Origin of the sequence: Burkholderia singularis (genome assembly GCF_900176645.1) — a bacterium.
GTDB classification, from domain to species: domain Bacteria; phylum Pseudomonadota; class Gammaproteobacteria; order Burkholderiales; family Burkholderiaceae; genus Burkholderia; species Burkholderia singularis.
The window spans coordinates 1-115,343 of the sequence record NZ_FXAN01000083.1 but is presented as its reverse complement, the minus strand read 5'-3'; the positions used below and the strand labels follow the sequence as shown (position 1 = coordinate 115,343).

Sequence of the window (115,343 nt, the reverse complement as noted above, 5' to 3'; positions counted from 1 at the left end):
TCGATTCGGGCGACCTCGACGCGAACAGCTTCCAGCATCAGCCGTATCTCGACAGCCAAGTCAAACAGCGCGGTTACAAGATCGTCAGCGTTGGCCTCACGTATATCTCGCCGATCGGCGTGTATTCGAAGAAATACAAGTCGTTGAAGGATCTGCCGGCCGGCGCGAAGGTTGCGTTGCCGAACGATCCGTCCAACGAGAATCGCGCGCTGCTGCTGTTGCAGTCGCAGGGCGTGATCAAGCTGAAGGCCGGCGCGGGCACGGGCGGCAATAACGCGACCGTGCTCGATATTGCCGACAATCCGAAGAAGCTGAAGCTGACCGAACTCGATGCCGCGCAACTGCCGCGTGTGCTGGGCGATGTCGACGCGGCGGTGATCAATACGAATTACGCGCTTGCAGCGAACCTGCAGCCGACCAAGGATGCGATCGCGCTTGAATCGCTGACGAGCCCATACGCGAATTTGATCGCGGTGCGCGCGAAGGATAAGGATCAGCCGTGGGTGAAGAAGCTTGTAAAGGCTTACCAGTCGCCGGAAGTGAAGGAATTCATCGCGAAGCAGTTCAAGGGGGCGATGGTCGCGTCGTTCTGAGCACCGTTTGATCGGGGTGTCGAAGGATCGCTGAATCCCGCCGACGCCCATTTCGAATTGCCGAAGGCCCGCGCTTGCGCGGGCTTTTGTTTTTGTGCGCGAGGTTTGCTACGCACATTGAACTCGGCAACGCAAGTGGATCATGACCTACTGTTTATCCTGTCCATGATGCTGCGACGCGGCGGTGTTTTTATCGATTCAGCGTAGCTCGTTATGATTGGCGAAAGGGATAGCGGCCCTGTCGATCCAGCGATCAACGAGCAACCGGTTGTTTGGCCGACCCGGTTTTCACGCGCAGGGCGTGCGTTTGCCCGTGATGGGTCTAGCGCGGCATGATAGCCATAGGCGGCACCAAACCAATACGAACTTTGACGACATCCGTTTTTATCCCTTTCTCGCAATCGTGGGTATCGGGGGAATTGCGGCCGTCGCAGCTAACTGTGAATATCGGGGATCTAAAGGGGGCGGAAATAACGACTTTGGTTTCTTTTACCCATCCCTGAGGAGCGCCGCTGGTCCTGGTGTAGGTAACCTGACCTGTTTTGCTCAGGGGCGTGCCGTCGCCGCTGCCAAAAGTGTGGTCATTCCAGTACAAACGAAAACTCCAGGAAATCTTCGCTTGACCGATGCTGCACGGATTGATTGTTATATCGATTTTGTGCGTCCGGCGGCGCGGGATGGTAAATGTGCTGGGGCCGGAATAGGTTATGCACGAATTGGAGGAGGTTTTTGTTATCTTGATCTGATATGCGGTGTTGTTCCACCATTCAACAGTGCCTGGAGTGGACGGGTCTGCATGGGCGGCATGAAATATACCCGTTGCTAATATGAGGCTTACTGGTTTTGCGAACATGGACATGAGCGCCTTGTTCATATTTCTTCCTTTGTGGTTCAATCAGTTTTTTATCATGTGATGTGGCTGATCGAAATTATTCGTTGAGCCGATGATTATTAATATGCGGGCAGCACCGCATCGACGCTGCCGCACCTTATTCGCATAAAAAGCCGGTTTGTGCGCCGTGAAAGACAGTGATGCTTGATGGTTATGGCATGAGGCGAATGAGCGAGATATCGTTTCCGGCGCAATTCGTTTGTACCGTTGCGCCGGTGGTGTAAGCCAGCGCGGCGATCTCGAGCATGGCTTTTCCATTGAATGTGTCCATGCCGTGTGCATAACCAAGCGTATTCCAGTTTTTGGACATGTCTTGACCGCTGAACAGAATGCGCGGTGTCCAGTCGCCTATATCGTATGAGATGGCGGAGATCGTTACATTCTGAGCCGGGCAGCCGGCGTCTTCTGCGTAGCAATAGCGCATTCCAATGACAAATATAAATAGCATGGCGCTGAATTGGGCAATGGCCCTCCATGATTTTTTCATTTCATTTGCTCCTTTGAGTCTGCTTGGTGGTGAGTTTAGGGATTTCGAATGTCTTGTTCTGAGCGAAAAATAAAATACGGGCCGTTTGTTTTGGTTTGCGTGGCGAAAATGGGTTGCTGTTTTGAGTTTGTGCTTGAGGAAGGCTCGTGAGGATGATTTTTCGTGAATGAAGAGTGTTTCGGTTAAGTGGTTGCGGTGACTTTTTAAACGTCTTCAGTCTAGGAAGGATGAAGGGATAATTCAATGGGACAGGTGATAAATTTGTTTGTGAAGATTGTTTTTCTGGAATTTTAAAATCCCGCAACAGTGGCCGGAAAGGAGGGTTCATTATCCGGATCTTTCATGCCGGTGATTTGGTAAGCGGGAAATCGTATTCATTGGGTCGCATTGAGGCGATGTGTGAAATTGATTTACATCGATTCATGTGCCTGCGAATTTGGCAAAAATGGGTAGGCTTGCATCGCACGCCAGCAGCCAGCATGCGGGTGCAGCGGCCATGTGCAGATACTTGTTGCTTGCGCTGTCTCGGTTGCGCGGTCGTTGATGGATGCCCCGCTAGTCGACTGCATCCGCTGCTTGTTCATTCTTCATTAGTCCTGCCCGGCGCATGCCCGCCCGTGCGGGTTCCGGAGAGGTGTTCGCAGATAAAAATCCCTTGTATAACAATCGATTGTTGCGGATACCTTCAAATCTCCCACGATGCCTTAATTTGCCGGGCTAGAATGACGCGCGGCTGAGGCGGAAGTAGGGCCGGGCGCTGCCGGCGCTGGTTCGGCCGCCGATGCAGGCGATCGCTTCAAAGCCTTGATGGGTAACGGATATTGGCAAGCGTAATATCCTTGAAAATTGGCCGTCGTTCCCCGTTTTCGGGGCCGGCGCGAGCCGCGTGCGCTCCGGAGAACGCGGCTCGCAGCGTCATGCAGAACCGAACCGGGGGAGACAAGACTCATGAAACGATTCAAGTTCGTTGCCGTTCACGCGATCGCCGCAGGCGTCGCGGCGTTTTCGATGCTCGGCGGCGCGGCCGCTCATGCGCAGACCGTCAAGGTGCTGTCGATCGTCGATCATCCGGCGCTCGATGCGATTCGCGACGGCGTGCGCGCGGAGCTGAAAGCCGAAGGCTACGGCGAGGACAAGCTGAAGTGGGAATATCAGAGCGCGCAGGGCAACGCGGGCACCGCCGCGCAGATCGCGCGCAAGTTCATCGGCGACCAGCCGGACGTGATCGTCGCGATTGCGACGCCTGCCGCGCAGGCGGTCGTCGCATCGACGAAGAGCGTGCCCGTCGTCTACTCGGGCGTGACCGATCCCGTTGCCGCGCAACTCGTCAAGGGCTGGGGGCCGTCGGGTACCAACGTGACGGGCGTGTCCGACAAGCTGCCGCTCGACAGGCAGGTCGCGCTGATCAAGCGCGTCGTGCCGAAGGCGAAGACGGTCGGCATGGTCTACAACCCCGGCGAGGCGAACTCGGTGGTCGTGGTGAAGGAGCTCAAGGAGATTCTCGCGAAGCAGGGGATGACGCTCAAGGAGGCGGCCGCGCCGCGCACGGTCGACATCGCGCCCGCCGCGAAGAGCCTGATCGGCAAGGTCGACGTGATCTACACGAATACCGACAACAACGTCGTGTCCGCTTACGAATCGTTGGTGAAGGTCGCCAACGACGCAAAGATCCCGCTCGTCGCCGGCGACACCGACAGCGTGAAGCGCGGCGGCATCGCGGCGCTCGGCATCAATTACGGCGATCTCGGGCGGCAGACCGGTAAGATCGTCGCGCGCATTCTGAAGGGCGAGAAGCCGGGCGCGATCGCGTCCGAGACGAGCAGCAACCTCGAGCTGTTCGTCAATACCGATGCAGCCGCGAAACAGGGCGTGACGCTCTCGCCGGATCTGGTCAAGGAGGCGAAGACGGTCATCAAGTGATCGCATGACGCGCGCCGCCGCGGCCGCCCTCGCGGGCGCGGCGGCGGCGCGGGCGATGCATGCGGCCGGGCGCGACGCCGGCCGGCCGCTGCTCGCAGGTTCGCCGCTTGCAGCAATAGGATTTCTTCAATCATGTCTCTGTTTTCTCTGCTGGGCGCGCTCGAAATCGGCCTCGTTTTCAGCCTCGTCGCGCTCGGGGTGCTGATCTCGTTTCGCATCCTCAACTTTCCCGATTTGACTGTCGACGGCAGCTTTCCGCTGGGCGGCGCCGTTGCCGCGACGCTGATCGCCGCAGGCTACGATCCGTTCACGTCGACGCTGGCTGCGATATTCGCCGGCGCATGCGCGGGCTTCGTTACCGGCTGGCTGAACGTGCGCCTGAAAATCATGGATCTGCTCGCGAGCATTCTGATGATGATCGCGCTCTATTCGGTGAACCTGCGGATCATGGGCCGGCCGAACGTGCCGCTCATCACCGAGCCGACGCTCTTCACGGCGCTCCAGCCTGACTGGCTGCCCGATTACGTGCTGCGGCCGGCGTTGTTGTTCGTGGTGGTGGTTGTCGCGAAGCTCGGGCTCGACTGGTTTTTCTCGTCGCAATTGGGCCTCGCGATGCGTGCAACCGGCGCGAATCCGCGCATGGCGCGTGCACAGGGCATCGCGACCGGCCGCGCGACGCTCGCCGGGATGGCGTTGTCCAACGCGCTCGTCGCGCTCGCCGGCGCGTTGTTTGCGCAGACGCAGGGTGGCGCCGATATCTCGATGGGGATCGGCACGATCGTGATCGGTCTGGCCGCGGTGATCATCGGCGAGACGCTCGTGCCCGCACGCCGGCTCGTGTTCACGACGTTCGCCGTGGTGCTCGGCGCGATTCTTTATCGTTTCTTCATCGCGCTCGCGCTCAATAGCGATTTCATCGGGCTGAAGGCGCAGGATCTGAATCTCGTGACGGCCGTGCTGGTGACGCTCGCGCTGGTGTTGCCCGCGACGCGCAAGAAGCTGTTCGCCCGCAAGACGGGAGGGGCGTGAAATGCTGTTGGCGCAAGATCTGAAATTGACGTTCAACGCCGGCACGCCGATCGAGACGCGTGCGCTGCGCGGGCTTTCGCTCGAGATTCCGAACGGCCAGTTCGTTACCGTGATCGGCTCGAACGGCGCCGGCAAGTCGACGTTCCTGAACGCGGTCAGCGGCGACCAGATGGTCGATTCGGGGAGCATCACGATCGACGGCGCCGATGTTACGCGCAAACCCGCGTGGGATCGTGCGCCGCTCGTCGCGCGCGTGTTCCAGGATCCGATGGCGGGCACCTGCGAGGCGCTGACGATCGAGGAAAACATGGCGCTCGCGCTTGCGCGCGGCGAGCGGCGCGGTTTTCGGGCGGCGCTGAACCGCACGTCGCGCGAGCTGTTTCGCGACAAGCTGCGGCTGCTCAATCTCGGGCTCGAAAACCGTTTGACCGATCGGATCGGCTTGCTGTCGGGCGGGCAGCGGCAGGCGGTGAGCTTGTTGATGGCGTCGCTGCGACCGTCGCGGATTCTGCTGCTCGACGAGCACACGGCCGCGCTCGATCCGAAGACGGCCGCGTTCGTGCTGGAGTTGACCGCGCGGATCGTCGCCGACAGCAAACTGACGACGATGATGGTCACGCACAGCATGCGGCAGGCACTCGATTACGGCGATCGCACGGTGATGCTGCATCAAGGGCAGGTGGTGCTCGACGTAGCCGGCGATGCGCGGCGCGGGCTCGACGTGCCCGATCTGCTGAAGATGTTCGAGCAGACGCGGCGTGAGCAGCTCGATGATGATGCGTTGCTGCTTGGCTGAGATCCGCCCGCGGGGCGGCGGCATGGCCGCACGGCCGTGTCGTCGGCCGCGCGCGCGGCTGGCGTGTCGCATGAAGAAGTTGCTTGCCGTGGTTCGGCGACGGCGGGTGGTTGCGGTGCGCCGGTTGGGCGGCAATCGCGCGCGAGCGGGCTTTTCGTGGGCGCGCACGTGGTTGCCTGCCAGAGTCCGCGCCGGTTTTCCGCCGCCTATCCTCTGACGAACGGTTAGTTTCGCATCGGCGTTGTGCACCGCGAGTGCGTTGCCATATACTGTATATATATACAGTTATTGGTGATGCGATGTCCGTTTCCTCCATCTCCCTCGAATCGCTCCATCCTTCGCTCTGGCGCGGCTCCCAGCTTGCGCGCAGCGGGCCGCGCACGCTCGATACCGGCTTCGCGTCGTTGTCCACCGAGCTGCCGGGAGGCGGCTGGCCCGTCGACGGGCTCGTCGAAATGCTCGTGCCGCATGCGGGTTGCGGCGAGTTGCGCGTGCTTGCGCCCGCGCTGGCCGCCGCCGGCAGCGCACGGCGGCCGCTGGTGCTCGCCGCGCCGCCGTATGTGCCGCATGCATGTGCGCTTGCCAGCCTCGGCATACCGCTTGATGCGTTGCTATGGCTGCGCGCCGAACGCGGCGGGGACGCGCTGTGGGCGGCCGAGCAGGCCCTCAAGACCGGCTGCTGCGGAGCGCTTTTGCTTTGGCAGCAGGACGTGCGCGTCGAGGCGCTGCGTCGCTTGCACGTTGCCGCCGCCCGCGCGGGCGACACGCTGTGCGTGGTGTTCCGGCCGCCGTCGGCGGCGCGGCAGCCGTCGCCCGCGGTGCTGCGCGTCGCGCTTCATCCGGCTGCAGGCGGCGTGTCGGTCGAGATCGTCAAGCGTCGCGGGCCGGCGCACGGCGCGCCGCTCGTGCTCGAATTGCCGTCGCCCATCGTGGAGAGCCGCTATGCGCGTCTTGCTCGCTATCCATTTGCCTCGTCTGCCGCTCGACGTGTGCGTACCGCAGTCGCTTGAGCGCGTTGCGGGTTGCGGGCGCGGCGTCGATGATGGGGCGGCTGCAAAGCGTGAGTTTGCAACCAGGCATGGGCAAGCGGCAAAACGCAACCTTGCGGGGCCTGGGCACGACACCGGAAGCCAGCGCGCCGCGGGCTGCGTGGTGCTCGAGCAAGGCGTCGTGCTGATCGCCGACGCGTGCGCCGGTGCGCGTGGTGTGCGCGTGGGCATGAAACGCGGCGGCGTGCTGACGTTATCGCCCGGCACGCGGCTCATCGAGCGCGATCCACTGCGCGAGGCCGATGCGTTGCGCGCCGTTGCACTCGCGTTGCTGAGGTTTTCGCCCTGTGTGGCGCTCGAAGACGAAGCAACGCTGATCGTCGATGTCGGGGCGAGCTTGCGTTTGTTCGGCGGTTTGCCGTCGTTGTGCCGGCAGGTGCGGGCGACGCTCGCCACGCTCGGTTATGCGTCGCGCCTCGCGGCCGCACCGACCGGGGGCGGCGCATGGCTGCTTGCGCGAGCGCCGGATGGCCGGTGCGCCCGGCGCCGCGTCACGCGTCTTGCGTCGCTCGTGCGCGCGCTCGATGCGCTGCCATGCGAGCTGCTGCCCGGTGCGCGTCCGTATGCGGACTGGTTGCGCGGCCTCGGCTGCCGCACGCTTGCCGATCTGCGCCGCTTGCCGCGTGCGGGGCTGCAGCGCCGTTGCGGCCCCGCGCTCGTCGCCGCGCTCGATCGGGCTTATGGCGATGCCGCGGAGTTGCATGCGTGGCTGCCGGTGCCGCCTGTCTTCGACGCACGGATCGAGTTGCCGGAGCGCGTCGACTATGCGCAGGCAGTATTGTTCGTCGCACGCCGGCTCGTCGTGCAGCTATGCGGCTGGCTCGCCGCGCGGCAATTGTCATTGGCGGCAATGACATTTGCGCTCGAGCACGAGCGCGGCCGGCAAGCGGTGCCGCCGACATCGCTGACGCTCGCGTTTGCCGAGCCCGCGCGCGACGAAACGCACTTCATGCGCGTGCTCGGCGAGCGGCTCGCGCGGCTCGCCCTGCCTGCCGCGGTGATTGCGGTGCGGTTGACTGTCACGCGCGTCGAATCGGTCGCGCTGAGCGCCGGTGATCTGTTTCCCGAGCCGGGCCGCACACGCGAGGCGCGGGCGCGGCTTGTCGAACTGCTGAGCGCGCGGCTCGGTGCGGACAGCGTGCTGCGTGCGGCGCCCGCTGCCGATTATCGGCCCGAGGCGGCCAACCGCTGGGTGCCGCTGCATACGCCGGCAGCCAAGTCGGCCGGAACGCCGGCGGGCTCGCCTGCTGCGGCGTTTGCCGCATCGCCCGCCGCGCCGCCGCGTCCCGCATGGCTGCTGGTCGAGCCGTTGCTGCTCGAAACGCAAGAGAACCGGCCGGTTTACCGCACGCTGCTCAGGATCATGTCGTCGGCCGAGCGTATCGAGGCGGGCTGGTTCGATGGTCAGCTGGTCGAACGTGACTACCATGTCGCGCAGGACGCCGCAGGCGCGTGCTATTGGGTCTACCAGGAACGCGTGAGCAGCCGCGGCGGCGCCGGGCCGCGCTGGTTTCTGCACGGCCTTTTCGGGTGAGCGGCGATGGACGGAGCCTCGTTCCATCGCTTGCCCGACTATGCGGAGCTGTTCTGCCGGTCGAATTTTTCGTTTCTGTGTGGGGCATCGCATGCGGAGGAACTCGTCGAGCGCGCATTGCAACTCGGCTATCGCGGCATCGCGATTACCGACGAGTGCTCGCTCGCGGGCGCGCCGCGCATGCATGCCGCGGCGAAGGGGAAGAATCTGCGGCTCGTCGTTGGCGCGTACTTCGATGTGACGCCGGACGATGTCGAACCCGGCCGCGATCCGGGGCCCGGCGCGTTCGGCCTCGTGCTGCTCGCGCAGAACCGCGAGGGCTACGGTAACTTGTCCGAGCTGATCTCATGGCGGCGGATGAGCGCGCCGAAAGGCACATACCGGCTGACGCCGAGCATGCTGGCTGCACCGCCGCTGGCGTTCGCGCATTTGCGCGGCGTGCCCGACTGCTTCGCGATCCTCGTGCCGACGTATCCGGCTCGTGCCGATGTGCTCGATATGCAACTCGCCTGGTTCGACGCGCTGTTCGGCACGCGTGCGCGGCTCGGACTCGTGCGGCTGGAGCGCGCGCTCGACGGCGCGCATCGCGACGAGGTTCGCGCGGCCGGCGCGCGGCGCGGGATGCACGTCGTCGCGCTCGGCGACGTGACGATGCACGTGCGCTCATGCAAACCGTTGCAGGACGCAATGACGGCGATCCGGCTCGGCATGCCGATCGCGGAATGTGGCTACGCGCTTGCACCGAATGCTGAGCAGCATTTGCGTGCACGTCCTCGGCTGGCGCAGTTGTTCGACGCCGCCGAGCTTGCGCAAACGTGCCGGATATTGGACGCGTGCCATTTCTCGCTCGACGAATTGCGCTATGAGTATCCGCACGAGATCGTGCCGGCAGGGCACACGCCCGCGAGCTACCTGGAGCAGCAAACCTGGGCGGGCGCGCGCAAGCGCTATCCTGAAGGCATACCGGACAGGGTGCGCCGGAGCATCGAGTACGAACTCGGCTTGATCGCCGAGCTGGAATACGAGCCTTATTTCCTGACGGTCTACGACATCGTCCAATATGCGCGCAGCCGGAACATCCTGTGCCAGGGCCGGGGTTCGGCGGCGAATTCGGTCGTCTGTTATTGCCTGCACGTGACCGAGGTGGACCCCGACCGGAGCACGACGCTGTTCGAGCGTTTCATCAGCCGCGAGCGCGGCGAGCCGCCCGATATCGATGTCGATTTCGAGCATCAGCGCCGCGAAGAAGTCATCCAGTATCTCTACGAGAAATACGGCCACGATCGCGCCGCGCTCGCCGCCGCCGTTGCGACGTACCGCCCGCGCGGCGCGCTGCGCGAGACCGGCAAGGCGCTCGGCGTCGATCCGATGCTGATCGAGCAGGTGGCCAAAGCGCACCGCTGGTTCGACGGTAGCGACGATCTGCTCGCGCAGTTCGCGCTGGCGGGGCTCGATCCGGATACGCCGCTGATTCGGGCTTGGGCTGCGCTCGCCGCGCGGCTGCTCGGTTTTCCGCGCCATCTGTCGCAGCATTCGGGCGGCTTCGTGATCAGCCGCGGCAAGCTCACGCGGCTCGTGCCGGTCGAGAACGCGGCGATGGACGGGCGGCGCGTGATTCAGTGGGACAAGGACGATCTGGAGTCGCTCAGGCTGATGAAGGTCGACGTGCTCGCGCTTGGGATGCTGTCGGCGCTGCATCGCGCGTTCGACATGATCGACGCGTGGCGCGGCAAGCGCAACGGCAAGCCGTTCGGGATGGACAGCATCGTGCAGGACGACAAGGCGACCTACGACATGATCTGCCGCGCCGATACGGTCGGCGTATTCCAGATCGAATCGCGTGCGCAGATGGCGATGCTGCCCAAGCTCAGGCCGCGCAAGTATTACGACCTGGTCGTCGAGGTGTCGATCGTGCGGCCTGGCCCGATCCAGGGCGGCGCGGTGCATCCGTATCTGCAGCGGCGCCGGATCAAGTCCGGCGAGGAGCCGGGGCAGATCACGTATCCGAGCGCCGATCTCGAGAAGGTGCTCGAGCGCACGCTCGGCATTCCGATTTTCCAGGAACAGGTGATGCAGATCGCGATCGTCGCGGCCGGCTTCACTCCCGGCGAGGCAGACGAACTGCGCCGCGCGATGGCTTCGTGGAAGCGCAAGGGCGATATTGCCAAATATCGGAAAGAAATCATCGACGGCATGCTCGAGCGCCAGTATTCGCGCGAATTCGCTGAGCAAATCTTCGAGCAGATCAAGGGCTTCGGCGAATATGGCTTTCCGGAGAGTCATGCGGCGAGCTTCGCGCATCTCGTCTATGCGAGCAGTTGGCTCAAATGCCACGAGCCGGCGATCTTTCTTGCCGCGCTGCTGAACAGTCAGCCGATGGGCTTTTATCCGCCTGCGCAACTCGTGCAGGACGCGAAGCGCCATCGCGTGACGGTACTGCCGGTCGATGCGACGAAAAGCGGCTGGCACGCCTCGCTCGAGGCACTGCCCGGCAGCCCGCCGCCCGATGGCCAACCGGCGGTGCGACTCGGGCTGTCGCTCGTGCGCGGGCTAGGCGAGGACGCGGCGCGGCGGATTGAGGCGGCGCGCGCGGCGGGGCCGTTTGCGAGCGTGGACGAGCTGGCGCGCCGCGCGAGCCTGACACGCCGCGATCTCGAGGCGTTGGCCGCCGCGAACGCGTTCGCGACGCTCGCCGGCAATCGCCGCGACGCGCTGTGGCAGGCGGTGGCTGCGGCGCCGGAGCGCGGCCTGCTTGCCGCCGCCCCGATCGATGAGCCGGTAAGGCCCGCGCTTGGCGTGCCGACCGAAGCTGAAGACATTCACGCCGACTACCGAACCATGGGGCTCACGCTGAACCGGCATCCACTCGCATTGTTGCGCGCAGTGCTCGATGCGCGGCGGCTGTCTTCCGCTCAGGCGCTGCGCGCGTGCCGCGATGGCCGGCTTGCGCGCGCATGCGGGATCGTGACGGCGCGGCAGATGCCCAGCACCGCGAAAGGTGTACTGTTCGTCACGCTGGAGGACGAGACGGGGTGCGTAAACGTGATCGTCAAGCCCGAGCTGCTTGAGCGGCAGCGCCGCGAGACGCTCGATTCGCAGCTGCTGGCGGTGTCGGGCGTCTGGCAGAGCGATCATGGCGTCGCGCACCTGGTTGCGCAATATCTCGAGGATCTGACGGCGCTGCTGGGCGACTTACGGACGTCGAGCCGCGAGTTTCATTGAGGCCCCATATCGGCCGATGTGGAGGCTGATATGGAGGCCGATACGGTGGCCGGAACGTGGAGCATACCAATTCATACCAGTGCTCCAATATCGGTGCGATTTCGGTTGCTATCTCGTAAAAATCCCGCCCTTCGAGATCACACCGCGAATACATATTTTTATATGTTCGGGTAAATACCTAGCCTGCAATCCCCTGTAAATAAAGGGTTAAAGGCCGCGCAAACCCTTATGCCGCAACGCTTTACGGCCTCGTGCGGTACGCGCCGGGGTCAAATTGACTGGTATTATTTTGGTTATATAATGGCCTCGCCTTTCGACGGGCGGCGTCTGCCGTCGCGATTTCGTCAGCCGAGCTGTTGTGCCGATGTGCGAGACTGAGCATACGCGCGTGCGGCCGGTTTTCTTCCTCTCGCACATCTGACGCACGCCGACCCGATCCTGAAGAGAACATCATGCTGACCGGAAACATACTCACTGCCGAAGGCTGGATTCACGGCACGATCGAGTTCGAGAACGGCCGAATCACGGCGCTGTCGGGCGCCGCGACGGACCCGTCGAAGAACGACGCGCCTTACATCCTGCCCGGTTTCATCGATCTGCACGTGCACGGCGCGGGCGGCGCCGATGTCATGGAAGGCGGCGATGCGATCGAGACGATCGTCCGCACGCACGCGCGCTACGGCACGACGAGCCTGCTGGCCACGACGATGACGGCGCCGCGCGACGAACTCAAACGCGTCGTCGCGGAGCTTGGCGGCGTCGCGCGCGCGCGCACGCCGGGCGGCTCGCGCGTGCTCGGCGTGCACCTCGAGGGGCCGTACATCAACCCCGGCAAGCTCGGCGCGCAGCCGGACGCCGCCGTCTCGGCCGTGCTCGACGAAGTGCTCGATTACCTGTCGATCGCGCCGATCCGCGTCGTCACGCTCGCGCCGGAGATCGCCGGCCATATCGAGATCATCTCGGAGATGGCCGCGCGCGGCGTGCGCGTGCAGCTTGGCCATTCGCTCGGAACCTACGACGACGCCGTCGCCGCGCTCAAACACGGCGCTTGCGGTTTCACGCATTTGTTCAACGCGATGTCGCCGCTGCATCACCGCAATCCGGGGCTCGTCGGCGCGGCGCTCGCGCATGCGGAGTACGCGGAGATCATTCCCGACCTGCTGCACGTGCATCCGGGCGCGATTCGCGCGGCGCTGCGCGCGATTCCGCGCCTGTACGTCGTCACCGACAGCACGTCGGCCACCGGCATGCCCGACGGCGAATACCGGCTCGGCAGCCAGCACGTGACGAAGTGCCTGGGCGGCGTGCGGCTTGCCGACGGCACGCTGGCGGGCAGCACGCTGACGATGGACCAGGCGTTGCGCAACCTCGTGTCGCTCGGCTTGCCGATCGCCGACGTGTCGAACCGGATGTCGCGCTATGCGGCCGATTATCTGGGCCTTGCCGATCGCGGCCGCATCGCGCGCGGCGCATGGGCCGATCTCGTCGCGCTCGATCGCGATCTGAACCTTACCGCGACCTACGTCGAAGGAGAATCGATTGTCGAATATGCTTAACGAGGCGCGCGAGTCCGCGCAGGTCGTCGCCGCGCAACTCGCGGACACGAGCCTCGTCGAGGCGCTCGCCCGGCGGCTTGCCGAGCGCGCGCCGCAAGTCGCGCTGAGCGTGGCGCGCGGCAGCTCCGATCACGCGGCGAGCTATTTCGCAAGCCTGACGATGAGCCGCGTCGGCGTGCCGGTCGCATCGCTGCCGATGTCGGTCGCGACGCTGCAGCAGGCGCCGCTGAAGGTTCAAGGCCAGCTCGCGCTTGCGTTTTCGCAATCGGGCAAGAGTCCCGATCTCGTCAATACGATGTCCGCGCTGCGCGACGCGGGCGCGCTGACGGTCGCCGCCGTCAACGTGCTGCCGTCGCCGCTCGCCGATGCCTGCGAGTATCGGCTGCCGTTGCTGGCCGGCCCCGAGCTGTCGGTTGCCGCGACGAAAAGCTATATCGCGATGCTGTCGGTTGCCGCGCAACTCGTCGCGTTCTGGCAGCGCGACGCCGCGCTCGTCACCGCGCTGCGTGCTCTGCCCGACGTGCTCGTTCAGGCGGGCCGGCTCGATTGGTCGTGCGCTGTCGGAGAATTGCGCGACATCGAGCGGATGATCGTGATCGGCCGCGGGCTTGGTCTTGCGATCGCGCAGGAGGCGGCGCTCAAGTTGAAGGAGACGTCGGGCATCCAGGCCGAGGCGTTCTCGAGCGCCGAAGTGCGGCACGGTCCGATGGAGCTGATCGATCGCGACTATCCGCTGCTGGTGTTCGCGTTGCCCGGCCCCGAGCAGCAGGGTTTGTTGCAGCTTGCGCGGGACATGCGCGCGCGCGGCGCGCGCGTGCTCGTCGCGGCGCCGCCGGGTACGCCCGAGGCGACGCTGCCGCTCGCGGGCACCGCGCATCCGGCGCTCGATCCGATCGCCGCGATCCTGTCGTTTTATGTCATGGCGGCCGAGTTGGCCGCCGCTCGCGGCCGCGATCCGGACACGCCGCGCCATCTGCATAAAGTCACCGAAACACATTGACGAGACGAGACCGCCCCATGAGACGCGCCGAGGAGTTCCAGTTGAAGCAGCCGCCCCACGATCAGACCATCCTGCTCGCTCCGCTGACGGGCCCTGTCGTGCCGCTCGCCGACGTACCCGATCCGGTGTTCTCGGGCGGCATGTTCGGCGACGGCATCGGTATCGATCCACTCGAGGGCCGGCTCGTCGCGCCGTGCGCGGGCATCGTGTCGCACGTCGCGCGCACGGGCCACGCCGTGACGGTCACGTCCGACAGCGGCGCCGAAATCCTGTTGCATATCGGCATCGACACGGTCGAGCTTGACGGGCTCGGTTTCACCGCGAAAGTGGCCGCAGGCACGCGCGTTGCGGCGGGCGATCTGCTGATCGAGTTCGATCAGGATCTGGTCGCGCGTTCGGCGCCGAGCCTCGTATCGGTGGTCGCGATCGCCAATTCGGATGCGTTCGAAATCGTCGAGCGCGCGGGCGCGGGTGTCGTGAAGGCGGGCGCCGGACCACTCCTCACGCTGCGCGCGCGCGGCGGCGCGGCGGTCTCGGCGGGCAACGCGGCAGCCGCAAGCGATGCCGGCGAGGCGGCTGGCCTGGTTGCCGGCGCGTATGCGGGGGGCGGCCAGCCTGCCACGGCCGAATTGCCCGAGGTGCGCCGGTCGATCACGCTCACGCAGCCGGGCGGCCTGCACGCGCGCCCGGCCGCGCGCGCGCGCGAAGCTGCGCGCGGGCTCGATGCGCAGGTCGACGTGCACTTCGACGGGCGCCGCGCGGCGTTGCAAAGCGTCGTCGGGCTGCTCGGCCTCGGCGCGGGAGAAAACGCGACGATCGAGCTGGTCGGCACGGGCCGCGATGCGGCGCGGGCGGTCGAACTCGTCGCACACGAGCTGCTGCGCGAAGCGCATGGCGAAGCCGAGGAAAAGCCGGCGCGCGCGGCGTCGCCGGCACCGGCCGCCGCGCCTGTCTTTGCGGCGGCACGTGCGCCGCTCGATCCGAACACGCTCGCGGGCGTATGCGCGTCGCCCGGCATTGCGGTCGGCGCGCTGGTGCGTTGGGACGACGCCGACGTCGCACCGCCCGAACTCGCGGCCGGTACGCCGGCCGCCGAAAGCCGTCTGCTCGACCGCGCGCTCGCCGCTGTCGACGCGGAGCTGGAGGCGACGGTGCGCGAAGCATCGCAGCGCGGCGCGGTCGGCGAGGCGGGTATCTTCTCCGTGCATCGCGTGCTGCTCGAGGACCCGGCGCTCGTCGATGCCGCGCGTGACTTGATCAGTCTCGGCAAGAGCGCGGGCCACGCGTGGCGCGAGACGATCCGCGCGCAGATCGCGGTGCTGTCCGGCGTGGATGACGCGCTGCTCGCCGAGCGCGCGGCCGATTTGCGCGACATCGACAAGCGCGTGCTGCGCGCGCTCGGCTATACGAGCGCAACCGCGCGCGAATTGCCCGCCGAAGCGGTACTCGCGGCCGAGGAGTTCACGCCGTCCGATCTCGCGTCGCTCGATCGCGAGCGCGTGACGGCGCTCGTGATGGCGCGCGGCGGCGCGACATCACACGCGGCGATCATCGCGCGGCAGCTCGGCATTCCGGCGCTCGTCGCGGTCGGCGACGCGCTTTTCGCGATTCCGGAGCACACGCAGGTCGTCGTCGATGCGAGCGCGGGCCGCATCGAATATGCGCCGACCGAGCTCGACGTCGAGCGCGCGCGGCTCGAGCGCAAACGGCTTGCCGGCGTGCGCGAGGCGAATCGCCGGATGTCGGGCGAGGCCGCGGTGACGCGTGATGGCCGCAAGATCGAGGTGGCCGCGAACATCGCGACGCTCGACGATGCCCGCATCGCGCTCGACAACGGCGCCGATGCGATCGGCCTGTTGCGCACCGAGTTGATGTTCATCCACCGGCAGGCCGCACCGACGACGGCCGAGCATCGGGACAGCTATCAATCGATCGTCGATGCGTTGCAGGGCCGCACGGCGATCATCCGCACGCTGGACGTCGGCGCCGACAAGGAAGTCGATTACCTGACGCTGCCGCCCGAGCCGAATCCGGCGCTGGGCCTGCGCGGAATCCGGCTCGCGCAGGTGCGCCCCGATTTGCTCGACGATCAGTTGCAGGGCCTCCTCGCGGTGCAGCCATACGGCTCGGTGCGAATCCTGTTGCCGATGGTCACCGATGTAGGCGAGCTGGTGAGGATCAGAAAGCGCATCGACGCGTTCGCGCACGCGATGGGCCGCACGGCGCCGGTCGAGGTGGGTGTGATGATCGAGGTGCCGTCGGCGGCGCTGCTCGCCGATCAGCTCGCGCAGCACGCGGATTTTCTGTCGATCGGCACCAACGACCTGACCCAATATACGCTCGCGATGGACCGGTGCCAGGCGGATCTCGCCGCGCTCGCGGACGGCCTGCATCCGGCCGTGCTGCGGCTGATCGACGCGACGGTGCGCGGCGCGGACAAGCACGGCAAGTGGGTCGGCGTGTGCGGCGCGCTCGGCGGCGATCCCGTCGCGGTGCCGCTCCTGGTCGGTCTCGGCGTGACGGAGCTGTCGGTGGACCCGGTGTCGGTGCCGGGCATCAAGGCGCGCGTGCGCGGTCTCGATTACCCATTGTGCCGTCAGCGCGCGCAGGATTTGCTCGCGCTCGAATCGGCGCAGGCGGTAAGAGCGGCAAGCCGCGAGATCTGGCCGGCGGACTGAGCAGCGTCCGGCGTTGCGTTGATCGCGGGTGTAGTGTTGCGGGGTATTTCAGCATCAATCAGCATGACTGAATAAATTATTCGACGACGAGACATCAAAGGATTGGAGGATCGAATGGACGGGAATCCGTTTCTGAAAATACAGAGCCTAGGCCGAGCGCTGATGCTGCCGATCGCGGTGCTGCCGGTGGCGGGCATCTTGCTGCGTCTCGGGCAGCAGGACGTGCTCAACATCAAGATGATCGCCGACGCGGGCGGCGCCATCTTCGACAATCTGCCGCTGCTGTTCGCGATCGGCGTTGCAGTCGGCTTTGCGAAGGACAACAACGGCGTCGCGGCGCTCGCGGGCGTGATCGGCTATCTGATCGAAGTCGCGGTCATGAAGGACATCGATCCGAAGCTGAACATGGGCGTGCTGTCGGGGATCATCGCGGGCGTGGTCGCGGGGCTTCTGTACAACCGTTACAAAGATATCAAGCTGCCCGATTACCTGGCGTTCTTCGGCGGCAAGCGCTTCGTGCCGATCATCACCGGACTCGTGTGCGTGGTGCTCGGGATCGTGTTCGGCTATGTGTGGCAGCCTGTGCAGCACGCGATCGACGCGGTCGGCCAGTGGTTGTTGACGGCGGGCGCGATCGGCACGTTCGTCTACGGCTTCCTGAACCGTCTGCTGCTTGTCACGGGCCTGCATCACATCATCAACTCGCTCGTCTGGTTCGTGTTCGGCACGTTCACGCCAGCCGGCGGCGCGGCAGTGACGGGCGATCTGCACCGCTTCTTCGCCGGCGATCCGGGCGCGGGCAGCTTCATGGCGGGCTTTTTCCCGGTCATGATGTTCGGCTTGCCCGCCGCTTGCCTCGCGATGTTTCATGAGGCGCCGAAGGAGCGGCGCGCGATCGTCGGCGGGCTGCTGTTCTCGATGGCGCTGACCTCGTTCCTGACGGGCGTGACCGAGCCGATCGAGTTCAGCTTCATGTTCCTCGCGCCGGTGCTCTACGTCATCCATGCGGTGTTGACGGGCTTGTCGCTCGCGATCTGTCAACTGCTCGGCGTGAAGCTCGGCTTCACGTTCTCGGGCGGCGCGATCGACTACGTGCTGAATTACGGGCTGTCGACGAAGGGCTGGGTGGCGATTCCGCTCGGGCTGGCGTATGGCGCTGTGTATTACGGGTTGTTCCGCTGGTTCATCCGCAAATTCAATATGGCGACGCCGGGCCGCGAGCCGGCTGGTGCCGATGCGCAGGCCCAGTCGTTCGCGGCAGGCGGCTTCGTCGCGCCGGCGGCGGGGGCGGCCGTGCCGCGCGCGCAGCGCTACATCGCGGCGCTTGGCGGCGCGGCGAATCTGTCGGTCGTCGATGCATGCACGACGCGCCTGCGTTTGTCGGTCGTCGATCCGGACAAGGTGTCGGAAGCCGATCTGCGGACAATCGGCGCGCGTGGTGTGCTCAAGCGTGGCGGCAGCAGCGTGCAGGTGATCATCGGGCCGGAGGCGGATCTCATCGCCGACGAAATCCGCACGGCCATTAGCGGTGGCGCGGGCGTTGCCGGTGCTGCGGCTTCGGCAGCGGTCCCGGCCGCGGCGGCCGACTCGGCGCCGATGGCCGGTGCATCCGCGAGCGCGCAGACCGGGCCGCTCGATCCGGACCCGGCGCGCTGGCTCGCGGTGTTTGGCGGTGCAACCAACGTGGCGGCGCTCGACGCCATTGCGGCGACGCGGCTGCGCGTGGTCGTGCGCGATCCGTCGGCGGTCGATCGTCAGCGTCTCGCGGCGCTCGACGTCGCGTGGGTGGCGGCCGATACGTTCCATATCGTCTGCGGACCGTCGGCATCGCGCTATGCGCAGTATCTGGCGGCGCGTCTGCCGTCGACGGGCGGCGGCGCGGCGGCTCAGCCGGCTTGATGCCGCGCGCGTAGGGCGCGGTTCCCGTGTGGGTGGGGCGCAGGGGCCGCGAGCAGTGAGCAAGAGCGGTGACGGCCATCCGAGGCCCGTCACCGCTCTTTTGTTTTTCAGCCAGGGCTGCGTGGCGCTTCCGGCGTCCGGCCGCCGCTGACGTCTCGATCGGCCGGCGCTCGGCCGGCACGGGCCGAGCCATTTATCGGCCCGGCCCCGTGTACCGCCTATCCGCGCATCACTTTCACTCGTTCGTCAGCACGAACGTCGGCTCCCGATACCCAATGCCCGCACGCTGCAGCTTGGCGAGTTCGCGCTGCGTGAGCACCGTCGCGAAGCCCGCCCAGTCGCGTTCGAGCGCGGCCTTGTCGACATGATGGGTGTCGCCGAGCTTGTAGCGCACGCCCGCCGCGTAGGGCAACTCCCAGTCCGCCTTGTGCCACGCGCGTTCGGCGAGCGCGAGAAGCCTCGGGTATGCCATGTATTCGAGCAGCCGGTCGTTACGCATCACTTCCCCCCAAGCCTGCCCCTGGATGCCTTCGATTCGCGGTGCGGCGCCGGTGCCCGTCACGTCGAACGGATTGCCGTCGCGATCGCCGAACAACTCGGCGTTTTGCGGCAGGTTTTCCGGCGCGAAGGAGAACACCTTGTACTCGTCCGTCGCATGCGAGCCCCAGTAATAGCCGCGTTCGCGCGGGTTCGTCGTGTACGGGAAATCGAAGTACAAGTAGTCGGGCAGCGCGAGCACGGTCTCGTAGCCCTTCGCGCTCCAGTCGCGTGCGCTGTCGGCCGCGCCCCAGAATACGGTGTCCCACAGCGACACCATCACGTGCTTCGTGCTGAAGTCCTGCGGACCGTTCGCATGCTTGAGACCGTCCTGCCAAGCGGCCATCGTGCCGATGCCGTTGGCGGCGACGATCGCGCTGACCTGTTTCGCGAAGCGCGTGGGCAGCTCGTCGATCGACTTGATCTCGCCACGCTGCAACAGCGCATTGCACATCGGCGAGCGGGCCCACGGCTTGTCTTGAGCGGCGAGGTCGACGCGCCCCTTGCCGGGATCGGTCCCGTCGAGCGCCTGGAATCCGGCGCCGAGCAGGATGTTCTTCGCCTCATCGCCGCCGAAGTGCCAGGTAGCGAGCGGCGCTTGCGCGTCGGCGTGCATCGCGGCGATTTCGCGGATCACCTTCGATGCGAAGTTCAGCGCGCCGGGCACGCACGGATTCAGATCGCTGCGCCTGTCGTAGAACTGAACCGTCGTGAGCCGCGACGTGTCCTGCGGATCGAGCAGGCGGTATGCGTTCGCCTCCTGTTCGCGGCCGGCGGCGTGCAGGCGCCGATAGCGCGCTTCCATCGTCACGACGGCCGCGCGCGAGTGCGCAGGCATGTCGATTTCGGGGATCACGTCGACAAAGCGGCTGGCCGCATAGCGCAGCAAGCCGATGTAGTCGTCGCGCGTCAGATAGCCGCCGCCTGAGCGGTTATCGGGCCCCGAGCCGAGTTGCGGCAGCAGGCAGCGCGTTTCGCTCGGATCGTGGCAGCGGCGCGCGCCGATCTCGGTCAACTCCGGCAGCCCCGGAATCTCGATTCGCCAGCCTTCGTCGTCGGACAGATGCAGGTGCAGCCGGTTGAGCTTGTACGCGCTCATCTGGTCGATCAGGCGGCGCAGCGTCGCGGGATGCTTGAAATTGCGCGCGAGATCGACGTGCATTCCGCGGTGCGGGAAGCGCGGCGCGTCTTCGACGAGCATCGCGGGAATCCGTCCGCCGCCTGCGGGCGTGAGCGAAAAGAGCGTCTGCACGCCATAGTAGAGGCCGGCGGTATCGTAGCCTTCGATAAATGCGCCGCGCGGGCCGATCGTGAGCCGGTAGCCGCCCGGCACCGCGATATCGGCGGGCAGTCGGCGCGGCGCGAGCATGCCCGCGACCGGCGCGCCGTTCGCACTGTCGAGCCCCAGCGTGCCGGCGCGCTCGCGCAGCGCGGCGACGTGCGTGGGCGCGAGATCCGGCAGCATCAGCGCGACGCCGCGCAGTTCGAGCGCGCCGCCGAGCGCGCGCTGGCGCTTCACGCTAGGCAGCGCGCGGCTCGTGACCGGCTGCGCGGCCACGGCCGGCGCGTTGCCGGCCGAGTTGCTCTGCGCATCGGCGGGCAGGGATTCGACGTAGCGCGTTTCGTCGTCGGTGTCGTTGTAGCGGAGCACCGCGGGCGCCGCGCCGGCGACGACGACATACGGTCGAGGCAGCACGTCGCTGTAGCGCAGGAACCAGTATTCGGCGACGAACGGCAACTCGACGCGCTCGCCTGGCGCGAGTTTGAGCGCGCCCGCTTGCGGCGTCAGCTCGTACAGATCGCCCGTCAGGTGGCGCAGCGTGAAGCCTGGCCGATCGATCTTGAAGAGCCGGCGGATGCTGTGCAGATAGAGCCGCCAGCCGCCGTCCGTGATGAGCTGGCGGCCGCGATTTTGCAGGATCAAGCGGCCGGTCGCGCAGCTTGCCCAGTCGGCGCCGAGATTCGCGCACGGCACGCCGGCCGATGCAGCGTGGTTGTTGTCGATGGCGACACGCAGCGCGAGGCTGTTCGACAGCAGAGCCGCAAGCGTGCCGGGCACGACGGGGCGTGCTGGGCTCGCCGCCGGGCCGGCGGTTTCGGGCGCGGCAAGCTGCGCGGGCGCGGCGACCGGCAGCAAAGTGGCCACGGCCAGCCAGCCGGCACCAAAAAGACGGGGAATCAGGTTCATGTGGAGTCCTTGGAAAAGGTACGGCGATACGACGCCGTTGGATTACGTCGCTGCAATCGGGTCTTTCAAGGAAGCGGGAAAAAGGCCGCCGCGAGCGGGCCGTGGCGAAAGCGGCGGCGCAGGCCGAACGGGAACTGGGATGCCTCCTCCGCCAATGGGATGCGGCCTGTCGACAGCCTCCAGAGGATCTTATGAAACCTTTTATTGGTGTTCAAGTGGTATTAATTTGGATTTGTATTGGCATTGGATTTGGCGAAAAAAAAGCTCTCGCGTGAGGCGAGAGCGTGGTTTGTTGCAAGCGATCGATCGTTTGATCGCATGAGGCGGTGGAGCGCGGACGTTCGCGCGGCGCTTGGCTGCGTACGCCTGCGCCGTGGCGCGTGCGCTGCCCGTCATGCCCGTGTTACACCCGAGCCGCGTTTCTGACGCGCCTCGAGCCACATTGCATTGATCGTGCCGAATGCGAGCGCGACGCCGATGCCGAGAATCCAACTGAAGTACCACATGATTCGACTCCTTCCGATTTCTTGCTTCTTGCGAACGGTTCCAACGCTGCGCGAATCCGGCGCTGCCGCCCAAGCGGACCGGCGCCGGTCGAGCGCAACGTTAATACATTGAATGCCGGTTTTCGTTGAGCACGTCCGGCGTGACTTTGCCGCGCACCACGCGGTACACCCAGCCCGTATAGACCAGGATGAGCGGCAGGAACACGATCACGGCGCCGAGCATCACCTCGAGCGTCAGGCGGCTGGAGGTCGAATCCCAAACGGTGAGGCTGCTCTTCGGGTCGAGCGAAGACGGCATGATGAACGGGAACATCGAAAAGGCCGCGGTCAGAATCACGCCGACGATCGTGAGGCCGGTGCAAACGAACGCGGTCTTCTCGCGCTTCGAACCGGCCAGCCATGCCGCGATCAAGCCGCCCGCGATGCCGACAGCGGGGGCGGCGAGCATCCACGGATACTGGCCGTAGTTCGCGAACCAGAGGCCCGAGCCGGCCGCGACCTGCTTGACGAGCGGGTTCGCGACAGTATCGACGGGCGCCGCCTGCGTGATCCGATAGCCGTCGACGAATGACGCGACGAGCACGCCCGCGATCGCGAACAGCACGGCCGCGGCGAGCGCCGATACGCGCAGCGCGAACGCGGCGCGCTTGGCGATCGCGCCGTCCGTCTTCATTTTGACGAACGCGGCGCCGTGGGCGACGAACATCGCCAGGCTCACCAGCCCGCACAGCAGCGCGAACGGATTCAGCAGCGCCCAGAAACTGCCGTGATAGCTGACGCGCAGGTCGCTGTCGAATGCGAACGGCACGCCTTGCAGCAGATTGCCGAACGCGACGCCGAACACCAGCGCGGGCACGAAGCCGCCGGCGAACAGTCCCCAGTCCCAGCATGCGCGCCAGCGCGGATCGTCGCGCTTGCTCCGATAGTCGAAGCCGACCGGGCGGAAGAACAGCGCAAACAGCACGAGCAGCATCGCGAAGTAGAAGCCCGAGAACGACGCCGCATAGACGAGCGGCCACGCGGCGAACATCGCGCCGCCCGCCGTGATGAGCCACACCTGGTTGCCTTCCCAGGTCGCGCCGACGGTGTTGACGACAATACGGCGCTCGTCGTCGGTCTTGCCGATGAACGGCAGCAGCACGGTCGCGCCCATGTCGAAGCCGTCGGTCAGCGAGAAGCCAATGATCAGCGCGCCGACGAGCACCCACCAGATCACCTTGAGAGTTGCGTAGTCCATAGCGATTCCTTGTCCGAATTCGATCGTGCGGCGCGCATCACGCGGCCGTCTTGCCGACGGCGTTGCCAAGCCCGTGTACGGCCTGCTCATAGTGATAGCGGCCGGTGTGCAACGAAGACGGGCCGAGCCGCGCGTACTTGAACATCAGCGTGATTTCGACGATGAACAGCACCGTGTAGAACAGGATGAAGCCGGCGAGACTCAGGTACAGATCGGTGGGGGTGAGGCTCGACGCGGACAGGTGCGTCGGCAGGATGCCGGCGATCGTCCACGGCTGGCGGCCCACTTCGGCAACGACCCAACCGAACTCGGCGGCGAGCCACGGCAGCGGAATCGCCCACACGGCCCAGCGCAGGAACCAGCGGCGCTTGTCTTGCAGCAACTGACGGCGCGCGCAGAACCAGAACGCGGCGATGAACGTCACGAGGAACAGCACACCGAGGAACACCATGATGCGGAACGAGAAGAACACGGGCGCAACCGGCGGGATGGTCCGCTTCGCGGCCGCCTTGATCTGTTCGGCAGTCGCATCCGTCACGTTCGGCGTGAACTGCTTGAGCATCAGCCCGTAGCCGAGATATTGCTTGTGCGCGTCGAAGGTCGCCTTCGTCTCGGCGCTGGTATCGCCCGACTTCAGCTTCTGCAGCGCGCCGTAAGCGATCATGCCGCTTCGGATGTGTGCCTCGCTGTACTTCGCGAGATCGCGCAAGCCGATCACCGGCTCGTCGATCGAGCGCGTGGCAATCAGCCCGAGCGCATACGGAATGCGGATTGCGTAATCGGTCCGTTCGGCCTGCTGGTTAGGGATGCCGATCAACGTGAACGATGCGGGCGCCGGCTGCGTCTCCCATTCGGATTCGATCGCGGCGAGCTTCATCTTTTGCACTTCGCCCGTCGTATAGCCGGATTCGTCACCGAGCACGATCACGCACAGCGTCGACGCGAGCCCGAAGCCCGCCGCGACCGCGAACGAGCGCAGCGCGAAATCGATGTCGCGGCGCTTGAGCAGATACCACGCCGAGATGCCGAGCACGAACATCGACGCGGTCACGTAGCCGGCCGACACGGTATGCACGAACTTCACCTGCGCGACCGGATTGAAGATCACGTCGAAGAGATTCGTCAGCTCCATGCGCATCGTCTGGTAGTTGAACTCGGCGCCGACCGGGTTGTTCATCCAGCCGTTCGCGACGAGAATCCACAGCGCCGACAGGTTCGAGCCGAGCGCGACGAGGAACGTGACGATCAGGTGCTGGACTTTCGACAGGCGCTTCCAACCGAAGAAGAACAGCCCGACGAACGTCGATTCGAGAAAGAACGCCATCAGCCCTTCGACGGCGAGCGGCACGCCGAAGATATCGCCGACGTAATGTGAGTAGTAAGACCAGTTCGTGCCGAACTGGAATTCGAGCGTGATGCCGGTGGTCACGCCCATGGCGAAGTTGATCCCGAAGAGCTTGCCCCAGAACTGGGTCATGTCCTTGTAGACTTCCTTGCCGGTCATCACATAAACCGCTTCCATGATGACGAGCAGCCATGACAGGCCGAGCGTGAGCGGGACGAATAAAAAATGGTAGAGCGCGGTAATGCCGAACTGCAGACGTGACAGTTCGACGACTTCACTGCTTATCATGGCGGTCTCCGTGGGTGGATGCGTGTGGCGGCGCCGCCGACAGCAGTTGCGTGGCGACGACGGCAGGCGGCAGCGACATGTGCTCGGCCTGCGGATGGTTGAAGAATGCGTATTTGAGCGCGACGAGCAGGATCAGCTTGACGATCAGCACGAGCGTAATGTCGCGCGCGAAGCTCGGGCCTTGGACCCATTTGGCGATCCGGCCGCGCTGGCCGGCCGGCGTTGGGGGATGCGGCGTTTTTTTGTCGGCGAGAGTCGAAGCCATGATGTCCAGAATGACGCGATAGGCATGGAGCGGCGCCGGCTTCGCGATGCGCTCGGACGCGCGCGGCATGGCTTGGCCGGTCATCCCAATTGTAGGAGGACTCCTTGCCAACTCGGCGTATGGCGCTGCGGCACACCGTCGCTAAATGCGTGGGGAAATTTGAGTTGGCTCAATAAGTGAGCGAATCGGGCAGGGTCGGGTGAAATTTTGCGCCGCATTGACCACTGAACCAGCCGCGAATCCACGCGCGGGCGCCATGAAAAAAATCATTGGAAGCGCTTGGCGCAGCCGGACGGCGGAAGAGGCGAATCGCAGTGGCGGCCGCAAATGAAAAAGCCCGCTGTCGAATGACAGCGGGCTTGCGCCGAACACGTGGCGGCCCGGTCGGGCCGGTCTTTCATGCGTATGCGGCGAGCGCCGTGCGCATCTTTTTCATTGCGCTTGTCTCGATTTGGCGAATACGCTCCGCCGACACGCCGAATTCGGCGGCGAGATCGTGCAGCGTCGAGCCGCCCGAACCGTCGTCGTCGACGTTCAGCCAGCGCGCCTCGATGATTCGGCGGCTGCGCGCGTCGAGCGAATCGAGCGCTTGCGCAATGCCGTCCGTCTGCAGCATGTCGCGCTGCCGCGCGGCGAGCACGGCGGTCGGCTCGTTATGCGAATCGGCAAGATAGGCGATCGGCGCGTATGACTCCTCGCCGTCTTCGACCTGGCCTTCGAGCGCGATATCGCCGCCCGCGAGACGGGTTTCCATCTCGGCGACTTCCTCGCGCTTGACATTCAGCTCTTGCGCGAGGCCGTCGATTTCCTCCGGCGTGAACGCCTGAGTGCCTTTCTTGTGGCTGCGCAGATTGAAGAACAGCTTGCGTTGCGCCTTCGTCGTCGCGACCTTCACCATCCGCCAGTTGCGCAGGATGTATTCGTGAATCTCGGCCTTGATCCAATGAATCGCATACGACACGAGCCGCACGTTTTGCGCGGGGTCGAAGCGCTTGACTGCCTTCATCAGGCCGATGTTGCCTTCCTGAATCAGGTCGCCATGGGGCAGGCCGTAGCCGAGATAGTTGCGCGAGATCGACACGACGAGCCGCAGGTGCGACAGCACGAGCCGGCGCGCGGCGTCGAGGTTGTTGTGCTCGCGGTACTCGGTTGCGTACTGACGCTCTTCGTCGGGCGTGAGCAGCGGAATCCGGTTGACGGCCTGGATATACGCGTCGATGTTGCCAAGCTGGCCGGGCAGCATCGAATGAGATGCGAGCATCAGCGAGCCTGCCGATGCGGCCTTAGCGGACGCCGGGCACAGGGTATTCGGAAGGGTCAATGCGTTGCTCACGTAAAAAACTCCTTTGGAATCAGGGACAAACCCCGTTGGTGAGACGATTCCAGGCTTAATCTTAGCACTCCATCAACCGGAGTGCTAATTCTTAGAAGGCTTGCGGCCGCCGGAGTTCCCATTTTTGCTATCGCCTTTTCAAATTGATAGCTGCTCTTGAGATGCCATTCTAGCTGGCATACGTAAGCTATTGTTTTGCGGGCGATTCAAACAAATGCTGCTGATTCTTGTGGAAACAGAAGAAAACCATTTCGTCCGACGATGCCGACCGAAAAAGTCCTTTACCATAAGATGCTGTTCGCTCGAGCCGGCTGTCATCCACCGATAGGTGGCGGCGAGGCTCTATTCAACCTGAGAAGTTGGAGTGACTAAATGAACTATAAGAAGAATCGCGCTCGGACAGGGCGGGCAGTTGCGCGGATTGCCGTCGCGGCCGCATTGCTGGGGGTTTCCGGCGTTGCTTGCGCGGACCGTTGGGGTTTGCAACTCGGCGGCGGCATCGGCGACCATGATGTGAAGAAGGGCGATATCGCCGTGGTCTGGGATCCGAATTGGAGTTGGTGGGAAATCGGCGGTTGGCATTTCGCGTTCGTTGCCGAGGGGCACGTATCGTACTGGCGGTACACGGGCGACGCGGCGATTCACAGCAACGTCTGGGAATTCGGCGCGACGCCGGTGCTGCGCTTCATCAAGGGTTCGGGCTATGTGCGGCCGTTCATTGAGGCGGGCGTCGGCGTGCGTCTTCTCACGCATCCGACGATTTCGAGTCGTTACTCGATGTCGACGGCGTTCCAGTTCGCCGATATGGTGGGCATCGGCGCACAATTCGGGGATCGTCAGCAGTATCAAGCTGGTTTTCGCTTTCAGCACGAATCCAACGCAGGTATCAAACATCCGAATCCTGGTATAAATTTCAGCCAACTCTACGTGCAGTACAACTTCTGACCGGCGCGCGTATGCGCGCCCGCAGTTGAGGAGTATGGCGATGGTGGCGAAGGGGATCGATGCGATTCGCGCGCTCGAGCGCGACCGGTTTCGTGCGATGGTCGACGGCGACGGCGAGGCGCTCGATGCGTTGTTGTCCGACGGTGTCTACTTCGTGCACACGAACGGCAAGCGCGAAACCAAGCAGCAGTTCATCGACGCGATCGTGACCGGCCGTCGCCGCTATCGGCAGATCGAGATTCAGTCACAGGACGTGCTGCCGCTCGGCGAGGCCACTTTCGTCGTCGCCGGGCGCGCGCTGGTCGAAATGGAAACCAACAACGGCGGTTTGGTGTTTCCGATCGCGTACACCGCGGTGCAGACGCAGGAGAAAGGCCGCTGGCGCCTTCTCGCGTGGCAGGCAACCCGCTGCGCGACCGAGGGCTAGAAAGAAGTCCCTCGTGCCCGTGACGGGCTTGCGCGGACGGCCAAGTCGGCGAAAGCACTCAATTCGGCGAATATGCGTTTGCGCCTGCCGATTCCGCCGGCGCAGCTCACTGCTGCGATCGTCGTTCGTGGCTATCGTGCACCTCTTCCGGCGCGGTATCGCTATTGCCGGGCAAACGCGTGCGCGCGCGCCCGCTACGGGGATGCACACGCGTGCATATCCGGCGGCCATTTTTCCCGAAGCGCCGGTGGGTTATTGCCGATTATTTTTATTGAGTTGGGTTTTGTGGTTTTTGGCGAGTTTTCGATCGAAACAAGAAGGATTGACGGGCCCCTGATCGGGGCCTTTTCGTTTGCAGCGGCTTCGTGAGCCGCGATTTCGCGCCGGCGCCGCGGATCTCGCCTGCGCCGGCAACGCGCGCCGTGGTGCGCCGCGCGTTACAGCCCGTACTGGCCGGTTCGCTCGTGCTTGATGGTGACGGCGTGCGCCCGAGCCGCTCAGGCGGCTGCCCGCCGCTTGTCACGGCTCCATGCCGAGCGGTTGATCGCGCTCACGACCGCCTCCGTGCCTGCGGCGGCCGGATCGCGGTGAACGCCGACGCCATGCCGCAGCGTCGCGCCGCCGACCTTTGCGCCGACGAATACCGCGATGTCGCCTTGTGCGGTGCGCTCGACCTCACACGACACCACCTCGATTGCCACGCCTGCCGCCGCGGCGAATGCGGCGGCCGACTGCCGCACCGCGCTTGGCGCGTCAGCGGCGGGCGCAAGCGCGATCTCGCGATTGAGCCAGCTCGCCGATGCGCCAGCCCGCGCGGCGGGCCCGGCCGTTTGCAGATACTCGCTCGCGAAGAGCGTACAGATTGCGTCCGCGGTCATTTCCTCACCCGAAGCGTCGGCCGAGGCCTGCACGACGTGGCTGAATTCGATCTGCACGCGGCGCGGCGGCGTAAACCCCATCCCGCGCTCGAGCAGATAGGTCGCGCCGCCCTTGCCGGATTGGCTGTTCACGCGAATCACCGCGTCATAGCTGCGGCCGAGATCGGCGGGATCGATCGGCAGATAGGGCACCTCCCAGCGCGCGTCGGGCTGCTGCTGCGCGAAGCCCTTGCGGATCGCATCCTGATGCGAGCCCGAGAACGCGGTGAAAACGAGATCGCCCGCGTAAGGATGGCGTGGATGCACGGGAATCTGGTTGCAGCGCTCGACGGTGTGCCGCACCGCGTCGATATCGGAGAAATCGAGACCCGGATCGATGCCCTGCGTGTACAGGTTCAGCGCGAGCGTGACGAGGTCGACGTTGCCGGTGCGCTCGCCGTTGCCGAACAGGCAGCCCTCGATGCGCTCCGCGCCCGCGAGCAGCGCGAGTTCGGCCGCGGCCACGGCGGTACCGCGATCGTTGTGCGGATGCACGGACAGCACGATGCTGTCCCGGTAGCTGAGATGGCGGTCCATCCACTCGATCTGGTCGGCGAACACGTTCGGCGTGGCCGCTTCGACGGTCGCGGGCAGGTTCACGATCATCTTGCGCTCGCGCGTGGGCCGCCAAGTTTGCGCAACCGCGTCGCACACCTCGCGCGCGAACGACAGCTCGGTCATGCTGAACGTCTCGGGCGAGTATTGAAAGGTCCAATGCGTGCCGGGGCGCGCCCGCGCGTGCTCCTTGATGAGCCGGGTGCCGTCGACGGCGAGCGCCTTCACTTCTTCCTTCGACGCGCCAAATACGATCCGGCGAAACGACGGGCAGATTGCGTTGTACAGATGGACGATCGCGCGCGGCGCGCCTTCGAGCGCGTCGAACGTGCGCGCGATCAGATCCTCGCGCGATTGCACGAGCACTTCGATCGTCACGTCGTCGGGAATGCGTTTTTCGACGATCAGCTTGCGCACGAAATCGAAGTCGGTCTGCGAAGCCGACGGAAACCCGACTTCGATTTCCTTGAAGCCGATCGCGACGAGCCTCTCGAAAAACTCGAGCTTCTTGTCGATGCTCATCGGCTCGATGAGTGCCTGATTGCCGTCGCGCAGATCGGTGCTCATCCAGACCGGCGCGCGCTCGATCGTGCGGCTCGGCCATCGGCGTGCGTTGATGCGCACGGGTTCGAACGGTCGGTATTTGTCGGCGGGATTGCGTTGCATCGTGACCTCGAGTGTCGAGTCGCGAGCGAAGACAATGACGGCATGACGCGCCGGTAGGCGCCGCCTGCGCACGCTCATGCCGGATTGCATGACGCACGCGGGAATCTTCGCATTTCGCCCGACGGATCGACGGACGAAGGCTGACGACTATGGGTTGTAAAAAACAGCGAGAAGGAAACTGCGGGAACTGCTAAGGGCGGGACCGCGCCGGTGCGGCACGGCGCCACGACAGCTTTACGCTAGTCGTAGCGATAGCGGCCGCGCTAGGCGGCCGGAAGTAATTCGGAGGGTGTTCTGATAGGAACGCATGGCGACAACTCTATGCGAAGTTCGCGGGGGCTGTCAATCATGCGCGCCAAGCGCCGTGCGGCAGCGCACTCGGCGTTTATTCGACGATTCGCGCGAGCCGCACGATCGTCTCGACCTGCGTGGCGATCGTGATCGGCACCGGGATTTCGCCGCGCATGACGGCATCGGTCCAGGCGGCTGTCGTGGCCGCGTCGCGCGATTCGGGCAACTCGGCGGGCGGCGCATCGGGTGACGAGCGTACCGGCTCGACGACCGTCTCGCACAGTCCGTCATGCAGCCAGTCGATCTGCACCTGGCGGCGCGTGTCGGCGACCGCCTCGCCTTCGGTGCCGCGAGCGAGCAGCGCGCCGCCGGCGGCTGCCGGCGGATGGTTGCGAAACAGTTCGATGAGGCTGTCACGGTACGGCGGGTGGGTGTAGTTGACGAGGCGTAGCCCAGCCGGTTCGAACGGCTGCAGCAGCTTGACGATCGTGTGCGTCGAATTGCGCACGCCCAGCACGCGGCGTAGCGCGATCAGGCGCGCGAGCTTCGGCGCGAGCACGCCGATCGGCGCGAAGGCGACGCGGCGCTCGGCGAGCGTATCCTCGATCTCGTCGTGCGTGCTGCCGGGCGGGATCGACAGTTCGTTGAAGATTTCCGCGCTCGTCACGCGGCCCGGATCGTCGGCGACGCCGTGCACGAGCACGGGCACGCCCTCGCGCGCGAGCAACAGCGCGAGAAGCGGTACGAGGTTCGGCTGCTTGCGCGCGCCGTTATAGCTCGGGATCGATACCGGGCGGAAGACGCCGTCCTGCACGTGCAGCGGCTCGAACGACGCGTGCGCGGCGGCGAGCATCGCCGCCAGCTCGGCAGGCGTTTCGCCTTTGAGCCGATAAGCGATCAGGACCGCGCCGAGTTCGACGTCCGACACGTGGCCGTCCAGTATCGCGCGGTAAAGGGCGAGCGCGTCGTCGAAGGGCAGCGGGCGGGCGCCGTTGGGGCCGCGCCCGATCTCCTTGATGAAGCGGGCACACGCGAAAGGTTCGGGTAGCGGGGCGTTGGCGTCGGAATCGGTCATTGAGGAGCGGGAGCGGCGGCCGGGACTGGGTTCGTTGGTCGAACGGCAACGCGCAACTCGGTATGCAGGGAAATCACTGAGTACCGCATTTGTGTGATTCTTGCAAGCGCAAGTGTCTTTCGGGCGGCCATCGGCGGCTTGGCACGCCGTTGACGGATGGCCGCAGGCATGAGGCGGGTTGTTTGCGGCGCATTGCTGTCTTTATCGCACGGTAATGGCGGCGGGCGCGCATCGGGATGGTGCGAGAATTTGGCAAGCGGGCCTCGTGAAGGCTCCTGCGACGGACAGGCGAGCCGGGCTTCGCCCCCGATCGGGCGCTGAATCGGGCGCCTGCCGGTCCGCCGGCAGGCGCGGCATTCGTTTTTTTAGCGGCGCGCGTCGGGTTGCGCGCCGTGCCGGCCGACACGGCGGCATTCGCCACGTCACGCGCCCCGCATGGCTGCCGGGGACGCGGGCGGCGCGTTACACTTTCGGCCGTTATCGGTTATCGGTTATCGGTTATCGGATCGCGTTCGCCGTTGCGCAACGGGCGGAGCATCTTTTCAGCCGCGCGGCAAGTGCCGGGCAGTGTCAGTCGCAACGGCCGATCGGCGGCCCACGCAATGAGGATCACGATGAAGCTATACAGTTATTTCCGCAGCTCGGCGTCGTTTCGCGTGCGCATTGCGCTGCGTCTGAAGGGGCTGCCGTTCGATTATGTGCCGGTGCACCTGTTGCGCGACGGCGGCCAGCAATTGAAGGAAGACTATCGCGCGCTGAATCCGGACGCGCTCGTGCCGACGCTCGTCGACGGCGATTCGCCGCTGCATCAGTCGCTCGCGATCATCGAGTATCTCGACGAAAAGTATCCGGATGTGCCGCTGCTGCCGCACGTGCCGCTCGATCGCGCATACGTGCGCGCGATCGGGTTGTTGGTGGCCTGCGAGATCCACCCGCTCAACAACCTGCGCGTGCTGAAGTACCTGAAGCACACACTGAAGATCGACGACGACGCAAAAGATGCGTGGTATCGCCATTGGATCGATGACGGATTCGCGAAGCTCGAGGCGCGCCTCGCGCACGATCCGCGCACGGGCAAGCTGTGCTTTGGTGACACGCCGACGCTTGCCGATCTCTGCGTCGTGCCGCAAGTGTTCAATGCGCACCGCTTCGCGATCGACACCACGCGTTATCCGACGATCCAGCGCATTTTCGACCATGCGATGACGTTCGATGCGTTCAAGGCGTCGGTGCCCGCCGCGCAGCCGGACGCGGAGCAGTAGCCGCACACGGTTTTTGCCCGTGCGCGGCAAGCCGAGATCGGCCGATTAGCTGGTTTGCCGAATGATTGGATTGCCGGCCGGATGAAACTCGGCAAACGGGCGTCCCAAATCCCAAAGCGCCGCGCCCGTTCCAGCGCACGCGCCGGCATGATTGCGCGGCGTCAGCCAAGCAGCGCGTCCGCGAATTCTTCCGCGCTGAACGGCTGCAGATCCTCGACCTTCTCGCCGACACCGATGAAATACACCGGAATCGGCCGTTGCCGCGCGATCGCGGCGAGGATGCCGCCCTTCGCGGTGCCGTCGAGCTTGGTGACGATCAGGCCCGTCAGGCCGAGCGCATCGTCGAATGCCTTGACCTGCGTAAGCGCATTCTGGCCGGTATTCGCGTCGATCACGAGCAGGACTTCATGCGGCGCGCTGTCGTGCGCCTTGCCGATCACACGCTTGACCTTGCGCAGTTCCTCCATCAGATGGAGTTGCGTCGGCAGGCGGCCCGCCGTGTCGGCCATCATCACGTCGATTTTGCGCGCGCGCGCCGCGCCGACCGCGTCGAAGATCACCGCGGCCGGATCGCCGCTTTCCTGCTGAACGACGGTCACGTTGTTGCGCTCGCCCCAGATCGCGAGTTGCTCGCGCGCGGCCGCGCGAAACGTATCGCCCGCCGCGAGCAGCACCGACTGATCGAAGCGTTGCAGATGCTTCGCGAGCTTGCCGATGCTCGTTGTCTTGCCCGCACCGTTGACGCCCGCGATCATCATCACGAGCGGCTGCGCGCGGCCTAGCACGAGCGATTTCTCGAGCGGCGCCAATAGCTCGACGATCAGGTCGCGCAACGCGCGCTTGACTTGCTGCGGATCGGTCAGGCGAGCCGCGCGCACTTTTTCGCGCAGCGCGGTGAGCAAATGCTCGGTCGCGTCGATGCCGGCGTCGGACATCAGCAGCGCCGTTTCGAGTTCTTCATAGAGCGCGTCGTCGATTTTCGTGTTGACGAACACGCTTGTGATGTTCGAACTCGTTTTCGCGAGACCCGATTTCAGCCGCGTCAGCCACGATTTTTTCGCGGCCGGCTCGGCAGCGGGCGGCGGTACGATTTCGACCGTTTCGACCACTTCGCCGTCGCGGTTCGCGGATGGCGTGACCGTCACCACGACGGATGGTGACGCTGCGGCGGGCGTGGCGGCCGAGCCGTCTGCGGCGGGCACGGCAGCGGAGGTAGCGGGTATCGGCGGCACGGAGCCGGCTGCCGGCGCATCTTCGTGCGCGGCGGCATCCGCGTGCGCTTCGGGTACAACTGCCGGCGCCGCTTCGTCGCGCGCGTCGTGTTGCGCAAGCTCGTCTGCCGGATGGTCCGCGTCGGGCGTTGGTTGCGGCTCGGCCGATGTGGCTTCGGGCGCTTTCCTGAATCGTTTGAAAAAGCTGAACATGATTTTGCTTGCGGAAAGAGGCGGGGCGGGCGCGGCACCGGTCGGCCGGCCCGATGCGAGCATCTGAAGGCGCGCCGCCAAGCGCGCCTGAAGCGCGATATTTTATCAGGCGCATGCGGTTCGCCGCTCGCGCGCGGCAAAGGGCGCGCGCCGCTTGTGGTAACGTGCGCGTCATTGCGGTGCGCGGTGCGCAGCTTGTGCTGCGGCGCGGGCTGTTTCCAGCGTTTTTCGTTCGTATCGAATTCTTCGTATGTCCCGTACTTCTCCGGCGCGGCCTTGCGCGCCACGCGCTGCGGCAGCGGCAGGCCGAGGCAGGCCGCACACGATCCGCATCATCGGCGGCGATTGGAAGCGCACGCCGCTTCCGGTGCTGGATGTCGATGGCCTGCGACCGACGCCCGACCGCGTGCGCGAGACGCTCTTCAATTGGCTCGGCCAGGATCTCGAAGGCCGGCGCTGCCTCGATCTGTTCGCGGGCAGCGGCGCGCTCGGTTTCGAGGCGGCGTCGCGGGGCGCGGCGAGCGTCGTGATGGTCGAGCGTCATCCGCGCGCCGCGCAGCAGTTGCGCGCGCTCAAGGAAAAACTCGCCGCACGCGCGATCGAGATCGCCGAGGCCGACGCGCTGCGCATCGCCGCCGGTCTCGCGCCCGGCTCGTTCGATGTCGTGTTCATCGATCCGCCGTTCGGCGACGCGGCCGCACTCGCACGTGCGCTTGCGCTTGCGCCGGATCTCGTCGCGCCGGGCGGGCGCCTGTATGTCGAGACGGGCGCGCCGCTCGATCCGGCCGCGCACGCGTCGCTCGCGGGCTGGCAGGTGTGCCGGCACGGCAAGGCGGGCGCCGTTCACTATCATTTGCTGCAACGCGAAAATGATGAATAATGCGCGTTCCAAACGACACGAGCCAGATACGTGTTACCGAGGCGCCGCACCAGGTGACGTGCGCCCATGTCGGCGGTTCGCGCGCGAAGCGCAGGACCGCGACCCCAATTGCCCGATGACAGGAGGCGCGACATGGTAGTCGCTGTGTATCCCGGTACGTTCGATCCGCTCACGCGCGGCCACGAGGATCTTGTGCGGCGTGCATCGAGTATTTTTGATACGCTCGTCGTCGGCGTTGCCGACAGCCGTGCGAAAAAGCCGTTTTTCTCGCTCGAGGAGCGTCTGCAGATTGCGAACGAGGTGCTGGGCCATTACCCGAACGTGAAGGTGATGGGCTTCACCGGTTTGCTCAAGGATTTCGTGCGGGCGAACGACGCGCGCGTGATCGTGCGGGGGCTGCGCGCGGTGTCGGATTTCGAGTATGAGTTCCAGATGGCCGGGATGAACCGCTATCTGCTGCCCGATGTCGAGACGATGTTCATGACCCCGTCGGACCAATATCAGTTCATCTCGGGCACGATCGTGCGCGAGATCGCGCAGTTGGGCGGTGATGTCAGCAAGTTCGTGTTCCCGTCGGTCGAGAAATGGCTGACGGAGAAGGTGACCGCGATGTCCAACGGACCATCCGCGTGAGCGGCCGCGCGCGGCGGCGGCTCTGGCCGGCCGCGCGTTGGCGCAAGTGAGATCAGTATGGCTTTGATGATTACCGACGAATGCATCAATTGCGACGTTTGCGAGCCCGAGTGCCCGAACGGCGCGATTTCGATGGGTCCGGAAATCTATGTGATCGATCCGAACAAATGCACCGAATGCGTCGGCCATTTCGATGAGCCGCAGTGCCAGCAGGTGTGCCCGGTCGAATGCATCCCGCAGGATCCGGGACATCCGGAGACGAAGGATCAGTTGATGGCGAAGTATCGCGCGTTGATCGCGCCGCAGGAGCAAGGCGGCGCATGACGTGCGCGGGCGGCAGCGCATGGCCCGGATGGAGTTCCGGCGGCGGGCTGCCGGCGCGAACGGCTCGCGATTCAGCCGGTTTGCTATCCGGCGCCGTATCCGGATACTGACCGATGCAGGCGAGCCGGTTGAGCGGACCGCCTTGGACCTTGCTCAGACGAGCAGCTCGCGCAACGCCGCGACGAGCGTATCGCACTCGGCGTCGGTGCCGATTGTGATTCGCAGATGCTGATCGATTCGCGGCAGCTTGAAGTGCCGCACGAAAATCTCCCGTTCTTTCAGCCGTGCCGAGAGCGCCGCTGCGTCGTGGCGCGGATGGCGCACGAACACGAAGTTCGCGGCAGACGGCACGACGTCGAAGCCGAGCGCCGCGAGCGCGCCGATGAGCCGTTCGCGGCTTGCGATCACCTGCGCGCGCGTTTTCTCGAACCACGCATCGTCCTCATATGACGCTTGCACCGCGGCCTGCGCGAGACGGTCGAGCGGATACGAGTTGAAGCTGTCCTTGACGCGCGTGAGCGCGTCGATCAGCTCCGCGTCGCCGAACGCAAAGCCGACGCGCATCCCGGCCAGCGAGCGCGCCTTCGATACCGTTTGCACGACAAGCAGATTCGGATAGCGTGCGATCAGCGATACCGCCGATTGCGCGCCGAAGTCGACATACGCTTCGTCGATCACGACGACGGAACTCGGATTCGCGGCGACAATGCGCTCGATATCGGCGAGCGGCAGCGCGCGGCCCGTCGGCGCGTTCGGGTTCGGGAACAGCACGCAGCCCGAATCGTCGAGATAGTCGTCGACGCGAATCGAGAAATCGTCGGCAAGCGGTATCGTCTCGTAGGCGATTCGATAGAGCCGCGCATACGTCGGATAGAAGCTGTATGTGATGTCCGGAAAGCGCAGCGGCCGCTCGTGTTGCAGCAGCGCCTGGAACGTGTGTGCGAGCACCTCGTCGGAGCCGTTGCCGGCAAACACCTGCTCGGGCGCGAGCCCGTGATGCGCGGCCACCGTTTTGCGCAGCCGGCGCGCGACGGGGTCCGGATAGCGGCGCAGCGCATCGCCCGTTTCGCCAAGCTCGCGCCGGATCGCGTCGAGCGCACGCGGCGACGGCGGATAGGGGTTTTCGTTCGTGTTCAGTTTGACGGGATGCGCGAGCGCGGGCTGTTCGCCCGGCACATAGGGCTCGAGTCGATGAACGATGTCGCTCCAATAACGGCTCACTACTGGGCTCCTGACGCGATAAAACAATGAGATTAACCGATGCGCACGCCGTGCGCGCGGCACGGGCGAGCCCGTAAAAGACCAAACCGGCGCAATCCGCGAAGCCCGCGCGCCGCCGCGCCTATCCGCAGCCTGTTACGCGCCGCTGTTGCGGTGCAACTGCATCATCGCGCGTTCGAGTTCGCCTTTGATGACGAGCGGCATCACCGCGCGCGCGCGTTCGATCGCCGCGTCGATCACATCCTGCTCTTCCTTGCGCGGCGGCTTCAGCACGAAGTTCGCGACGTCGGGCTTCGCGCCGGCGCGTGCGCTTTCGGGAATCAGCTCGCGCGGATGGCCGATACCGATCCGCAGCCGCCAGTATTGCTGCGACGACAGATGTGCGGAGATGTCCTTGAGGCCGTTGTGCCCGCCACTGCCGCCGCCGAGCTTCAGCTTGACAGCGCCGGGCGGCAGATCGAGTTCGTCGTGCGCGACCAGGATCTGGTCCGGCAGGATCTTGAAGAAATGCGCGAGCGCGACGACCGATTGGCCAGAGCGGTTCATGTAGGTCTGCGGCTCGAGCAGGTGCACCTCTTCGCCGAAGAGCCGTGCCTTTGCATAGCAGCCGTGGAAGCGCCGCTCGTCGCGCAGCGACGCGCCGGCTTCGCGCGCGAGCTGATCGACGAGCCAGAAGCCCGCGTTGTGGCGCGTTGCCGTATATTCTGCCCCGGGATTGCCGAGGCCGACGATCAACTTGATCATGATGTACTCGCCTGTCAGGGCACGCCGCCGCCCTGGTGGGTCGCAACAAAGAAAAACCCGCCGGGCAAGCCGCGGCGGGTCGTCGACCGTTGTGAAAAACGGTCCGGGAAGGCGCTGAAGGGCGCTTAAGCAGCCGGCGTTTCGCCTTCGCCCGCCGCCGCTTCTTCCGACACGGCGCCGGCCGGAATCGTCGCGGAGGCAACCACCGGGTTTTCTGCGTCGACATGCGGGGTCAGCGCGACGCCCTTCGGCAGCGCGATGTCCTTCGCATGCAGCGACTGGCCCGCTTCGATCTTCGACAGATCGACTTCGAGGAATTCCGGCAGGTCGCCCGGCAGGCACTCGACGTCGATTTCCGTGACGACGTGCGACACGACCGCGCTCGACAGCTTCACGGCCGGGCTCGTTTCCGCGTTCAGGAAGTGCAGCGGCACCTTCGTGTGCAGCTTCTTCTTCGGGTCGATGCGCTGGAAGTCAACGTGCAGCACGAGCTGACGGAACGGATGATATTGCACGTCGCGCAGCAGCACGCGTTGCGACTTGCCTTCGACTTCGAGATCGAGGATCGACGAGTGGAAGGCTTCCTTCTTCAGCGCGTGCCACAGCGCGTTGTGATCGATCTCGATCATTTGCGGCGCGGCTTCGCCACCGTACACGATACCCGTGGTCTTGCCGGCATTACGCAGGCGGCGGCTCGCACCCGTACCTTGCTGTTTGCGCTCGAAAGCGACGACTTTCATGACTTTCTCCAATGACTGCCCGCGACCAGGCAGTAAAACAGGGCCCCGCTATCGCACGGAGCCTTCGACGAACGGCCGGGGGTTCGTCAGTCCCGGCCGATTATGCAAAAAGCGAAGCTCGACGCTTCGCTTTCTGCGCATGCTTTGCAGCGGCGGTTCGTTTTACGATTCCGCGAACAGCGACATCACCGAATCGCCGCGGCGGATTCGCGAGAACGTCTCGGCCAGCAGACCGGCGCTCGACAGCGCACGAATCTTCGGGCAGCCGAGCGACTCGGCCGACAGCGGGATCGTATCGGTGACGACGAGTTCGTCGAGCGCCGATGCGGCGATCCGGTCGCCCGCGCCGCCCGACAGGACAGGGTGGGTCGCATACGCGAACACCTGCTTCGCGCCGCGCTCCTTCAACACTTGCGCGGCCTTGCAGAGCGTGCCGGCGGTATCGACCATGTCGTCCATGATCACGCATGTCCGGCCGTCAACTTCACCGATGATGTTCATCACTTCGGCGACGTTCGCTTTCGGGCGGCGTTTGTCGATGATCGCCAGGTCGCAGTTCAACTGCTTCGCGAGCGCGCGGGCGCGCACGACGCCGCCGACGTCCGGCGACACGACGAGCAGATCCGGATGGCTTTGCTTGCGCAGATCGCCGAGCAGGATCGGCGTGGCGTAAATGTTGTCGACCGGGATGTCGAAGAAGCCCTGAATCTGGTCGGCGTGCAGATCCATCGTGATGATCCGCTCGACGCCGGCGATTTCCAGCATGTTCGCGACGACCTTCGCGGAAATCGCGACGCGTGCGGAACGCGGGCGGCGATCCTGGCGCGCGTAGCCGAAGTAGGGGATGGCGGCGGTGATCCGGCCGGCGGATGCGCGCTTCAGCGCATCGACCATGATCATCAGCTCCATCAGGTTGTCATTCGTCGGCGCACACGTGGATTGAAGGACGAAAACATCCTTGCCCCGCACGTTTTCCTGGATCTCGACTTGGATCTCGCCGTCGGAGAAACGGCTGACCATTGCTTTGCCGAGGGGAATACCGAGAATTTTGACGACTTCCTGTGCAAGCGCGGGATTGGCGTTGCCAGTAAAAACCATCAGGCCGTCATGGCTGCTCATCATGCACCTGCTTCGGGCTTAGGCGGGAAATGCGGGAAATGTTTGGCAGGGGAGGAAGGACTCGAACCCTCGCATGCCGGAATCAAAATCCGGTGCCTTGACCAACTTGGCGACTCCCCTACACTCAACTTTGAGCAACATCGGAAGTGTAGGCCATCCGATGCCGCGAAACTTCATGACGCGAAAGCGTAGAGTGGATGCTCACTCAAGCTCTCGGTAACCGTGCTGCTCCAGCTTTCCGGCAATTTGGCTTGCACCGCTTTTGCCTCGTCTTTGCTGCCGAATGCCGCAAAAACGCTTGCACCAGAGCCCGTCATCCGAGCGGGGGCCAGATTATAAAACCAATCGACCACCTTTGCAACTTCCGCGTACTGCCTTGTCACAACAGCTTGCATATCATTCCGGCCAAAGCTGTCTGGCCATCCTGCTTCGCTGCTACGCTGTGCAAGAAAGTCCATAATTGTGACGGGCTTTGAATCTCTTGTCAACGATTTATCGGAAAAAATCGCTGCGGTTGGAACATGAACCGATGGTGTCACAACCAAGAACCAACGAGGCGGTAATTCTACCTGTTGGAGCGCTTCTCCGATACCCTCAGCGAATGCATTTTTTCCGAATACGAAGAACGGTACGTCCGCGCCGAGCTTGACCGCCAGCGCCTGCAATTCCGCGCGTGGCAGATCGAGGCGCCAGAGCCGGTTCAACGCGAGCAGCGTCGTTGCCGCGTCGGAGCTGCCGCCGCCCAAGCCCGCGCCCATCGGCAGGCGTTTGTCGATTTCGATGTCGACGCCGGCCGCGACGCTGGCGTGCGTCTTAAGCAGCAAGGCCGCACGCACCACGAGGTCGGCTTGCGCCGGCACGCCCGGCACGTCGGTCTTGCGCGAGACTTGGCCGTCGTCGCGCAACGTGAAGTGCAGCATGTCGCCCCAGTCGAGCAATTGGAACACGCTTTGCAGTTCATGGTAGCCGTCCGGACGGCGGCCCGTGATATGCAGGAACAGGTTCAGTTTCGCCGGGGCGAGGCAGTTGCGCAGCGAGCGGGTCGTATCGGTCATGCGAAAAACTTTTTCGAACAAAAATGCACGCGCTCAGTGCTCGAGCACGAGCTTGATGTCGAGCGCGGGCTCTTGCCGCATCAGGTCGACGCGCTTGACGCCGACTGCGGGCGCGTCGGCGTATGCGAGATAATCGATGGTCCAGCCGTCCTGGCGGATTTCCTTGATGCGTGTGCCGTCTTGCGGGTCGCGCACGGTTTCGGCGGGCGTCGCGGGAGCGGGGGCCGGCTGTAGCCAGTAGCGCAGCCCGTCGAGCGGCAGCGAGAAGCCGAGCGTTTTTTGCATCAGCTCGCCGACGTCCGATGCATACTGCGGTTCGCGGTTCGGCAACTCGAGCGATGCGCCGTCGGGCGCCGATTTGACGATTGCGAGTGTTTGCCCGAGCGGATTCCTCAATTCGAGCGTCACGCTCGCGCCTTGCTCCTGCCAGTCGAAATTGCCGTAGACGTTGCGCGCCGTGCCGAGTTCATCATGGTATTGCACCGCGAAGCGGCCCGTATATGCGCGGCTCGACGCGGTGCGCAGCGCGTCCGAAGCGGCGGCAGCCGCGCCGGGCGCGCTCGTGCGCGGCGGCGACGCGCAGCCGGCAAGCGCGAGCGCGGCGCAGACCGATGCGGCGAACGCAAAGCCGCGTGCCGCGCGTGGCATGGCGAAACGCTTCATCGCGATCAAAGCCCGTTCACCTGAAAACGCTTGAGCGTCTGCACGAGCGTGTCGTTGTCCGGCTCGAGCTTGCGCGCGGCGCGCCACGCGGCGCGTGCTTCGTCCTGCGAGCCGCTTTTCCACAGCACTTCACCGAGATGCGCGCCGATTTCCGCGTTCGGCTGCAGATCGTATGCGCGCTGCAGGATTTGTTTGGCGTTGGCGGTATCGCCGAGGCGATACTTGACCCAGCCGAGGCTGTCCATGATGAATGCGTCGTTGGGCGCGAGCGTGTTCGCCTTCTCGATCAGCTTGCTCGCTTCCTGCAGGCGCAGATTGCGATCGGCAAGCGAATAGCCGAGCGCGTTGTACGCCTGCGGATTGTCCGGCTGCGCACGCATCAGCAGGCGCAATTGCTGTTCCATCGTCGTGTATTGGCCGATCTTTTCGCACGCCATTGCGTAGTCGTAACGCAGATCGGCATCGTCCGGAAAATCGTTGACGGCCTGCGCGAGCCGGTCCGCGGCTTCCTTGTAGCGCTTCGCGCTGAAGAGGAGCGATGCGTCGGTGCGCACGACCATTGCGGCGTCGCGCGGGTCGGACGGCTGCAGGTTCGCGAGCAATTTGCGCGCTTCGTCGGTCTTGCCTTGCTTTTGCAGCAATTGCGCGCGCGTGATCTGCGCGGACAGGTATTGCTGGCTCGATTCGTCGACCTTGTCGAGCCATTGCGCGGCAAGCGCATCGTTGTTCTGGTCGAGCGCGATCTGCGCGAGATAGACGTAAGCCTGCCCGACGTCCGCGCCGGATTTCTTCTGCGCGACCCGCACATAATCCTTCAGGTACGCGCTTGCCTCGTCGAGATGCTTCTGCTGAATCTTGATGAGCGCGAGCGCCATCAGCGGCGTCGGGTCGCGCGAGTCGTTCTTGCGCATCGCTTCGAATTGCGTTTGCGCATCGTTCAGGCGATCGTCGGCAAGATAGAGCTGGGCGAGCGCCAAGCGGCCGTCGCGTGACTTCGGGTTCTGCTGGACGAACTTTTCGAACGATGCGATGCCGCTCGCGCGTTCGGCCGGCCCCATTTGCGACAGCATCAGCGCTGCGGGCAGATAGTCGGGTTTGATGCGCAGCGCTTCCTTCAGCGACTGCACCGCGCCGGTTTTGTCGTCGGTCGCGAGCAGCTGCCGCGCGATCGCGAGCCGCGCTTGCGGACGGTTCATGTCGTTCTTCAGCAGATCCTGCAGAACGGTCAGGCCGCCGACGCGGTTCGGCCCGCGCGACAGCAGCGCCTGCAGCGCGAGAATCGCGTCGCCCCGGGTGTCGGGCGACGTGCGCGCGAGTTCTTGCGCGAGCAGCGGCTGCGCGTCGGCGGGCCGGCCGCCGAGCACGAGCAAAGCGGCGTCGACTTGCCCGGCGCGCTGCGAATTCGGCGCATACTCGCGCCACAGATTCGCTGCGGACAGCGCATCGGCCGGGCTTTGCGCGGCGAGCGCGATTTCGGTCGCGCGCTGTGCCATGCGCGGATCGCGCGTGTCGCGCGCGAGCGCCAGGTAGGTCTGGTACGCGGGCGCGGGCAGATTGCGCTGCAGGGCGACCTCGGCCGCGAGCACCTGATAGACGATCTGGCTTGTCAACGGGACATTCGGCAGATTTTTCTGCTCTTCCGGCAACGTCGGCGCGAAGGCGTCTTGCGATGCGTCGTCGTCTGCCTGGTCTTGCGCATGGACGGGGAAGGCGGCCAACGTCCACGCCGCGATGAGCGCGGCGCCGATCGTGCGGCGTACCGTGGCGGTGCGCGGGCTGCGCGCAGCGGCAACGCGCTTCGGGAACAGCTTCGAGGGCAAGGTCATGGAAATCCGTTCAATGTTTCAGCCGATTGTAACGCGCTCGCTACAATACGCGCACTGTTGCCATTTGCTAGCGTGTGTTACGCCCGAAACATGCGCGCGAACGTCCGAAACCGCCCGTTCCCGGCGGAAAATTTCTTCCAGGCGCGGGCGGGTGGTTTGGCGGCGGGCGGGCTCCGATGCCGCGGTGTCGGCCCAGCCGGCGTCGCCGCGACGGGCCGCGCCGTCATACGGGCGATTTCGGGCATGCTTGCGGCAGCCGTTTTCGGTTCGCGCTTGTCGGGCGGGCGGACGTTTGCGCTGCATGACGCTTGCCGCCGGGATATGCGGGCGTTACCCGTACCGCATCCCGCGGGCATGTGCGCTGTCCGTCGCGGTGACGGGATTTCCGGCGGCTCGTGCCGCAAGTAGGCGGGCGCGGCGGCTCGGCGCCGCGCAAGCGGGCATCGCCGTGGGCTGCGCGTGCATGTCATCGCGAATGTCAGCAGCCTTTGCTCAGTGAGATAGAGACCAGTCAACCATGCCAGAGTTGCCGGAAGTCGAGGTTACCCGCCGCGGCATCGAGCCGTTCGTCGCAGGCCGGTGCGTGAAGCGCGTCGACGTGCGCACCACGATGTTGCGCTGGCCGGTGCCAGCCGATCTCGCCGATTTGCTGAAGGCGCGCGAGGTGCGCGGCGTCACGCGTCGCGGCAAATATCTGTTGTTCGAAGTCGATGCGGGATGGTTCATCGTCCATCTCGGCATGACGGGTACGCTGCGCGTGCTGCCGACCGGTAAGCCGCCAGCGCCTGAAAAGCACGATCACGTCGATTGGATCTTTGACGAATTCGTGTTGCGCTTTCGCGATCCGCGCCGTTTTGGCGCCGTGCTCTGGCATCCGCGCGATGCCGGCGACGTGAGTGCGCACCCGCTGCTCGCGAGCCTGGGTGTCGAGCCGTTCTCTCAAGCTTTTTCGGGCGCGCTGATGCATGTGCGCACGCGCGGGCGCACGGTGTCGGTCAAGCAGGCGCTGCTTGCGGGCGATATCGTCGTCGGCGTGGGCAATATCTATGCGTCCGAGAGCCTGTTTCGCGCGGGCATCCGGCCGACTGTCGCGGCCGGGCGCGTGTCGTTGCCGCGTTACGAGCGTCTGGCCGACGCCGTGCGCGCCACGCTTGCCGATGCAATCGACCGGGGCGGCAGCACGCTGCGCGATTTCGTCGGCAGCAGCGGCGAGAGCGGCTACTTTCAGCTCGACTGTTTCGTCTACGACCGCGCGGGCAAGCCGTGCCGGGTTTGCGGCACGCCGATCCGGCAGATCGTCCAGGGTCAGCGGTCGACCTATTTTTGTCCGAATTGCCAGCATTGAAATCTTGAAACCGCCTCGCACTTCTCCCCCAGCCCCCGCCGTCACGCCGCTTCACCGGAGCTTTGCGCCGACGCTGATCGAATGGCAGTGCAAGCACGGCCGCCACGATCTGCCGTGGCAGAACACGCGCGATCCGTACCGGATCTGGTTGTCCGAGATCATGCTCCAGCAGACGCAGGTATCGACGGTCGTGCCGTACTATGTGCGCTTTCTTGAGCGTTATCCGGACGTCGCCGCGCTCGCGGCCGCGCCGATCGACGATGTGATGGCGTTGTGGGCCGGGCTTGGCTACTACTCGCGCGCGCGCAATCTGCATCGTTGCGCGCAGGCGGTTGTCGAGCAGCATGGCAGCGCATTTCCTGCGACGCCCGACGCGCTTGCCGAATTGCCGGGCATTGGCCGCTCGACGGCCGCGGCGATCGCGTCGTTCGCGTTTGGCGCGCGTGCGACGATCCTCGACGGCAATGTGAAGCGGGTGCTCGCGCGCGTGTTCGGCGTCGAGGGTTTTCCGGGCGACAAGCGCGTCGAGAACGAGATGTGGGCGCTTGCCGAGGCGTTGTTGCCGGATGCGGCCAACCCGGCCGACGTGACCGCTTACACGCAGGGTTTGATGGACCTTGGCGCGACGCTGTGCGTGCGCGGCAAGCCCGATTGCGCGCGCTGCCCGTTCGCGGGCGATTGTGTCGCGCAGCGCACCGGCAGACAGCGCGAGCTGCCGGCCGCGCGCCCGAAGAAGGCAGTGCCCACGCGCCGCACGTGGATGCTGGTGCTGCGTGACGGCGACGCGGTGTTGTTGCAGCGGCGCCCGCCCGCAGGCATTTGGGGCGGCTTATGGAGCCTGCCCGAGGCGGACGGCGATGCGGCGCTCGCGCGCCGCGCGCGCGAATTCGGCGGCGCGAAGCCGGTGCCGCTCGCGCCGCTCACCCATACGTTTACGCACTTCAAGCTCGAGATCGAGCCGCGGCTCGCGCAACTCGACGGCACGGCGGCGGCCGTGCCGCAAGCGGCCGACGACGAGACCGCATGGGTGCCGCTCGACAAGCTCGATGCTTACGGCGTGCCCGCGCCGGTGCGCAAGCTGCTCGACGGGTTGACCGGGTCGTTGCTTTAGGGGACGAGGGCGGTAATGCCGTTTGGGCGGTTATTCGGCGTCCGGCCGGGTCGAAAAAGGCGGCCCGAACGGGCTGATCCGAGCGGCTGGTGCTGCCTGCGCCGAAAGGCAGCGGCGAGCAGCGCCGGAGCATCGCCATTACCGGCGCTGGAGGGGGCAGGACAGCAAGGCGCAACGGATTGCCGCGGCGGGGGCCCCTGCAATGGCGATCCCGGCGTGATCTACAGCCATCCATGCCGATGCAATTCCCGATGCACCGCGTCGATGCGCGCGCCGACATCGGGAAACTCCATCAGCTTTTGCCGCGCGCGTAAATCGAGCGGCAGCACTTCGGCAAGCCGATTCGACACCCAGGTAGGGTCGTCGAAACGAAATGGCTCGATGAACGGCAGCTCGGTCCCGGATTTGCGCAACGCCTCGATGATCCGCTCGAGTGCTTCCGAGCACGCGCCGAAGCGGGCAAGCGCGTCGTCGCCGTCGAGCGGGAGGTCGTCTTGCATCGGCTCGGCGATGCCGACCAGCAAGCCGTTCGATTCGACCCGGTGCGACAACAGCTCGAAGCGCTGCGTGCCGAGCGTGCGCAGGTAGAGCATGCCGAATTCGCCGGTGTCGCATTCGATGATCCGCGCCATGCAGCCGATCGTTTCCGGCACTGATATTTCGCCTTCCTGAGCGACTTCGGGGCCGCTTTTCAGCAGGCATACGCCGAACGGTGCATTGTCGCGCAGGCAGGCGCGCGCCATGTCCAGATAACGCGCCTCGAACACTTTCAGAGGCAGCAGCCCGCCGGGGAACAGTACCGTATGCAGCGGGAAAAGCGGCAAATCGATTAGCGTGGTCGACAGAGAGGACATGGCAGGGCCGGGGTGCAGGAGCGGCGCTAGGTGACTAGCCGCGACGACGCGTCCACATCGACGGGCGCGTCACGATGCCGCACGATCACATTGGCCTGTTGCGAAAGACGGGCGGCAAGCGTCTCCGCGAGAAATACCGACCTGTGCTGGCCGCCTGTGCAGCCGATGGCGACTGTCAGATAGCTGCGGTTGTCTTCGCGAAAATGCGGCAGCCATTTGACGAGAAACGATTCGATGTCGTCCAGCATTTGATGGACGATGGGCAATGCGTCGAGAAACGCGACGACCGGCCTGTCGAGCCCGGTGAGCGGGCGCAGTTCGTGATCGTAGTACGGATTGGGCAACGCGCGCACGTCGAACATGAAATCGGCGTCGAGCGGCACGCCGCGCTTGAAGCCGAACGATTCGAACATCAACACGAGATCGTCGTTTTTCTGCTCGATGAAACGTTTGACCCACGTGCGCAGTACGTTCGCGCGCAGATTGCTCGTGTCGATCTGATGGCCGAACTCGGCGAGCGGGGCGACGAGGTCGCGCTCGCGCTCGATGGCTTCTTCCAGCGACGATAGCAGGCCGATGTCCGCGTCCTGCGACGGCGAGCCCGACAGCGGGTGGCGGCGGCGCGTCTCGGAGAAGCGCTGGATCAGCGCCTGCGTGCTTGCGTTCAGAAACAGCACGCGCACATCGTGCGCGTGCGACAACGCCCGGATCAAGACGGGCATTTCGTCGAGCGATGCGCTCGAGCGCGCGTCGATCGCCACGGCGAGCCGGTGCTGACCTTCGTCGGCTAGATAGCGGGCAAGCTCGGGCAGAACGCGCGGCGGCAAGTTGTCGACGCAGTAGTAGCCTGCGTCCTCGAGCGCGTTCAGCGCGACGGATTTGCCGGAGCCGGAAATGCCGGTGATGAGGACAATGCGCATGAGCAGAGGGAATCGTGACGTTTCATCATAGCACCGGCTCGCGTGCGCGCATCGTCGCGCAGCCGGCGCGGGTTAGACGAGCTTGCCGGGGAACTGGCTGTCCGGGTCTTGCATGGCCAGGCGCTGGCGGTCCATGAAGTCGCGCAGGGTATCGATGCCGCGCAATTGCAGGATCGTGTTGCGCACCGCCGCCTCGACGAGCACCGCGAGGTTGCGGCCCGCCGCGACTTGAATCGTGACCTTGCTGATCGGCAGGCCGAGCACGTCGACCGTTTGGCTTTCGAGCGGCAGCCGCTGGAATTCGCCGTCCGGCCGGCGCACGAGCTGAACGATCAGCTTCAGCTTCATTTTCCGGCGCACCGCGGTTTCGCCGAAGATCGTCTTGATGTCGAGCAGGCCGAGGCCGCGCACTTCGAGCAGGTTTTGCAGCAGCGGCGGGCAGCGCCCTTCGACGAAATCGGGGCCAAGTCGGACGAAATCGACGGCGTCGTCGGCGACCAGCCCGTGCCCGCGGCTGATCAATTCGAGCCCAAGCTCGCTCTTGCCGAGCCCCGAATCGCCGGTGAGCAGCACGCCCATGCCGAGGATGTCGAGGAACACGCCGTGCAGCGTCGCGCGCGGCGCGAGGATGCGCGACATGTAGAGGCGCAGGCTGTCGATCACGGCGGCGGCCGACATCGGCGTGGTGAAAAGCGGCGTCGACGAGCGCGTGCAGCGCAAAACAAGCTCCGGCGGCGCAGCTGCGCCGCCCGCGACCACGAGAAACGGCGGTTCGAGCGCGATCAACTCGGCCATGTGGCGAGAGCGATCCTCGTCAGTCTGGCGTTGGTAGTAGTCGATTTCCGCTTCGCCCAGCACCTGGATCCGGTTCGGGTGGATCAGATTCAGGTGGCCGACGAGATCGGCGCTCGACGTCGCGTTCGCGACCGTGTCGGCGGAGAATCCGCGCTCCCAGCCTTCATGCCCCGTCAGCCAGCTGAGTTTCAGCATGGCGGCGTTGTCGTCGAAGATGCTCTGGGCGTTGATGCTGGACGTATCCATGAGTCCGTCACTCCAAGGGATCGGCACGCCGATGCCGCAACGGCGGTTGCGGCGCGAGCCCGGCGGTGGGCGGCTCGGTCTGGCGGCGCAAGCCGCACCAATGGGGCGCGAACCGTTCCCTCAAGGTTGCCACTGAGTCAGCAGCCGATGCAACTCATCGCGGTCCGTTTCGGTGTGCAGACGCTCTCGTGTGTCGCGGTCGGATAAGAGCTGGGCGATTTCGGAGAGGATTTCGAGATGCTGCTGCGTCGCCTGTTCCGGCACGAGTAGAAAGATCAGCAGCGAGACGGGCTGACCGTCCGGCGCTTCGAACGGAATCGGTTCCGCGAGCCTTACGAACGCGGCGAGCGGGTGCTTGAGCCCCTTGATCCGGCCGTGCGGAATCGCGACGCCTTCGCCGAGGCCCGTCGAGCCGAGGCGCTCGCGTGCGAAGAGATTGTCGGTGACGGTACTGCGGGCGATGCCGTTCTGATTCTCGAAGATCAGGCCGGCTTGTTCGAAGACGCGTTTCTTGCTGGTGACGGAGAGGTCGACGACGACATTCTCCGGAGGCAGGATTTTGGCTAGGCGATTCATGTTGGCAAGCATGAGGGCGGCCTGGGGTCTCCTCGCGGCGGACTGATTTTCCATATTGGACAAAAAGACGGCGTTAGGCGACGGAGACTGGAGAAAACGCGGCGAACCGGTTCACGCCCCCGATGATAATTCGGACATTATAGAGCACTGTAAGCGGTGCCGCGCATCGTGCTAAACACGGGCCGTCGCTTGCCGGATACGGCCCGCGCGCATCGTGCGGCGGCATTCGGCTCATGAAAAAGCCCGCGCGTGGCGGGCCGCTTGGTTGGCGCGGATGCGCCGCCGGTCATTGCGGAGGCAACTCGATTTCGGCCGACTGATGATGCTTGATCGGTTCGTGAACGTGCGCTTGCAAGCGCTCCATGTGCTTGACGACTTGCCGGTCGAGCTTGTCGATCAGCAGATCGATCGCTGCATACATATCGCCGTTCGCGCTTTCGACGAAGATGTCTTTACCTTTCAGATGCAGCGTGATTTCCGCTTTTTGCCGTCTGTCCTTTTCCTTGTGATTGTCGACCGTGAGGATCACAGCGCCATCGATGACCTGATCGCTATGTCGTAGCACCCTGTCGAGCTTGGTGATCACGTATTCGCGAATAGCAGGCGTGACTTCGAGATGGTGTCCACTGATCTTCAGGTTCATAGTGCTTCTCCATGCTGATGACCACCTTCCGCGTAGAGGCGGCAGCGCCTGCCGATCGCGTATGCCGGTGCTCGCGGTGGCGAGCGGATGGATCGGCCGGCTTTGCCGTCGACGGTGCGGCGGCCGGAAAATGCCCGCCGAGCACGACGGGCTACAGAGACTTGCGCAGATTCACCGCGGGGATTTTCAGGGCTTCGCGATACTTGGCAACCGTGCGGCGCGCGACCACGAACCCCTGTTCCGCCAGCAGCTCGGCTATGCGGCTGTCTGAAAGAGGAGATTTAGGGTCTTCGGCTCCTATCAGTTGTTTGATGAGGGCGCGGATCGCAGTGGATGACGCGGCGCCCCCGGTGTCCGTCGATACGTGCGATCCAAAAAAGTACTTGAATTCGAGCGTACCGAACGGGGTCAACATGTACTTGCCGGTTGTCACACGGGAGACAGTCGACTCGTGTAGGCCCAGCGTATCAGCTATTTCCCGCAAAACCAAGGGGCGCATGGCAATTTCGCCGTGCGCGAAGAAATTCTTTTGACGCTCGACAATCGCTTGTGCAACGCGAAGAATCGTCTCGAAGCGCTGCTGGATGTTCTTGATCAGCCAGCGCGCCTCTTGCAATTGCTGCTTGAGCGAACCCGTGCCCGGATCGCCGCGGCTATTGCGCAGAATATTCGCGTACAGATGGTTGATCCGCAGCCGCGGCACCACGTCCGGATTGAGTTCGGCCTGCCAGCCCTGGCCCGCTTTCTTCACAATGATGTCGGGCACCACGTAGTCCGCTTCGGCCTTGCCGTATGCCGCACCGGGGAACGGTTCGAGCGAGCGGATCAACGCGTGCGCATCGCGCAGCTCGTCGTCGCCCGTCTTCAATTGCTTGCGCAGGCGCGTGAAATCGCGCGCGGCGAGCAGCTCCAGATGCTGCGACACGATGTCGAGCGCGAGCGCGCGTGTCGGGGACGGATCGAGGCGCAGCAATTGCAGCTTCAGGCACTCGGCCGGGGAGCGCGCGCCGACGCCCGCCGGATCGAAGCTGTGCAGCAGCGCGAGCGCCGCGTTCAACTCGTCGGCGTCGACTTCGAGTTCGGCCGGCAGATCGGCGAGGATTTCGTCGAGCGATGCCGTCAAATAGCCGTCGTCGTCGAGCGATTCGATCAGGAACGTTACGAGTGCGCGATCGCGCGGGCTGGCCTGCGTGACGCACAGTTGGGCGGTGAGATGATCGCGCAGCGATGTCGCCGTTTCGTGGATTTGCAGCGGTGGCAGATCGTCGTCGTCGGAGGCGGCGCTCGAGCGGCCGAATTCGTCGAGATTCCACGGGCTTGTGTCGCTGCTGTCGGACGAATAGTTATCGTATTCATCGACGCCCGCAGGTTCGGTGTGCTCGCTCGTCGAGCTGGTGCCGTTCGACAGGCCGGGTTGCGGATCGGGTGCGGACGGGGCGGGCGTGTGCGCGATCAACGAGCCGTCGGCCGCAACGCGCAGCGGGCTCGCGATCCAGTCGTCGTTTTCGAGCAGCGGATTTTGCGCGACCGCCATCGCGACTTCCTGCTGCAGTTCAAGCGTCGACAACTGCAGCAACCGGATCGATTGCTGCAGTTGCGGCGTGAGCGCGAGATGCTGCGACAGGCGGAGTTGGAGACTGGCTTTCATGGCAAAGAGGGAGTCATACCGGCAGTTTGCCACGAGGGCGGCGCATTGAGGCGATCGAATGACGCGCGGCAGCGGAAGGGGCGCGGGAGCGCGCACCGCGCGAAGCGCGGCGGCGTGCGAAAGGGCGGGCGGGGGATTCCGCGCCGCTCACATGCGGAAGTGCTCGCCGAGGTAGACGCGCCGCACGCTTTCGTTTTCGATGATTTCCTGCGGCGCGCCGGAGGCGAGAACCGACCCGTCGCTGATGATGTACGCGTGATCGCAGATGCCGAGCGTTTCGCGCACGTTGTGATCGGTGATCAGCACGCCGATGTTGCGCTGCTTGAGGAACTTCACGATCTTCTGGATTTCGAGCACCGCGATCGGATCGACGCCCGCGAACGGCTCGTCTAGCAAGATGAAACTCGGGTTGCTCGCGAGCGCGCGCGCGATCTCGACACGGCGGCGCTCGCCGCCCGACAGCGACAGCGCCGGATTCTCGCGCAGGTGCGCGATCTGCAGCTCGTCGAGGAGCGCCTCGGCGCGCGCGCCGATCTCGTCTTTCGTGAGCCGCTTACCGTTGTCGCCGTGCTGCAATTCGAGCACCGCGCGGATGTTCTGCTCGACGCTCAGCTTGCGGAACACCGACGCCTCCTGCGGCAAATACGACAGGCCGAGCGATGCGCGCTTGTGGATCGGCATCAGGCTGATCGGGCTGCCGTTCAGCGAGATATCGCCCGCGTCGAGCGGCACGAGGCCGACGATCATGTAGAACGACGTGGTCTTGCCGGCGCCGTTCGGGCCGAGCAGGCCGACCACTTCGCCGCTTTTCACGTCGAGCGACACGTCCTTGACGACGGTGCGCGAGCCATAGCGCTTTTTCAGGTTGCGCACGACGAGCGAACTCGACGTGCCGGCCGGCTGACGGTTCGGGAGGGCGTTCATTGGGCGGGCGCTCCCTGCAGATCGGTCGACGGCGCGAGCTTGGCCGGCCCGCCGACGAGCGGCGCGGCGCCGCCGCTTTTCGGCGTCAGCATCGCGCGCACGCGGCCGCCGGGGTTGCCCGGCGCGATGACGTCCTTGCCGCCGCGGGCGGTGTAGAAATCGCGCTGGCCGTCGTAAGTGATCACGCTGCCGTGCACGGTGTCGGCGACGGTGGACTGGCCTTGCAGCCGGCGCACGGTCGCGTTCGTCGTCAGCGTCGTGAGATCCTGCTTGCCGTCGTAGTCGATGCGCTCGGCATCGCCGTCGATGTATTCGTCGAGGCCTTCGCGCTTCTGGCGGAACGACGCGTGCCGTTTGCCGGACGCCGTCGCGGTTGCGTACTGATAGCCTTGCGGGTCCTGGCGCACTTCGACGCGATCGCCCTTGATGATGATCGTGCCCTTCGTGATGACGACGTTGCCCGTGGCGACCGTCACTTGCTTCAGATCGTCATAGGTCAGGTTGTCCGCCTCGACGTTGATCGGCTTGTCGCGGTCGGCTCTTTCGGCGTGCGCCGCAGGCGCCACGCCCGCGAGCGGCAGCACGACGAGCGCTGCCGCGAGTGCGGCGCGAGCGGCGCGATGGGCGCCGCTCGGCAATAAACAGGGGAACGATTCGTTCATGCAGTTCCGCATGGTGAGTTACTTGGGTTGGCTTCGCGCGCCGCCCGACGTGTCGGACGCGGCGATCATGCCGCGCACGTTGCCATACAGCTCGATGACCCGGGTGACGTTGTTGTACTTCATGCCGGCCGTGGCGTTTGCGATCGACAGGCCGCGCTGAAGTTTAACCGGCTTTTCGGTCTCGATCACATCGTCGTTGACCAACACCCGGAAATGCTCGGAATCCGCCTGCATCGGCGGATCGTTCGGGCCTGCCGCGCGCACGATCTGCGCGTTGTCGTATAGATCGACGATCGAGACGTCGCCGTTGACGACGCCGCGTTTGGCGGTCGCGGTCACGGTGGGCTTGCCCGGTTGGAACGCGCGCAGCGCGGGCAGCGTCAGATCGCTGGTTTCGTCGTCTTCGTAATGAACCAGCCCCTCGGCCGTCAACCGGTATTGGGTCGAGCCCGTCTGGTCGAGTTCGGTAACGGAGAAGTTGTTGGCGAAATAATCGGGCGTATGGGATTTCGAATGCTTGATCTCTTCGCCGGGCGGCGGCAGCGTCGCTTGCAGCAGCCAGTATGTGCCGCCCGCGAGCGCCGCCATCGCGACGAGCGGGATCAGCGAAGTCAGCCGGGATTTGCCGTCCATTCGTTCAGACTCCACAAGCGGCTGCGAGCAGCGCGTCGTAGCGATGCTGCGCGCGCAGGATCGCATCGCACACTTCGCGCACCGCGCCGTGTCCGCCCCGCGCCTCGGCCACCCAATGCGCGCGCGCGATCACCTCCGGATGGGCATTCGCCGGCGCGGCCGCGAAACCGCAACGCAGCATCACCGCGAGATCGGGCCAGTCGTCGCCCATGTAGCCGCACGCTTCGGCGGCGATGCCGGTCTTCTGCAACAGTTCGGCGAACGCGGCGGGCTTGTGCTCGACGCCCTGAAACAGATGCGCGATCTTCATCTCGGCCGCGCGCGCGGCGACGATGTCCGAGCGGCGGCCCGTGATGATCGCCGTTGCGATGCCGGCTTCGCGCAACAGCTTGACGCCGTGGCCATCGAGCGAGTTGAACGACTTCATCGCGTCGCCGGCGGCCGTGAAGTGCAGGCTGCCGTCGGTGAGAACGCCGTCTACGTCGAAAATCATCAGCTTCACGCGGCCGGCGCGCTCGGCCGTGGACGCGGGAGATGAAGGGGACGCGGGGGACGTGGACATCAAATCACCTTCTTCGAGAACAGGTCGTGCATGTTGAGCGCGCCGACCAGCACGCCCGTTTCGTCGACGACGAGCATTTGGTTGATCCGGTGGCGCTCCATCAGCTCCACCGCCTCGACGGCCAGATGGTTCGGCGCGATCGTGCGCGGGTGGCGCGTCATCACGTCGGCGATCGGCAGCCGGCGGAAATCGCCGTCGCGCTCGAGCACGCGGCGCAGGTCGCCGTCGGTGAAGATGCCCGCGACGCGGCGTTGCCCGTCGACGACGGCCGTCATCCCCATGCGCTTCGCGGTGATCTGGAAGAGGGCGTCGGAGAGCGTCGCGTCGAGCGTGACGAGCGGCATTTCGTCGCCGGTGCGCATCACGTCGCGCACGTAGGTCAGCAGACGCCGGCCGAGTGCGCCGCCGGGATGCGAGCGCGCGAAATCGTCGGGGCCGAAGCCGCGCGCGTCGAGCACCGCGACGGCGAGCGCGTCGCCGAGCGCGAGCGCGGCCGTGGTACTGGCTGTCGGCGCGAGGTTCAGCGGACAGGCTTCTTTCGCGACGGCCGCATTCAGATGGACGTCGGCGAGCTTGGCGAGGCTCGATGCGGGACGGCCGGTCAACGCGATCAACTTCGCGCCGAGCCGTTTGACGACCGGCAGGATCGCGACGAGTTCGGCCGATTCGCCGGAATACGAGATCGCGATGAACACGTCGTCCGCGGTGACCATGCCGAGATCGCCGTGACTTGCTTCGGCCGGATGCACGAAGAACGCAGGCGTGCCGGTGCTCGCGAGCGTCGCGGCGATTTTACGGGCGATATGCCCCGATTTGCCGATGCCGGAGACGACCACGCGGCCCCGGCAATTCAGCAGGAAGCCGACTGCGCTGACGAAATCTCCGTTGAGCTGATCGGCGAGTGCGCGAACGGCGTTCGCCTCGATGTCGAGCACGTCGCGAGCGAGCGCGAGCGCCCGATCATCATTGATTTTCGCTATCATGCGCGGAGTATAGCAAAGGCGTTTGTTCGCCGCGCCGGGCCCCTGGGGCCTGTTCACGCTGATAACGGGCTGGCAGCGCACATTCGCGCCGGATTCGAAAATCCGCTCGCGAAGCCGGCCACGGCGCCTGCGGGGGCGTCCCGCGGAGCGCAAAGGTCGATCGCCGCGTCATGCCCGTTGCGAATGCGCCGCGCATTCGCGTCGCTTCGAAGCCGGCCCTTGGGCGCCCTACGGGGCTGCCTTCGGTTGCCCCGCCGGGACTTTGTTCGGCCGCCGCGCTCGGTGCGCGTAGCCCGTCATCAGCAAGAGCAGGCCTTAGCGCCCATCTCCCGTAGTCATCTCCCGGCCCAACCGGCGCTTGTATCGCGCCGCCGACGAACGAGGACGCTTCGCCCGTGATTTCTCCGCTCGAAATGACGCTTCTCCTGCTGCTCGCCTCAGTGGTGGGCGTCGTTGTGTTCAGGTCGCTGAATCTGCCGCCGATGCTCGGCTATCTGACCGTCGGCATCCTCGTTGGCCCGCACGCGGCGGGCTTCGCGGCCGACCTCGAGCGCGCCGAGCATCTCGCCGAGTTCGGCGTCGTGTTCCTGATGTTCTCGATCGGCCTCGAGTTCTCGCTCGCGAAGCTGCGCGCGATGCGCCGGCTCGTGTTCGGGCTCGGGCTCGCGCAGGTGGTCGGCACGATCGCGGTCGCGCTCGTGCTCGGCGCGATCTTCGAGCGCTGGGTGCACATCACGTGGGAGGGCTGCATCGCGCTCGGCGGCGCGCTGGCGATGTCGTCGACGGCGATTGTCTCGAAGATGCTCGCCGAGCGGCTCGAGATCGAGACCGAGCACGGCCGCAACATCTTTGGCGTGCTGCTGTTCCAGGATCTTGCCGTGGTGCCGCTGCTCATCGTGATCGCCGCGTTCGGCGGCGAGTCGTCGAAGGATCTCGCGGTGTCGCTCGGGCTTGCGTCGGTGAAGATCGTCGTCGCGCTCGCGCTGCTGCTCATCGTCGGCCAGCGCTTCATGACCCGCTGGCTCGACGTGGTCGCGCGGCGGCGCTCGCAGGAGCTGTTCGTGCTGAATCTGCTGCTGGTCACGCTCGGCGCCGCGTTCGTCACCGATCGCTTCGGGCTGTCGCTTGCGCTCGGCGCGTTCATCGCCGGGATGCTGATCGCCGAGACGCCATACCGCCATCAGGTGGAGGAGGACATCAAGCCGTTTCGCGACGTGCTGCTCGGCCTGTTCTTCGTGACGACCGGCATGCTGCTCGATCCGAGCGTGATCTGGCGGCATCCGTTCGTGGTTCTGGGTTTCTTCGTCGGCCAGATTTTGTTGAAGAGCATGATGATTACCGGGCTCGCGCGTGCGTTCGGCGCGGCGCCGGGCGTCGCGATGCGTACCGGGCTCGGGCTTGCGCAGGCCGGGGAGTTCGGCTTCGTGCTGCTGAATCTGATTCTCGATCGGCATCTCGTCGATCCCACGCTGTTGCAGGCGATTCTCGCGTCGATGCTGTTGTCGATGCTTGCCGCGCCGTTCCTGATCCAGAACGCGAACCGGATCGTGATGCGGCTGTCGTCCACCGAATGGATGCAGCAGTCGCTGCAAATGACGCGAATCGCGACGCAGAGCCTCAAGCAGCAAGGCCACGTGATCATTTGCGGTTACGGCCGCGCGGGGCAGAACCTGGCGCGGATGCTGGAGCAGGAGGGGATCTCGTATGTCGCGCTCGACCTCGATCCGGACCGCGTGAGCGCGGCGGCCGCCGCCGGCGAATCGGTCGTGTTCGGCGACGCGGCGCGGCGCGAGTCGCTCGTCGCGGCGGGCATTCATCGCGCGGCGGCGGTGGCGATCACGTATGCGAACACGCCGTCCGCGCTGCGCGTGCTGCACAACGTTCACGAGCTGGAGCCGACGCTGCCCGCGATCGTGCGCACGGTCGACGATGCCGATCTCGAGAAGCTGCTCGCGGCGGGGGCGACCGAGGTGATTCCGGAGATCGTCGAAGGCAGCCTGATGCTTGCGTCGCATACGCTCGTGCTGATGGGCGTGCCGATGCGGCGCGTGGTGCGGCGCGTGGAGGAGATGCGCGATGCGCGCTACAGTCTGCTGCGCGGCTACTTCCACGGCGCGGACGATGCGGACGACGACGATCACGAGCAGGTGCGGCTACAATCGGTGCCCGTCGACGCGCGTTCGGAGGCGGTCGGCCGCTCGCTTGCCGATCTGGGGCTGTTCGCGCTCGGCCTCGAGGTGACGGCGATCCGCCGGCATGGGATTCGCGGCGTCGAGCCCGATCCGGGCACGTTGCTGCGCGCAAGCGACATTGTCGTGCTGCGCGGCTTGCCGGAGTCGCTCGCGATCGCCGAGGAGCGGCTGTCGCGGCTCAGGCGCGACGGCGGGCCGGCCGCGGCGGTTTGACGCCGTCGCGCGGTTTTTCCGCCGGGTTCGGGCCGCCGCCCGGGTCGAGCCCCGCATGACACGCGGCCCGAGCGTCATCTCGCGCCATTTATTCAGTTTTGGAGAGTTTCATGATTGCCTCGTCGCCCGACGCGCAGCTCGGCCCCGTCGAATTCATCCGCAGCCGGATTCGCACGGTGCCCGACTGGCCTCAGCCGGGTGTGATGTTTCGCGACATCACGCCGTTGTTGCAAAGCGCGAAGGCGCTGCGCGTGCTCGTCGATCTGTTCGTCGAACGTTATGTCGACGCGAAGCTCGACTATGTCGCGGGGCTGGATGCGCGCGGTTTCATCATCGCGCCGATCGTCGCATACGAACTCAATGTCGGTTTCGTGCCGATCCGCAAGGTCGGCAAGCTGCCGTACAAGACGCGCTCGGAGTCGTATGCGCTCGAATACGGCACATCGACCGTCGAGATTCACGAGGACGCGTGCAAGGCCGGTGACAGGATCATCATCGTCGACGACTTGATCGCCACGGGCGGCACGATGATGGCGGGCAAGAACCTGCTCGAGCGGCTCGGCGCGCAGGTCGTCGAGGGCGCGGCGATCGTCGATCTGCCGGATCTCGGCGGCTCGGCGCGGCTGCGCGGCGCGGGTCTGCCGCTTTATACGGTTACCGAATTTTCCGGGCACTGAGCGCGTTGCGCGCCGCGTCTGCTTTGAATCATCAAGCGAGCTTGCGATGCCGAATTTCATGTTGTTTCTCGCCGCTTCGTTGGCGATCACGATTGCGCCCGGCCCGGACAACCTGCAGGTGCTTGCGCGCGGCATCTCGCAGGGCCGGATGGCTGCTGTCGTCGCAGCGCTCGGCTTCGCGTCCGGGGTGCTGTTTCACACGACGCTTGCCGCGTTCGGGATCGCCGCGCTGCTGAGTTCGTCGCCCGTCGCGTTCCATCTGCTCAAGCTCGCGGGCGGCGCGTATTTGATCTGGATTGGCGTGAAGGCGCTGGCGAGCAAGGGGCTCGCGGCCGCGCACGAACGCGCGCCGCAGCCGGTTGCGGCGATCTTCCGCCAGAGTGTGATCGGCAGTATGCTGAATCCGAAGGTGACGCTGTTTTTTGTCGTGTTCCTGCCGCAGTTCGTCGATCCGGGCGGCACGCAGCCCGTTGCGCTGCAAATGTTCGAGCTGGGTGTGCTATTCATGACCCAGGCGGCCATCGTGTTCTCTGCGTTCGGCCTTGGCGCGGGGGCGATCGGCGGATGGCTCAAGCGCCGGCCGCGTGCGGGCGTCTGGCTCGACCGGCTCGCCGGCGCGACGTTTGTCGCGCTCGGCCTGCGCGTGGCGTTCAACGATTGACGCGGCGCGCGATGATGACCTTTCCGTGCATCGCCGCCGCGCGCCGTTTCGATCCATCGGCGCACATACCGTTCTGGATCGCCGGGCGGCAGATCGGCTGGCTGCGCCGCTGCGATGTCGCGCGGCTCGCGCGCTGGCCGGACGTGTTCGAGTTTCCGGCGGGGCGTGTGGAGCTTGCCGCGCGCTATGACAGCGTCGACGCGCGCAGCATGGCGCTGGCAGGGCCGATCGGCGCGCTCGCGGCCGACGGCGCGATCGTCGGTTGGCGCGACGAGATCTATGCGATCCGCAACCGCTTCGACGATCCGCCGCTCGCGTACATCGAGCGTGCGGCGTCGCGCTTCTTCGGTACGCTGACATACGCGGTGCATTTGAACGGCGTCGTAGAATATGCGCCCGCCGAGCCGTTTCGAATGTGGCTGGGCAGGCGCAGCGCGACAAAGGCGACCGACCCCGGAATGCTCGACAACGTCGTCGCGGGCGGCATCGGCTGGGGCCTGGGCATCGAGGACACGCTCGCGAAGGAGTGCTGGGAAGAGGCGGGCATTGCGCCCGAGCTTGCGGCGCGCGCGATTCCCGGCCGCGTTGCGCACGTGCTGTGCTCGCTGCCGGAGGGCACGGAGGCCGAGCAGGTATTCATCTACGATTTGCCGCTGCCACGCGATTTCTCGCCGTGCAATCAGGACGGCGAAGTGGCCGAGCATCTGCTCGCGGGCGTCGACGAGATCGTCGGCTGGCTGCGCGCGGGCGCGGCAACCGTCGATGCGAGCGTCGCGATGCTCGACAGCCTGGTGCGTCATCGCGCGATTTTGCCCGAAGCCGCGCCCGGGCTCGATGCGCTGTTCGCGCCGCCGCCGCTGGCATTCGGTTGAGCCGCGCGATGCGGCGCGAATCGGTTTGATCAGAAGATTAGAGAAATGGGAGTCGCGGTCATGTCGACCGATCACAGCTTTATCCTGAAACTGTCGTGCCCGGATCGGCACGGCATCGTCCACGCAGTCTCGGGTTTCCTGTTCGAGCGCGGCAGCAATATTCTCGATTCCGCGCAGTTCGGCGACAGCCATACCGGCGAGTTCTTCATGCGCGTGCATTTCGATCGGGCCGACGGGGGCAGCGCCGCCGACGCGCTCGAGGCGCTGCGTGCCGAATTCGCGCCCCTCGCCGCGCAGTTCGACATGCGTTGGGAACTGCATGACGCGTCGGTGAAGCCGCGCGTCGTGATCCTCGTGTCGAAGATCGGCCATTGCCTGAACGATCTGCTGTTCCGTTACCGGACCGGCCAGTTGCCGATCGAGATTTCGGCGATCGTGTCGAACCACAAGGATTTCTATCAGCTCGCCGCGAGCTACGACATTCCGTTCCACCACTTCCCGCTTGCCGCGGGTGCGCCGGCCGATGCGAAGGCCGCGCAGGAGGCGCGCGTGCTCGAGGTGATCGGCGAGCATTCGGCCGATCTCGTCGTACTCGCGCGCTACATGCAGATCCTGTCGCCGGCGATGTGCGAGCGGCTGGCGGGGCGCGCGATCAACATTCATCATTCGTTTCTGCCGAGCTTCAAGGGTGCGAAGCCGTATTACCAGGCGTTCGATCGCGGCGTGAAGCTGATCGGCGCGACCGCACACTATGTGACCACCGATCTCGACGAGGGGCCGATCATTGAGCAGGAGGTCGAGCGCGTCGATCACAGCATGACGCCGGACGAACTGACGGCGGTGGGCCGCGACGTCGAATGCGTGACGCTCGCGCGCGCGGTGAAATGGCACGTCGAGCATCGGATCGTGCTGAACGGCACGAAAACGGTGGTGTTTCGCTGAGCCGGCATGGCGAATTTCAAGACTGGCCGCCGCAGGCCCGCGTATCGCGCGCTTTCGGCGGCGCAAGGCGAGAAAAGGAAAAAGGCCGCGTCTAACGCGGCCTTTTTCCTTGGCGCACTCGGCGGGACGTCGGCGGGGTGCTCGACGGCGCGCTCAGATGAGCCGCAGATAGAGCAACTCGCGCTTTACGTATGCATAGAAGATCGGCGCGGCGACCACGCCCGGCACGCCGAACGCCGCTTCCATCACGAGCATCGCCAGTAGTAGCTCCCACGCGCGCGACTCGATCTGGCCGCCGATGATCCGCGCGTTCAGAAAATATTCGAGCTTGTGAATGATGACGAGGAACGCAAGCGAGGCGACCGCGGTGCTCATGCTGACCGACAGCGACACCGCCACGATCAGCGTGTTCGAGATCAGGTTGCCGATCACGGGCAGCAGGCCGACGATGAACGTGACGAGCACGAGCGTCTTGGATAGCGGCAGCCGCTGGTGGAAGAGCGGCAGCGCGACGAGCAGGTACAGGCTCGTGAAGAACGCGTTGAGCGCGGAGATCTTGATCTGCGCGAACACGATCCGGCGGAACGCGTCGGAAAAGCGCGAGATGCGCGTGACGAGCGCGGTGGACAGCGGCTGGCGCGATTTGTTTCGATCGACGCCGATCGCGATCATCGCGCCGATGATCATCCCGAACAGCACATGGCCGAAGCCGCGTGCGACATTCTTGCCGCCTTGCTGGAGCTGATCCATGTGCTTGTTCATCAGCAGAGTGGCTTTCGCGCGCATCTGGTCGGCATCGACGGGCAGCAGGTTCGAGATCCATGCGGGAGTGCGCGCACGCGCCTGATCGACGATCTGCATGAGCTGGCCGAGCAGATTCTGCGCATTCGGAACCGTGTGCTCGAAATGTTCGATAACGGCGATCGTCAGGCCGGCGAGGCCGCCGACGATCACGGCCGACAGCAGCACGACCGCAAGCCAGCGTGCGCGCTGGCTCGACATGTGGCGTTCGATCGCGGGCGCGATCATGTGGACGAGCTGATAGACGAGCAGGCCGGCCAGGAGGCCGCCGAGCAGCTTCAGGGACAGGATGAGCCAGAGCGCGACAACGGCGAGGAGGTAGCTGCCGATCTCGATCGCCGAAAGCTTCGGCAGGCTGAAATCGCTCGTTAGCCGGACGCTGCGCAGGTGCGGTTCCCGCGACTGCGGCTCGCGCGTCGGCTCAGATTGCTTCTCCATGACTTTCCCTGTATCTAGACCGCCATCCCGCACGTTTGAGGCCGCAAGCGCGCGGCGGACAATGGCTAGGCATCGCCGCGCAGTATAGCAACGATTGTTGGCCGGAATATTAGGATGTTGTAAGGAAAAATCGCGCGTTGCGCTTGCGGGCGGGCAGCCCATTGCCCATTGCCCGTTGTCCGTGCGCGGCGAGCGCCAGGCATTGCGCCGCGGGCGCGGGCGGGCCGTAGCGCGGCAAGCCCGCGAGCGCCGCGCGCGCAAATGACCGGCGGCGGCAAGCCTGCAGGCTTGCCGCTTGCGCCGGGCCGGGTTATTTGCCGCGCTTCAGAAGCGGGGCCAGATACTTGCCGGTGAAGCTCGCCTTCGTCTTCGACACCTGCTCGGGCGTGCCCTGCGCGATGATCTGGCCGCCGCCCGCGCCGCCTTCCGGACCGAGATCGATGACCCAGTCGGCCGTCTTGATCACGTCGAGATTGTGCTCGATGATGACCACCGTGTTGCCCTGGTCGCGCAGACGGTGGATCACTTCGAGCAGCAGCGCGATGTCGTGAAAGTGCAGGCCGGTCGTCGGCTCGTCCAGGATGTACAGCGTGCGGCCCGTGTCGCGCTTCGACAGTTCCAGCGACAGCTTCACGCGCTGTGCCTCGCCGCCCGACAGCGTCGTCGCCGATTGGCCGAGCCGAATGTAGCCGAGGCCCACGTCGAGCAGCGTCTTCAGCTTGCGCGCGACGACCGGCACCGCGTTGAAAAACTCGTAAGCATGCTCGACCGTCATGTCGAGCACTTCGCTGATGTTCTTGCCCTTGTACTGGACTTCGAGCGTTTCGCGGTTGTAGCGCTTGCCGTGGCACACGTCGCACGGCACGTAGACGTCCGGCAGGAAGTGCATCTCCACTTTCAGCACGCCGTCGCCCTGGCACGATTCGCAGCGCCCGCCCTTCACGTTGAACGAGAAGCGGCCCGGATCGTAGCCGCGCTCCTTCGACGTGGGCACGCCGGCGAACAGTTCGCGAATCGGCGTGAACACGCCGGTATAGGTGGCCGGATTCGAGCGCGGCGTGCGGCCGATCGGCGATTGATCGACGTTGATCACCTTGTCGAAGTGCTCGAGCCCCTCGATCGACTCGTGCGGCGCCGGTTCCGCCGACGAGCCGTACAAATGGCGCGCGACCGCGTGGTACAGCGTGTCGTTGATGAGTGTCGACTTGCCCGAGCCGGACACGCCGGTGATGCAGGTCAAAAGCCCGACCGGCAGTTCGAGGTTCACGTGCTTCAGATTGTTGCCGTGCGCGTCGACGATCCGCAGCATCCGTTCGGCGTTCGGCGCGATCCGCTCGTCCGGGTACTCGATCGTCTTTTTGCCGGACAGGTACAGGCCCGTCAGCGATTCGCCGTTGCCCTGCACCTGCTTCGGCGTGCCTTCGGCCACCACCACGCCGCCGTGTTCGCCCGCGCCCGGGCCCATGTCGACCACGTAGTCGGCGGTGCGGATCATGTCCTCGTCGTGTTCGACGACGATCACCGAATTGCCGAGATCGCGCAGATGCTTGAGCGTTCCGATCAGGCGATCGTTGTCGCGCTGGTGCAGGCCGATCGACGGTTCGTCGAGCACATACATCACGCCCGTCAAGCCCGAGCCGATTTGCGACGCGAGCCGGATGCGCTGCGCCTCGCCGCCCGACAGCGTCTCGGCGCTGCGCTCGAGCGACAGATAATCGAGGCCGACGTTGTTCAGGAACGTGAGGCGCGCGACGATCTCCTTGATCACTTTGTCGGCGATCTCGCGCTTTGCGCCGTCGAGCGTCAGGCCGGCGAAATAGCCGAGCGCGTCGCGCAACGGCCAACTGCTGATTTCGTAGATCCCGCGCGCGTAGTCGCCCGCGCCGATTCGCACGTAGCGCGCCTCGCGGCGCAGCCGCGTGCCGTCGCACGACGGGCACGGCTGATTGTTCTGGTATTTCGCAAGCTCCTCGCGCACCGCAACCGAATCGGTTTCGCGGTAGCGGCGTTCGAGGTTCGGAATGATTCCCTCGAACACATGCTCGCGGATCGTCGTGCGGCCGCGCTCGTTGATATAGGAGAACGGAATCGTTTGCTTGCCGGAGCCGAACAGCAGGATCTTCCTGATCTTTTCGGGAAGATCCTCGAACGCTGTGTCGATGTCGAAATCGTAGAATGCCGCGAGGCTTTGCAGCATCTGGAAGTAGAACTGATTGCGCCGGTCCCAGCCCTTCACCGCGCCTGCCGCGAGCGACAGCGACGGATGCGCGACCACCCGCTTCGGATCGAAGAACGTGATCTGGCCGAGGCCGTCGCATTCCGGGCACGCGCCCATCGGGTTGTTGAACGAGAACAGGCGCGGCTCGAGTTCCTGCAGCGAATACGAGCAGACCGGGCACGCGAACTTCGAGCTGAACAGATGCTCGCGGTCGGTATCCATTTCGAGCGCGATCGCGCGGCCGTCGGCCAGGCGCAGCGCGGTCTCGAACGATTCGGCGAGGCGCTGCTTCATGTCCGCGCGCACCTTCAGCCGATCGACGACGACGTCGATCGTATGCTTGTCGTTTTTCTTGAGCTTGGGCAGCGAATCGACCTCGTAGATCTTCGCGACACCCTCGTTCGCCGCGCCGCCGCCCGAGCGCACGCGAAAGCGCACGAAGCCCTGCGCCTGCATTTCCTCGAACAATTCGGCGTGCTCGCCCTTACGGTTCGTGACGACGGGCGCGAGGATCATCAGCTTGGTGTCCTCAGGCAGCGCGAGCGCCGCGTCGACCATCTGCGACACGCTCTGTGCTTCGAGCGGGATTTCGTGGTCCGGGCAATACGGCGTGCCGACGCGTGCGTACAACAGCCGCAGATAGTCGTGGATTTCGGTGACGGTGCCCACCGTCGAGCGCGGATTGTGCGACGTGGCCTTTTGCTCGATCGAAATCGCCGGCGACAAACCCTCGATCAGATCGACATCGGGCTTTTCCATCAACTGAAGGAACTGCCGCGCGTACGCGGACAGGCTTTCGACGTAGCGCCGCTGGCCTTCCGCATAGAGCGTGTCGAATGCGAGCGACGATTTGCCGGACCCGGAGAGGCCGGTGATCACGATCAGCTTGTGCCGCGGAAGGTCGAGATTGACGTTCTTCAGGTTGTGGGTGCGCGCCCCACGGATACGGATATGTTCCATGAACCCGGCGGAAGAGGAGGGGACCAAACCTGCTACTATAACGACTTTTCGGGACCGTCGTTTCAGGCTCCGAAGCATTGCAAGAGCCGTCAGCAGGGAGCGCTCGCGCCGCCACGCTGCGCCGAGCATTCGAATTCAAGCCCGATGTCCAATCATTCCGTCGCATCCACCCGCATGAGCGCGCCCGAATTGCGCGCGACCACATCGCTCGCGGCCATCTTCGCGCTGCGCATGCTTGGGCTTTTCATGATCATGCCGGTGTTCTCCGTCTACGCGAAGACGATCCCGGGCGGCGACAACGTGCTGCTCGTGGGCATCGCGCTCGGCGCGTATGGCGTCACCCAATCGCTTCTGTACATCTTCTACGGCTGGGCGTCGGACAAGTTCGGGCGCAAGCCGGTGATCGCCGCCGGCCTGCTCGTGTTCGCGCTCGGCAGCTTCATCGCGGCGTTCGCTCACGACATCACGTGGATCATCGTCGGCCGGGTCGTGCAGGGAATGGGCGCGGTGTCGTCGGCGGTGCTGGCGTTCATCGCCGATCTGACGTCGGAGCGTAACCGGACGAAGGCGATGGCGATGGTCGGCGGCTCGATCGGCGTGTCGTTCGCGGTCGCGATCGTCGGCGCGCCGATCCTGTTTCAGTGGGTCGGGATGAGCGGCCTGTTCGCGATCGTCGGTGCGTTGTCGATCGTCGCGATCGGCGTCGTGCTGTGGATCGTGCCCGATGCGCCGCGGCCCGTTCACGTACCCGCGCCGTTCGCCGAGGTGCTGCACAACGTGGAACTGCTGCGCCTGAATTTCGGCGTGCTCGTGCTGCATGCGACGCAGACCGCGCTGTTCCTCGTCGTACCGCGGCTGCTCGTCGATGGCGGGCTGCCTGTCGCGTCGCACTGGAAGGTCTATTTGCCGGTGATGGGGCTTGCGTTCGTGATGATGGTGCCCGCGATCATCGTCGCCGAGAAACGGGGCAAGATGAAACCCGTGCTGATCGGCGCAATTGCGGCTATCCTGATCGGCCAATTGTTGCTGGGCTTCGCCGCGCATACGATTCTGATTGTCGCGGCGATTCTGTTGGTTTATTTCGTCGGTTTCAATATCCTCGAGGCATCGCAGCCGTCGCTCGTGTCGAAGTTGGCGCCGGGCTCGCGCAAGGGTGCGGCCACGGGCGTGTACAACACGACGCAATCGATCGGGCTCGCGCTCGGCGGGGGGGTGGGCGGCTTCTTGCTGAAGAGCGGGGGGGCGAACACCGTTTTCTTCGCGTGCTCGGCCCTCGTGGCGGTGTGGCTTATAATCGCGGCCCGCATGAAACAGCCGCCGCGCAAGGCCTGACACGCGAGCGCCGGGTGAAGCCGGCACGGCGGCGTGAGGCCGGAGCCGGGCATGCGGCCCACGCCGCTGCCGCAAACGGTTTTGCCGCGCTGTTTGGCATCGAATCAACTGGAGAAACACATGGCATCCGTCAACAAGGTCATTCTCGTCGGCAATCTCGGCGCCGATCCCGAAGTGCGTTACCTGCCGAGCGGTGATGCGGTCGCGAATATCCGCCTTGCGACGACCGATCGCTATAAGGACAAGGCGTCCGGCGAATTCAAGGAAATGACCGAATGGCACCGCGTCGCGTTCTTCGGACGGCTTGCCGAGATCGTCAGCGAATATCTGAAGAAGGGCTCGTCGGTTTATATCGAGGGACGGATTCGCACGCGCAAGTGGCAGGGGCAGGATGGGCAGGACCGCTACTCGACCGAAATCGTTGCCGACCAGATGCAAATGCTTGGCGGCCGTGGCGGCTCGGGCGGCGGTGGCGGCAGCGATGACGGCGGCTACGGCGGCGGCCGCGATGCTGAACGTGGTGGCGCTCGCCCTGCGGGCGGCGGCTCGGCCGCGCGCGGCGGCGGCAGTGCCAGCCGGCCGAGCGCGCCGGCCGGCGGCGGGTTCGACGAGATGGACGACGATATTCCGTTCTGACTTCCCGTAAGCAAGAACTGCAAAGAAAACCCCGCCTTTGAGCGGGGTTTTCTTTGCGATCAGCGATTCGCGGCAACTTTCGCGAACCGCAGCGCCTTGCCGATGGAACCGGATGTTTTCTTCGAAACGTATATGGCCGTCCCGGCCGTCAAGTCCGGCGAAGCCCAGTTCCATCCATCGGTGCTTCAAATGCCTGCCCGATTCACGTGCGTCGACACCTCCGTCGCGTTTGCCGTAGCGCTCGCTCAAGTACGCGCTTCACGATTGATTTGCGTTGGCGTCAACGCGCCGGGTCGACACGGCCGAAACGGAAACACCGAGGTCACCGCGAGCGGCCTATCGACGCGGTGGTTCGAACGGCGGGCAGGGCGGCAAAAATGCCGGCGCGCTCAGTCCCATTGAGGCGCGAGGCCGGCCGGGTTGACTTCGCGGCCGTTGCGTTCGAGCGCGGCGATCTGGGCGATATCATCGTCGCTCAGGCGCAGCGTCTGGGCGAGCAGATTGCTGGCGAGATTCTCGCGCTTCGTGGACGACGGAATGACCGAGTAGCCGAGTTGCAGTGCCCACGCGAGCGCGACCTGGGCCGGCGTGGCGTGGTGCCGCCGCGCGATCGCGCCGATAGTGGGATCGCTGAGCACCTTTCCATACGCGAGCGTCATATACGACGTGACATGGATACCTTCACGCCGCAGGAACTCGACGAGCGTGCGGTTCTGCAGATACGGGCTCAGTTCGATCTGGTTGGTTGCGATCGCATCCCTGCCGACCACGGCGATCGCCTGCCGCGTCAGTTCGATGTTGAAGTTCGAGATGCCGATTTGCCGCGTCAGGCCCTTTGCTTTTGCGTCGGCGAGCGCGGTCATGAATTCCCCGAGCGCCACGCCGTTGCCGGGCGCGGGCCAGTGGATCAGCGTCAGATCGACGTAGTCGGTGCGCAGTTTCGCGAGGCTCTGCTCGAGGCTCGGCACGAGCTTGTCTTTCGCATAGTGGTCTACCCAAATTTTCGTGGTCACGAACAGTTCGTCGCGGCGCACGCCGGAGGTGGCGATCGCACTGCCTACTTCGGCTTCGTTACCGTAGATCTGCGCGGTATCGATCGCGCGATAGCCGAGTTCGAGGCCGGTGCTGACCGAATCGATGACAACTTGCCCTTGCAGGCGGAATGTGCCGAGGCCGAATGCGGGCATTTTGTTCATTGTTCATTCCTGGGAGGGATCGAGCTGTCGGCCATTCTGGCGGTGGGGGGCGATGAAATAAATGCCGCTGCAAGACAAAGATATTTGACTTCAAATCAAATAGGACCGCTGATCGAGATCGGTTGCGCACGGCTCGGAAACGTGCGGGCGGCAGCCGAGCTTCAAGCGGCGTGCTTCTTTGAAACGACGATGAGGCCGACCGAGCCAACGTGGCGACCTTGGCGCGGATTTCCGGCGGCTGCGAGTGCGCGATCCGTTCAACGTGTGCAGGCTGCTTTCGATGTGATGCCGCTCGGTTCGCGGTATTGCGAACGCGAAGAATTCGACGCGCACGAACGTCGCCACCGGCCGGCGGAAGAAGGGGCGCCACTCTATTGCAAGCCTCTCGGAAAGCCTCGCTGCGAGATGGCGGACCTTCGCTCGCCGGCAGCAACCATGCGCCATGGGCGCCTGTATGGCTTTGGCACGCCGAATTGAATTATCCGCGCAGCCCCAGTCCCTTCATATTTTCGGCTTCCATCGCCGCGCGCCATTCCTCGCTTGCCTCGATCGGGTCCATCGCGTCTTCGATCGAGAACATCGCGCGTTCAGCGGCCATTCTCGTTTCATCGGCTAGAACGTCCTCCGACGTGTCGGAGTCGTCCTCGGGCGGCATCATCATGTCGCGCAGCATCGCTTTGAGCTCAGGCGTATCCCAAGGCAGGCCGCGCTGCATCCGGATCTTGATGTAATGCCTGACTTCCGCGTCCTGTTCCGGCGTCAGCGGCAATCCGCGGAAGGTGCTTTCTGAGGCAGGAGGAATCATGGCGGGCTCCAGCTTTGCAGGTCATCAGTGTAGTCCCGTTGCGGTCTGGCGTGCGATAAAAAACAAAACCCGGCGATTCCCCACGAATCCCGGGTTTCTCGTTTGCCGCGCTTTCGATCGCCTGCATATGCCCGAGCGGGCAAACGCAGTTAACCGATGACGACAACGACAGCAAGTAACTACCGAATTTCTCCTTATTCCGGGCGGGTAAAGCGTTATCCCCCGGGCGCCGTTTCGAATCGACAGCGCACGATCATGGCACGTGACCGATGCCCGTTTGTCATTAGTGCTGCGTTTCCGGCCGCCGCAGCATGGCGGCGGCCGGGCGCAGTCTTTCGGCCCTCGTGAAACGGGTCATAAGCCAAGCGTACCGCTTCTGCTTGTGCAGCCGACAACCGGCGCACAAACAGTGAATCTGAAATCCAGCTTCTTGCCCGGTATGTCGAGCGTGAGATCGGCTTCGGACTTCAATTTGTCTACCGCACCGCCGAATTTCGCGCTCGGATGCGCGTGGTTCAACGTACCGCCGCCAATCAATCGATTCGCGATATAAAGCTCCACGGTTGCGGAGACCGGATTCGCACTCACGCGGAATTCCAGCGTCACCGGACCGATCGCGACCGAGTGTCGGGATGCGTTGAAAATATCCTTGTCGAGCTGGTTGGTCCGGATATGCGCGAGCAGATCCGGGCTCGCGCCCATTTTTTGCGATGACCGCGTGGCGGTCGAGTGCAGCGGATGGACGGTGCTCATCGGCTAATCCACGCAGAGCGCGTCGACATCGGTATCCGCCGTATCGTCGCGGAGCAGATCGACTGGGACAGGAATGATGCCGTTCGCGCCACGAATGAAGATCTCCTTGTGATATCGGCTCTCGAATGAATAAACCGGCGTCGTATAGTGTCTGACAGACGGTGATGGACGTTTGGCGATGCCCATCACCTTGAGAACGACGCCGTCCATGAAATGGAGTTCGGGCGCAAGCCGGATATGCCCGACATGCAGCGGTGCGTGCCCTTTCGCGATGACCCGGAAAAAACCTGGCATGCGAGAACCCAAGGCCGCATAAATCGCCTTTGCATTCGCGACGGGTACGAGTACCCGGTGAAGCGGGCTGATTTCCGAACTCATGGTTGGTTGGTCTCTACTCGCGATTTCCCGCACGTCTACATGCAAGAACTCACTTCTTTGTTGCCGGCCCGTGTCGTTTCCGACATCACGAACGTTACGGCGGCGCTTCGATGAAATCCATTACATTTGATTACGCAAGCCGCCGGCTTTCTATTTGCTGACGAAAAGCGGGCCGGGGTGGTGATTTGTTCATGATTTCGTCCGGTTCGCGTCTTCATTTCGGGGCAACGCTGTGCCGACGAAACAAATCCGAACGATTTGGCCGGCGAGCGCGATCGCATCGCCCACAGTCTTGTCGACCCTCTCACACTTGCCTATGATTTAACAGAATTCAACATTTGACCGTCAATCGTTCACATAAACAGCACGACCTTCCTCTGCTGGGCCGGCGGAATGTCGTGCGTTTTTTCTATGGGCCGTCGAAATGGCGTTGCTTGAAAATGGTTTGTCAGGGCAGCTTTGTCTGTTGCGCGCGCATCACGTGTTAGGGCGCGATCCGTTGCGTTGCGACACGGTGCTTACCGATTCCTATGTGTCGCGCGTCCATGCGAGCATCTGCTGGGCCGCGGGGCAGTGGGAGCTGCACGACCATAGCCGCAACGGCACATTCGTATCGGGCGCGCTCGTCGGCGCGGGCGAGCGGGTGGTGTTGCGCGAGGGCGATCTGATCCAGCTCGGCAGCGCCGGCTCGGTGCGCTGGCGCATCCGCCAGCTGGGCGAGCCTGTCGACATGCTTTGGCCGCTGCATCCGCCCGCACCGCCGATCAGGCTCGAGCACGCGCACGCGCTGCCGGGCACGAAGATCACTGTGTCGCGCTCCGCGCACGGCGACTGGCTATGCGACGACACGGCACCGCCGCGCATGTTGCGCGACGGCGACACCGTGATTTGCGGTGATTTCGCTTGGCAACTGGTGCTTGCGCACTGGAACGAAACGGGCGCGCTGCCGCGTGCGGCGCAGGCCGTGGCGTTGCCGCAACGTGTCGATTTCGTCGTGAGCCGCGATGAGGAGCACGTGAGCGCGATGCTGCATACGCGCGGCGGCGCGATCGACCTGGGCGCGCGTGCGCACCACTACTGCCTCGTGACGCTTGCGCGGGCGCGGTTCTCCGACGCGCGGGCGGGATACGACACCGCATCGCAAGGCTGGATCGAGCTTGATACGCTCGCGCGGATGCTCGGACTCGACGAATCGCACGTCAATGTGCAGATCTATCGCGCCCGTTCGCAATTCATGCCGCTTCTGTCCGCCGGCTCACCTGAACTCGTCGAGCGTCGCCGCGGCGGCGTGCGCTTCGGTGCGCTGGCGTTTCGCGTCATGCGCGGCGACCGGCTCGAGTGCCAGTCGCCCTGTTTGGCCGACCCTTTCGACGCGCCGGCCGGGCCGGCCACCATCGACGGCCCGCCAGCCTCCCTTTATTCCATCGTTTCGAGCTGAGCGGCGTTTCATGGGAAAGTCGGTTTTGGCTGGACGCAAAAGTATTTGCCTGCGTGATCCGCGACCGTTTCCGGACGAAGGCGTGGAACTGCAGGGCATGCATCGCTATCGTTTGGGCGCGGTGCTCGGCGAGGGCGGCGCGGGATGCGTCTACGAGGCGATCCGGCTCGATACGGCGCGGCGTGTCGCGATCAAGCTGTTGCGCGATGACGCGCCGCGCACCGGGCGCGAGCGCACCCGCTTTCTTCGTGAACTCGAATTGTGTGCGCGGCTGTCGCATCCGAACGTCGTCGCGCTGCTCGACAGCGGGGAGACTGCCGACGGCCGGTTGTTCGCGGTGTTCGAGCATGTCGCGGGCCGCACGCTGCGCGCGTTGTTGTCAGCCGACGGCGCGTTGCAGGCCGAGACGACGGGCGTGCTGATGGCGCAAGTGCTGGACGGGCTCGCGCATGCGCACGGCAATGGCGTCGTGCATCGCGATTTGAAGCCGCAGAACGTGATGGTGACGACGATCGACGGCGAGCCGTGCGCGAAAATTCTCGATTTCGGCATAGGGGCGCTGCTGCCCGACGCGCGCGCCGCCGACGAACTGACGCTGACCGCGGCGACCGAAGTGCTCGGCTCGCCGCAATATTGCGCGCCCGAGCAGCTTCGCGGCGAGCCTCCGACCGCGAAGAGCGATTTCTACGCGTGGGGGCTGATGGTGATCGAGTGTCTGACCGGGCATCCGGTGATGCAAGGCGCAAGCGTCGCGGACGTCTTGTACCAGCTGCGAGCGCGCATGCGTATGCGGATGCCGTGCCGCACGGCATCGACGCGGCGCGGCGTTCGCTCGAGCGTTCGCTTCACGACGACGCGCTTCGCTATGCGGGCGCGGTGCGGGGCTGGCTGCTGCACTGCGACTATCCGGATCTCGACAAGGACGCGGTCGAGACCGACTTGATCCTCGCGCATGCGCAAATGGCGCGCGACGGCTGGGGCGACCCGCGCGTGCGCGAGCACACGGACCGCGTGCTCGCGCGCGTGGCCGCGCTTTCCGATCCGCAAGCCGCGGCGAGCGCGTTGGGCACCATCGCGCTTTACTCGCATGTGGCACGTGATGCCGCGGCGGTGCGCGAAACCACCGACCGGTTGTCGGAGCTGGCACGCTTGTCGGCGCGCGCGGATCTGGTCGTTGCCGCCGACGCGCTGCGCGGCATCGGTTTATGGATCGACGGCTACGCGTCGCAGGCGCTCGAAGCGCTCAATAAGGCGAGCACCGCGTATGACCCGTGGCGCGACGCCGACCACCGCTACGTGCTCGGGCTCGACACGCGGGCGTGGGCGTTGTCGGCGCAGGCGAGCGTATTGCTCGACATCGACGACGATGTCGAGCGCACGCTTTCGGTCGCGCGCGAGGCGGTCGAGCGGGCGACCTGCACCGACCATTTGCCGACGATCGGCGTGACGCTGATGTATCTGTCGCGGATGCAGCAGACCGTCGGTGATCGCGACGGGGCGCGCGATACGCTGGATGTGCTGCTGAGCCTCGCGCGACGCTATGGAATGAGCGCGGTCGAAAGTTATGCGGCGGTCGTTCAAGCATGGTGCGACGGCGATCGCGACGCGGCTGCCGCGAACGTTGCCGCGCTGTACGCGGCGGGTTGCCGGCTCGGTCTGACTTATTACGAATCGGTCATTGCCGATATCGACGCGGCGCACGGCAACTGGGGCGCGGCCGTCGAGACGCTCGATGCGTGCCTCGCGCTTGCCGACGTGACGGGTGAGCGCTTTTACGTAGCGGAGCTGCTGCTGAAGAAGGCGCGCTGCTTGCATGAGGTTCGCGAGCGCTGCCCTGACGACGACGTCGATGCGCTTTGCGCCCAGGTTGAGACGATCGCAACGCAGCAAGGCATGCACCGGATCATGAAGAAAGCGCAGCATCAGCTGCGCGAGTTCCAGCTAGAACGTTATTCAACCTCGAGAGCATATGATGGACCATAGCGCTAACTTACCCACTTACGAGCAATTTCTGGAGTTCCGTGCGGCTGTGATCAGAGCGATTGCCGTGGCCTGGAACGACAAGGATTATCTCGACCAGCTATTGGCCGATCCGGTCAAGGCGTTGCACGATAAATTCGATTACCGCTTTCCTCTGCCGGTGGATCTGAAGGCGGTGGCCGAAACCGCGACCTGGACGCCTGAGACGACAGCCGGCTGGACATGCATCAAAAACAACGTGCTCGAACTCGTGCTGCCGCCCGCGCCGCCGCAGGATCAGGAGGCTGTCGCGCTGGCCGCATACAACAGCAGAAATCTCACGCCGTTCGGGCGTTGATTCAGGAGAACCAACATGGCATTGGACAACGCAGTTCCTACCCAGTATTCGTTGCTCGAGTTTCAGGAGGTCTATCTTCGCGCGATCGCGCTATCGTGGCGCGACCCCGTGTTCAAGGCGGCGTTGCTCGAGAACCCTCAAGACGCGATCGAGCGTTATCTCAACTACCGCTGCCCGTGGATCGTCGATTTGAAGATTACCGAGGCCGGGCCGGAATGCGGATGGGATGCGCAAGCGCAACGCTGGAATTTGCCGCGCAACGCGATCACATTCGGCGTGCCGAAACGGCCCGAGCTTGCCGAGCAAGCGATCGCGCTTGCCGCGTATAACGATTCGGGCCCCGCCTATCTGTTCTCCTGCTGCTGACCGATGTATGCAATGAGATGGCGCAGCCCGAAGCACGGGCTGCGCCGTTTGTTTTGATGGCGGCCTTACCTGTGGAGCAACCATGCTCGATGATTTCTCGCGCGTGCTGCGCTTCAAGCCGCATTTGCTCGTGCTCGACGCCGGCCCGGACGTGCTGTACGTCGTCGACGAGTTCCGGCGCGCGGCGCTGCCGGGCGCCGTGTTTCCCGCACTGGCCGCGTGCATGCGCGACGGCTTGTCGATCGCGCAGATGTTCGCGGCGCTCGCCGGGCGGTTTTCAGACTGGCAGTTGCTGGCGGCGCTCGATCATCTGGTACGGCGCGGTTATGTGAGCGCCGACGCGCCGGGCGAGCGCGATATCGCGGCGGGCTTCTTCGAGCGCACGGGCGTTGACGGCGCGGCCGCGGCCGGCATCGCATCGCAGCTCGCGGTAAGTGTCGAGGCGTTCGGCGTAGACCCGGCCGCTCAACTCGACGCATTGGCCGCGGCTGGCATCAGGGTGACGCCGCACGCACCGCTCGTCGTCGCGTTGACCGAAGGCTACGACCGCCCCGAGCTTGCCGCGGCGGCCGAACGTGCGGCGGCGCGCGGCGGTGCGTTGTTCATCGTCGTGCCTGATCGCGTCGAACCGCTGCTCGGGCCGTTGATCGGCCCGCTGTCGGCGCCGGCCGGCGCGGCGGCCGATACCGTGGACGATCGGCCCTGTATCGAATGTGTGCGTTACTGGACGTCGCTGAACCGGCCGGTCGAGACGCTGCTCGCGCGTCTTCACGGCCACGATGCCGTGCGCCCGCCGCCCGTGCGCAGCCGGGCGAGCGCGGCTGCCGTGGCCGCGCTTGTCGCGTCGGCCGTCGAGCAGTTCGCGGTGAGCGCCGAGCGTCGCCGGGCGGCGGCCGCGCGGATCGTATCGCTGCGCGTCGACACGCTCGCGAGCGTCGCGCATCGCGTGATCAGGCGCGCGCAGTGTCCGCGTTGCGCGAACCCGGCGTGGATGCGCGAGCAGGCCGAGCGGCCGGTCGCGCTCGCCTCGGTCGATACGGCCGTGCCGCGCGAAGGCGGCTATCGCACGTTGACCGCCACCGAGTTTTTCGAGCGCTATAAGCACCTGATTTCGCCCGTCAGCGGACCGGTCGTCTATCTGCATCCGATGCCGGGGCGCAACGCCGGGAACCGGCACGTCTATGTCGCGGGCTATCTGGTTTGTCCGCGTGAGGCGCCGCCGCGCGAGAATCGCTTCGACAAGCTCAGCTCCGGCAAGGGCGCAAGCGATGCGCAGGCGCGCGCGAGCGCGCTGGCCGAAGCGCTCGAACGCTTCAGCGGCGTGTATCAAGGGGACGAAGCGGCGATACGCGGCAGCCTCGCCGAACTCGCCGCGCATGCGCCGCCAGGTTGTACGCCGATAGACGTCAATGCGCTGCAGCAATTCAGCGAGCGCCAGTTCGAGCAGCGTGAGCAGCAAAATCGAACCACCGACGATCCGCGCAAGCAGGTTCCCGAACGCTTCACACCGGACAGCGTGATCGACTGGACGCCCGCATGGTCACTTGCCACCGGCGCGCGCCGGCTGGTGCCGCTTAGCTATTGCTATGCGGAGACGCCTGCGTCGAGCGGCACCGCGTATTGCATCCACAATCCGAACGGCTGTGCGGCTGGCGCACGCATCGAGGAGGCGATCCTGCAAGGCCTCTTCGAATTGGTCGAGCGCGATGCGGTGGCGATCTGGTGGTACAACGAACTGCGCCGGCCGGGTGTCGATATCGCGAGTTTCGCCGATCCGTATTTTGATGCGCTCGTCGCCGAGTATGCATCGCTTGGCTGGCGCTTATGGGCGCTGGACCTCACGCACGATCTGCGCATTCCCGTGTTCGCGGCGCTCGCGCGCGAGGAAGCGACGGGCCGCTTCTCGATCGGCTTCGGCTGCCACCTCGACGCCCGCATCGCGTTGCAGCGGGCGCTGACCGAAGTGAATCAGTTGCTCGACGTCGGCGCGTCGGCGCCTGCGCCGTGGGATGCCGACAAGCTGGCGACCGACGCGTTCCTGTTTCCCGATTCCGCGCAGCCGCTCGTGCTCGCGCCGGCGTTTGCGCGGGCACACGGCGCGGGCTTCGACTTGAAGCAAGGTGTCGACGAGTGCGTCGCGCGGTTGTCGGCCGCGGGCATCGATACGCTCGTCGTCGACAAGACGCGGCCCGACATCGGCTTGTCGGTGGTGCAGGTGATCGCGCCCGGCCTTTGCCACTTCTGGCCGCGCTTTGGCGCGGCGCGGCTGTATTCGGTGCCGGTGCGCGCGCGTTGGCGCGCGCGCGCGCGTGACGAGGCCGAGCTGAACCGCGCGCTGTTGTTCCTATAACGCCGGCCGGCGCAGGTGAGTGCCGATTTATTGTGCCAATTGTGATCGCAGGCAATGAAGCCGTTCGGACGTCAATATGACGGATTTGATCGTGAATATCCATTATGTGGGTGAGAATACAAGCGTCGAGAGTCAATCGATCGAAATTAACGATATTAATAAATAAAATTTGATGATTGACGTGGGGGATTTTTATTTTTAATCGATTATTGATTTACAGTATGGACTGACGATTGCCTAAGTGCGCTCGCACCCGATGATATGAGCGCTGCCGCGCCGATTGCGGAACGGCACGGCCCGAATTCGTGCATTTGCCAGGAAACGATTGCGTCATCCACCACACATACCCGATGCGGGTTGTCGTGGATGATCGCATAAACTTCAGTGAGTGCGAATCGATATTCAATTGATATCCGAATATCGAATTGCCGGTCAATCGAATGCATTGCCGAATTCCCGGCGATTTACTTTTTCGGGAGCATCCCGATGGCCAGCCTCCCTAGCCGATTATCCGATGGTCTGAGCATGCTGCGCACGGGCCTTGCCGGCGCGAGCGTCTTGGCGGCGGCCGCGACGGTCCTGCTTGGCACCGCGCTGCTGCCGGGCAAGTATGCTCCGCGCGCGCAAGGCGCCACGTGCGTCGCGCATGCGGCCGCGCCGATCGACACCGATGGCGACGCCGATGCGCGTTCGGCGAGCCCCGTCGCCATGGTGCCGGCCGTCTGGGTAGACGGCGCGGCGTGCGGCTCGTCCGCCGCGGGGCCGGTACAGGCGGTGGATTCGATACTCGGGCAGCCGGCCGGCGGGATGGACGCTGCTTTATCGACGCAATCGTATTGGGACATGATTTACTCCACGTTTCGAGAAGGGGCATTGATTGCGCTCGCGCTGGGCGCAATCGGTTCGTTGGCGCTGGTGCGCTTATCCGCGCTGCGTGTCAGGCGGCTCGCGGTTTTCATCGATAAAGCCGAGCGTGCGTGCGGCGGCGGCGCCAAGGTCGTTGCCGAGCGGCTCGCATGCGTGCGTTGGCAGAATCCGGCAATGAAACGGCCGGTCGGCGTGTTTGTGCCGGCGAGCTATCGCAACAAACCGGCCGTCGCAGGGCTGCGGCCGGCGGCGCAGAACGCGGCCGCGCAGCAAGCCGGGACGAGCCGCGCTTTCCGTGGCGACGGGCGGCGGCGCGGCGATGCGCCGGGCGCGACGGCGGTGCGTGCACCGGCGGCGCCGAACATATCGAATATGCCCTCCGTGGCAACCGGTCCACGAGACGGTTCGCACAACGACGCAAATCGGTTTGGCCGTGTGCGGGTGCTCAAGCGCTTCGTGAAGGACCACGAATTCATGCAACGGTTTGCCTGGCAGGCATTGCATGATCCGCTCACCGGATTGCCGAATCGCGCGGAATTCGAGCGCCATGTCGACGCCGCGCTTGCCGACGAGCAACGCGGCTCGATCGCCCTGTTGTTTCTCGATCTCGACCGTTTTCGGATCATCAACGATACATGCGGCTATGCGGCGGGCGACGCGATGTTGGCCACGATCGCGGCGCGGCTCGTCGCTCGAGCCGCGCCCGGCGACATCGTCGCGCGACTTGGCGGCGACGAGTTTTGCGTGCTGCTGGCCGCGCGCGACGAAGCCGCCGCGAACGGCGCGGCAGAGCATTTGCGCGCCAGCATCGACGGCTTTGTCTTCGTCTGGGAAGGGCAGCCGTTTTCGGTCACCGTCAGCGTTGGCGTGGCGCTGATCGATGCGACCGGGCGCGCGCGGCGCGTCGAGGAAGCCGTGCGCCTGGCGGGTATTGCGTGCGATGTCGCGAAGGAGCGCGGGCGCAACCGCGTGCAACGCGCCGATCCGCTCGACCGCGAGCTTGCGCATCACGTGAGCGACGTGTCGTGGTGCACGCGGGTCAGGCATGCGCTCGAATACGACGATTTTTGCCTGTACGTGCAGCCGATTGTGGACACGGCCGGGCATATCGACGCCGGGCCGCAGCGCGCGAGCCGCGCGGAGCTGCTGCTGCGGATGGGTTCGCTCGGCGAGCATGGCGACGTTGCGTCGCCCGGCCGTTTCATTCGCGCGGCGGAGCGCTACGGGCTGGTGACGGACATCGACCGCTGGGTTGTGCGCACCGCGCTCGACAGGCTTGCCCGCACGACCCAGCGGCGTTTCTCCGAATATGCAATCAACTTGTCCGGCATGTCGATCGGCGACGAGCGTTTTCTAGACTATGTGTGCGAGCAGTTCGTGCGCACCGGTGTCTCACCGGAGCTGATCTGCTTTGAAATCACCGAGACGGCTGCCATTGCCAACCTGCCTGATGCGCTGCATTTCATGAACGAACTCAAGGCGATCGGATGCCGGTTCGCACTCGACGATTTCGGCGCGGGCGTCGCGTCGCTCAGCTATTTGAAGCAATTGCCGGTGGAGTATCTGAAGATCGACGGCAGCTTCGTGGCCAATATCGCGAGCGATGCCGCGAGCCTGGACATCGTCGCCTCGATCAACGATATCGGCCATGCGATGAACTGCAAGACGGTTGCCGAATACGTGGATAGCGAGGTGACGCTGCAAAAGCTTACCGCGTTGGGCGTCGATTACGCGCAGGGCTATTACATCGGGCGGCCGATGCCGTGGTGCGAGTCGGTGCGGCCGTAACGCAGGGCGCCGCGGCGGCAGAAGGCAAGGGCGGGCGCAGCTGTTGAGCTGCGCCGTCAGTCAGCGGCGGGCCCGGCGGCGGGCCGCGTCGCGGGGCGGGCGAACAGCGACACGCGGCGCCGGTACAGCACGTAGGCGAGCGCGGCCGCGACTGCCGTTTCCGCGATCAGCACCGCGGCGGCCGCGCCTTGCTCGGCGAAGAATTTCGCGAGCAGCGGCAGCAGCGCGACGTTCAGGATGCCGGATGAAATCAGAATGCGGCTGAATGCGCTTTTCATGCCGAGCGGCAGCATAGTCTGCACGCCGAACAGATCGGTCATGCCGGCCATGAACGGAATGAACGCCATGCAGCGCAGCACGCCAATGGTGGGCTCGTAGGTGGGGCCATACAGGATGTGCACGGCGAGCGGCGCGAGCGCGAAGATCGACAGCGAGATCGTGAGCACCATTGCGCCTTGCACGACGAGCAGCTTGCGCAGGAACGACATCGCATCTTCGCGCGCATGGTGCATCAGGTAGCTGACGTGCGGATACGCGGCTGCCTTCAGCGGCTGCAGCAGGCTGATCGCCGAGCGGATCAGCTTGTCGCCGGCGGCGAAGTAACCGGCCGCGACGTTGCCCGATACGAAGCCGAGCAGCACGGTGTTCGTCGACGCGTAGAACGCGATCGACGTCGAGGCGAGAAACACCTGCCAGCCGCCTTTGAGCGATGCGACGATGTCGGACAGGCCGATGCGCGCGGGCACCACTTCGCGCTTGACGATCAGATAGCCGAACACGAGCACGCCGCAGATGAGCGGGACGGCCGCGTTGACCGCGACGGCCGCGATCAGGTCGGCGGGCGAGCGCACGAGCAGGAACATCGCGGGCACGCTGAGCGCGCGGCAGATGAAGAGCGTCGTGCTGTAAATGCGCAGTTTCTGAATGCCCTGGAAGTACCAGCCCGGCGTGAGTGCGGCACCGAGCGTCATTCCGAAGCCGATGATGAGCAGTGTGCGATCGAGCGCGAAACGTGCGATCACGAACGTCAGCGCGAGCAGGATGGCAAAGCCGGCGACGGTGATCGCGGCTTGCGCGGCGAAGGTCGCCCAGAAGATCTTCGAGCGCTCCTTGATGTCGTCGCGCGCGAGCGCGACGCGCGGCGTCGCGGTCAGATCGAAGCTGTAGTTCGTGAAGTTGATGAAGTACGTGATGACGGCCAGCACGAACGACAATTGCCCGTATCCGTCAGGCCCGAGCACGCGTGTGAGCAGCGGCAGCGTGACGAGCGGCACGACATAGGTCGAAATCTGCAGCGTCATCAGCAGCAGAAAATTCTTGCGAACGGTCGTCATGCTAGCCTTTCACGTCGCACCGGGGCGACATCGGATCGCGCACGCACGCAGCGTGCGCGACGGGATGAAACGGAACGATCAGTCGCATTGCGGTGCTAGTTCCTGTGCTTTGTCGGCGCTCAGCTGCAGCAGCGCGGCGAGACGCTCGGCGTAGTGCTGCCGAGTGTAATGCGACCAGTCGTAGCGGCGCTGCGGCTCGCGCAGATGCGCGCGCAGCGCGCCGAGCGCGGCCGCGAGGCTCGCGGCGTTGCCAGTGTAGCGGAATTTGTTGCCGATTTCGTTACCGAAACTCGACAAGCTGCCGACGTCATGAACGAGCACCGGCAGCCCGATCATCGCGGCTTCGACGATCACGAGCGGCGCATTCTCAGCCCAGACTGACGGCAGCAACAGCGCGTCATGTTCGCGTAAGGCGACGAAGAGTTGCGCGTGATCGAGCCGGCCGGTGAAGCGAAGCTGCTTGGCGGCAATCAGGTCTGCATACTTTTGTTCGAGCGCCGCGCGTTGGCTGCCGTCTCCGTAGACGGTCACGCTCGCGATCTGGTCGAAATGCGTGTCGCGCGCGAGCGCGAGGAATTCGTCGAGCCCTTTTTCAGGGTCGATACGGCCGACGAACGCGAGATCGAGTTTCTCGCGCTCGACGCACTTGGGCTCTTGCGGCGTCAGCGCGGTGCTGACCGGATTGTGCAGCAGCGCCGTGCGCGTCAGGCCGCGCTGCGCGAGCGCGTCGCGCATGTACGGGCTTGGGCAGAGCAGCAGGTCGAACACGTCGGCCGGATTCACGAGCGCGTCGACCGCATGCCAGTGTAACTTCTTGATTGCGTCGTGCAGCGCGCCGCGCGGGCTCGAACGCTCGAAGAACCGCGCGCCGCGCGCGAGCGTGGCGAGCGGCAACGGCGTGGGGCGGCCGCCCGGATAGGTCAGAAGATTCGGATTGTAGAAAACCAGGTGGTAATCGTGGCACGTGAGAAACACGCGGCAACCGGAGCGCCGCTTGTAGCGCGCGAGAACGGGCACGATCGAGGGCGACAGCAGGTTGTGATAGTTGTGCACGAGGATGCGCTGCGGCGCCTCGCGCTCGATCATCGCTGCGAGCGCGCGTGCGGCCGCCGCGTTCCATGCGCGAGACGTACCGCCCGAGCCGCTGTCGAAAGCGTGTTCGTCGAAGGTCGCGACCTCCACACCGGGTTGCGCGCGCAACACGTCGACCGAGGTCCGATACACTTCTTCTGCGCCGCCCTTGCGGCCGAAATCATTGATGACGAGTACTTTCATACGAAAGGCGCGGCGAGCCGCGCGTTCATTCATTGGGTATCGGGCGCGCGCGCGGATTCGGCGGGCCGGGCGGATTCGGTCGGAACGGGCGGCTGTTGCGCGCCGGCGCGGCCGTAGCGATCGTCAAATCGGACAATGTCGTCCTCGCCGAGATAATTGCCTGACTGGACTTCGATGATCTCGAGGGGAACCTTGCCCGGATTTTCAAGCCGGTGGACCTCGCCGACTTCGATATACGTCGATTCGTTCTCGCTCAGCAGAAAGGTTTTTTCGCCGCGCGTGACCTTCGCGGTGCCGCTCACGACAATCCAGTGCTCTGCACGATGATAGTGCATCTGCAGCGACAATTGCTTGCCCGGATCGACGACGATGCGCTTGACCTGAAAGCGTTCGCCGCGGTCGATCGAATCGTAGTAGCCCCACGGGCGCTGCACCTTGCGGTGATCGCGCACCTGTTCGCTTTGTCCGGACTTCAGCCGCGCCACCACGGTCTTCACGTCCTGTACGCGATGTTTGTTCGCGACGAGCACGGCATCCGGCGTTTCGACGACCACCACGTCCTTGAGCCCGACGCACGCAACGAGGCGGCCTTCCGAGCGTGCGAAGCTGTCTTCGGTGCCTTCGAACAGAACTTCGCCGCGCGCGACGTTGCCGGCCTCGTCCTTGGGCATCAGTTCCCAAATTGCGTCCCACGAGCCGACGTCGGACCAGCCCGCCGTCAGCGGCACGATCACGCCCAGAATACCGAGTTCGTGCGAGCCGGACAGCCGCTCCATCACCGCGTAGTCGATTGAATCGGACGGGCACGCGTCGAACGCGGCCGCATCGATCTTGACGAACTCACCGTCCGTCACGCCTTTCTTCCACGCGGCTTCGCACGCTTCGTAAATCTTCGGGCGCAGCGCGCGGATCGCGGTGAGCCACGTCGAAGCACGCACGACGAAGATGCCGCTATTCCACCAATAGTCGCCGGATTGCAGATATTGCTGCGCAAGTTCCTGGTGCGGTTTCTCGACAAAGCTGTCGATCGCGTGTCCGCCTTCGACACCCTGCGAATCCGCGAGCGGCGCGCCGACCTTGATGTAGCCGTAGCCGGTTTCCGCGCGGCGCGGCAGCACGCCGAGCGTGACGATCGCGCCGTCCTGCGCGTAGCGCGCGGCTTGCGCGATTGCTTCCTGGAACGCGCGCGTATCGGAGACCGCGTGATCGGCTGGCATTGCCGCCAGCACGAGGTCGCCGTGATGTTCGAGCGCGGCGAGCGCGGCAAGCGTGAGCGCGGGCGCCGTGTTGCGCGCGCTCGGCTCGAGCACGATGCGCGTTTTCAAGCCGCGCGCGCGGACTTGCGCGGCGCTCGTGAAGCGATGCTGTTCGCCGCACACGAGCAGCAGCGTATCGGCGAGCTTGGCGTTCGCAATGCCGCTCAACCGGCGGGCGGTCGCGGACAGCGGCGATTCGTCGGCGATCAGGTCGATGAGCTGCTTCGGATGATGCTCGCGTGACAGCGGCCAGAGACGCGTGCCGGAGCCGCCGGCGAGAATGACGGGCAGGATGTGAGGCAGCGTGTCGTGCGACGTGCCGGCGGAGGATTGAGTCGTGGTCTGTTCGGTCATCGGTTCGCCCCGGAATCGGCGGAAAGTCGGGCGGCGAAGGCATAGCGCTCGCCTTTGGTTACGGTTTCGTCGTCGGCATGCGACGCATTGGACGACGCCGCGCCGACGAGGTTGAGCAGATTGCGTGTCGTGTTGGACGGATGTTGCGCCGCGCGCTGCAGGCCCATGTACGGCACGCCATGCTCGAGGAACGGACCGTCGACCTTGCGGAAGCCGAAACGGTTATAGAACGCCTCGTGATGAACGGGTGCCTGAACGCGCACGGGCGCGTCGGGCCAGCGTGCATACGCGGCGGCGAGCGCGTGCTCGATCAGCGCGTCGATGGTGTTGTCGTCGCGATGCGCGGTGCTCGTCAGGATCTTGTCGATCGTCGTTTCGGGATCGATTTCATCGCCTGGCAGAAGACGCGCATAGGCGGCAATCGATGCTTGCGCCCCATTTTTATCGATGGCGAAAACATGGATCGCAAAGGTGTCCTTACCATCTATATCGAGATGCGAGTGCGCTTCTTCAACGACCAGGACCGCGTTGCGTGCGCGCAGGATCATGTAAAGCTCATTCGAATTCAGATGCCTGAATTCGCTGCATGTCCAGTCCATGATGAGGTTCCTCGTTGCTTTATGGCGCGGGCGTCGCGCGAGAATTTCGTTAAATTTCGTTAATCACTTAACTGAATAAATCCGATAGTGCCGGATGAATCAGGCAGTGTTTCATGGTCGCCACGATACGAGCGGACACCTTGCTGTTCTGTTCGCGAGCGTACCGTGCTCGTGACAAGCGAAAAGCGCTGTCGAAAGGATGTCAGCACATGTCAAATCCGGCGTTATGGTGCGATGCCGTACAGAGGGTGTCCGGGCGTGTTTCGATAATGCGGCTCATCTTGAATGGCCTCGTGTCGTCATTTCGCGCACGACACGCGTAATCCGGCGTAATTGCCGCTCCATCCGACATGTTCGCGCGAATATCAAAAAGGATTCCCTGCGTGAAGGTCGCAATCGTTCACGACTGGCTGGTGGTGCATGGCGGTGCGGAGCGCGTGCTCGCACAAATGATCGACTGCTTTCCGCAAGCCGATATCTACAGCCTCGTCGATTTCTTGGAGGATCGCACGTGCTTGCGCGGGCGTCCGGTGCACACGTCGTTTATTCAGAAACTGCCTTTCGCGCGCAAGCGTTATCGCAACTATTTGCCGCTTTTCCCACTCGCCATTGAGCAATTCGATTTATCTGGTTACGACTTGATCATCTCGAGTTCGTATGCGGTCGCAAAGGGCGTGTTGAACGGGCCGGATCAATTGCATGTGAGCTATGTGCATTCGCCCGTGCGTTACGCATGGGATCTGCAACATCAATATCTGAACGAGGCGGGGCTCGCACGCGGCTTGAAATCGGGGCTCGCGCGCGTATTGCTGCATTACATCCGCAACTGGGATGCGCGTTCCGCGAACGGTGTCGATCTGATTGCCGCGAATTCGCGTTTCGTCGCGCGACGCATTCGCAAAACCTACCGGCGTGATGCCTCCGTCATCTATCCGCCGGTGGATGTCGATCATCTCGCGCTGTGCGATAAGAAGGACGATTTCTACCTGACCGCATCGCGTCTTGTGCCATACAAGCGCATCGATTTGATCGTCGATGCGTTTTCGCGCACACCTTCGCGAAAGCTCGTCGTAATCGGTGACGGACCGGAAGCCGACAAGATCCGCGCGCTCGCGGGCCCGAACGTCACGTTGCTCGGTTATCAGCCGTTCGACGTGCTGCACGATCATTTGCAGCGCGCGAAGGCATTCGTGTTCGCGGCCGAAGAAGATTTCGGCATCTCGCCCGTCGAGGCTCAGGCGTGCGGTACGCCGGTGATTGCATACGGCAAGGGCGGCGTGTGCGAATCGGTGCGTGCGACGGGGCCGGCGCCGACTGGACTGTTCTATGCGGAGCAAACGTGCGAATCGTTGATCGACGCACTCGATCGGTTCGATGCAATGCCGGCCAGCACGTTCGATTCGCGCGCCTGCCGCGAGAATGCGCAGCGCTTCAGTGCGCAGCACTTTCGCGACGCGTTTTCGCGTTTCGCGCTCGAAGGCTACGCTGCGTTGCAGGCGGAATTGCGGGTGGCGCCGGGCGCAAGTGCTGCGCCTGCCGCTGCCGAGCAAGCTGGCGTGCGCGCCGCGCAACATGACGCGGACGATGCAGCCGGGGAGCCCGCCGCCGCACCTGCGCCGGAAAACGACGCTGCCACGCACGAAACGTTTGCGCGCAGTTGAGCGCGCACGTTTGTCGCCTTTCGTGCAATGCATGTGTTTTTTTACTGACCCTTTTCGGCGATTCGTTCATCACCGGGCCGCTTGCGATGGCAGGGCTCGCCTGGTTTGCGGCGCCGGATACCGCCGCGCCCCGCTGTACTGAGCGTTGAGTTTTGCGGGCGGCGTTGGTTTGGTTGCTCTGACGAAATTTGTTTATTCGGGATGGGGAATCGGCATTGCCGCATGGCGATACGTCGGTATCAGCGGCGATACGATGCTCAGCGCGTCGGTTTATCCACGCGTTGCGCCCGTCTGCGCACGCGGGAAAATGGACCTGCGATTTGCGATCATAGCCGGGCTTACATTTGCGTTTTCAATCGGTGTGTCGCGGGTCGTACTCGGTTTTCATTCGTGGTCGGAAATTTTGCCCGGATGGAGGGTAGGCGTATGCGCTGCCGTATTCACGGTACCGTGCCGACGAGTGCATGGGCGGCAGACCTGCTCGCGCCGGGTACGGGGCGCTGCAACCCACCGGCCCGTGCATGCCAGGGACGAGTGAATCCACTGGTCGGCGTGACGCGTTTTACCGCTGCATTCGTTGTCGTAGCATGTATTATTGCGATGTTGTTCTATGGGCGTAGCGCGCCGTTCAGTGCCTGGATTTCGCACGCCGCGCCCAAGGTTGCGCAATGGGGCCGAGGCTGGCTCGCCGCGCGTGCCGACGCGCAAGCATGACGGCCGCCCGATGAGATAGCCATCTTGTCTAGATAACTCGACTCCGCGTGCCGCGAGTCCGGCGCAATCCTCATGTTTCATTCATACACAAACATTACGGTTCGGCATCACACCAATGTCCGAGTAACTCGGAAAATGCCTAACCTTGGCTTGTGCAACCGCCTGTTCAATGGTCAACGATGGTCAAATTAACGTTTGAATTCAAACGCAAATGGGCGTGAATGGTAGAGTAACTTCGACATTCGGTTTTATCAGTATGACGCTTTAAAGTTACTTTGAAAGCGAGGTGCCGAAGCTTGCGCAGCGGTGTGGCGCGCAAGCTGCCCGAACGAGTTTAGCGGGCCCGGTGACGGGGCTATCCAACGCGTTTCGCGGCTACCGATTGACAAGCTCGATGCCGCCGCCGCTTGCCCGGCGGGGTGCACGCGAAAAGCGCGGCCGGTATGCTCCGTCGCGGCTTCCTTTGCTAAATCGCATCTTCATACAGAGATCACCGAGACACCCGAGGTACGCTCCCGTATGACCCGAACGGGCGCATGCAGGCAGATGCGACGCGCGGTGCTGGCCGCACGCGCACGGCATCGTCCGCGCAGGTTTGCCGGCAGATAGCGCCAATGATCGGGTTTATGGGACCATAAGATTGCTCATTAATCGGAGGCACCAATGACGGCTAGCGCGATCATCGGGGGTCTCTCCACGAGATCTCTCCGACAACGTCCGCTGATTTACTGGACGCATCAGCCTTCGACGCTGCTGCGCAAGGAACTCTCGCGCCGTGACTGGCAGGTAAGCGTGGTCACGAGCGCGAATCAAGTCCGCACGACGGCCGGCGAAGTCACGGGCGGCATTCTCGATTTGAGCGCGGTGTCGATTGACGAGATGGTGGAGGTCGCGGCCGTTTGCTCGTCGGTGCGCAATGTTGCATGGGTGGCGCTCGTGGAGTCGCATCAGGCCGCGTTGCCCGATGTGCGCACGCTGCTGCGGGACTATTGCTTCGACTACATTACGCTGCCGGCGTCGCATCAGCGTATTGCGGATGCGGTCGGCCATGCGTATGGGATGGAGTGCCTGTTCGCGCCCAGCACGGCGCCGATCGCGTCCGCCGATCAAGGCATGGTCGGCACGTGCGATGCGATGCTCCAACTGTTCGATGCGGTGCGCCGGATTGCGCGCACCGACGCGCCCGTGCTGGTATCGGGCGAGACGGGCACCGGCAAGGAACTGACGGCGGCCGCGATTCATCAGCATTCGGCGCGTCGTGCTGGACCGTTCGTCGCGGTCAATTGTGGTGCGATTCCCCCGCATCTATTGCAGTCCGAATTGTTCGGCTACGAGCGCGGTGCGTTCACCGGCGCGAGCACGCGCAAGATCGGTCATGTCGAGGCGGCAAACGGCGGCACGCTGCTGCTCGACGAAATCGGCGATCTGCCGCTCGAAAGCCAGGCGAGTTTGCTGCGATTTTTGCAGGAGCGCACGATTCATCGGCTGGGCGGCAGCGATCCGGTGCCGGTCGACGTGCGCATCGTGTCGGCAACGCACGTCGATTTGCGAGGTGCGATGAACGACGGCCGTTTTCGGCCGGACTTGTACCACCGGCTGTGCGTGCTGCGAGTCGAGCAGCCGCCGCTGCGCGCGCGGGGCAAGGACATCGAGCTGCTCGCGCGTCACATGCTCGAGCGTTTTCGCGCGGATGCCCGGCACCGCGTGCGCGGGTTTTCAACCGACGCGGTATCCGCGCTGTACAAGCACGATTGGCCGGGCAATGTGCGCGAGCTGATCAATCGCGTGCGCCGTGCGCTCGTGATGGCGGAAGGACGGCTCATTACCGCTCATGATCTGGAACTCGATCATTGCATCGAGGTTGCGCCGCTGTCGGTCGCGGCGATTCGCAAATCGATCGAGCGCGAAGTGATCGAGCTTGCGTTGCTGCGTAATCGCGGGCGTCTTGCCGGCACCGCGCGCGAGCTTGGCATCTCGCGTGCGACCCTCTATCGATGGATGGAGGCTTACGGCATCGAGCGGCCGCGCAGCGCCGTCGCGTCCTCGAGCTGACCCGCGCTTCGCGCGCAGCGGTCCGGGCAAGCCGGCCGTGCGCGCCGTCGTCGAATCCTACTCTCCGTCAAATCCCGTGCTTGGCCTGCGTCAGGACGCGGCCGCTGCATCGGCCGCGCGTTGCGGCGTTTCATTTTGCAGCTTGCCGCTGCGACGCGCGTGCAATCGCGGCCCCGGCGTTTTACCGCCCCAGCCGATCAATGTATCGACGCAAATCGAGATGACGGTATCGGCCGCATAGGTTCCGTAAACCGAATGGTCGAGCAGGCGAATCGTCTCGACTTGAACCAGCGGCGAGCCTTTGAACGCGCTGCGCAGCGAGCCGAAGCTGCGGGTCAGTTCGTCCACGCCCGGATCGAATTCTCCGTACACGAGCATCGAGCGCACGTTGCGCTCGGCGAGCGTGTTCATCAGCGCGCGCGGCGTACCGCGCTTGGGCTGCCAGCCCAAACGTTCGGCGATCTGGGCGGCCGGCGCTTTCACGCGTGCCGTCAGATGGCGTTGCAGCGCATTCAGCACCGGACGAAGATCGCGCCCCTCGCGCAGCAGCCGGCGCCATTTGCTCCAATCGCGCAACGACGCGAGGTAGCCGCGCGTGGAATTCGTTTGCTGCTTGCGCGCTTCGAGCACCGTCAGCCCGCGCGGCCAGATGAAACGCGGCAGGTTGATCGCGATCACGCCGCTGACCGATTGCGCGTGCGCGGCCGCGTGGATCGACAAGTAAGCGCCCGAGCATACGCCGAATGCGACCACCTGCCGGCCGCAGCGCGCAGCCAGCCAATCGGCGGACATCGTGACGTCCGAGACCGCCTGATCCGAGAACACCACTTTCGACTGATCGTCTGGCGCATGCGCGCCGCTGTCGCCGATACCTTCGACATCGATGCGCAACGACGTGATGCCCTGCTGCGCGAGCGCGCGCGCGAGACGCACGCCGATGCGGCCGTCGGCGCTACGCGGGTTGGCCGACGTGTTCGAGATCAACACGCACGGCGCGCTGGCGCGCGCGGGCGTCGCCGGCTCGCACAACGTGCCGACGAGTTGCTTTTCGCCGACGCGAACGAGCGTCTCCGTGATGCCGTTGAACGCGAAGCGAACGGGCGCGTCGGTATCGAACGTATGTTCGGCGCGACGGGCGACCGGTTGTCCGATTTCCTGGGCGGCGCGGCCGCCGTTGCGGCCGATCCAGCGCGCGACCGAATCGAGCACCGTGTGCGGCAGGCGCGAGCGCACGCCTTCTTGCAATACGGTCGGCCAATCGGGAAACGGCTCGATGTCGGTCGGCACGCCCCGCGCTGTCAGCGCATCGCCGAGCGCGGCGCTGTCGCCGTAGTCGGTATCGACGAGCAGCGCGGCGCGCGGCGGCGCAGATATCCGGGCGACTGCGTCACCCAGGTCGACGGTCCTGAGCGCCGCGACCAGGTCGGCCGGATAGCGGTGGCCGAGGATATTGAGCCAGGGCTCTTCATGATGCTGCTCGCGAATCGCGGGCGGCGTCGTATCGAGCCAGCGCTTTTGCACCATCGACAGCTCGCGCAAATAAGCCCGGCCGCGCACGACGGGCGCGAGCGCGACGAACGTGTCGACGGCCGGCGCATCGTCGCCCGTGAGCGCAAGCATCGCGAACGCGGCGCCCGCGCGCACGCCGACGAGCGTCACCTCATCGACCGGCGCATGCTCGCGCAGCACCGCCACCGCGCGCTGCACGCTTGCGACGCTTGCCTGCAGGCGCCCCGACGCCAGATCATCGCCCGCCGAGTCGCCCGCGCTCGGATAGTGAAAGCGCAGTACCCACATGCCGTCCGCGGCAAGGCGCTCGGCCAGTGCCCGGATGACCTTGTGGGTCCACATCGCTTCGTGGCCGAGCGCTTCGCAGAGGACGACACCGCGCTGCGTGCGCCCCTCGTGAAGCCATCCTAAGCAATGATCAAATCGAACCGGTTTCAATTTTCTATCCTTGGGCGAACGATTTTGTTGGAGTTCAAGGCATGTACTTCGATCAACGGCGGGTTGGCATGGCCGGCTTGGGAAGCGAAATCGAGGCTTGGCGCAGCGGGCGAGAGCGGATCGGCGTCGAGTTCGATCCGCGCGGTGGCACCCGGCGCAAGATGGAACCAGTCATCGGCGGGCAGCAGTCCAGGCGCGCACACATGCACATAGCGCGCAAAGCCGTGCGTGTGCACGTCGAGCTGCCAGCGGCCGTCACGATGAGCGACGCGCGCGTCGAGACCGATGTCGCCGCGCTCGAACACGCTGGGCGCGGTACGCTCGGGGAAATGAAACACCTGTGACAACAGCGTGCCGTCGAGCGCATACAACGACGCGATCGTGACGTCGTGTTCGCGCGGGCCGAAGCGGTACGCATAGGTGAAATCGAAAAAGCGGCCCAGCATTTCGGCCGAGTTCAGGCTCGTGCCGGCATGCGCGTCGACACGCAACGTCCAGTGGGCGCGCACGATAGGCGTCTTACCATTGCGCAGCGCGAGCAGTTCGATGCGCGCGTCGAGCGGCGACGGCGCATCGTTGAGCACGTGCACGTCGAGGCCGTTGAGCCCTTCGTCGGTCAGCAGAATCTGCCGCGGCTGCGAGGCGCGCTTGAATGCGTGCCAGGCCGATTTCGGCCGGCCGTATGTGTCGACGAGGCCCCAGCCGGCGCCGGGCATCACGTCCTGGAATTGCCAGACGAGCGCGCCTGTGCATGACGAGCCGGCGCGCCGCCATTCGGCGAGCGTCTCGCCGATCAGATCGGCGACCACCGCGCGAGACAGCGTCAGATAGCGGGCCAGATCGACGGTGCGCAGCCGCGCGGGATCCACGCCGTACAGCGTGCGCAGATAGTGGTCGCGCACGTCGTCGAAATCCCACGACGCGCCGGGGTCGCGCGGCACGGCGCGTTTCCAGCGCGGCTCGTGCGGCGCGGGCGAGCCGATTGCGGCAAGCGTTGCATCGCATGGCACGTTGGCGAACGCAAGGCATTCGCTCGCGAAGCGCACGTTCGCGCGGCGCGCGTCCTCGGGCGGGCGCAGGTACGCGCCGACGCCGTAATAGTGCGTGATGCCTTCGCGCGGCGCGAACGGCAGCACGCCGCCGTGCGGCGAACCGGGCACGTAGATCGCGTCCGGGCGATGGCGTGCGCAAAGCTCGGCGAGCAGATGATCGGCGATGGGCAGGCGGCGTTCGTCGGGCGCGAGCCCGACCATCGCCGCTTGCTGCGCGATTTCGCTGCCGCCGCACAGCACGGCGATCGATGGCCGTGCCGCGTGCCGGTCGAGAAACTGCGTCGCCTCGCGGGTGAGCGATTCGATAAAACGCGTATCGGCCGACGGATAGTCGAAGTTCGCCAACATGAAATCCTGCCAGACGAGGATGCCCAACTCGTCGCACAGCGCGTAGAACGCATCGGCTTCGTAGGTCATCGTGCCGCCGACGCGGATCATGTTGAAGCCTGCGTCGCGCGCGAGCGTCAGCGCACGGCGGTAGGCGGGCGCATCGGCGTGCAGGCGCAGCGGATCGAGGCTCGTCCAGCACGCGCCGCGCGCATGGATCGGCGTGCCGTTGATCGACAGCGCAAAGCCCGCGCCGTCGTCGCCGCGCTCGAGCGTGATCGCGCGAAAGCCCGTGCTGCCGAGCGGGAGCGTCGCCGTGTCGCCGATCGCGACGGCGATGTCGTACAGCGCCGGCTCGCCGTGCGTATGCGGCCACCACGGCTCGACGTCGGTAATCCTGAGCGTCGCGCGCAGTGTGCCGGCGTCCGTCGGCGTGAACGGCGCCGAGTGCGCGCCGCAGACAAGCCGTAGGTTGGGGCCGCCAGCCAGCGGCGCGGCGAGCCCGATCGTCGCGTCGAGCACGCCGTCGCGGCCGTCGAGCGTGGCACGCAGCGCATGATGCGTGATCACCGGCGCGCCGTCCGGCTCGAGGATCTCGATGTCGCGCCACGGGCCGATCGGCTCGATCGACGGAAACCAGCCCGGCATCCGGCCGAGGAAGGTCGTGCGCACGCCGCGCAGCGCGGGCGTATCGACGAGGCGCGTGCGCCAGCGCGCGCGGCCCCGCAACGGATGGGCGGCAAGATGCCGGTCGAGCGAGCGAAAGCAGATCGACAGCCGGTGTTCGCCGGCAAGTGTCAGCTCGACGTCGTGCGACACGTACATATTGTCTGAGCAGAACAGCAGCGTGTCGTCGAGCCAGACCTCGGCGATTGTCGCGAGCCCGTGAAAACGCACGATGCGCCGGCCAGTGCCTGCGAGCGTCGTCCGGTACCAGTAGTCGTTGTCACCCAGCGGATACGGGTGTGCGGGGTCGAAGCGGTGCGCGGCGGCGAGCGCTTGTGCGACGGTGCCAGGCACGGGCGCGTCGCACCAGCCGGTTTCGGGGAGCTCGCCCGGCTGGGCGAGCGCTCCTGCTGGCGTGGCCGCCAGCATCCAGGCAACGTCAGGCGTGCCGCGGTCCGCCTCGTGTTTCATCTGCTGATCGACGTAGATCTCGCCGGCGTGTACAGCTTGCCGAACCGCGCGTTGGACTCGGTTTGACCGGCCGGCGCGATTTGCTCGACGCCGTCGAGCAGCGACGTATATGCGTACTCGATTACGTCAAGGCTGCTTTCGCCGCGCTCTTCCACGCCTTTGGCGCTGGCGCGGGCAAGGCGGAACTCCAGCACCATCGCTTCGGAGGCAATCGCATCGCACGACGCGACGAGCTTGTCGAACTCGCCGTGGCAGCCGCTTGCCTCGAGCCAGCGCAGATAGCGGCCGAACAGCTCGAAATTGGCGCCGAGCTGTCGCAACGTGTTGAACGAGTACGCATGGAAGTACGAGAACGAACGCGATGCGAGCGCTTTCGAGTCGCGCGCGAGCTGATGACGGAACGCCGTGATCGGATTTGCCTTGGGCCGCCGCTTCAGGTGACGCGAGAGCAGCGCGAGCGATGCGTCGCACAGGTCGCGCTCGTCGAGTGCCTGGAACTGACGCTTCGCGCATTCGGCATACGGCATCAGTTGCATCGGCGAATGCGTGCCGAACAGGCCGTCGTAATCGTCGCCTTCGGCGATGTAGTAGCCGCTATTGTGGAAATAGCCGACGCGGCGTTGCTCGCGGTCGATCGCGTCGATGCCGATCGTCGTCTTCGTGTGCTGCGCGTGATAGCTGGTGCCGCGCGTATCCGGCAGATACCACGCGTCGACCTCGACCATCATGAGGTGGCCGCGCGCGACCTGGTTCTCGATATGCACGTCGACGGATTCGAAGATCGCATGTTCCTGCACGACGATACCGTACAGCTTCTCGAGATCATCGTGCGGAAACTTGAAGAACGTGAACTGGTCGCCTTCGAAGTCGAGCGCGATCGTGAACGGCAGCGCTGCATACGGATTGAAGCCCCACCAGCTGAGTACCTCGATCCACATGTCGACATAGCAGTTGGTCTGCTTCCAGACCATTTGCGGCCCGTGCAGCGCGTGCGGCCGGTAGTGGTGCGCGCGATGACGCAGACCGGCGAAGATCCGCTCGAGCGGAGTGTTGTTGACAGTGGGCGAATCGATCAGAATCGCGCTCATCATTGCCTCCACAGCACGTCGCGTACCGCTTGCGGCCACGCGTCGAGATCAAAACCATGATGCCGGAACAGTCCGAGCGTCAGACGCTCGAGGCCGAAGCCGACGCAACCCGTGTGCGCGACAGCGGCATCGGCCGTCTTGATTCCCCACAGCAGGCCGAAGTGGTCCATGTGGTAGTTGAAGCTCAGGCATGCGGTCAGGCGTTCGTCGTATTCGATCGGAACCAGCAATTCGAACTTCAGGTTCTGTTCACGCTGGCTGCTCGCGACGATCTTGCCGCCGCGGCCGAAGAACGGATCGTTCGCGAGATCGATACTGTTGGGCAATTGCAGCGCGTCGATCATCCGCGTGCCGCGTTCGATCCAATTTTGGCGGAACGCGAGAATCTGCTCGGGCGTGCCGATGCGGATATATTCGCGCATCCGGAACAACTGCATGCGCGTGGGGTCGAGCGACGGCTCGTGACGGAAGCAATACGAGAATGCGTCGACGATCCGGCCGTCGTCAGGCAGTGCGCCACGTTGTGCGATCACAGGGTAGACTGGATAGCAGGCGGCCGGCGTCATCACGACGTAGGTCGGTTTTTGGTCTTCGGTCCAGTCTTCGCCGCGATCGAGGCATTGCAGCACGCGCTGATGTTCACGCTCGCCGCCGCAGAAGCTATGCACGGTGCCGGCGAGTTGCGGGAAGCTCTTCAGATACTCGCTGCGCTCGAATTCGGGGCGGCTCATCGCGGGCGGAAAGCGCAGCACTTCCGCTTGCTGATCCGCGCCTTCGCGCGTGATGTAGGCATCGAGTGCTTCGACGACGCGCTCGAAGCGCTCGCTGCGGCCGAAAAGCCCCTGAATGCCGGTTGGTATCAAGAGCCCCGCTTCGACGAGCGCGTCGCGAAGCGCGTTTTCGCCGCTGCGATCGAGGGGTGCTTGCGCTGAGTCAACCGTGCGCCCCGACGGAATGGTCAGATTGTTCAAATCTCTCTCTCCAGCGTTGCGGAGCGCAACGCAAGCAGCAGGTTGGCCGTATTCGCTTCGATGCGGTCGTTGCTGATCATCAGCGGCGCGGAGTGCAAATCGCGGATGTGCCGACCGAGCGTATAAGGCGTGCCGTTTTTGTACGAAGCCATGCCGCAAATCATCATCGCGTGCTTGACGACTTCGAGCGCGGTGGTTGACACGTAGGTCTTCAGCGTGTTGATCTCCGCTGCCTGAGCCATCGATGCGGACCATGTGCGCGCCGCACCCTGGCCATACGTGCGCAACGCGGCTTCGATGCGAGCTTGCATCGATTGCAGCAGCGCGAGCGCTTCGGCGATCCGGCGGCCGGACGGCGGCAGTGCGCCGCCCTGCTTTTGCATCTGCGCGCGGAAGAACTGGTGCGCGCGCAGAAAGGCGTCGGTCGCGATGCCGGTCCACACGGCCGACCAGAGGATGTGCGACGTCGGCACCATGCTGCGCTCGGCGATCTGCGCGAACGGCACGGGCAGAATCTGTTCGCACCGGCCGCGCGCGTCGAGCGCGAAACCCTCGCTGCAGGTGCCGCGCATGCCGAACGTATCCCAGCCGCTGCGCCGCGTGAGCGTCACGTTTTCCTTGGGCAGCGTGACCAGCACCTGCTCGGCGGCCGGTGCGTCCTTATCGCGCCGCGCGGTCACCAGGATCGCATCGGCGTGCGCACCATACGAGATCGTCGGCGCAAGCTTTGACAGCGTGAACGTATTGTCGTTGGCCTCGACCGCGCAACGGCTGTTGCGCAGATTGCCGCCCACTTCCTCTTCGGACGTGGCCGACGCGAGCAGCCATTCGCGCTGTGCGAGCTGCGCTGCGAAGTTGCGATGCCAATCGTGGGACAGCGCATGATCGATGATGCTGGCTACTTGAGTCTGATGCATCGCATAGATCATCCCGGCCGACGAGCATGCCTGCCCGATGATTTGGCAGGCGCCGGCGACAGCGGCGAGCGACGCACCGCGGCCGCCCAGCTCGACGGGTACGAGCGCGCCGAGCAGACGTTCTTCGCGCATCGCATCGATGGCTTCGGTGGGAAAGCGCGCATCGCGATCCACTGCGTCGGCGAAACGTGCGGCGACTTGCGCAACGCGGCGAGCTGCTTCGTTCAAGGCTTGATCATCCACGAGCAAGGAGCCGACTACGGTAGCGCGCACGTTGCCGGTTTCGGCATCGAAGCGCTTCATGCTGAATGCGCAGCACGCTTCAATTGCGTGATCGCGCTCGCAAGCGAGTCGATGCTTTGAAACAGCTGGCGGTTCAGCATCTCGTCGGCAATTTCGATGTTGAAATGCTTTTCGATCGCGAGCATCAGCTGAATCGTGTTCAGCGACGACAGGCCTGCTTCATACAGATCATCGCTATCGGCGATGTGATCGATCGACGTCTCAAGGTGTGCGACGTCCTTGATGATTGTTCTTAATTCGTTTTTCATCTATTGGCTCCGGCTTGCATGAAAATCCCCGTCCCGACGGTGACGCGAATGGCGTCCCGCTCGGCGTATGACTAGTTAAAGTAGACCATTGGAGGTGAGCAGGTTCTGTTCGGAACCTAACCGACTAAATAGAACAGAAAGGTTGTGTCTCAATTGCGGGACAAACCGTTGCATCCAGTGCATGATGCCGATGTCCGAGACGCGCGCGCCGAGATAAATATCCGGCGCGCGTTCCGTTTCAACTGCGCAGTTCGGTTGTCGTGCCGGCCGGGGCCGACAGGATCTTTTTCATTTCATCGCGAATGATCGCGTGGCATCCGCACGACTGTGCTTCGAGGCCCGGCAGATCAGCGAGAATGATCGAGCTGCGGTATTGTCGGATGAGACCCATCTTCTGGATTTCGCCCGCCGCATCGGTTACCGTCTCGCGGCGCACGCCGAGCATCTGTGCAAGCATGCTGTGCGTGACCTGGATCTCGACGCTGCGCGAACGATCGTATGCGAGCAGGAACCAGCGGCAAAGCTGGTTCTTCAATACGTGATGCCGGCTGCAGAACGAAATCTGCTTGGCTTGCGTCATCAGCAAATAGGTATAGCGAAACACCGTTTGACGAACCTGTGCCGATTCCTCCAGCAGGTTCGACAGCACGCGCGGGCTGAGGCGATATGCGAAGCCGTCGCGGCAGGTGAGCACGCGGCACGGAATCGCACTGTCGCTGCCGACGAGTTGCGGGCTCACGATGCCTTCGTTGCCGATCTCTGCGATTTCAAGCGTCATTCCGTCGGACGACGCATACTGAATCGAGATGACGGTCGTGACCGGCAGGTAGACGTGCTCGAGCGGCTTGCCCGGCTCGCAGAGCACCTGGCCGGACTTGACGTGCACGAGCTGCATGTGGCTCGCGAGCGCGGCGCGCTCGGCTGCATCGAGCGACGCGATGAAACGGTTCGCGTCGGTGCGGTGCGGCAGTTCGATCATGACGCCGCCGGATCGGGCGAGCGGCTCTTTGAATTCGCGGTGTGTCACGGGAAGCTTCCTTACCGGATTCACGATCCGGAGCAACGGCGCGGGCTGTCGCCGGGCGCCACATGCAACCGAACTGGCACGATTAAGCAAGTCCGGTTGGTAATTTGTCAATTAGGCTTTACATTGAAAACCCGGATTTAAGGTTATCACGTAACCATTTTGATGAATTGACTTTGCTGCCCATCTCACAAACTTTGACGTTCGAAGTGTATTAATAAATATATTCAACATCTAATTAAGCGCAATGTAAAACGTTAAATAATTTTAATGTAAACGGCGAAATTGGTTCCGTGTGAGAAGTAATGATTTGCTCGATTTGGGTATTCGCCAACTTTTACCGATTGGTAATAGAATGGTCTGGTGAGGTTTTTGAATCTCTGTTAAATTCTTAAAAATCAAATGGTTGCATGAGAAATGTGCGTTATGTCACAAAGTGTCAAATGTGCCGGATGACTCATCCGTGAGACAGTTTTAAGAATGTGAATACACTCTGCCGTTTCTCGGTTTCACTATGGTCATACAATTTCATCGATAACTGTTAATGTCTATATGGTATTGGGTTTGACGGGAAAATAGCCTGATGCGGGATGACCCTAAGATATTCCGAAAGTGTTAGATGTGACATAGGGTGTCGCGCAAGCTGTATCAAAGTGTCCGGTAATGAGACGGTTTTGGTTTTCGGGAAATGCCTGGCGCGGCGACGCGTGAGCCGACTCTTTACGTATTAAAGGTTTGCGGCAATTGGCACGGTAATCGCTAGAGAGTCGGTGCGCTCCGCACAGAGGGCAAAGGCCTTTGTGCATGAGGACGACCAAAAGGCCGCCGACACGATTACGAGGATGTTTGATTCTCGCAGTGAACGTGTCTTGACAGAGCGGAATCCCGCGCCGTGATAAGCGATCGGCGCCGACGAACCAGGACACAGAACATGCTTCATCAGACAAATGGTTTCTACGCCAACGCCCTGCTGGGCTCGCTAACCGACGACAGCCTGCGTGCGCTCGCGCCGCATCTCGAACTCGTGAAGATCAAGAGCGCCCAATTGCTCTGCGAAACCGACGAGCCGATGCGTCATTTGTACTTCCCGACCACGTCGATGATGTCGGTGCTGTACTTGATGGAGGACGGCGCGATGGTCGAGGTGGCCGCGGTGGGTAGCGAAGGAGCGGTGGGCGTGTCGTCGCTGGCTGATTACGGCTGTGGCGCAACGGTGGGCCGCATCGAGGTGCGCAGCGGCGGCTATGCGTACCGTGTGCCGACCCAGGTGTTCCGGCGCGAATTCGACCGCTCGGTCGATACCTTCCAACTGATGCTGCGCTACTGGCGCGTGGCGATGGCGCAAATCGCCCGCAGTGCGCTTTGCAATCGCCATCACTCGGTGAGCGAGCAACTGAGCCGCTGGCTGCTGCTCGCGCACGACCGCGTTGAAGGCGATGAGCTTGCGGTCACGCAGCAAACAATCGCAAACATGCTCGGCGTGCGCCGCGAGGGCATCACGGAGGCAGCCGGCAAGCTGCAGGAAGCGGGCCTGATTCGTCAGCGCCGCGGCCACATCACCGTGCTCGACCGGCAAGGTCTCGAAGCGCATGCGTGCGAGTGCTACGGCATGATCCGCGCCGAATTCAATCGGCTGGTAGCCGACGCGAAGCAGAGCGCGGATCGCGCGATTCCGGCCGAAGGCCGCCCGCTGCGCGTCGCAGGCTACCCGGAGCTGGCCCGCTCGGCCGCCTGAAGTGCACAACTCATACAAAGGCAAGCGATTGACGAAGGAAATCGGAGATACGGCGATGTGGGGATTTTTGAACAGATTGCTGGACGTTGTGCTGGTGGCGGCAGGCGCACTGCTGGCACAAATGCTGTATGAACACGGGATTCTCGACGTTTCCGACATGCAGCGTGCGGTTGTCGCGCTTCTGTGCGCGTTGACGCTGATCATTTTCTCGGCGCTGGGCGTCTACGACAGCATGCGCGAGCGGACCTCGCATTCCCGCGCGCTGCTCGGCTGGTTGGGGGTCAGCGTGATCGCGGCGACATTTACGCTGTTGCTGCACCGCGACGCCGACGTGTCGTTCGAGTGGCTCGGCCGCACGATCGTCGCGTCCGGCACGATGCTGTTGATCGGCCGCGCGGCGATCCACGGCATTGCCGCGCGTATGCGCCGCTCGAGCAGCAAGCGGCGCACGGTCGCGATCGTCGGCTCGGAGATCTACGGCCGCGCTGTGCTCGAACAATTGCGCGCGTCGCCGTCGCACAGCTACGAGCCCGTGTGCTTGTTCGACGAAAGCAGCGAGCGCACTGCCGCCGCGCAGCCGCAGGTGGGCGGCTTGCCGGTCGTCTCGGATCTGCGCGAGCTTAAGCGCCGCGTGCGCGCCGGCGCGATCGACGAGATCTGGCTTGCGTTGCCGCTGTCGCATGAGCGGCAGATTCAGCGGATCGTTCGCGAATTCCGTCACGATTTCGTGAATCTGCGCTTTCTGCCCGATGTGCGCGGGCTCACGGCATTCAACCGTTCTGTCACCCACGTGGCCGGTTTGCCGGCGATCAATCTGGCGACGAGCCCGCTGTCGGTTCCGCAATTGTGGCCGAAGCTCGTGTTCGACCGCTTGTTCGCCGCCGCCGTGCTGATTCCGCTGCTGCCGGTGCTCGGCGTGCTCGCGCTTGCGGTGAAGCTGTCGTCGCCCGGGCCGGTGCTGTTCCGCCAGAAGCGCAAGGGCGTCGACGGTCGTGAATTCGAAATCTTGAAGTTCCGCTCGATGCGTGTGCATACTGAAGAAACGGGCGTCGTGCGCCAGGCCTCGCGCAATGACACGCGGATCACGAAGGTTGGCGCGTTCCTGCGCCGCACGTCGCTCGACGAGCTGCCGCAGTTCTTCAACGTGCTGTTCGGCCAGATGTCGATCGTCGGGCCGCGCCCGCACGCGCTCGAACATGACGATATTTACAAGGAGCTTGTCGACGGCTACATGCTGCGCTACCGCGTGCGTCCCGGCATCACCGGCTGGGCGCAGGTGAACGGCTACCGCGGCGAGACGCGCAAGGTCGAGAAGATGGCCGCGCGCGTGAAGTTCGATCTGTTCTATGTGCAAAACTGGACGTTCTGGTTCGATATCAAGATCATCATGATTACGCTGGTCAAGGGATTCGTCGGACGTAACGCATTCTGAGCGCCGCCGCTATCCCGTTTCACACGCTACAAGGAGTACTACAAGATGTTGAAGAAACGCCTAACGTGGGCGGCCGCCATTGCAGCGGCAGCCTTGTCGGGCTGCGCGCTTGCGCCGGGACCTTCGCTCGATTCGAAGCGCATGCATGACGATCTCGGCGCACCGACCGATACGACGGTCTACGACGTCAAGCTGATCACTCCCCAGCTGATCTACGCGCTCAAGCAGGCCGACGAAGCCGATGCGGCCACCAAGCAAGCGAGCTTGTCGACGCAAGCACTGCCGGCCGAATCGGCCGACTACCGCGTCGGGCCCGACGACGTGCTCGGCATTTACGTCTACGATCACCCCGAGCTGACGCGCGGCGCGAGCGGCAATGCGGGCAACGACATGTCGCCGCTCGTCGATATCGGCACGTTGCAGGCATCGGGCGGACTGGGCGGCGTGCTGCCCCAGCAGATCAGCGCGCTGGGCACCAACGGTCAGGGCGAAGTCGATACGTCCGGCCAGCGGGTTGCCGCGAACGGCACGATCTTCTTCCCGACGCTCGGTCGCGTGCACGTCGACGGAATGAGCACTCAGCAGATCGCCGCGCTGCTGACGCGCCGGCTCGGCTCGCAAATCAAGAATCCTCAAGTCGACGTGCGCGTGATGCAGTTTCGCAGCCAGCGCATCCAGGTGACGGGCGACGTGAAGAATCCGGGGCAACTGTCGCTGACGGGCTCGGCATTGCGCGTCGTCGACGCGATCAATCGCGCGGGCGGCGGCAACCCCGACGCCGATCTGCAGCGCGTGCTCGTCACGCGCGGCAATCGCGTGATGACGATCGACGTGAACAATATCTTGAATCGCGGCGATTTGCGGCAGAACATCGCGCTGCAGCCGGGCGACATCGTCCATGTGCCGGACCACACGCAGAACCGCGTGTTCGTGTTCGGCGAAGTGCCGAAGCCGCAGACCGTGTTCATGAATCAAGGGCGTCTGTCGCTGGCCGACGCGCTCGCGGCCGCTGGCAGCATCGACACGATGAACGCGAACCCGCGGCAAGTGCTGGTGATCCGTCATCCGAATCCGCCGCTTGCGCAGTTGGACGGCACGCAAGGTACGGTGCAGGAGGGCTTGAAGAAGGTCAGCTATGCGCCCGCATTCAACAAGCCTGAAGTGCTGCGCCTGGACATGACGCAAGTGGATTCGATGATGCTTGCCACGCAGTTCGACATGAAGCCGCTCGACGTCGTCTATGTCGGCACGGCGCCCGTCTCCCGCTTCAACCGCGTGCTGACGGAAATCATGCCGACCGCGCAATCGATGTTCATGCTCTGGTCGATTGCCCGCAACCGTTGATGCATCGATACGCGGCGCGCACGAAGGCTGGCGCGCCGCGGTTTGTGCGAAGCAGCGCACCGACCGTGCGCATCGGAACGACGACACTCGAACGTATATAGCGCGCATGCTGCGCGCGCTCGACGCGCAGCATGCGCGCCCGTCAACCAGGTGTCGTGACACCCTGCCGCCATGAATCCGTCTCCCACATACAAGTCGTCGCTGCGCACGCCGCGCAACGATAAGGAATGCAATCTAACCGCGCCAGGCGTGTCGTTTGCCGCGCGGGCGGTGCCCGACGCCGTTCGCCGCGTGGCGGCCGCCGGCGAGCGCGAGGCCGGACTCGTGCTGCCGTCGCTCGTGGCGATCAACGGCAAGTTCACATCGCAGCGGCTGACCGGCGTGCAGCGCGTCGCACATGAGTACACGTCGGCGATCGCCCGCCTGTTTCGCGGCGAGCGCAATCCGACGCTTGTCGTGCCGCGTGATCATGCGAGCGATGCACTGCCGCCCGCCATCGCGCGCCGCGTCGTGCCACGTCTGCGCGGCGTGCTCTGGGAGCAGCTCGCGCTGCCGTTCGCGACGCGCGGGCAGACGCTGTTGAGCCTCTGCAACATCGGCCCGCTGTTCAAGCGCAACCAGGTGCTGATGATTCACGACGTCGCGGTGTTCGATTTTCCGCAGGGCTATTCGCGCGCGTTCCAGCTTTGGTATCGCTTTGCGTTCTGGGTGCTCAAGCACAACGTCCGGCATATCGTGACGGTGTCGCATTTCTCGAAAGAGCGCATCGTGGCCCGTCTCGGCGTTTCTCCGTATAAGGTATCGACGGTCGTATCCGGCATCGATCACTTCGACCGGATCGCGAGCGATGCATCGGTGCTCGAGCGGCTGGGGCTTGCTTACGACGGCTACGTGCTGATCGTCGGCTCGCTGGCGCCGGGCAAGAATCTTGCGCGCACGCTCGAGGCGATTTCGCTGCTCGAACGCACCCATCCCGAACTGAAATTCGTGATTGCGGGCGGCTCGAACGTCAAGATTTTCGGTGCATCGGCACTGGGCGGCGGACAGAACGCCCGCAATGTCATTTGGGCAGGCTACGTGAGCGACGGCGAACTGAAGGCGCTTTACGAGCATGCCGGCTGTTTCGTGTTTCCTTCGCTGTACGAAGGGTGGGGGCTGCCGCCTGTCGAGGCGATGCACTGCGGATGTCCGGTGATTTCGTCGCGCGAGGCGTCGCTGCCCGAAGCGTGCGGCGATGCCGCGCTTTATTGCGACGCGCACGATGCGGCCGACATTGCCGCGAAGATCGCGCAGTTGATGGGGGACGCAGCGCTGCGCAGCGAGTTGCGCGAAAAGGGGCGGCGGCACTCGGCCCAATTCCGTTGGGACATTGCAGCGACGCAGTTGGTCAACGTGCTGCGCCAATTCGGACGATAACGAGCCGGCCGGTATTGCAGCGCCGGTGCGCTGAGCGCGAACGCCGCGAGGCGGTGGCCGACGCGGAGCAGGCCGGGCGGCGCGATCCGATTATTGGGCCGGCAAGCAGTGCTGGGTCGGACGTTGTCGATCCCGGAATCGATCGCGATGAGCGCGACAAGCGCGTCGTGCCAGGCACGGCCGTGACGTGACGCGCCGTAACCCCGCGCCAAGCGGCCAATTAGCTGGTAAAAAAAAGCGCGGCCCGAGGGTCACGGGTCGCGCCGATCAAGAGCAGAAGATGCTAGCCGGACGGAAGGAAGCAAACTAGCAAGCAACTTGTTTCTGCAAGTACGCAGTGTAGCGAAAGCGCTGCTGCGTATTCAGCCGGCTCCGTGCAACTGTCTTTCCATCTTTCGCTTCTTGTCGCCGCTTGCGCAACAGCGCGGCGGCGTGGCCGCGCGCGGGATCGACTATGATCGGGGTTCGAATCCGCGCCGCGCGTGACGCCACGGCGCGGCCGACAACCGCCAGGAGGTTTCATGCTGATATCGCGCAGGATTGGGATCGGCGTGCTCGCATGTGCGCTTGCGGCCGGCGTCGCGCGCGCCGAAACGGTGACGCTCGTCGCGGATCTACAGCCGTCGAGCGAAGTGCCGCCGACCACGAGCAAGGGTTCCGGCCGGCTGAACGCGGCCTACGACACGGCCACGCATACGCTGCGTTGGACGGTCGAGTACCGTAATCTGACCGGCCCGGCGACCGCCGCGCATTTCCACGGCCCCGCGCCCGTGGGACAGAATGCGGCCATTCAGGTGCCGATTCCGAAGGACGCGCTCGCGAGCCCCATCAACGGTGAAAAGGCGCTGACCGACGCGCAGGTGGGTGACCTGATGGCGGGCAAGTGGTACTTCAACCTTCATACGCAGGCCCATCCGGCCGGAGAGATTCGCGGCCAGGTCCGGCCGGTGAACTGAGCCCGGCGGCGGGTGCGGGGAACCCACGCCGGCCTGCCGCACGGCGACGATCGGAGCGAGGAGTGGCATCGGCGGGCGGTGATCGCGCACCGGGCCATACGTAGTATCGTCGTACTTTTCCGGTTCGGAGTGCGTCCGATGAGTTGGCAAAACATGGTGGCGTGCTGGCTGCTGCGCCGGCATTTCCGTCCCGAGACGCTGCGTCCGGTGATCGATCCCGCGCGTGCACGGCGTTTGTCGGGGCTGCGCACGCGCGTGCCGCACCGCCTGCCCGCCGGGTGGCGGCTGCGCGAGCGCTACGGGCCGGCCGACATACCGTTGCGAGGCGAATGGCTCGAGCCGGCCGATTCGCCCGCAGGCCGTGCGCCACAGAGCCGGATGCTGCTGTATTTCCATGGTGGCGGCTATTACTTTTGCTCGCCGCAAACGCACCGTCCGCTTGTCTTCGCGTTGACCAAATACGCGGACGTGCGTTCGTTCTCGCTCGATTACCGGCTCGCGCCCGAACATCCGTTTCCGGCCGCGCTCGACGACGCGCTCGCGGCCTATCGGCATCTCGTCGCGACGGGCACGCCGCCCGAGTCGATCGTATTCGGCGGTGATTCGGCGGGCGGCGGGCTCGCGCTTGCCACGCTCGTGGCGCTGCGCGACGCCGGCGAGCCTTTGCCGGCGGGCGCGGTGCTGTTCTCGCCGTGGACGGATCTCGCCGCAACGGGCGATACGCTGCGCACGCACGACGGCATCGATCCGGTGTTCGCCGGCATTGCGCTCGGCCGCGCGGCGCGCCTTTATCTCGGCAGCACGCCCGGCGATCATCCATACGCGTCGCCGGTATATGCGGATCTGAGCGGGCTGCCGCCGCTTTTCATCCAGGTGGGCAGCACCGAGGTGCTGCTTGACGATGCGCGTCGCGTGGCCGAGCGCGCGCGCGCGGCGGGCGTGCCGGTCGAATTCGAAATATGGCCGCAGATGCCGCACGTCTGGCAGATCTACGTGCCGTTCGTGCCCGAGGCGGCGCGCGCGCTCAAGCGCGCGGCCGTGTTCGTGCGGCGCGTCGCGCTCGAGCGCCCGGCGGCTCAGCGCGCGGCCGACATATCGATGGCCTGATAAGCGGCCTTGACGGCCGCTTGCCCGTACTTGCGTTCGAGCCGGCGCACCGCGAAGTGGCCGTGCGCGGCCTGCTGGAAGTGGTCGATGAATAGCGTGTTGACGGTGGCGCCGAGCACCGCGCCGATCGCCGGGATCGATTTCGCCGCGATCTGCTCGGTCACCTGCACCGAAAAACGGGAGGCGATCGTTTGCACCAGCCGGAAGAGCGCCGTCGAGCCATGTATCGTGAAGCCCTTCGACGCGATTTCCGACGACGCTTTCGACACCGCCTGCGCGAGCGCGCCGCGCAGCATGAAATAGCCGATATCGGCATCCTCGTCGGCAGCGCCGCCCGGCTGGGGCGGCACGCTGCCGTCCGCGCCGCCGCGCGCACGGCCGAAACCGCCGCCCATCCCGAGCACGGCGAGACACTGTAGTTGCGCTTCGGCGTTCGACAGATCCTCGCCCTCGCTGCGCGCGATGTCGCAGATCGAGCGGAACATCAGCGTCGTCGTGACCGGCAGCTCGACGGGCAGCGCGAACAGGCCGAACGCACCGCCCGCCGCGCCCGTGGTCGCGACGGCGAGCTTGTGCAGCAGGTTGCTGGGCTTGTTTGGCATCTCGTGCGCGCCGGCAACCCCGCCCGATTTGCCCAGCGTGCGCAGCGCGATGTGCAGACACTTGCGCAGTGCGAGCTGGGTGGCGTCGTTGATTTTGTCGGACGCGAAACCGGGCAGCTTCGCGATCATTTTTTCGACCGGCGCGCCGACGATGCTCGTCAACTTGACCGTCAGCGGCGGGCTTTCGAGTGCGATCTTCGCGCGCCGCAGCGTATCGAGATCTTCGGCCGACAACGTCGGCCCGGCAACGGGGGTGAGCGGTTCCATCTGAGTCCTTTGCGATGCGCGCAGCCTGGGAGCGTGCCGGCTAGATTACTCGATGCGTGATAGACTGTTCAATTGATTGATGTATCAAATATTGCGTGATCAAAAAATGGCCGTCGATATCGCAGCCCGCCATTCGAGCGGGCAAGTTCTGCCGTTTCGCGAATCGCTGCTCGCGATGCTCGGCATTTCGTTCGTCACGATGCTTGTCGCGCTCGACCAAACCGTGGTCGGCACCGCGCTGCCGACGATCGTCGGGGAATTGCGCGGCTTCGATCTGTACGCGTGGGTCGCGACGTCGTATCTGCTCGCATCGGTGATCACCGTGCCGATCTTCGGGCGGCTCGGCGATTATTTCGGGCGCAAACCGTTCGTGATCGCGTCGATCGTGGTGTTTAGCGGCGCGTCGGCGCTATGCGGGACCGCGCAGACGATGATCGCGCTCGTGCTCGCACGCGCGCTGCAAGGCATCGGTGGCGGGATGCTGGTCGGCACGGTGTTCGCGTGCATTCCCGATCTTTTTCCCGATTCGGTCGTGCGGCTGCGCTGGCAGGTGATGATGAGCACGGCGTTCGGTATCGCGAACGCGGTCGGCCCGTCGCTGGGCGGCGTGCTGACCCAGCATTACGGCTGGCGCTCAGTGTTCTACGTGAATTTGCCCGTCGGCCTGTTGTCGCTTTTTTTCGTTTGGCGATATCTGCCGCATCTGCGGCACGCCGAGCATGGCAAGATACGGCTCGATTGGCCCGGTGCGCTGCTGATTGCCGTGACGCTCGGCGCGGTGCAGCTATTCGTCGAATGGCTGCCGAAATACGGGGCCGGCGGCTGGCCGCTGCTTCTTGTCGCGGTCGCGCTCGCTGGTGGTGTGGCACTCTGGCGCTGGGAAAAGCGCGCCGCGCAGCCGATCCTGCCGCTCGAAATGTTCACGAACCGCGCGCTGTCGACGCTCTTTATTCTGTCGCTGCTCGGCGGCTTCGCGATGTTCTCGCTGGTCTTCTACGCGCCGCTGCTGTTCCAGGGCGGCTTCGGGATGTCGCCGCAGCAGGCGGGCGTCGTGATCACGCCGCTTGTCGTGTTCATCACGATCGGCAGCATCATGAACGGCCGGGTCATCACGCGGATGCGCCATCCGAACGCGATGCTGCATGCCGGTTTTCTGCTGTTCGCGCTCGCGTGCGTGGGCATCGTCGCGTCGACGCACCGTACCCCCGCGTGGATGCTGATGGCATGGATGGTGGTAGGCGGCGTGGGGCTGGGCTTCGTGCTGCCCAACCTGACCGTGTTCGCGCAGCAGGCGGCGGGACGCTCGCACGTCGGCATCGCGACGGCGCTGCTCCAATCGCTGCGGATGGTGGGCGGCATGGGCGGCGCCGCGTTGACGGGCACACTCGTCAACGCGTTTTACGGGCGCGGCGTGCGCGTTGCGCTCGCCGCCGACGGCGCGCTGCCGTGGCAGGCCCGGCTCGCCGATCCGCATGTGCTGATCGATCGCGCGGCGCAGGCGCGAGTCGTGGACGAGTTGGCGCGCGCCGGGCATCATGGTGCATTCGTGATCGACGCGGCACGCGACGCGCTCGTCGGCGCGATTCATCTGGGCATCGGCGTGGGCGCGGCCATCGCGCTGTTCGGGGTTTGGCAAAGCCGTCGCGTTCCGCCTCTCGAGCTGCGCCGCACGCTCGAGCCCGCGGTTGCCGCCGAGTAGGCGCGCGCCGGGTCGATCGTTTGATCCTTTTGTTGTTTGCCGCCGGAGTTGAAGTTAGCGCATGGAAGAACAGGACCGCATCGCGATTTTGCAGCAATTCGGACGGACTTATCGGACGTTCATGGCTGCATTCGAGACCCATGTGGGGCAGCCGCTGCCGCGTTGGCGCATCATGGTCGCGTTGAACGGGAACGACGGCGTGTCGTCGCAGAAGCGGCTCGTCGAATTGCTGCGCGTCGATCCGGGCGCACTCACGCGGCAATTGAAGACACTCGAGACGCTGGGCTGGATCGAGCGCGACGCCGATCCGCGCGACAACCGCGTGACGAACGTGAAGCTGACGGCGGCCGGGCGGCAGGCCTTCGAAGCATGCCTGCCGCGCCGCAATGCGTTTCTGCATGACACGATGGCCGCGCTGCCGGACGACGTGCTGGGCGCGCTGTCCAGCGCACTCGCGCTGCTGGAGGCGCGCGTCGCCGAGGTCGCGCGGGTTGCGCCGGCGAAGGCTGACGGAGCTGCCGGGCAGGGCTGAGCGGGCACGCCGGCGGAGCGGGTTGCATTGCCGGGGACGGAGCAGATCGGGCAGGCGGCGGGTCTGGTCGGCCGAGACGGCCGATTCGGCCCGATGGCCGCCGCGCCGGCTTTGCCCGGCCGCCCATGGGCTCGGGGGCGCGACGCGCGGTTGTGCCTGGCCCGCGCGGTTTCGTCAAAGTTCGATCCGCGTGCCAAGCAGCGCGAGGAACTGCGCGAGCCATGCCGGATGCGCGGGCCACGCGGGCGCGGTGACGAACGGTGCGTCGGTGACGGCGGCGTCGACGGGAATGTCCGCATACTCGCCTCCCGCGAGACGCACTTCGGGCGCGCATGCCGGATATGCGGCGATCCGCTTGCCGCGGATCACGTCGGCTGCCGCCAGCAATTGCGCGGCATGGCAGATGGCGGCGATCGGTTTGTGCTCGTCGGCGAATGCGCGCACGAGCGCGATCACTTTCGGATCGAGGCGCAGATATTCGGGGGCGCGCCCGCCCGCGATCGCGAGCGCGTCGTATCGTGCCGGGTCGACTTCGTCGAACGCCGCGTTCAGCGTGAACTGGTGGCCGGGCTTTTCGGTGTAGGTCTGATCGCCCTCGAAATCGTGGATCGCCGTTTTCACTTTGTCGCCTGCCCGTTTGCCGGGGCATACGGCGTCGACCTGATGGCCGATTGCCAGAAGCGCCTGGAACGGCACCATCGTTTCGTAGTCTTCGGCGAAATCGCCCGTCAGGAACAGAATTTTCTTGGCTGCCATGATGATCTCCAGTGTCGATGGGAGCGAGCGCTTTCGCGCTTACTCCCGGGGGCATGACGTGATTGTCTGCCGTGGGTGTTGGCGCGGGTTTTCCGTCGCATGCAAAGCACGCAGGCCGAAACCGCCGTCGAACATGGGCGCCCGCCCAGCCGGCACGTGCGGATGCGGGGCAAAAAGCAGTTTACTCCGCCGCTTCGACGCGCGAATGACGCGTGCGCGAAGCAACCGTGACAGGCCGTCGCCCGTACCTCGCCCGCAGAGGCGGCGTGCGCCGTTTCGCCCGCCGTCCGCCATTGGCGCCCGCTCAGAAATACGTCTCGATCACTTCGGCCACCCGATACTTTTCATCGACCACGAGCAACTGCCGCCATTTGTCGAACGTGAGACATGGATGCGAGATGTCGAACGCGATCATGTCGCCGACCTTCAGGTCTGCGCCCGGGGGGATTTTCAGGTACGCATGCTGATCCATCATCGCCGTGACCGCCCAGCCTTCGCTGGCGGCAATCTCGCGCGGCATCGCGCCGGCCTGCGAGCCTGCCACCGAGCCCGGCCGGAAATGGCGCGCGGGCTCGGGCAGCCCGGCATCGAACGCGGCGTCGCGCTTGCCGAGTGCGACGATCGCGCATTCGGGCTCCGGAATCGATTGCACGTATGCCCACACATGCAGCGCGGGCAGCAACCCCGCGCCCATTTTCTGTGCGATCGGGTTGCGCGCGAAAATGTCCGCTTGCGCTTTCTTGTAGATGCCGACGTCGTGCGTCAGATAACAGCCGGGGCGCAACACGATGTCGATGTCCTCGCGCGCGCGCGCGAACTCGTCGGCCACGACGTCGTACCACGCGGAGCCCGCGCCGGACAGAATCGCCGGCGTGCGCCGGATACGGCCGGCCGCCGCCAGTTCGCGGGTGAGCGCGAGCGCGCGCTGGAGGAACGCGCGCACGTCGCTCTCCTGCTTCAGCACGCCTTCGTATAACTCGATTCCGGCGAGCTTCAGCACGCGCGGATAGCGTTCGAGCGCCGCGAGCACCGCGTCGCGCTGCGCATCGTCGCGCACGCCGGTACGCCCGCCCGGCACGCCCAATTCGAGCAGTACGTTGAGCGGCTTGTTCGCGGCGTCGAAGAAGCGGCCGAGCTGTTCTGCGCCATCGGCTGAATCGACGAGGCAGAAGAATTCGAAATCGGGATCGCTCAACAACTCGGCGATCATTGCCATGTTGCGTTTGCCGACCAGCTGGTTGGCGAGCAGCACGCGCCGCACGCCGCCGCGGTACGCCGCGCGCACTTGATGCGCGGTCGCGAGCGTGATGCCCCACGCTCCCGTTTCGAGCTGGCGGCGAAATAGCTGCGGTGCCATCGTTGTCTTGCCGTGCGGCGCGAGCTTCACGCCATATTCGGCGACGAACGCCTGCATCCACTTCAGGTTGTGCTCGATGCGCTGCGCGTACAGCACCGCGGCGGGCAAACTGACATCCTCGTCGAGCAGATTCCATTCGAGGCGGCCGGCATCGGCAAGCGGCACGCTCGTGCCGGGCACGTTGCCCAGACCCTTGCCGGTCGGCTCGATTGCCGCTTGTTGATAGTTTGTAACTTTCATTTTATCTCGCTCCATCATGCTTATATATCGGCGTAAAGTTGACTCGACGATAGTACAGAAAGTAGCATCCGTTCGATAATGTTATTTATTAACCTGGGCTGGCCCACCCTGGATCATCCGCTAGCCATCCGATCAGCCGGCCGACGCCGGTCGAGCGCACCCCATGCATTCGTCCCCCGAACCGTCCGCTTTCGATGTCGTCGCCAGGATTGCCGAGCGCGCGCCTGAGCTGCGTGACGCCGAACGCAAGGTCGCCGCGTGGATACTCGACGATCTGGCCCGCGCCGCGCACGCGAGCATCGGCGCGCTTGCCGCGCAGGCGGGGGTGAGCGTTGCGACCGTCACGCGTTTTGCGAAGGCGGTGGGCTGTCGCGACGTGCGCGAACTGAAGCTGCGGCTTGCGCAGGCCGCGGCCGTCGGTCAGCGCTTTCTGACGCCGTCCGCGGGTGCCGACGGGTACCGCCCGACGCCTGCCGAACGCGTGTTCGACGACGTGCAGGCCGCGCTCGAGCAAAATCACCGGCTGCTGTCGCAGACGCCGTTCGACGCCCCGGCCGCCGCACTCGCCGGCGCGCGGATGATCTACGTGTACGGGCAGGGCGGCGGCTCGACCGCGCTCGCCGACGAACTGCGCTTTCGGCTCGTGCGCTTCGGCTTGCCGGTTGCCAGCTATCAGGATGCGCTGCTGCAACGCATGGTTGCGAGCACCGTCGCGCCCGATTGCGTCGTCGTCGCGCTGTCGGTCACCGGGCGCGTGCCCGAGCTCAACGACAGCTGCGCGCTTGCCAAGCAATACGGCGCCGTGCTCGTCGCGCTCACCGCGCCCGCGTCGCCGCTCGCGCAGCTTGCCGATCATCTGATTCCGGTCGTTGCATTCGAAACCGATTTCATTTTCAAACCGTCGGCTTCGCGCTACGCGATGATGATGGCGCTCGACGTGCTCGTCACCGAGGCCGCGCTCCAGCTCGGCGACGGCAGCCGCGAGATGCTGCGGCGGGTCAAGCATGCGCTCGACGTGCATCGCGGCGGCGGCGACCGCCAGCCGCTCGGAGATTGAAGGACCTGACGTGAAGGAGACAGCGACATGCACTCGCACCCCGAAGCCGCCGACACGCTGATCGTCGGCGCGACGCTCTACGACGGCAGCGGCGCGCCGCCGGTGGCGCGCGACGTCGCGATCCGCGACGCCAAGATCGTGGCGATCGGCAATCTGACGAACTGGCTGGCGCAAGACGTGATCGAAGCCGGCGGCCGCGCGCTCGCGCCCGGCTTCATCGACGTGCATACGCACGACGACACGAACGTGATCGATGCGCCGCAGATGCTGCCGAAGCTCTCGCAGGGCGTGACGACGGTGATCGTCGGCAACTGCGGGATCAGTGCGTCGCCGGTGACGCTCAAAGGCGAGCCGCCCGATCCGATGAACCTGCTCGGCGCGCGCGCGGCGTTTCGTTATCCGACTTTCGCCGCGTATGTCGACGCGGTGGATGCCGCGCGGCCGGCCGTCAACGTTTCGGCGCTGGTTGGCCATACCGCGCTGCGCAACAACCAGATGGACCGGCTCGATCGCGCGGCGAGCGACGCGGAGATTGCCGCGATGCGCGCGCAGCTCGAAGAAGCGCTCGCGCATGGCGCGCTCGGCTTGAGTTCGGGGCTCGCATACGGGTCCGCGTTCGCCGCGCCGACCGACGAGGTGATGGCGCTCGCCGAGCCGCTCGCGCACGCAGGCGCGGTTTATACGACGCACATGCGTACCGAGTTCGACGCGATTCTCGACGCGATGGACGAGGCGTACCGGATCGGCCGCCACGCGCGCGTGCCGGTCGTGATCTCGCATCTGAAGTGCGCGGGGCCGTCGAACTGGGGACGCAGCGGCGAAGTGCTCGCGTCGCTCGAGCGCGCGCGGCGGCTTCAGCCCGTCGGCTGCGACTGCTATCCGTACAGCCGCAGCTCGACGACGCTCGCGCTCAAGCAGGTGACGGGCGATATCGATATCACGGTCACGTGGTCCGAGCCGTATCCGGAAATGGCGGGCAAGCTGCTGAAGACGATCGCCGCCGATTGGGGCGTGAGCGAACAGGACGCGGCGCGCCGGCTGATGCCGGCCGGCGCGGTCTATCACAACATGGCGGAGGACGACGTGCGCCGAATCCTGTCGCATCCGGCGACGATGATCGGCTCGGACGGCCTGCCGAACGACCCGCTGCCGCATCCGCGGCTTTGGGGCGCGTTTGCGCGCGTGCTCGGCCACTATGCGCGCGACGAGGGGCTGCTACCGCTCGAAGAGGCGGTGCGCAAGATGACGTCGCTGTCGGCGCGGCGTTTCGGGCTCGACGGGCGCGGCGAGGTGCGCGTCGGCTATCACGCGGATCTCGTGCTGTTCGATCCAGCGCGGGTGCGCGATGCGGCGACGTTCGAGCGTCCGCAACAGCCGGCGCAGGGCATCGACGCGGTATGGGTGAACGGCGTGCTGTCGTATCGCGACGGCGCGCCCACGGGCGAGCGCGCGGGGCGCTTCGTCGCGCGCGGCGAGCGCCGCGCGGCGACGCCGGCCGACGCGTTCTGAGCAGGCGCGCAACGCGCGCATGCGAGACCGGCTGGCGCGGCGGGCGTCCGCGCGCCGGTTTCGCGAGCGACGATTGGGTGCCGCCGGCATCGCGCCGGCGGCGTGGATTCGGCAAACGAGCAAATCAGCAAACGAAGCAAAGGAGTGAAACGATGAAGCGATATGGCGTGGGTGAGGCCAAGGGCACGGGCGGCCAGGTGATGCCGTTCGCGCGCGCGGTGCAGACCGACGACGGGTGGCTGTACGTGTCCGGACAGACGCCGATGGTGAACGGCGAGGTTGTCGAGGGCGGGATCGTCACGCAGTCGAAGCAGGCGATCGAGAACGTGATCGCGATCCTGAACGAGGCCGGCTACGGGCTCGAGCACGTCGTGCGCTGCGGCGTATGGCTCGACGACGCGCGGGACTTCGCGTCGTTCAACAAGGTGTTCGTGTCGTACTTCGGCGCGCATCCGCCCGCGCGCGCGTGTGTGCAATCGAGCATGGTGATCGACTGCAAGGTCGAAGTCGATTGCGTTGCGTACAAGGCGCCGGCAAAGTAATCGTTGCCGCCGCGGCGCGTGCCGCGATAGTCGAACGGGGCCCCTGCGGCCCCGTTTTCATGTGCGCAGGCCCAGCGCGCGCCGCGCTTGCCGGCGAAAGGGCTTCGGCGGCTCGAATCGCGGTCAAATTGCCATCAAACCGCTGTCGATTCGCCGTCGAGCCGCCGTCGAATCGCCTTCCGCGCTCCCGCCTGCCGCGCGGCACGAAACAGGGGCAGGAGCGGGCCGGACATCCGCCGGCGCCACCCTGAGGCGTCCGGCGTGGTCTGCCGCGTGCGTCATTGCCGCGCGGTGCGCGCGTTGTCGGGCATCGGCTGGTTGTAGTTGGTGCGGAACGGATTGATGTCGAGCCCGCCGCGCCGCGTATAGCGCGCGTAGACCGCGAGCTTGACCGGCTTGCACGCGTTCAGGATGTCGATGAAGATCCGCTCGACGCATTGTTCGTGAAAGCCGGTGTGATCGCGATACGAGATGATGTAGCGCAACAGCCCCGCATGATCGATCGGCGCGCCGACGTAGCGAATCTGCACGCTGCCCCAGTCGGGTTGACCGGTGACCGGGCAGTTCGATTTCAGCAAATCGGAGACCAGCGTTTCCTCGACGGGCGCTTCGTCGTGCGACGCGGCGAGCAGCGACGCATCGGGATGGTAGACGTCCGCCTCGAGGTCGAGCCGATCGAGCGACAGCCCGTCGAGTTCGTCGAGGCTGAGCTTGCGGAAATCGGCGGGTGCCGCGAGCTGCACGCCGACGTTCGCGCCGCACACGGCCGATACGTCGCGCTTGATCGTGTCGCGCACCGCTTCGATCGATTCAAACGCCGTCTGAGCGAACGAGCCGAGATACAGCTTGAACGACTTCGATTCGACGATGTTCGGCGATTCGGCGGGCACGTAGAAGGTCGCGATCGCGACTTGCGGCTTGCCGCGCGCATTAAGCCACGAAAGCTCGTAGGCATTCCAAATATCGGTGCCGAAGAACGGCAGCGACGCGCCTATGCCGATCTGCTCGCGCGAGCCTGCGCGCGGAATCGGGAACAGCAGCGATGCGTCATACTGGTTCGAGTAGACGGTCGTCTTGCCGAGCGGGGAGTGTTCGGGATTCATGAATGGGTCCGTGTGATCGAGGTTACGACAGGAACAGGTGGTACGCCGGATTGCTGCTCTCTTCCCAGAACGGATAGCCGAGCGCGACCAGGAAGCGCTCGAACGCCGCATGGTCGGCCGGCGGCACTTGCAGGCCGACCAGGATCGAGCTGTAATCCGCGCCCTGATTTCGGTAATGAAACAGGCTGATATTCCACTCCGGCGCCA

The 115,343-nt window shown here is 64.8% G+C and carries 99 protein-coding genes, 1 tRNA gene and 1 pseudogene (1 of these 101 running past the window's edge); 48 read left to right on the top strand and 53 right to left on the bottom strand.

What is annotated here, in order from left to right; all coding sequences use genetic code 11:
- On the top strand, positions 1-593 hold the 3' portion of the coding sequence (locus BSIN_RS18480) for a MetQ/NlpA family ABC transporter substrate-binding protein (RefSeq protein ID WP_089341531.1). It extends 226 nt beyond the left edge of the window; 593 of the gene's 819 nt are visible here — the last part of the coding sequence; its start codon lies off the left edge, out of view; it ends in the stop codon at positions 591-593.
- Between the two features lie 322 nt (positions 594-915).
- On the opposite strand, the gene BSIN_RS25530 is transcribed toward BSIN_RS18480, so the two are convergent.
- The 3 genes from BSIN_RS25530 to BSIN_RS25525 all read right to left on the bottom strand — a co-directional run bounded on the left by BSIN_RS25530 (position 916) and on the right by BSIN_RS25525 (position 2,300).
- The gene (locus tag BSIN_RS25530; RefSeq protein ID WP_143757493.1) at positions 916-1,467 is read right to left on the bottom strand and encodes a hypothetical protein; all 552 of its coding nucleotides are present in this window, start codon (positions 1,465-1,467) and stop codon (positions 916-918) included.
- A gap of 169 nt (positions 1,468-1,636) precedes the next feature.
- Positions 1,637-1,972, bottom strand: a complete 336-nt coding sequence (locus BSIN_RS18475; RefSeq protein WP_143757492.1) for a hypothetical protein — start codon at positions 1,970-1,972, stop codon at positions 1,637-1,639.
- A 1-nt stretch (position 1,973) separates the two neighbouring features.
- The gene (locus tag BSIN_RS25525) at positions 1,974-2,300 is read right to left on the bottom strand and encodes a hypothetical protein (protein ID WP_143757491.1); all 327 of its coding nucleotides are present in this window, start codon (positions 2,298-2,300) and stop codon (positions 1,974-1,976) included.
- A 620-nt stretch (positions 2,301-2,920) separates the two neighbouring features.
- Between BSIN_RS25525 and BSIN_RS18470 the strand changes: the two genes are divergently transcribed.
- The 10 genes from BSIN_RS18470 to nagE all read left to right on the top strand — a co-directional run bounded on the left by BSIN_RS18470 (position 2,921) and on the right by nagE (position 18,655).
- Positions 2,921-3,892, top strand: a complete 972-nt coding sequence (locus BSIN_RS18470; RefSeq protein ID WP_059517720.1) for an ABC transporter substrate-binding protein — start codon at positions 2,921-2,923, stop codon at positions 3,890-3,892.
- A gap of 132 nt (positions 3,893-4,024) precedes the next feature.
- Positions 4,025-4,921: an ABC transporter permease gene (locus BSIN_RS18465; protein WP_089341529.1), complete on the top strand. Its 897-nt coding sequence runs from the start codon at positions 4,025-4,027 to the stop codon at positions 4,919-4,921.
- Position 4,922: 1 nt separating this feature from the next.
- Positions 4,923-5,717: an ABC transporter ATP-binding protein gene (locus tag BSIN_RS18460; RefSeq protein WP_089341528.1), complete on the top strand. Its 795-nt coding sequence runs from the start codon at positions 4,923-4,925 to the stop codon at positions 5,715-5,717.
- A 299-nt stretch (positions 5,718-6,016) separates the two neighbouring features.
- Entirely contained in the window at positions 6,017-6,727 is a 711-nt protein-coding gene (gene imuA, locus BSIN_RS18455) for a translesion DNA synthesis-associated protein ImuA (RefSeq protein ID WP_089341527.1), read from the top strand.
- Entirely contained in the window at positions 6,660-8,300 is a 1,641-nt protein-coding gene (locus BSIN_RS18450) for a Y-family DNA polymerase (protein ID WP_256583866.1), read from the top strand. The genes imuA and BSIN_RS18450 overlap by 68 nt, the downstream gene beginning before the upstream one ends.
- A gap of 6 nt (positions 8,301-8,306) precedes the next feature.
- Complete coding sequence (locus BSIN_RS18445) at positions 8,307-11,522, top strand: error-prone DNA polymerase (protein ID WP_089341526.1); 3,216 nt, start codon at positions 8,307-8,309, stop codon at positions 11,520-11,522.
- Positions 11,523-11,974: 452 nt separating this feature from the next.
- Entirely contained in the window at positions 11,975-13,078 is a 1,104-nt protein-coding gene (gene nagA, locus BSIN_RS18440; protein ID WP_059517733.1) for an N-acetylglucosamine-6-phosphate deacetylase, read from the top strand.
- The gene (locus tag BSIN_RS18435; protein WP_059517735.1) at positions 13,071-14,078 is read left to right on the top strand and encodes an SIS domain-containing protein; all 1,008 of its coding nucleotides are present in this window, start codon (positions 13,071-13,073) and stop codon (positions 14,076-14,078) included. Before nagA ends, BSIN_RS18435 begins: the two co-directional genes overlap by 8 nt.
- Positions 14,079-14,095: 17 nt before the next feature.
- Positions 14,096-16,756 (top strand): phosphoenolpyruvate--protein phosphotransferase, encoded by a 2,661-nt coding sequence (gene ptsP / locus BSIN_RS18430; RefSeq protein WP_089341525.1) that lies wholly within the window; start codon positions 14,096-14,098, stop codon positions 16,754-16,756.
- 114 nt (positions 16,757-16,870) lie between these two features.
- Positions 16,871-18,655, top strand: coding sequence for an N-acetylglucosamine-specific PTS transporter subunit IIBC (gene nagE / locus BSIN_RS18425; protein WP_089341524.1), 1,785 nt, complete (start codon positions 16,871-16,873; stop codon positions 18,653-18,655).
- Between the two features lie 235 nt (positions 18,656-18,890).
- On the opposite strand, the gene BSIN_RS18420 is transcribed toward nagE, so the two are convergent.
- The 6 genes from BSIN_RS18420 to rpoH form a co-directional block, all read right to left on the bottom strand.
- Positions 18,891-21,380: a family 20 glycosylhydrolase gene (locus BSIN_RS18420; RefSeq protein WP_089341523.1), complete on the bottom strand. Its 2,490-nt coding sequence runs from the start codon at positions 21,378-21,380 to the stop codon at positions 18,891-18,893.
- 392 nt (positions 21,381-21,772) lie between these two features.
- Complete coding sequence (gene cydX, locus BSIN_RS18415) at positions 21,773-21,886, bottom strand: cytochrome bd-I oxidase subunit CydX (RefSeq protein WP_059569674.1); 114 nt, start codon at positions 21,884-21,886, stop codon at positions 21,773-21,775.
- 100 nt (positions 21,887-21,986) lie between these two features.
- Entirely contained in the window at positions 21,987-23,123 is a 1,137-nt protein-coding gene (gene cydB / locus BSIN_RS18410; RefSeq protein ID WP_089341522.1) for a cytochrome d ubiquinol oxidase subunit II, read from the bottom strand.
- Between the two features lie 37 nt (positions 23,124-23,160).
- Positions 23,161-24,756 carry a cytochrome ubiquinol oxidase subunit I gene (locus BSIN_RS18405; RefSeq protein WP_089341521.1) on the bottom strand — a complete coding sequence of 532 codons (1,596 nt, stop codon included), beginning with the start codon at positions 24,754-24,756 and terminating at the stop codon, positions 23,161-23,163.
- Positions 24,743-25,021 (bottom strand): cytochrome oxidase putative small subunit CydP, encoded by a 279-nt coding sequence (gene cydP / locus BSIN_RS18400; protein ID WP_089341563.1) that lies wholly within the window; start codon positions 25,019-25,021, stop codon positions 24,743-24,745. The genes BSIN_RS18405 and cydP overlap by 14 nt, the downstream gene beginning before the upstream one ends.
- A 397-nt stretch (positions 25,022-25,418) precedes the next feature.
- Entirely contained in the window at positions 25,419-26,354 is a 936-nt protein-coding gene (gene rpoH / locus BSIN_RS18395) for an RNA polymerase sigma factor RpoH (RefSeq protein ID WP_089341520.1), read from the bottom strand.
- 372 nt (positions 26,355-26,726) lie between these two features.
- Here rpoH and BSIN_RS18390 point away from each other — a divergent pair, with 372 nt between their 5' ends.
- From BSIN_RS18390 to BSIN_RS25515, 3 genes are all read left to right on the top strand, one after another.
- Positions 26,727-27,299 carry an acyloxyacyl hydrolase gene (locus BSIN_RS18390; protein WP_059517751.1) on the top strand — a complete coding sequence of 191 codons (573 nt, stop codon included), beginning with the start codon at positions 26,727-26,729 and terminating at the stop codon, positions 27,297-27,299.
- Between the two features lie 40 nt (positions 27,300-27,339).
- On the top strand, positions 27,340-27,726 hold the full coding sequence (locus tag BSIN_RS18385) for a nuclear transport factor 2 family protein (protein WP_059518030.1): 387 nt from the start codon (positions 27,340-27,342) through the stop codon (positions 27,724-27,726).
- Positions 27,727-27,798: 72 nt separating this feature from the next.
- Complete coding sequence (locus BSIN_RS25515) at positions 27,799-28,095, top strand: hypothetical protein (protein ID WP_143757490.1); 297 nt, start codon at positions 27,799-27,801, stop codon at positions 28,093-28,095.
- A 128-nt stretch (positions 28,096-28,223) separates the two neighbouring features.
- Here the strand turns inward: BSIN_RS25515 and leuA are convergent, their stop codons facing one another.
- Together leuA and ybiB are read right to left on the bottom strand one after the other, a co-directional pair.
- Positions 28,224-29,864 (bottom strand): 2-isopropylmalate synthase, encoded by a 1,641-nt coding sequence (gene leuA / locus BSIN_RS18380; protein WP_089341519.1) that lies wholly within the window; start codon positions 29,862-29,864, stop codon positions 28,224-28,226.
- Positions 29,865-30,249: 385 nt separating this feature from the next.
- Positions 30,250-31,230: a DNA-binding protein YbiB gene (gene ybiB / locus BSIN_RS18370; protein WP_059517753.1), complete on the bottom strand. Its 981-nt coding sequence runs from the start codon at positions 31,228-31,230 to the stop codon at positions 30,250-30,252.
- 614 nt (positions 31,231-31,844) lie between these two features.
- On the opposite strand from ybiB, the gene maiA reads away from it, so the two are divergent.
- Positions 31,845-32,492, top strand: coding sequence for a maleylacetoacetate isomerase (gene maiA, locus BSIN_RS18365; RefSeq protein ID WP_089341562.1), 648 nt, complete (start codon positions 31,845-31,847; stop codon positions 32,490-32,492).
- A 161-nt stretch (positions 32,493-32,653) separates the two neighbouring features.
- On the opposite strand, the gene ftsY is transcribed toward maiA, so the two are convergent.
- Positions 32,654-33,916: a signal recognition particle-docking protein FtsY gene (gene ftsY / locus BSIN_RS18360; RefSeq protein ID WP_089341561.1), complete on the bottom strand. Its 1,263-nt coding sequence runs from the start codon at positions 33,914-33,916 to the stop codon at positions 32,654-32,656.
- A gap of 250 nt (positions 33,917-34,166) precedes the next feature.
- Between ftsY and rsmD the strand changes: the two genes are divergently transcribed.
- From rsmD to BSIN_RS18345, 3 genes are all read left to right on the top strand, one after another.
- Entirely contained in the window at positions 34,167-34,796 is a 630-nt protein-coding gene (gene rsmD, locus BSIN_RS18355; protein WP_089341518.1) for a 16S rRNA (guanine(966)-N(2))-methyltransferase RsmD, read from the top strand.
- Positions 34,797-34,928: 132 nt separating this feature from the next.
- Positions 34,929-35,429: a pantetheine-phosphate adenylyltransferase gene (gene coaD, locus BSIN_RS18350; protein WP_059517759.1), complete on the top strand. Its 501-nt coding sequence runs from the start codon at positions 34,929-34,931 to the stop codon at positions 35,427-35,429.
- Positions 35,430-35,486: 57 nt separating this feature from the next.
- Positions 35,487-35,753, top strand: a complete 267-nt coding sequence (locus BSIN_RS18345) for a YfhL family 4Fe-4S dicluster ferredoxin (protein WP_069235011.1) — start codon at positions 35,487-35,489, stop codon at positions 35,751-35,753.
- A 153-nt stretch (positions 35,754-35,906) separates the two neighbouring features.
- Here BSIN_RS18345 and hisC read toward each other — a convergent pair whose 3' ends face one another.
- From hisC to BSIN_RS18305, 8 genes are all read right to left on the bottom strand, one after another.
- Positions 35,907-36,974 carry a histidinol-phosphate transaminase gene (gene hisC, locus BSIN_RS18340; RefSeq protein ID WP_089341517.1) on the bottom strand — a complete coding sequence of 356 codons (1,068 nt, stop codon included), beginning with the start codon at positions 36,972-36,974 and terminating at the stop codon, positions 35,907-35,909.
- Between the two features lie 135 nt (positions 36,975-37,109).
- A complete protein-coding gene (gene pth / locus BSIN_RS18335) occupies positions 37,110-37,718 on the bottom strand; it encodes an aminoacyl-tRNA hydrolase (RefSeq protein WP_059517765.1) in 609 nt (202 codons plus the stop codon).
- Between the two features lie 125 nt (positions 37,719-37,843).
- Positions 37,844-38,458: a 50S ribosomal protein L25/general stress protein Ctc gene (locus BSIN_RS18330; RefSeq protein ID WP_059517767.1), complete on the bottom strand. Its 615-nt coding sequence runs from the start codon at positions 38,456-38,458 to the stop codon at positions 37,844-37,846.
- Between the two features lie 162 nt (positions 38,459-38,620).
- On the bottom strand, positions 38,621-39,577 hold the full coding sequence (locus BSIN_RS18325) for a ribose-phosphate pyrophosphokinase (RefSeq protein WP_059518037.1): 957 nt from the start codon (positions 39,575-39,577) through the stop codon (positions 38,621-38,623).
- A 43-nt stretch (positions 39,578-39,620) separates the two neighbouring features.
- Positions 39,621-39,697 (bottom strand) — tRNA-Gln (locus BSIN_RS18320).
- A 53-nt stretch (positions 39,698-39,750) separates the two neighbouring features.
- The gene (ispE, locus tag BSIN_RS18315; RefSeq protein WP_089341516.1) at positions 39,751-40,632 is read right to left on the bottom strand and encodes a 4-(cytidine 5'-diphospho)-2-C-methyl-D-erythritol kinase; all 882 of its coding nucleotides are present in this window, start codon (positions 40,630-40,632) and stop codon (positions 39,751-39,753) included.
- 33 nt (positions 40,633-40,665) lie between these two features.
- Positions 40,666-41,304 carry a lipoprotein insertase outer membrane protein LolB gene (gene lolB, locus BSIN_RS18310; protein ID WP_173678712.1) on the bottom strand — a complete coding sequence of 213 codons (639 nt, stop codon included), beginning with the start codon at positions 41,302-41,304 and terminating at the stop codon, positions 40,666-40,668.
- Positions 41,301-43,121: a tetratricopeptide repeat protein gene (locus tag BSIN_RS18305; protein ID WP_089341515.1), complete on the bottom strand. Its 1,821-nt coding sequence runs from the start codon at positions 43,119-43,121 to the stop codon at positions 41,301-41,303. The genes lolB and BSIN_RS18305 overlap by 4 nt, the downstream gene beginning before the upstream one ends.
- 517 nt (positions 43,122-43,638) lie before the next feature.
- On the opposite strand from BSIN_RS18305, the gene mutM reads away from it, so the two are divergent.
- Entirely contained in the window at positions 43,639-44,466 is an 828-nt protein-coding gene (gene mutM, locus BSIN_RS18295; RefSeq protein WP_059517773.1) for a bifunctional DNA-formamidopyrimidine glycosylase/DNA-(apurinic or apyrimidinic site) lyase, read from the top strand.
- A gap of 4 nt (positions 44,467-44,470) precedes the next feature.
- Complete coding sequence (mutY, locus tag BSIN_RS18290; RefSeq protein ID WP_089341513.1) at positions 44,471-45,577, top strand: A/G-specific adenine glycosylase; 1,107 nt, start codon at positions 44,471-44,473, stop codon at positions 45,575-45,577.
- A gap of 221 nt (positions 45,578-45,798) precedes the next feature.
- On the opposite strand, the gene BSIN_RS18285 is transcribed toward mutY, so the two are convergent.
- From BSIN_RS18285 to kdsD, 11 genes are all read right to left on the bottom strand, one after another.
- Positions 45,799-46,431, bottom strand: a complete 633-nt coding sequence (locus tag BSIN_RS18285; protein ID WP_069235006.1) for an LON peptidase substrate-binding domain-containing protein — start codon at positions 46,429-46,431, stop codon at positions 45,799-45,801.
- 26 nt (positions 46,432-46,457) lie between these two features.
- Entirely contained in the window at positions 46,458-47,351 is an 894-nt protein-coding gene (gene rapZ, locus BSIN_RS18280; RefSeq protein ID WP_059517779.1) for an RNase adapter RapZ, read from the bottom strand.
- A 72-nt stretch (positions 47,352-47,423) separates the two neighbouring features.
- Positions 47,424-48,392: an HPr(Ser) kinase/phosphatase gene (hprK, locus tag BSIN_RS18275; protein WP_004195225.1), complete on the bottom strand. Its 969-nt coding sequence runs from the start codon at positions 48,390-48,392 to the stop codon at positions 47,424-47,426.
- Between the two features lie 120 nt (positions 48,393-48,512).
- Positions 48,513-49,022: a PTS IIA-like nitrogen regulatory protein PtsN gene (gene ptsN, locus BSIN_RS18270; RefSeq protein WP_059517781.1), complete on the bottom strand. Its 510-nt coding sequence runs from the start codon at positions 49,020-49,022 to the stop codon at positions 48,513-48,515.
- Between the two features lie 232 nt (positions 49,023-49,254).
- Positions 49,255-49,611 (bottom strand): ribosome hibernation-promoting factor, HPF/YfiA family, encoded by a 357-nt coding sequence (gene hpf, locus BSIN_RS18265; RefSeq protein ID WP_059517783.1) that lies wholly within the window; start codon positions 49,609-49,611, stop codon positions 49,255-49,257.
- Between the two features lie 151 nt (positions 49,612-49,762).
- The gene (locus BSIN_RS18260) at positions 49,763-51,259 is read right to left on the bottom strand and encodes an RNA polymerase factor sigma-54 (RefSeq protein WP_089341512.1); all 1,497 of its coding nucleotides are present in this window, start codon (positions 51,257-51,259) and stop codon (positions 49,763-49,765) included.
- Between the two features lie 147 nt (positions 51,260-51,406).
- Entirely contained in the window at positions 51,407-52,183 is a 777-nt protein-coding gene (gene lptB, locus BSIN_RS18255) for an LPS export ABC transporter ATP-binding protein (protein WP_089341511.1), read from the bottom strand.
- Positions 52,180-52,845 carry a lipopolysaccharide transport periplasmic protein LptA gene (gene lptA, locus BSIN_RS18250; protein ID WP_059517789.1) on the bottom strand — a complete coding sequence of 222 codons (666 nt, stop codon included), beginning with the start codon at positions 52,843-52,845 and terminating at the stop codon, positions 52,180-52,182. Before lptA ends, lptB begins: the two co-directional genes overlap by 4 nt.
- A gap of 18 nt (positions 52,846-52,863) precedes the next feature.
- Entirely contained in the window at positions 52,864-53,478 is a 615-nt protein-coding gene (lptC, locus tag BSIN_RS18245; RefSeq protein WP_059517791.1) for an LPS export ABC transporter periplasmic protein LptC, read from the bottom strand.
- 4 nt (positions 53,479-53,482) lie between these two features.
- Positions 53,483-54,040 (bottom strand): KdsC family phosphatase, encoded by a 558-nt coding sequence (locus tag BSIN_RS18240; RefSeq protein ID WP_069235005.1) that lies wholly within the window; start codon positions 54,038-54,040, stop codon positions 53,483-53,485.
- Positions 54,040-55,023, bottom strand: coding sequence for an arabinose 5-phosphate isomerase KdsD (gene kdsD / locus BSIN_RS18235; protein ID WP_059569654.1), 984 nt, complete (start codon positions 55,021-55,023; stop codon positions 54,040-54,042). Before kdsD ends, BSIN_RS18240 begins: the two co-directional genes overlap by 1 nt.
- 395 nt (positions 55,024-55,418) lie before the next feature.
- Between kdsD and BSIN_RS18230 the strand changes: the two genes are divergently transcribed.
- The 5 genes from BSIN_RS18230 to purU all read left to right on the top strand — a co-directional run bounded on the left by BSIN_RS18230 (position 55,419) and on the right by purU (position 60,580).
- On the top strand, positions 55,419-57,428 hold the full coding sequence (locus BSIN_RS18230) for a monovalent cation:proton antiporter family protein (protein WP_089341510.1): 2,010 nt from the start codon (positions 55,419-55,421) through the stop codon (positions 57,426-57,428).
- A 110-nt stretch (positions 57,429-57,538) separates the two neighbouring features.
- Entirely contained in the window at positions 57,539-58,105 is a 567-nt protein-coding gene (locus BSIN_RS18225) for an adenine phosphoribosyltransferase (RefSeq protein WP_069235003.1), read from the top strand.
- 46 nt (positions 58,106-58,151) lie between these two features.
- The gene (locus BSIN_RS18220) at positions 58,152-58,766 is read left to right on the top strand and encodes a LysE family translocator (protein ID WP_059569651.1); all 615 of its coding nucleotides are present in this window, start codon (positions 58,152-58,154) and stop codon (positions 58,764-58,766) included.
- 14 nt (positions 58,767-58,780) lie between these two features.
- Positions 58,781-59,638, top strand: coding sequence for an NUDIX hydrolase (locus BSIN_RS18215; protein WP_089341560.1), 858 nt, complete (start codon positions 58,781-58,783; stop codon positions 59,636-59,638).
- 60 nt (positions 59,639-59,698) lie between these two features.
- Complete coding sequence (gene purU / locus BSIN_RS18210; protein ID WP_089341559.1) at positions 59,699-60,580, top strand: formyltetrahydrofolate deformylase; 882 nt, start codon at positions 59,699-59,701, stop codon at positions 60,578-60,580.
- Positions 60,581-60,733: 153 nt separating this feature from the next.
- Here the strand turns inward: purU and BSIN_RS18205 are convergent, their stop codons facing one another.
- Together BSIN_RS18205 and uvrA are read right to left on the bottom strand one after the other, a co-directional pair.
- Positions 60,734-61,819, bottom strand: coding sequence for an AI-2E family transporter (locus BSIN_RS18205; RefSeq protein WP_173678711.1), 1,086 nt, complete (start codon positions 61,817-61,819; stop codon positions 60,734-60,736).
- Positions 61,820-62,129: 310 nt separating this feature from the next.
- Positions 62,130-64,997, bottom strand: a complete 2,868-nt coding sequence (gene uvrA, locus BSIN_RS18200) for an excinuclease ABC subunit UvrA (RefSeq protein WP_059517804.1) — start codon at positions 64,995-64,997, stop codon at positions 62,130-62,132.
- A gap of 144 nt (positions 64,998-65,141) precedes the next feature.
- Here uvrA and BSIN_RS18195 point away from each other — a divergent pair, with 144 nt between their 5' ends.
- Both BSIN_RS18195 and BSIN_RS18190 read left to right on the top strand, forming a co-directional pair.
- The gene (locus BSIN_RS18195) at positions 65,142-66,329 is read left to right on the top strand and encodes an MFS transporter (protein WP_089341509.1); all 1,188 of its coding nucleotides are present in this window, start codon (positions 65,142-65,144) and stop codon (positions 66,327-66,329) included.
- 120 nt (positions 66,330-66,449) lie between these two features.
- Positions 66,450-66,965 carry a single-stranded DNA-binding protein gene (locus BSIN_RS18190; protein ID WP_059518043.1) on the top strand — a complete coding sequence of 172 codons (516 nt, stop codon included), beginning with the start codon at positions 66,450-66,452 and terminating at the stop codon, positions 66,963-66,965.
- A 389-nt stretch (positions 66,966-67,354) separates the two neighbouring features.
- On the opposite strand, the gene dkgB is transcribed toward BSIN_RS18190, so the two are convergent.
- From dkgB to BSIN_RS18165, 4 genes are all read right to left on the bottom strand, one after another.
- Positions 67,355-68,161, bottom strand: coding sequence for a 2,5-didehydrogluconate reductase DkgB (gene dkgB, locus BSIN_RS18185; RefSeq protein ID WP_089341508.1), 807 nt, complete (start codon positions 68,159-68,161; stop codon positions 67,355-67,357).
- A 478-nt stretch (positions 68,162-68,639) separates the two neighbouring features.
- Complete coding sequence (locus BSIN_RS18175) at positions 68,640-68,966, bottom strand: hypothetical protein (RefSeq protein WP_059517811.1); 327 nt, start codon at positions 68,964-68,966, stop codon at positions 68,640-68,642.
- A 354-nt stretch (positions 68,967-69,320) separates the two neighbouring features.
- Entirely contained in the window at positions 69,321-69,668 is a 348-nt protein-coding gene (locus BSIN_RS18170; protein ID WP_089341557.1) for a hypothetical protein, read from the bottom strand.
- Positions 69,669-69,722: 54 nt separating this feature from the next.
- On the bottom strand, positions 69,723-70,097 hold the full coding sequence (locus BSIN_RS18165; RefSeq protein WP_059517814.1) for a hypothetical protein: 375 nt from the start codon (positions 70,095-70,097) through the stop codon (positions 69,723-69,725).
- Between the two features lie 424 nt (positions 70,098-70,521).
- Here BSIN_RS18165 and BSIN_RS18160 point away from each other — a divergent pair, with 424 nt between their 5' ends.
- The 7 genes from BSIN_RS18160 to BSIN_RS18135 all read left to right on the top strand — a co-directional run bounded on the left by BSIN_RS18160 (position 70,522) and on the right by BSIN_RS18135 (position 79,223).
- Positions 70,522-71,535, top strand: a complete 1,014-nt coding sequence (locus tag BSIN_RS18160) for an FHA domain-containing protein (RefSeq protein WP_089341506.1) — start codon at positions 70,522-70,524, stop codon at positions 71,533-71,535.
- 97 nt (positions 71,536-71,632) lie between these two features.
- On the top strand, positions 71,633-72,478 hold the full coding sequence (locus BSIN_RS26565; RefSeq protein ID WP_256583856.1) for a protein kinase domain-containing protein: 846 nt from the start codon (positions 71,633-71,635) through the stop codon (positions 72,476-72,478).
- Positions 72,412-73,518, top strand: a complete 1,107-nt coding sequence (locus BSIN_RS26560) for a hypothetical protein (protein ID WP_256583855.1) — start codon at positions 72,412-72,414, stop codon at positions 73,516-73,518. Before BSIN_RS26565 ends, BSIN_RS26560 begins: the two co-directional genes overlap by 67 nt.
- Positions 73,505-73,852 carry a BMA_0021/BMA_0022 family TOMM bacteriocin gene (locus BSIN_RS18150; protein ID WP_059517824.1) on the top strand — a complete coding sequence of 116 codons (348 nt, stop codon included), beginning with the start codon at positions 73,505-73,507 and terminating at the stop codon, positions 73,850-73,852. Before BSIN_RS26560 ends, BSIN_RS18150 begins: the two co-directional genes overlap by 14 nt.
- Positions 73,853-73,867: 15 nt before the next feature.
- A complete protein-coding gene (locus tag BSIN_RS18145; RefSeq protein WP_059517826.1) occupies positions 73,868-74,218 on the top strand; it encodes a BMA_0021/BMA_0022 family TOMM bacteriocin in 351 nt (116 codons plus the stop codon).
- A gap of 82 nt (positions 74,219-74,300) precedes the next feature.
- Positions 74,301-76,568 (top strand): TOMM precursor leader peptide-binding protein, encoded by a 2,268-nt coding sequence (locus BSIN_RS18140; RefSeq protein WP_089341505.1) that lies wholly within the window; start codon positions 74,301-74,303, stop codon positions 76,566-76,568.
- A 486-nt stretch (positions 76,569-77,054) separates the two neighbouring features.
- A complete protein-coding gene (locus BSIN_RS18135; protein WP_089341504.1) occupies positions 77,055-79,223 on the top strand; it encodes a putative bifunctional diguanylate cyclase/phosphodiesterase in 2,169 nt (722 codons plus the stop codon).
- A gap of 56 nt (positions 79,224-79,279) precedes the next feature.
- Here the strand turns inward: BSIN_RS18135 and BSIN_RS18130 are convergent, their stop codons facing one another.
- The 4 genes from BSIN_RS18130 to BSIN_RS18115 form a co-directional block, all read right to left on the bottom strand.
- Positions 79,280-80,557: a flippase gene (locus BSIN_RS18130; RefSeq protein ID WP_069234997.1), complete on the bottom strand. Its 1,278-nt coding sequence runs from the start codon at positions 80,555-80,557 to the stop codon at positions 79,280-79,282.
- Between the two features lie 78 nt (positions 80,558-80,635).
- On the bottom strand, positions 80,636-81,832 hold the full coding sequence (locus BSIN_RS18125) for a glycosyltransferase family 4 protein (RefSeq protein ID WP_089341556.1): 1,197 nt from the start codon (positions 81,830-81,832) through the stop codon (positions 80,636-80,638).
- Positions 81,833-81,861: 29 nt separating this feature from the next.
- Positions 81,862-83,442, bottom strand: a complete 1,581-nt coding sequence (locus BSIN_RS18120) for a mannose-1-phosphate guanylyltransferase/mannose-6-phosphate isomerase (RefSeq protein ID WP_069234995.1) — start codon at positions 83,440-83,442, stop codon at positions 81,862-81,864.
- On the bottom strand, positions 83,439-84,041 hold the full coding sequence (locus BSIN_RS18115; protein WP_089341503.1) for a GNAT family N-acetyltransferase: 603 nt from the start codon (positions 84,039-84,041) through the stop codon (positions 83,439-83,441). Before BSIN_RS18115 ends, BSIN_RS18120 begins: the two co-directional genes overlap by 4 nt.
- A gap of 383 nt (positions 84,042-84,424) precedes the next feature.
- On the opposite strand from BSIN_RS18115, the gene BSIN_RS18110 reads away from it, so the two are divergent.
- The 3 genes from BSIN_RS18110 (at position 84,425) to BSIN_RS18100 (ending at position 88,468) form a co-directional block, all read left to right on the top strand.
- Entirely contained in the window at positions 84,425-85,702 is a 1,278-nt protein-coding gene (locus BSIN_RS18110; RefSeq protein ID WP_089341502.1) for a glycosyltransferase family 4 protein, read from the top strand.
- A gap of 253 nt (positions 85,703-85,955) precedes the next feature.
- Positions 85,956-86,240, top strand: a complete 285-nt coding sequence (locus tag BSIN_RS26825; protein WP_369828203.1) for a phosphatase PAP2 family protein — start codon at positions 85,956-85,958, stop codon at positions 86,238-86,240.
- 839 nt (positions 86,241-87,079) lie between these two features.
- Positions 87,080-88,468 (top strand): sigma-54 dependent transcriptional regulator, encoded by a 1,389-nt coding sequence (locus BSIN_RS18100; RefSeq protein ID WP_059517842.1) that lies wholly within the window; start codon positions 87,080-87,082, stop codon positions 88,466-88,468.
- A 90-nt stretch (positions 88,469-88,558) separates the two neighbouring features.
- Here BSIN_RS18100 and BSIN_RS18095 read toward each other — a convergent pair whose 3' ends face one another.
- The 7 genes from BSIN_RS18095 to BSIN_RS18065 form a co-directional block, all read right to left on the bottom strand.
- Positions 88,559-90,415 (bottom strand): serine aminopeptidase domain-containing protein, encoded by a 1,857-nt coding sequence (locus BSIN_RS18095; RefSeq protein WP_089341501.1) that lies wholly within the window; start codon positions 90,413-90,415, stop codon positions 88,559-88,561.
- A complete protein-coding gene (locus tag BSIN_RS18090) occupies positions 90,412-92,931 on the bottom strand; it encodes a glycoside hydrolase family 2 protein (RefSeq protein ID WP_089341500.1) in 2,520 nt (839 codons plus the stop codon). The genes BSIN_RS18095 and BSIN_RS18090 overlap by 4 nt, the downstream gene beginning before the upstream one ends.
- Positions 92,928-94,019 (bottom strand): DUF1839 family protein, encoded by a 1,092-nt coding sequence (locus BSIN_RS18085; protein WP_089341499.1) that lies wholly within the window; start codon positions 94,017-94,019, stop codon positions 92,928-92,930. Before BSIN_RS18085 ends, BSIN_RS18090 begins: the two co-directional genes overlap by 4 nt.
- A complete protein-coding gene (locus BSIN_RS18080; protein WP_059569627.1) occupies positions 94,019-94,990 on the bottom strand; it encodes an amino acid--[acyl-carrier-protein] ligase in 972 nt (323 codons plus the stop codon). Before BSIN_RS18080 ends, BSIN_RS18085 begins: the two co-directional genes overlap by 1 nt.
- Complete coding sequence (locus BSIN_RS18075; RefSeq protein WP_089341498.1) at positions 94,987-96,210, bottom strand: acyl-CoA dehydrogenase family protein; 1,224 nt, start codon at positions 96,208-96,210, stop codon at positions 94,987-94,989. The genes BSIN_RS18080 and BSIN_RS18075 overlap by 4 nt, the downstream gene beginning before the upstream one ends.
- The gene (locus BSIN_RS18070) at positions 96,207-96,458 is read right to left on the bottom strand and encodes an acyl carrier protein (RefSeq protein ID WP_059517852.1); all 252 of its coding nucleotides are present in this window, start codon (positions 96,456-96,458) and stop codon (positions 96,207-96,209) included. The genes BSIN_RS18075 and BSIN_RS18070 overlap by 4 nt, the downstream gene beginning before the upstream one ends.
- A 238-nt stretch (positions 96,459-96,696) precedes the next feature.
- Entirely contained in the window at positions 96,697-97,485 is a 789-nt protein-coding gene (locus BSIN_RS18065; protein ID WP_059517854.1) for a Crp/Fnr family transcriptional regulator, read from the bottom strand.
- A gap of 928 nt (positions 97,486-98,413) precedes the next feature.
- Here BSIN_RS18065 and BSIN_RS18060 point away from each other — a divergent pair.
- The 6 genes from BSIN_RS18060 (at position 98,414) to BSIN_RS18035 (ending at position 105,472) form a co-directional block, all read left to right on the top strand.
- Complete coding sequence (locus BSIN_RS18060; protein WP_059517856.1) at positions 98,414-99,217, top strand: Crp/Fnr family transcriptional regulator; 804 nt, start codon at positions 98,414-98,416, stop codon at positions 99,215-99,217.
- 55 nt (positions 99,218-99,272) lie between these two features.
- Positions 99,273-100,649 carry an undecaprenyl-phosphate glucose phosphotransferase gene (locus BSIN_RS18055; protein WP_089341497.1) on the top strand — a complete coding sequence of 459 codons (1,377 nt, stop codon included), beginning with the start codon at positions 99,273-99,275 and terminating at the stop codon, positions 100,647-100,649.
- Positions 100,650-100,697: 48 nt separating this feature from the next.
- Positions 100,698-101,993 carry a polysaccharide biosynthesis/export family protein gene (locus BSIN_RS18050; RefSeq protein ID WP_089341555.1) on the top strand — a complete coding sequence of 432 codons (1,296 nt, stop codon included), beginning with the start codon at positions 100,698-100,700 and terminating at the stop codon, positions 101,991-101,993.
- Positions 101,994-102,164: 171 nt separating this feature from the next.
- Positions 102,165-103,409, top strand: a complete 1,245-nt coding sequence (locus tag BSIN_RS18045) for a glycosyltransferase family 4 protein (RefSeq protein WP_173678710.1) — start codon at positions 102,165-102,167, stop codon at positions 103,407-103,409.
- A gap of 521 nt (positions 103,410-103,930) precedes the next feature.
- Positions 103,931-104,365 carry a CHRD domain-containing protein gene (locus BSIN_RS18040; protein WP_089341496.1) on the top strand — a complete coding sequence of 145 codons (435 nt, stop codon included), beginning with the start codon at positions 103,931-103,933 and terminating at the stop codon, positions 104,363-104,365.
- 138 nt (positions 104,366-104,503) lie between these two features.
- Positions 104,504-105,472, top strand: a complete 969-nt coding sequence (locus BSIN_RS18035) for an alpha/beta hydrolase (protein ID WP_089341495.1) — start codon at positions 104,504-104,506, stop codon at positions 105,470-105,472.
- On the opposite strand, the gene BSIN_RS18030 is transcribed toward BSIN_RS18035, so the two are convergent.
- Positions 105,442-106,341, bottom strand: coding sequence for an EcsC family protein (locus BSIN_RS18030; protein WP_089341494.1), 900 nt, complete (start codon positions 106,339-106,341; stop codon positions 105,442-105,444). The two genes, BSIN_RS18035 and BSIN_RS18030, sit on opposite strands and share 31 nt — an antisense overlap.
- Positions 106,342-106,447: 106 nt before the next feature.
- Between BSIN_RS18030 and BSIN_RS18025 the strand changes: the two genes are divergently transcribed.
- Together BSIN_RS18025 and BSIN_RS18020 are read left to right on the top strand one after the other, a co-directional pair.
- A complete protein-coding gene (locus BSIN_RS18025; RefSeq protein WP_089341553.1) occupies positions 106,448-108,040 on the top strand; it encodes an MFS transporter in 1,593 nt (530 codons plus the stop codon).
- A 61-nt stretch (positions 108,041-108,101) separates the two neighbouring features.
- A complete protein-coding gene (locus BSIN_RS18020; protein ID WP_069234985.1) occupies positions 108,102-108,572 on the top strand; it encodes a MarR family winged helix-turn-helix transcriptional regulator in 471 nt (156 codons plus the stop codon).
- 174 nt (positions 108,573-108,746) lie between these two features.
- Here BSIN_RS18020 and BSIN_RS18015 read toward each other — a convergent pair whose 3' ends face one another.
- A complete protein-coding gene (locus BSIN_RS18015) occupies positions 108,747-109,328 on the bottom strand; it encodes a DJ-1/PfpI family protein (RefSeq protein ID WP_069234984.1) in 582 nt (193 codons plus the stop codon).
- 304 nt (positions 109,329-109,632) lie between these two features.
- Positions 109,633-110,925 carry an amino acid deaminase gene (locus BSIN_RS18010; protein WP_089341493.1) on the bottom strand — a complete coding sequence of 431 codons (1,293 nt, stop codon included), beginning with the start codon at positions 110,923-110,925 and terminating at the stop codon, positions 109,633-109,635.
- A 163-nt stretch (positions 110,926-111,088) separates the two neighbouring features.
- Between BSIN_RS18010 and BSIN_RS18005 the strand changes: the two genes are divergently transcribed.
- The 3 genes from BSIN_RS18005 (at position 111,089) to BSIN_RS17995 (ending at position 114,033) form a co-directional block, all read left to right on the top strand.
- On the top strand, positions 111,089-111,982 hold the full coding sequence (locus BSIN_RS18005; protein ID WP_089341492.1) for a MurR/RpiR family transcriptional regulator: 894 nt from the start codon (positions 111,089-111,091) through the stop codon (positions 111,980-111,982).
- Between the two features lie 27 nt (positions 111,983-112,009).
- Positions 112,010-113,491 carry an N-acyl-D-amino-acid deacylase family protein gene (locus BSIN_RS18000; protein WP_089341491.1) on the top strand — a complete coding sequence of 494 codons (1,482 nt, stop codon included), beginning with the start codon at positions 112,010-112,012 and terminating at the stop codon, positions 113,489-113,491.
- 152 nt (positions 113,492-113,643) lie between these two features.
- Complete coding sequence (locus BSIN_RS17995; protein ID WP_059518049.1) at positions 113,644-114,033, top strand: RidA family protein; 390 nt, start codon at positions 113,644-113,646, stop codon at positions 114,031-114,033.
- Positions 114,034-114,311: 278 nt separating this feature from the next.
- On the opposite strand, the gene queF is transcribed toward BSIN_RS17995, so the two are convergent.
- The gene (queF, locus tag BSIN_RS17990) at positions 114,312-115,136 is read right to left on the bottom strand and encodes an NADPH-dependent 7-cyano-7-deazaguanine reductase QueF (RefSeq protein ID WP_059517880.1); all 825 of its coding nucleotides are present in this window, start codon (positions 115,134-115,136) and stop codon (positions 114,312-114,314) included.
- A gap of 22 nt (positions 115,137-115,158) precedes the next feature.
- Positions 115,159-115,343: pseudogene (locus BSIN_RS17985) on the bottom strand (threonine dehydratase); the annotation flags it as partial.

Bases quoted from the DNA above. Each gene is read 5' to 3' on its own strand.
- BSIN_RS25530 (WP_143757493.1), bottom strand. From the start codon at position 1,467: ATGAACAAGGCGCTCATGTCCATGTTCGCAAAACCAGTAAGCCTCATA.
- BSIN_RS18475 (WP_143757492.1), bottom strand. From the start codon at position 1,972: ATGAAAAAATCATGGAGGGCCATTGCCCAATTCAGCGCCATGCTATTT.
- BSIN_RS25525 (WP_143757491.1), bottom strand. From the start codon at position 2,300: ATGAACCCTCCTTTCCGGCCACTGTTGCGGGATTTTAAAATTCCAGAA.
- BSIN_RS18470 (WP_059517720.1), top strand. From the start codon at position 2,921: ATGAAACGATTCAAGTTCGTTGCCGTTCACGCGATCGCCGCAGGCGTC.
- BSIN_RS18465 (WP_089341529.1), top strand. From the start codon at position 4,025: ATGTCTCTGTTTTCTCTGCTGGGCGCGCTCGAAATCGGCCTCGTTTTC.
- BSIN_RS18460 (WP_089341528.1), top strand. From the start codon at position 4,923: ATGCTGTTGGCGCAAGATCTGAAATTGACGTTCAACGCCGGCACGCCG.
- imuA (WP_089341527.1), top strand. From the start codon at position 6,017: ATGTCCGTTTCCTCCATCTCCCTCGAATCGCTCCATCCTTCGCTCTGG.
- BSIN_RS18450 (WP_256583866.1), top strand. From the start codon at position 6,660: ATGCGCGTCTTGCTCGCTATCCATTTGCCTCGTCTGCCGCTCGACGTG.
- BSIN_RS18445 (WP_089341526.1), top strand. From the start codon at position 8,307: ATGGACGGAGCCTCGTTCCATCGCTTGCCCGACTATGCGGAGCTGTTC.
- nagA (WP_059517733.1), top strand. From the start codon at position 11,975: ATGCTGACCGGAAACATACTCACTGCCGAAGGCTGGATTCACGGCACG.
- BSIN_RS18435 (WP_059517735.1), top strand. From the start codon at position 13,071: ATGCTTAACGAGGCGCGCGAGTCCGCGCAGGTCGTCGCCGCGCAACTC.
- ptsP (WP_089341525.1), top strand. From the start codon at position 14,096: ATGAGACGCGCCGAGGAGTTCCAGTTGAAGCAGCCGCCCCACGATCAG.
- nagE (WP_089341524.1), top strand. From the start codon at position 16,871: ATGGACGGGAATCCGTTTCTGAAAATACAGAGCCTAGGCCGAGCGCTG.
- BSIN_RS18420 (WP_089341523.1), bottom strand. From the start codon at position 21,380: ATGAACCTGATTCCCCGTCTTTTTGGTGCCGGCTGGCTGGCCGTGGCC.
- cydX (WP_059569674.1), bottom strand. From the start codon at position 21,886: ATGTGGTACTTCAGTTGGATTCTCGGCATCGGCGTCGCGCTCGCATTC.
- cydB (WP_089341522.1), bottom strand. From the start codon at position 23,123: ATGGACTACGCAACTCTCAAGGTGATCTGGTGGGTGCTCGTCGGCGCG.
- BSIN_RS18405 (WP_089341521.1), bottom strand. From the start codon at position 24,756: ATGATAAGCAGTGAAGTCGTCGAACTGTCACGTCTGCAGTTCGGCATT.
- cydP (WP_089341563.1), bottom strand. From the start codon at position 25,021: ATGGCTTCGACTCTCGCCGACAAAAAAACGCCGCATCCCCCAACGCCG.
- BSIN_RS18390 (WP_059517751.1), top strand. From the start codon at position 26,727: ATGAACTATAAGAAGAATCGCGCTCGGACAGGGCGGGCAGTTGCGCGG.
- BSIN_RS18385 (WP_059518030.1), top strand. From the start codon at position 27,340: ATGGTGGCGAAGGGGATCGATGCGATTCGCGCGCTCGAGCGCGACCGG.
- BSIN_RS25515 (WP_143757490.1), top strand. From the start codon at position 27,799: ATGCGTTTGCGCCTGCCGATTCCGCCGGCGCAGCTCACTGCTGCGATC.
- leuA (WP_089341519.1), bottom strand. From the start codon at position 29,864: ATGCAACGCAATCCCGCCGACAAATACCGACCGTTCGAACCCGTGCGC.
- ybiB (WP_059517753.1), bottom strand. From the start codon at position 31,230: ATGACCGATTCCGACGCCAACGCCCCGCTACCCGAACCTTTCGCGTGT.
- maiA (WP_089341562.1), top strand. From the start codon at position 31,845: ATGAAGCTATACAGTTATTTCCGCAGCTCGGCGTCGTTTCGCGTGCGC.
- ftsY (WP_089341561.1), bottom strand. From the start codon at position 33,916: ATGTTCAGCTTTTTCAAACGATTCAGGAAAGCGCCCGAAGCCACATCG.
- rsmD (WP_089341518.1), top strand. From the start codon at position 34,167: ATGTCCCGTACTTCTCCGGCGCGGCCTTGCGCGCCACGCGCTGCGGCA.
- coaD (WP_059517759.1), top strand. From the start codon at position 34,929: ATGGTAGTCGCTGTGTATCCCGGTACGTTCGATCCGCTCACGCGCGGC.
- BSIN_RS18345 (WP_069235011.1), top strand. From the start codon at position 35,487: ATGGCTTTGATGATTACCGACGAATGCATCAATTGCGACGTTTGCGAG.
- pth (WP_059517765.1), bottom strand. From the start codon at position 37,718: ATGATCAAGTTGATCGTCGGCCTCGGCAATCCCGGGGCAGAATATACG.
- BSIN_RS18330 (WP_059517767.1), bottom strand. From the start codon at position 38,458: ATGAAAGTCGTCGCTTTCGAGCGCAAACAGCAAGGTACGGGTGCGAGC.
- BSIN_RS18325 (WP_059518037.1), bottom strand. From the start codon at position 39,577: ATGAGCAGCCATGACGGCCTGATGGTTTTTACTGGCAACGCCAATCCC.
- ispE (WP_089341516.1), bottom strand. From the start codon at position 40,632: ATGACCGATACGACCCGCTCGCTGCGCAACTGCCTCGCCCCGGCGAAA.
- BSIN_RS18305 (WP_089341515.1), bottom strand. From the start codon at position 43,121: ATGACCTTGCCCTCGAAGCTGTTCCCGAAGCGCGTTGCCGCTGCGCGC.
- mutM (WP_059517773.1), top strand. From the start codon at position 43,639: ATGCCAGAGTTGCCGGAAGTCGAGGTTACCCGCCGCGGCATCGAGCCG.
- BSIN_RS18285 (WP_069235006.1), bottom strand. From the start codon at position 46,431: ATGTCCTCTCTGTCGACCACGCTAATCGATTTGCCGCTTTTCCCGCTG.
- rapZ (WP_059517779.1), bottom strand. From the start codon at position 47,351: ATGCGCATTGTCCTCATCACCGGCATTTCCGGCTCCGGCAAATCCGTC.
- hprK (WP_004195225.1), bottom strand. From the start codon at position 48,392: ATGGATACGTCCAGCATCAACGCCCAGAGCATCTTCGACGACAACGCC.
- ptsN (WP_059517781.1), bottom strand. From the start codon at position 49,022: ATGGAAAATCAGTCCGCCGCGAGGAGACCCCAGGCCGCCCTCATGCTT.
- hpf (WP_059517783.1), bottom strand. From the start codon at position 49,611: ATGAACCTGAAGATCAGTGGACACCATCTCGAAGTCACGCCTGCTATT.
- BSIN_RS18260 (WP_089341512.1), bottom strand. From the start codon at position 51,259: ATGAAAGCCAGTCTCCAACTCCGCCTGTCGCAGCATCTCGCGCTCACG.
- lptB (WP_089341511.1), bottom strand. From the start codon at position 52,183: ATGAACGCCCTCCCGAACCGTCAGCCGGCCGGCACGTCGAGTTCGCTC.
- lptA (WP_059517789.1), bottom strand. From the start codon at position 52,845: ATGAACGAATCGTTCCCCTGTTTATTGCCGAGCGGCGCCCATCGCGCC.
- lptC (WP_059517791.1), bottom strand. From the start codon at position 53,478: ATGGACGGCAAATCCCGGCTGACTTCGCTGATCCCGCTCGTCGCGATG.
- BSIN_RS18240 (WP_069235005.1), bottom strand. From the start codon at position 54,040: ATGTCCACGTCCCCCGCGTCCCCTTCATCTCCCGCGTCCACGGCCGAG.
- kdsD (WP_059569654.1), bottom strand. From the start codon at position 55,023: ATGATAGCGAAAATCAATGATGATCGGGCGCTCGCGCTCGCTCGCGAC.
- BSIN_RS18225 (WP_069235003.1), top strand. From the start codon at position 57,539: ATGATTGCCTCGTCGCCCGACGCGCAGCTCGGCCCCGTCGAATTCATC.
- BSIN_RS18220 (WP_059569651.1), top strand. From the start codon at position 58,152: ATGCCGAATTTCATGTTGTTTCTCGCCGCTTCGTTGGCGATCACGATT.
- BSIN_RS18215 (WP_089341560.1), top strand. From the start codon at position 58,781: ATGACCTTTCCGTGCATCGCCGCCGCGCGCCGTTTCGATCCATCGGCG.
- purU (WP_089341559.1), top strand. From the start codon at position 59,699: ATGTCGACCGATCACAGCTTTATCCTGAAACTGTCGTGCCCGGATCGG.
- BSIN_RS18205 (WP_173678711.1), bottom strand. From the start codon at position 61,819: ATGGAGAAGCAATCTGAGCCGACGCGCGAGCCGCAGTCGCGGGAACCG.
- uvrA (WP_059517804.1), bottom strand. From the start codon at position 64,997: ATGGAACATATCCGTATCCGTGGGGCGCGCACCCACAACCTGAAGAAC.
- BSIN_RS18195 (WP_089341509.1), top strand. From the start codon at position 65,142: ATGTCCAATCATTCCGTCGCATCCACCCGCATGAGCGCGCCCGAATTG.
- BSIN_RS18190 (WP_059518043.1), top strand. From the start codon at position 66,450: ATGGCATCCGTCAACAAGGTCATTCTCGTCGGCAATCTCGGCGCCGAT.
- dkgB (WP_089341508.1), bottom strand. From the start codon at position 68,161: ATGAACAAAATGCCCGCATTCGGCCTCGGCACATTCCGCCTGCAAGGG.
- BSIN_RS18175 (WP_059517811.1), bottom strand. From the start codon at position 68,966: ATGATTCCTCCTGCCTCAGAAAGCACCTTCCGCGGATTGCCGCTGACG.
- BSIN_RS18170 (WP_089341557.1), bottom strand. From the start codon at position 69,668: ATGGGCGCGAGCCCGGATCTGCTCGCGCATATCCGGACCAACCAGCTC.
- BSIN_RS18165 (WP_059517814.1), bottom strand. From the start codon at position 70,097: ATGAGTTCGGAAATCAGCCCGCTTCACCGGGTACTCGTACCCGTCGCG.
- BSIN_RS18160 (WP_089341506.1), top strand. From the start codon at position 70,522: ATGGCGTTGCTTGAAAATGGTTTGTCAGGGCAGCTTTGTCTGTTGCGC.
- BSIN_RS26565 (WP_256583856.1), top strand. From the start codon at position 71,633: ATGCATCGCTATCGTTTGGGCGCGGTGCTCGGCGAGGGCGGCGCGGGA.
- BSIN_RS18150 (WP_059517824.1), top strand. From the start codon at position 73,505: ATGATGGACCATAGCGCTAACTTACCCACTTACGAGCAATTTCTGGAG.
- BSIN_RS18145 (WP_059517826.1), top strand. From the start codon at position 73,868: ATGGCATTGGACAACGCAGTTCCTACCCAGTATTCGTTGCTCGAGTTT.
- BSIN_RS18140 (WP_089341505.1), top strand. From the start codon at position 74,301: ATGCTCGATGATTTCTCGCGCGTGCTGCGCTTCAAGCCGCATTTGCTC.
- BSIN_RS18135 (WP_089341504.1), top strand. From the start codon at position 77,055: ATGGCCAGCCTCCCTAGCCGATTATCCGATGGTCTGAGCATGCTGCGC.
- BSIN_RS18130 (WP_069234997.1), bottom strand. From the start codon at position 80,557: ATGACGACCGTTCGCAAGAATTTTCTGCTGCTGATGACGCTGCAGATT.
- BSIN_RS18125 (WP_089341556.1), bottom strand. From the start codon at position 81,832: ATGAAAGTACTCGTCATCAATGATTTCGGCCGCAAGGGCGGCGCAGAA.
- BSIN_RS18120 (WP_069234995.1), bottom strand. From the start codon at position 83,442: ATGACCGAACAGACCACGACTCAATCCTCCGCCGGCACGTCGCACGAC.
- BSIN_RS18115 (WP_089341503.1), bottom strand. From the start codon at position 84,041: ATGGACTGGACATGCAGCGAATTCAGGCATCTGAATTCGAATGAGCTT.
- BSIN_RS26825 (WP_369828203.1), top strand. From the start codon at position 85,956: ATGCTCAGCGCGTCGGTTTATCCACGCGTTGCGCCCGTCTGCGCACGC.
- BSIN_RS18100 (WP_059517842.1), top strand. From the start codon at position 87,080: ATGACGGCTAGCGCGATCATCGGGGGTCTCTCCACGAGATCTCTCCGA.
- BSIN_RS18090 (WP_089341500.1), bottom strand. From the start codon at position 92,931: ATGAAACACGAGGCGGACCGCGGCACGCCTGACGTTGCCTGGATGCTG.
- BSIN_RS18085 (WP_089341499.1), bottom strand. From the start codon at position 94,019: ATGAGCGCGATTCTGATCGATTCGCCCACTGTCAACAACACTCCGCTC.
- BSIN_RS18075 (WP_089341498.1), bottom strand. From the start codon at position 96,210: ATGAAGCGCTTCGATGCCGAAACCGGCAACGTGCGCGCTACCGTAGTC.
- BSIN_RS18070 (WP_059517852.1), bottom strand. From the start codon at position 96,458: ATGAAAAACGAATTAAGAACAATCATCAAGGACGTCGCACACCTTGAG.
- BSIN_RS18060 (WP_059517856.1), top strand. From the start codon at position 98,414: ATGCTTCATCAGACAAATGGTTTCTACGCCAACGCCCTGCTGGGCTCG.
- BSIN_RS18055 (WP_089341497.1), top strand. From the start codon at position 99,273: ATGTGGGGATTTTTGAACAGATTGCTGGACGTTGTGCTGGTGGCGGCA.
- BSIN_RS18045 (WP_173678710.1), top strand. From the start codon at position 102,165: ATGAATCCGTCTCCCACATACAAGTCGTCGCTGCGCACGCCGCGCAAC.
- BSIN_RS18040 (WP_089341496.1), top strand. From the start codon at position 103,931: ATGCTGATATCGCGCAGGATTGGGATCGGCGTGCTCGCATGTGCGCTT.
- BSIN_RS18035 (WP_089341495.1), top strand. From the start codon at position 104,504: ATGAGTTGGCAAAACATGGTGGCGTGCTGGCTGCTGCGCCGGCATTTC.
- BSIN_RS18030 (WP_089341494.1), bottom strand. From the start codon at position 106,341: ATGGAACCGCTCACCCCCGTTGCCGGGCCGACGTTGTCGGCCGAAGAT.
- BSIN_RS18025 (WP_089341553.1), top strand. From the start codon at position 106,448: ATGGCCGTCGATATCGCAGCCCGCCATTCGAGCGGGCAAGTTCTGCCG.
- BSIN_RS18020 (WP_069234985.1), top strand. From the start codon at position 108,102: ATGGAAGAACAGGACCGCATCGCGATTTTGCAGCAATTCGGACGGACT.
- BSIN_RS18015 (WP_069234984.1), bottom strand. From the start codon at position 109,328: ATGGCAGCCAAGAAAATTCTGTTCCTGACGGGCGATTTCGCCGAAGAC.
- BSIN_RS18010 (WP_089341493.1), bottom strand. From the start codon at position 110,925: ATGAAAGTTACAAACTATCAACAAGCGGCAATCGAGCCGACCGGCAAG.
- BSIN_RS18005 (WP_089341492.1), top strand. From the start codon at position 111,089: ATGCATTCGTCCCCCGAACCGTCCGCTTTCGATGTCGTCGCCAGGATT.
- BSIN_RS18000 (WP_089341491.1), top strand. From the start codon at position 112,010: ATGCACTCGCACCCCGAAGCCGCCGACACGCTGATCGTCGGCGCGACG.
- BSIN_RS17995 (WP_059518049.1), top strand. From the start codon at position 113,644: ATGAAGCGATATGGCGTGGGTGAGGCCAAGGGCACGGGCGGCCAGGTG.
- queF (WP_059517880.1), bottom strand. From the start codon at position 115,136: ATGAATCCCGAACACTCCCCGCTCGGCAAGACGACCGTCTACTCGAAC.